Raw genomic sequence first — 114,171 nt, forward strand, 5'->3', positions numbered from 1 at the left:
TTGACAGTAGTACGGAAGTTAAGTGGAGTAGCAGAAGCGATCGCCCTTTCTTCTGATGGTCACACCTTAGTGGGTGGCGGTAGCAAAAGCTTTAGCGTCTGGCATCTGCCAAGTCAGCAGCCGCAATTAACCCTCAAAGGAGACGCGAATGATATTTATGACCTTGCGCTTTCTGCTGATGGTCAGACTTTGGTGAGCGGGAGTTTAGGCAAGACCATTAAGGTCTGGAATTTAGCGACGGGAAAACTCAAATTTACGCTCAAAGGGCATTCTGAAGTTGTAAATGCACTGGTGATCACACCCAATCAGCAAACAATTGTGAGTGCGAGTTCCGACAATACTATTAAGATATGGAATTTGGCGACTGGACAATTAACAAGCACATTGGCACAAACACCGGATGCTGTAATAACTTTGGCGCTGACTCCAGATGGCAAGACTTTGGTTAGTGGCGATTCGAGCAATCACATCACTGTATGGGATCTGGGAACTGGACGAAAGCGCACCACTTTGACTGGACATTATGGTGCAGTATCTGCTTTAGCCATTAGTCGTGACGGTCAGTTGCTCGCTAGTGGTAGTGCCAAGCAGGTAAAAGTGTGGAACCTGACAACAGAAAAATTGTTGCAGGATTTTGGGGGCTTCTATTTTCCGCAGATCACCATCGCCTTTAGTCCTGATGGGCAATCTTTAATTACTGGTGGAGGATATAAACCATATCGGGTTTGGAATCTGGTAACAGGAAATATAGAAGCAACTCTGCCCGATGTAAGCAACTGGTCGGGAGCAATGGTATTTAGTAGGGATGGCAAGACTTTGTTTAGTGCAACAGAGGACGGAATTACAGAGTGGAAAATTCCTGCACCAAACCACCCGTAAAAGAATGTTTGGAAAGTTATGAGAGTCTTGCGCTTGAGCTATTCGTCTGGTTTTAAAACTTCCAACTTTGGGCAAGTGAGAGTACTGTATCTGCCAAACTAAAATCTCGTTTGTGTTCGCATACGAATTGATATAATCGTGGATTTTTTCCTTGAAAATCCATCAGTGAATTGGAGATTTTATCTACTTCAATCCTCCGATTATCATTATTAAATGCTAGCCCAATTCTGCTGATATTTTTGAGGAATTCTAGTGGCAAGTTATTTGGGTTTCTGCAATTTTATAGTTCCCGAACCACAAGTAAGAATACCATTTTGATAAATCGGATCGCTTAAGTGGATAGTGCCTGGTAATTTGTTTTGACATATAATTGCGAAAGTTGTTAGTTCATTTTTAGAATTTTTAGTACTAGGTACAATAAAAACACCACTAACATAACCTATTACTGGTATTTTTACGAACCATCCCTTTTTTACATACTCTCGTCGGGGATTTGCATAATTGAATGCAGAGATTGGGGTTATTTTTATAGAATAGTTATAATTTTTTGACGAGTTTGACATTTGTTCTCTAAGAGCAATGTCTATTTCAGGAATCGACTTACTAAAAATGCCATTATGCTCTAAAAAGTATCTCTGCTGACCACGAGTCATCATGCCAATTGAAGCCAGTCCTACTGATGATGTAGCCCAACTTTCATTACTAAAATTTAAAGGGAATAAATTATATAAAAATGGTGGCAATATAATCCAGACAAAAGGAATAAATAATAGCAAAAATAGAGCCTTGAATTGTGTATTTTTATCAAGTTTTAAGAAAAGATTCATGACTATTTTCTGTCTGAAATAATTTGTTTTGTTGACGAATACTCTGAAGTCTTTAACACAACTTCTTAGTTCAAGTTTTCCCATAGTACAGGCTTTTCTAACAACTTACTGACCGCAGAGAAGGTGGGGACTCCCGCAATATGTTGAAAAAATAAGCCACCCTCTAAGAGTGGCTCAAAGTTTTATCCAAGAATTTCAATCACCGCAGCCAGAATTTTCTTGTTGTGTCAACGCCGGAAAATACTTTTTAAGTAATAAGCTGTACCTGTTCCTTCCAGGTGTGTCGAAATCTTTTCTTGAATTGGCGCATGAACCCAGGTAATAACGAACGCTTCTACCGTGCAATATAAAACTGCCCTAGACGAAAGCTAGAGCAGTTTTTGATAGAAGCAAATTATATAGGAGACTTTTAGTGTTGTCCCCGGTTTATCCATAGTAAATACCGTTATATAATACTATTCACCTCAAATTCCATGTTTTACGCAAAAAACGAATCATCTTGAAGTTGGCATTACAAAGGTTAGAAATCAGCATGAGCCAACGTATTACAGACGACATACTCGGCTTTGAGTTTGATTTCTTGGGGAAAAAGACAAGTCTAGCGCATTACCTTTTATCAACTGACATTCAAACTAAAGCAACTAAGGAAGATTCGCTGTTAAAATACCACCAGTCGGCTAAATTAAACGAGACATACAGCTTATGATTACTCAAATGATGGTTCAACCCTCATTCTGGGTAGATTCTGGAATCAAACTCAGTAAAGTTAGGGACATACATTTGTTTAAATTTACTGAAGAATTGCAGTCTCGACTGGAAGAATTGTCTGAGAAAAAGAAAGCCGGATTGCTAACAAGAGAGGAAGATGCTGAATTGGCAGGCATATTGGAACTGGATAGAATTTTTACCTTGCTCAACGCCAAAATCATTTCTGAGTCATGACGGTCAATGATCCGACCAAAAAATTAGTCAGACAAAGAGCGAAATTTCTTTGTGAATACTGTCATTCTTCAGAAGAAGCAAGTGCTGCTCTATTTTCTATTGACCATATTATCCCACAGTCTCTTAAAGGTTCGGATGACCCTGATAACCTGGCGTTAGCTTGTCAGCGTTGTAACGGATATCGCTATAATTTCACCACTGGAATTGATCCAGATACAGGACAGATGCTACCTCTGTTTAATCCACGCCAGCAAAAGTGGTCTGACCACTTTATTTGGTCAGCAGATGGTCTAAAAATTATTGGCATTAGTTCTGTAGGAAGAGCTACAAGTAATCGTTTAGACCTCAATGATGAACGTCATAATGAAGGCTCTATTGTCAAAGCTCGTCGTCTTTGGATTAAAGGTGGTTGGCATCCACCGGATGAAGACCCACGACAAGTAAAAGAGTTTTGATTTGCAATTTCTTTAACTATAGAAGTGCATCGCTCAAGCAGGGCGTAGTCCATCACCTAAGAGCAATCGATTCTCATGAGTGATTGCCAAAAGCCCTGCTGTTGACAGTACAGGTAGTGGGCTTGAGTAATCTCCAAGTAAGAGATGGAGTTTTTCAAGTAAAAAATATATGAGTAATACTGAATTTCATCCTTGCCCAATCTGTTCGACCCCAACTCGATATTTTTCAAGATATCCACGTGCAGTTTGCAATGATTGCTATAGCAAACCAAGTGATGCTCAGGGACGAAAATTGAGTTTTTTTAATAGCTCAATGAGTGGAGGATTTGAGGGAATTATAACTGAAACTAAAGAGAAGTACGAAAGCCATATTTGCTATATTGATGGGGTAAAATGCTGCGCTGGTGAAGCTCGATTTGGCGGGATTGTGATTGAAACGATGATAAATGATAATTTTTCTAATCACTAGGAAACCATATTTAGATTATTAATTAATACCCAGTATTTGACTGTGGTCTATCAGATTAGGTGCGATTGCGCCCCATCAAATGGGAACCATGTTATGTAATTGCGTTCCTCGGCACCATGAAATTATTGCATTTTCTCAAATCCAGACCAGTCATTACAGCAGTTCCGGCTGTTATGAGGTACAGTAGCAGCAATTAGCAAACCAGTTTCTTAAATGTTGAGGATTTATTAAGTCGAGTGCAACTGATATTAGTTTATCAACCATTTCTGTTGTAGTTGGAGCAAAACTGCGTAAAAAAGATTTAAGTTGTGACCACCATAATTCAATTGGATTAAAATCGGGAGAATATGGGGATAAACAAATAACTGAAGCGCCGACAGCTTCAATCATTGGCACAATTGAATCGATTTTATGTGCGGATAAATTATCCATAACTACCACTGCTCCTGACCATAACTCTGGCACTAGAAACTTCTCAATAAATAATTCAAAAGCTTCGCCATCCATTGAATTATTCATTGTCATTAATGCAACTACTTTTTTAATACTAATTGCTCCAATTACTGTAACTTTTGATCCCCGATAGAAGGGGTTAAGAGAGTAAGCTCTTGTTCCCATTTGTGAACGGGCATGAGTCCTTGTTAAACCAAGTAAAACGCCAGTTTCGTCCAAAAATACTAAATTTTCTGGCTCTATATGTTTGACCTTTTCCCAAAAATCTAATCTTAAATTCAGGACTTTCTCCGTGCCTGCTTGGGTACTCCGCTTTGTTTTTTTTTCCGATTTAATCCTAATTTCTGTAACGCCCGACACATTGCACTACGACCTACCCAATTACCAGTCTTATCTGCGAATAATTCACACAACTCTATCAATGTTGCATCAGGATGTGATTCAACTAATTCTCTCAACTCTATGTCAGCATTTGTTAGATGACTAAATTGTGGCTTTCCTCGTGGCTTGCATTGTAAATTTCCTTCAACTTTTTGTTGTTTTACAAGCTTTTGGACTAAACTCTTTGAGACGGAAAATATATTAGCTACTTTTCTGATTGAGATGTTTTTCTGAAGATGTGCCGCAACTATTTTTTCTCGAAAATCGACAGAGTATGACTTCATTTAAAAATATTTATATTTTAATCTAGTGTACCTTATAACAGACGGAAGTGCTGTATAGTTTTAGCGATTGCAGTAAATATCACTGTCATTGATGTACATTCTTCTAGTTCAAATTTTCCCATAGACAAGAGTACAATTACTCAGTTACAACCACAGATTAAACTTGTTCACACACTGACTGGGCATAAAAAAGTGACTTTTGGTGTTCGAGCAGTTGCGATTAGCTCTTCGGGGCAAACCCTGATTAGTGCAGGTAGAGATGATACAATTAAATTCTGGAATTTACGTACTGGGAAATTACTGCATAGTTTAGACGCTCACTCAGATGGTATTACTTCAATAGCTATTAGTCCAGATGGCAAGCAGATTGTAACTGGTGGGATAACCACCCCAACAATGAAGGTTTGGGATTTACGCACTTTCCTTATGCTAAAGGGCGAAAGTGGGCATACCCAACCAGTAGAAACTGTTGCGATTAGTTCAGATGGTAGATTGATTGCTAGTGGCAGTGACGATGGCACAATCAAGCTTTGGGATTTACACACGCTTAAGTTGCTTGATACCATTACTGGACACTCAGGATTTGTGAGTAAAGTTGCATTTAGCCCTGATATGCAAACCCTTGTAAGTGCTGGAGGTGGCGATGATAATACAATTAGGCTGATTGATTTACAAACCAAAAAAACCCGCCATATTCTCAAAGGACACAAAACTGGAGTTGATGCTATTGCCATTACTCCAGATAGTAAAAAGCTTGTTAGTGGTAGTTTTGGTCAGCTAGTTTCTCGAAATCGTGCGATTAGTACCCTGAAGTTATGGAATCTTCAAACTGGAAAACTGCTGCATGAGTTTACTGATAATTTTAGTTCAGTTGAATCGCTTGCCATCAGTCCCGATGGAAAAATTCTCATCTGCGGCAATTATGATGGCAGTATTAAACTGTGGAGCTTAGAGACTTTAAAACTATTGCATACCTTTCAAGATGGTTCCAGTTCTGTTTTAGGGCTTGCTTTGAGTTTGGATGGTAAAACCCTCGTTAGTAGCAATGAGGATAGCATTATACATATTTGGCAAATTAAATAACTGCATTTGCGCTATTTTGGGTGAATGGGAACTCCTAAAAGGAGAAGCTGGTTAGGGATACAGAACTTAACTTTAACTATCGATATTCTCGTTTAAAAAGTAAGTACGACTAATTTCAAAGTAAAATTTTCACTAGTTTTTGGAGTTGCTAGGGAAGCCCAGAATAAAGGTAGTATCTGAAGATGATGGAATCCCCAAGAAGTTATTACGATGCTGAGTTTGGACAGATTATATTGGAAGATAACTATTGGACTTTAGCACAATGTGCTGTTTTGGGCGATCGCCGTGTACGGATTTGTGTGGATTTTGAACAGGGGCAGATTGGAGAACTTTCATCACTTCAGCGTGAAGCTATTCGGCAAGCCCTAGCCTTGCCACCCGATGTGTTACGCATTACTGCTCCTCTGGTGCTGCAAAATTATGATGTATATCGTGACATGATTGGAGATGAGTCAATGCCTGTGTTGGCTAATCCGATTCAGGTCTGGGAGCAGGTCACTTTCTCATATATCTATGTGGAGTATGACCTAGATATTGCTACTTTTAAGTTGATAGCTGAGTGTGACTGGGAGCCAGAACACGGCTTAGAAGTGCGCTTTCGCAATGGAGTAGCAGACGATGTAGATCAGATAGGTGAAACAGGACGGTAAAGACTATATAGCTTGGCAAAAAGCCGTGGTGAATTGAAGCATCGCGCTTATATACTGCGATCGCTGCCAGAGGAACAAAATATCGATTGCCTATTGAACGTTTCCTAGCTGTTTTGTAGTACCTATGGATAGATATCCTATCTCTTTTGACTGAATATGAAAGTGGATTTACCTAACCAAAAGTGCAACAGTTACAACAGTCAAACATTTAGGGAAACGAAATGGTAATTATCTAGTGTGCCAAATCGACACACTAGTAGTCGTGCATTGTTAATTTTCGTATGTTGCTAGAAATTATTCCTTTTCCTCTTTCCCAATCAGAGATAGTAATGCTAGATTTCCTTTATTTGCAAGGTGATTTATGAACAAAGGTGAATTAGTAGATACTGTAGCAGCAAAGACCAACATCACAAAAAAGCAAGCCGATGAAGTCATTAGTGCTTTTTTGTCAGTCGTTACTGAGGCTGTAGCCAATGGGGACAAGGTAACGCTCATAGGGTTTGGGTCATTCGAGAGACGCGATCGCTCAGAGCGCGAGGGGCGTAATCCTAAAACCAATGAGCCAATGACAATTCCAGCGACCAAAGTGCCTGCGTTTTCTGCTGGAAAACAGTTTAAAGAAAAAGTAGCGCCATAGATGATATTGCTTTACCACTAGCAATCCAATCGCTGCAAAACCGTAGCCTTCGCTGTTCTCAAGACAGCATAGGGCAACGAAAAGTTATTCAAGAGGTTAGTTATGACAAAAGAATACATGGAGTCTTTAGAGACAATTGTTGATCAATTAACATTAGCCGCAGTTCTAGAAATGTTAGAACGAATCAGTCATAAAAAAGCAGAAAATCTCAGAAATCATTGGAAAGATGAGGCTTCTGCAAAGCTTTGGGATAAAGCTGCCAGACAGATAGAACAGATGAATATTGATGTTTAATTAAAAATTTGGTTGTATTGCAAAGCTGTAACGTTGCCTTACAGCCTTTCTCAAGACGGCGCTGTTCGCATTAGGGTATCCTGCGGCAGACGGTGGCGCAGCTATCCCTGTATTAAATAGAAGTTTTCCTGCACTAATCTATACTTTGATTAACGTGTAATTCGAATCCTTATGAGCTGCTTTGACTTTTTGCCCAAAACCAGTATCATCTGAAATTTTATGCGAAGAATTATTATTGGAGTTATGGGGAGAGGAGAAAATGCGACAGCAAATGATTTACAAGATGCTTATATATTAGGTCAAGAAATTGCTAAACAAGGATGGGTTTTACTCACTGGTGGTAGAAATGTAGGGGTAATGGATACAGTAAATAAAGGTGCAAAATCTGCTGATGGTTTAACTATTGGTATTCTTCCAGGTGAAAATCAGGATGGTATGTCCTCTTGGGTGGATATTGCTATTTTCACAGACATGGGTAATTCTAGAAACAATATTAACGTTCTTACCAGTGATGTGGTAATTGCTTGCGGAATGGGTGCAGGAACCGCTTCAGAAATTGCTCTAGCTTTGAAGGCAAATAAGCAAGTAATTTTGTTGAATAATGATCAAGAAAGTAAACTTTTCTTTAAAAAACTGTCGCCAGAAAATGTTTATATTGTGGAGAGTGTGGAGCAGGCAATCGCTACTGCCAAAATAATTTTATCTTAGTTACGAATTAGTGAATCAGTAAAGTCTTCTCAAATTGGGAGGCTCTCGAATTGATTGGGTTTAAATCCCCATCTGTTGCGTTAGCTTCCCGATATTTAAATTATATTCCGGATCAGACTGCTCCAAGGGAGTGTATGTATAAAAAAGAAAACAACATTCCCAAATGATTAACCAAATTACCGCTTTAGAATCTTGTTGGCATATTTCTCCTGAGTGGGGTCAGACCATGCCTCCAGTAGCAGTAAGAATGTTAGAAAAAGTTTTGTTGCCAATCTCAGACTTGTCAGGCTACTGCTGTGGTGTTCAGTGGGAAAGAGAGCAATGGATTTATGCAATTGTTTGCCAGGGTGAAACTCTCTACTTAGCTGAACAAGAGTTTCATAGAACAAATTTACTAGAAAAGTCCACTGTTTCCACTCCAGCTTTTGAATTGGGGGACATAGTTGAGGTTGATTTCGGTGAACAGCCGACACGCCGTATTATTCAAGGAATTTTTAGCCTCAAAGATAATTGGCTTTATGGGGTAGAGTGGCGCTCTCCAATTTTAGAAGAAGTGTCTGCCCAAAGCAGAACAATATGGCTTGCTGATGTTGATTTAGTCAATGTTAGTGTATGACGATTATCAGTTGCGACAAAAGAGCAGTACCAAGTTAACTACCAATTTGGGTTATTAATTTAACGTTACTGATTTTATTAGCTACTTTTAATTAGTTCTCTGGGCATCATAAGTATTATATAGTGATTATTACTACAGATGTTCCAGAAAATTCCCTTTGTTGTAATTAGCATTCTATTTCTAGCTCAAACGGCGTTACCTGTTTTTGCCAACAATCTTACCGCTACAGTTGTAAGCGTCGGTGACGGTGACACCATACGGGTGAGAACGGGTAACAAAACTGTGACTGTTCGCCTCGCTTGCATTGATGCACCAGAGATGAAGCAAAATCCTTGGGGACAACAATCATCAGCAAGACTCAAACAATTGCTCCCAGTAGGACAAGCAATCACCATACGCGCTGTAGAAACTGACAAATACAAGCGCTTAGTTGCAGAGGTGTTTGTTGGTAATCGCAGTGTCAACGTGAGTATGGTGCAAGAAGGACAGGCTGTAGTGTATCGTCAGTATCTCAAAGGTTGTGCAGAGTCTAAAGATAGCTTGTTGCAAGGTGAAAACACCGCTAAACAACAGCGTTTAGCTTTTTGGAGTCAGGCTAATCCTATGATGCCTTGGGACTTCCGCCACAGAGCTACCCAAAAGACAACTTCACAACCCATCCAACCGCAGCAAAAGAATAACTGCGATCCCTCTTACCCAGATTTTTGCATTCCAAAGAATTCACCCGATTTGGATTGCCGAGATATCACGCAAAGAAGGTTTAGAGTCTTGTCGCCTGACCCTCATGGTTTTGACAGAGATGGAGATGGAATTGGGTGCGAAAAATAAAAAACTTTGAGTAGTGCAAGTCTAAAACTTGATAAAGAATTAGGGTTTTCTACAAATGTTCACTTTATCTCAAGTTAATTTCGGAGTTAGACCAACTGGATTGATTGAAATCAAATTAATTGGAACTCTTTATCTAGTTTTAGGAGTTATCTATGTAACTTTAATGCTCGGCTGGTTAAGTCAAAGGAAAAATACATTAACAATTCCTATTTTAACAATTTACATTATCCAAGGAGTATTAGCACCAATTTGTCTATTTTTGTGTGGAATCATATTAATTATGCAAGGTTGGCGATTAGATCCGCTTATTCAATTTGAACAGTTTCTTCTATTATTATTAATTATTTATTTGAGTTTTAAAGATATAATAATTAACTTTATTTCGAGAAATTGGTAAGGTAAGAGTCCAATTGCGCTTTTGTATAGTTACCTAGCAATTATACGCCTCTACTTTGTGCCCTCCTTCCCTGCTGGCTCGTGGAAAGCCGCTAGTTTTTACAGTAATGCTCCTGTTTACTGCCAACTCTAACAGTGCGTCTGTAAGGTTTAATCGCGGCAATAATTTCTATACTTTCCGTAAGAGCGATTATCTATTCTCTACTGCGGCGATCGTTTTTATCTTGGCGACCTCATAATCATCTTACAGCTACCGTCCTCATAACGATTCAAGTTAAATCGTAATAATTAACGCCGGGTATACCCCGGTTTTTTACTATTAACTTATCCGCGCATCTCCATCAAGTTACCTGAAGCATAACGCCGTAATCCGTAATAAAACACACCTGTACCTATTAATAATACTGGGATTCCACCAGCAATAGCTAGTAAAGTATGTATTAAAGATAACTGTCGTAACGCTTCGATAGGTAAATAAGTAACGAACCCAGCCGGAATTGCCATGTACAATAGCAACTTCACCCAACCCTCAAACAAAGTTGCTGGATAAGTACTGAAGGTAAGCAGAGCGTTGCGCCATTGCTGCGTTAGTCCTTCAGAATTACCAAGGTAAAATTAATCGTTCCAGAATCAAGACGCTCAAATAAAGGTATTGCCCCTCAAGCAATCGTGTACAAGCAAGCGTATGCGATTGCTCTGGCATTGCTCAAGAGTACTGAAGGCAAAGCTTGAGCTACCGGAGCAACTACGCAGAAAATAGATTACTGCTGGTGAGAGCCATTCTTAAACCTTACCCGGATTTTCAAAGCTAGTTAAGTAGTTTCAGATTTCGGTTTCTTATTTCTACGGCAATGAATTCTTTGTGAGTTTTACTTGGCCTTGAGAAACTTAACCGTAAGAGTCTTTGAACAGGTGTTGTGTTTCTTCAGTTGACGCAGGCTGAAAGCGATCGCTTTCACCTTTGCTTGGTGTAGCCTTATGGTTGACACCAGTATATTAGTAGTATTATCATGTCAACTGGCGAGCGCAGTGAAAATAAAATTAAAGTAAAAATGAATATCACAGTAGATGTAACACCCATCGCTGCGTTTAGGTGGAATGAAGAAAATGCCCAAAAACTTAGGGAGCTAAGAGACAAAGCTGGATATAGTAGACAAAAGCTATCTGATGCTGTGGGAGTTTCTGTGGCTTATATTCAGCAGCTAGAGACTCCTCATGTCTTTATTAACAAACCAAAAAAACCAACTCAGATGACTGTTAGTACAGAAATTCTAGAGAAACTTTGTGCTGCTTTAGATGGGGATATCACTTCACTTATTTGGAACATAGATTACAACGGTTAAGAGAATATCTACTACGCGTACCAGTAAAAGGTGATTGACAACCACTGGTGAGCGTAGTAATATAGTAATCATAAGAGAGGAGACGAGCGCGATGCCTCTTTTGAAAAACAAAGAAGCGCTCAACCCCAAACCCAGATTTGATCAACACAAAACATAGATTTGAGAAACAAGAACCTCCCGTCGTATAGCACAAGGTACGCCAGGTAAAGTCGGCTGGGGGAGATACTCAAGATCACTCAATAAATCCACTCATACTGCAATCAGGGCAGCCGCTCAATACCTTCTCTAGAGCCTTGTGCTGTGAATTCTTGCTAGAAAATAACTGAAATTCAGAAATATGAGGCTACGCCGAATCTTTTTGAGAGCGTTGCGGTAAACCACAACGTTGTTCACACAAAACAAAAGGCGATCGCTCACCGTGGAAAGTCTGCGATCGTCTTTTTACCCATTTAAGAGGTATTTCTAATGATGACACAAAGTTTAGCCCCTGCGCCAACAAAAGATCCACTAACCACACAGGATCGCCAAATCATTGCAACCATCATCAATCAGTCGGACTACTCAAAAGAGTGCAAGCCCGAAGATGTAGTGACTATCTGGATCAACAGTGATTATATCGTGTGGGTGAAAATGATCCACGGCTATGCTCGTTACCATAAAAAATCTTTCAAACGCGCTGTTGCAGAGGTAAAAGCGAGTCTTTCTGCTCCAGTAGAGCGCAATCATAAGGAAGATGAGGAATTGAAACAAGCTTCTGAGAAAATAGGCTTGTTAGGTGATTGTGATTGGCTATCGTTAAGCGTCCAGTACTATCCTGACAAGGTAATTGGTCACGCTGGTTGCTACACTTCGCAGAAGCCTCAACTATTAACCCCGCTTGCTGAATGGGATTTCACCCTGCCAAAGTGGAATATGCCTGCTGCTATCTGCCCAGACTGCGAAGGACATGGGTGCGGAAACTGCTCCTATCGCGGGACTCGTGCAGAAGACTTGTGCGAACCAGTGGACAACTATCGTTTGATGTATGTGGGTAAGACTAACATCGAGACTGCTCACAACGTATATCTAGATGGTGAATTCTTGGGAATTATCTTCAAGGTCAGAAATGCTGATGAGTTATGGGAAAACGACCCTAAAACTTATTATTGGCGGTGTGGCGATGGAGTGCAGCATTGGAGCGTCAAGGAGGCTGTTGAATCTTTTTCCATAGCTCCGGCGACTAATAAAGTACCACAGGTTAGCTTAGAGTTGGCGGTAGCGTAAAATTAAAGAAATCTGAATAGTGGACAGGACAAATTAGAAAAACTGTCCACTTACTGATTTGAAAACGAGATCCTTTATTTAAATATAAAGATAGAAGCAAATCTGAAATTTTTGCGCGTTCAAACATTCCGTTGGCATCAGTTCAAACTTGAAGAGATAATACGATGTTTCAAGCTTTACCAGAACCAGTTACTTTTGAAGAATTTCTAGAGTGGAAACCAGAAAATGGCAGATATGAACTATACAAAGGAGTAATAGTAGAAATGCAACCAACAGGAGAACATGAGCTAGTTAGAGCATTTTTGATTAGAGAACTCAATTTTGAGATTCGCAGGTTTAATCTAGCTTATACTATTCCTGGTCAAGTATTAGTCAAATCAGTTGATAGGAAATCTGGTTATATTCCAGATGTATTAGTATTGAATCTTCCTAACTTGGTCAATGAACCCCTCTGGAAAAAAGCATCAACAGTTACTCAAGCAGAATCAATTCCATTAGCCGTGGAAGTTGTAAGTACAAATTGGCGTGATGATTATTTCCTTAAATTTGGTGAGTACGAGGAAATTGGGATTCCAGAATATTGGATTGTTGACTATGCTGCTCTTGGTGGAAAGCGGTTTATTGGGAATCCTAAACAACCGACAATATCAGTTTATGCTTTAGTCGAAGGTGAATATCAAGTTACTCAATTTCGAGGAAATGACCGGATTCAATCACCTACTTTAAGAGAGCTAAATTTAACTGCTGAACAAGTTTTTCAAGCTGCTTTAGGACAGTATTGATTTCTGCAAGCCGCACACTCGTGACTTCCAGTCATGAGTTAGGCGATCCATATTTCTATATTTAGATGCTTGTGTATTATGGTAAAATCATTGTAGCGAAATATTAAAAGACAAATGCAGAGAGCGTTTAAAGTTACACTTATCCCTAACCACAACCAACAAGTCTTAATTAACAAGACAATTGGTTGTGCAAGATATGTGTATAACCGCTTTTGGCACTAAGACAAGAGTTATATGCCACGGAGCAGAAGACTTTAAACTACAATGCTTGTAGCCAGCAGCTAACTCTACTCAAAAAGGAGATTGAGTGGTTAAATGTTGTAGATAAATTTGCTCTGCAAAACTCACTCAAGAATTTAGAGACGGCATACAAAAAGTTTTTTACTGACTTGAAGAAGTCTAAAAATAAAAAAGGTGTCGGTTTCCCCAAGTTCAAAAAGAAGCATGGTTGCAAGCAGTCTTACAAAACGAATCTTACTAACGGTAACATCCAGGTAATAGAGAATCGTTTAAAGCTTCCGAAGTTAGGATGGATAAAGTTTCACAAATCACAAGATATTAGCGGGAAGCTTACAAACGTTACGATAACCCGGACTTCTGAGGGTATTTATATTGCTAGTATTTTGTGTGAAACTGAGATAGAGAAATACCCTCAAGTCACGCAAAATATTGGATTAGATTTAGGTATCAAATCTTATCTGGTTACTAGCGATGGTGAAGTTGTAGAAAATCCTAAATATTATAGAACCCAGAAGAGGAAGTTACGCGCATCTCATAAAAAACTATCTCGCAGTCAGAAAAGTAGTAGCAATCGAGTCAAAGCGAAAAACAAGCTGGCTCGTACATACCAACGCATTACCAATCTCAGAGATGACTTTTTGCACAAGTTGTCAACTCGATTAATTAAAGAAAACAGCATTATCTGTATAGAAGATTTACGAGTTGCCAATATGGTGAAAAACCATAAATTAGCCCTGAGTATTTCAGACGCTAGCTGGTCAAAGTTTGTCGCCATGCTTGAATACAAAGCTCTGTGGCATGACAGAATCGTACAGAAAGTTGGCACCTTTTATCCCTCATCTCAGACTTGTAATGACTGTGGTTTTATCAACCCATTGGTTAAGGATTTAAAGTTGCGCGAATGGTCTTGTCCTAATTGCACTAATTACAACTTGAGGGACAAAAATGCAGCGTTAAATATTTTGAGTGAAGGGTTGAGAATTCTAACAGCGAAAAGCGGGGGTGTTAATACTGCTGGGGTTTCCCCAGCAACCCCCCGACTTTTCAAGACAGCAGCCGTCGGTGCGCCGGATGCTATATACGCCTGTGGAGAACTTGTTAGTCCTGAATTTCTTCAGGCAAAGATCGTTGAAGCAGGAATCACGCGACTTTAAGTCGTGTGAGGTTCAATAAGACTAATACTTTCCAAGTCAACGAAAGCGATTTTGGTATTGGTATAAACTATCCTTTGCAATTTGTCCTTTGAATGACCCAAAAATTTTATAGTCTGTTTGTTGAGCATTATCTTGAAGGCTTGCTTTCACCATTAGGTAGCGTAGAAATTAGTGGCGTAATAACCGGTTCAGAAAGGCGGGGAATTGTTCTGTTTTTTCCGAAAGGGACAATCCAAACCGAAAGACACTCACTTGGATTACTTGCTAAAGTTGCTCAAAGTGATTGTTCAATAGAAGTTTATTATGAGCAAATTGGTGAAACAGAAGTCCGAAGCTGCCTACATAAACTTTTAAATGTCTTTTCAACTTTGAACTGTCGGGCATCGGCAGAAGGAAAAACTTTAGATGATGATGATGATGATTTACCTCGTTTGTGGATTTTAGTACCATCAGCTTCGCCAGATTTACTCAAAGGTTTTGGCGCACAATTAGAGCTAGAAAACTGGTCTACTGGAATATACTTTCTGCCTAATGTTTTTAGAATTGCAATAGTAGCTATTAACCAACTACCAGTTACTTCAGAGACGCTATGGTTGAGGCTTTTGGGACGGGGAAAAGTACAAATTCAAGCAGTAAGTGAACTGGTTGCCCTTCCACCAGAGAATCTTATCCGCCGTAATATTCTTGAAATGGTTTACAGATGGCGTATCAGTGTGATGACGCAAACAGATTTAACCGAAGATGACCAGGAGTTAATTATGAATTTAACAGAAGCTTATCAAGAAGCAAGAGCGCAAGCGGTACAAGAAGGAATAGAGCAAGGAGTACAACTTGAACGCCGTCAGGTTGTAGAAAACTTGTTGAGATTTCGGTTTGGTTCTGTGGATGAAGAACTCTCAAGAGTGGTCGATAATTTGTTGCAGTTAGCACCAGATGACTTTGCAAGATTTTTACTGGAATTGTCTAGTTTATCTCGTGAAGAGTTGTTAGCAAGATTTAATTCACACGAATAACCTGTAACTACAAATAATTAGTAATAAAAAGCGCTTTTGTGAAATCAAGAGCGCTGTTTTATTGGCTCTACGCTTCACATATCACAATTAAACGGCTGCGCCAATGCAAAAGTGAAAATGCTTTTAGTACAAACAAATGAACCCTCAAGAAACATCGGATTTACTTGCTGCTTTGATGCGCCAAGAGGAACTACTTAAACACTTGGTTGCTTCGATTCACGCTCTCCTCGTCAGTCATTCTCGCTGAAGACCGCAACGACAAAACAACCCCAACTAAAGCTTTACCCTACCAATTAATTACTCACCTGAAGTAGTAAAAGCTGTAAATAACCCAACTCTCAAAGAAACAGAGAAAAAGAATGCCATTTGGCTAATTCTCAAGAAACATTTGCAAGAATAAAGTTGTAAAGGGATATGTTACACATCGGATTCAATAAAGAAGATAACTGTTTTCATGGAAACACAGATGAGGAGCTTGAATCTATCTGGCGTTCGAGATATGATCCTAAACTTATTAAAAAGCGCGAATCTATGGGTGGCGGAGAAATTCAGAAACTTAAGCAGCAACGATTAGCGATTGTTGCTGAATTAATTACTAGAGATATGAGAAAAAATGGCGAGATTGAGTAGGCGATAAAATGTGAGTCAAATATGACACCTGGAATTCCTTGTCCAGATGGTTTGAAGCAGAACTACTCAAGCAAATTAACGGGCAAGAAAGGCAATAAAAACTAATTATTAACCTATGATTAAGGCGCTTTTGTTTTCACAGAAGCGCTGTTTTATTGCTCTACACTCCACATATTAGAACTTAACGGCTGCGCCAATGCGAAAGTGAAATGTATTGGTATTGAACAATGAACCCTCAAGAAAATTCTGAATTACTTGCTGCTTTGATGCGCCAAGAGGAACTACTCAAGCAGTTAGTCGCAGCAATCAATAAACCAAAACTGGGATTGCACTCTGAAGCTGGCAATTGCAAAATCTACTGCAATCGTCAGCACGGAGGATTGTGGTACACACTCAATGGTGAACCGAGTGATGTCCCTCAAACTGCCTTAACTGGATATCTTAAAGAACTACGTTTTGAGAATACAGAACGCCGCAAAAAAGAAACCTGCAAGTTACTAATAACTATGCAAGCAGACCGGACATATATCTTAGAATCAGGCTACGATACCCATTTTTCAAAGTGCATACTTGCAGCGATCGCAACTTTGACCCCACAACAATTATATTCTCCCATCACACTACAGCCGCACCCTGGGACGACAGATGAAAACGTGTTGTTCTGTCGGATATGGGTAGAGTCGGAATTAGTGATGGCATCTTACAACGAGCAAACAGAGTGGCGAGAGGTCAGTAAACAGGCTTTGGCTGTAACAAAAGCTGCGAATGAGATAGCGTTTTAACGAAGTCGGAAATAGAGTTTGGGCAATTGTAATTAGAAGTTGCTCAAACTTTGTCTACAGCTAACAGTGCTGTTTAATCAATCACAAATAATTAGCGATGACTACAACAATCGTTCACCCTAGTATCGAAAACTTACAGCAGTTTTCTGACTTATTCGACATTGAGAAATTATTGCAATCTGAAGGAATTCTGCCGTGGCTTCTAGCAAATGGCTGGAACTACGACGATGAATCCTGTTTGATTGCCAATATTATCGATGAGTCAACAAGTCTTGATGAAGTTTTGAACTCTGAAGAGTTTGATTTTAATGCTCTGTCAGATGAATCAAAGGAAAAATTAAATCAGATTATCCGTGAAAAACTCTCCAGTCAAACTGATTAAATCTGACTGGAGAGAAAAATCGATTCCACAAAAGATTATCACACACTCTAGTTTAATACTAATCAGATGGAATTAAATTTGATTAAAGTCTACGACTCAACGCTTTTAAGCTCCTCAAAAGTTTACCAAATTAACGGTACGCTTTCACGATACTTGGGTGATGAAGGTACTATCCAACATCCACAGTATCTATTTTTGCCTTTGCCAAATCAAAGGAAAAAAGCCAGCTTTCGACTAAATCGAAACAAACTCATGACTCGCTGTTATGAGGTCGAAGGCATGGTCTATGAGAAGCCTGCGGTACAGGATAATTCACAGCAACTTCAGCTATTTTAAGCCATGTCCATACATAAACCACCAGTCATTAAAAGACATGTTCGCCTGCAAAAAAGCTCTACAAAAGTAATCTATAGAGCTACTACAGACATTCACAAGTTGAGAAATCACCACAAAGAAAGCTTCGCTTAATCGAAAGTGAAAAATAATGATTGAGGTCAATAATCATGGTACAAGCAATTGACAACCCTATCGCTGCAAATTTTCTGACTGATGCAGTAGTCGAGCGCCACAATTTCTCACAGTTAAATAAAACCCGTATTCGCTTCCGCATTCAGCTAAAGAAAAGTACAAAGTCTGCTGCTCCTAAATGGGCAGATGTCTTAAAAGCTGAAGTTTCTGAAATTGAATCAGACCTCGTTAAAGTTACAAATTCCGAAGTTGGGTTACGCGGAATCAAGGTTTTCAAAAAGCTTGATGAAGCTGCTGCACAACTGAGGCAAGAGATTGCTTCAGTTCAAGAATGGATGTCTGCTGATACTGGTGATTGGATTTGTCCTATTGATTTGGCTCCACTCGTTTGGAATCAGTTAATCAATATCAGAGATAATATCGCCCCTGGTTTACGCAATCAATTAAAAGCTGATTACGAAGCGGGACTTATTGATTACCAAGAGCGAATTGATCAGTTCCTCTCACTTAATACTTGGGAATTAGCACAGGATAAGCAAGAGTCAGTCAAAGCAAACTTGTTAAGAGCATTCCCAACTCTCACTGACCTCGAAGACTATTTGCAGGTCGTCATTGGTCGCCCAGTGATTATCCCGGCATTGTCCGAACAACTGAACCAACAGCAAGCCGAATGCCTTGACCAAATTACGCGATTCATCCAACAGTATGACCAAAATCTGGAGCAAAGGCTGCGGGAATCTGCGATCGCTGGCGGTGAACAACTCGCCGCGCAGCTTCTCTCTGAACTAGCCGATTGGGAGCCAGGACGGAAGCCCGTACAGTTTAAAAAGAAGATGCAACGCCATCTGATGAAGGTTCAGGTACTACTAGCGAATGCTGACCCGGAGGCTGGCAGCAGCTTGGAGGCGATGATGGCGCACTTGGACTCTATCGTTAACGATCCGGCAATTGAGTCGAAGAATCTGGGTTCAGATACGCGCAGTCTTTTGCAGCAAAAAATGCAAGAGATCCGTATCAAGTTGTTAGATGAACAACGCAATCTACAATCACTTGCGGCTGACGATGTGGGTTTGTCGAAAGCTACCGTGATGTCGTTTAAGTTCCGGTAAAAAACAGTCTTGGGCGAGTGTGCATTCGCTCAAGACTAGCACTTTAAACGAAAAATCCATATACATATACACCTCAAAAAGAATCCCGCACTTTTACTATAGGGACAAAATTCTCATGTCACACTTTTCTAAAATAGCAGTCAAGTTTAAAGACCAATCCTGTTTAGTTGAAGCCCTTCAACGCTTGGGTTTTTATCCTCAAGTTCACGAGCAGCCAGTTAATTTGTACGGCTGGCGAGGAGATAAAAGAGAAGAAGTAGCCCACATAGTCGTACCCCGCAATCAAATTAGTCGTGTCAGCAATGATTTAGGATTTTGGTTCAACGGTACAGATTATGAATGTTTAATTTCCGACTACGACCGACACAATGGACAAGCGCTTTCAGGTTTTGGCTTAGGCACACAGTTTATCTTAAAACTGCAATTACATTACATCAATTTATACCTACCAAAGATTGCTTCGCAAATTGGTGGTGAAGTAGTAGAAAGCACAACAATCGGTTCATTAACTACTGTTCGTGTGTCGCTGCCAACTCAAACTATACGAAGATAAATTATGTCTCATTTTTCAACAATCAAAACTCGACTAAGCAATCGTCAGTGTTTAGTTCAAGCCCTAGAAGATTTGAATCTTTCACCCCAAGCTTACGAAATGCCACAGCCATTGCGAGGTTATTACGGCGATTCGCAAGGTCAAACTGCTGAAATTATAGTTCAAGGTCGCACAATAAAAGCCCGTGCAGACATCGGATTCAAGTGGAATCAGTCAAACGGCGTGTACGAGGTAATCCACGACAGTTACGAAACAGTTCCGAAGCTGGGCAAAGACTTTTTCAGCAATAAACTAATGCTGGCTTATGGTAAGCATTTGGTTCGTGTCAAAGCTGCCGAGTTACAAGAAAAATTTGGTGAATGTGCGATCGCCGAAGAAACTAGCGGCACTGTGCAAACTCTACGGCTGACTTTTGCCGGACATCAAGAAGTTAAACAATTTGCACGGAGATAAATTATGGAACGCTCAATATTGATTCATTTTGACAGCGCTACAGGTGAAGTTCGTGTGGAGGCTGAGGGCTTTGAGGGCTTGAGTTGTTTGTCAGCAACCCAACCGTTTGAAGAAGCACTTGGTGTTGTGGAGGGCGATCGCACTTTCAAAGAAGAGTCAGCCCCACAAATCCGTAATACTAGTACCCATCAACAGTACCAGCGTCAATAATAGAAGGAGTATTAAGAGATTCAGATATGAAAAAATACGAGATACATACAGGGCAGACAAACTGGCCATGTTTAGTTGCAATTGCATTATCTGAAGCTGGCGCACAACCAACAGGCAACGGATTTTCATCTGACTTAGAACCCTTACAAGCAACTGACTTGCAACAGGCTTTGTCAATAGTTTGCCCACAAGCGCAGGTGAAACTTAAGAATTAGCAATTAGTTCTGTTATTGTTTCAGACTCCCAATGCATAAGCTTTTGGGGGTCTTTTTTGAACTCACTTGCTGTTTCTTCCCCAGGCATAAAAGGCTACGCCAGTTCATAAGTGAAATATCTGGATAATTGACATGAAACTCTCAAATCTGCTCTCTACACTCGATTCACAAATACCCATTGCTGCTGTTGATGTGCTATCTCCTGATGAAGCGACGATTATTCAGTGGCTGACTACTGAAGCTAACAATAAGCTTTCATGTCCGGTGTTCTTCTGGAATCTGGGAGTATCAACATTGGAGCAATGTTTAATCGCAGCAGATGGGGGATTGGTGTTTAAGCCAGTGCCAGAGTATAAGAAACCACAACATGCTGATCCATTGTTATATGTGTTTGATTACATTGCGAATTTTAGCGCTGATGGAATCTTTATCTTAGGTGACATTCACTCGTTTATTGGTAAAAATTCGCCTTCATTATCTTGGGAGATTGTTAGTAAGATAAAAAATCTCTACCATCGTCTCAAACCGACTGATAAACGCATTGTGCTGCTGGGTCAAAACATTCAATTACACGAGTCACTTGTACGCTTAATCCCTTACTGCGAAATTCCTCTGCCAGGAGTTGAGCAAATACTACTTCATATCAATTCTTATTTGCATGACCTACAACAGTCTGCTATTGAACAGGAATTGACTTTTACAATTTCCCTCAACAAGAGTGAAATTGAATCTCTCTCTCGTGCTGCCTTGGGATTAACTCTGGAGGAAATTAGCGACTTCCTGCGGTTAACTGTCAAACATAATCTAACATCAGATGGGATTTTAATTGATAGTAATTTCATACCCCAAGCAGGGCAAACGCATCTAAATATTGACGAGCCTGAATCAGGGCGAAATACACCAAGACTCAAACTACATAAGGCTTTGAGGAAATTAAATCTCACTCGTTATAAAAATGATAATCATTACGAGGGGGGAGTTAGAGGCAGCCGACGGCTGCCTGAGCTTTCACGGTCAGTTCTCCACTCTTCTAGCGTAGGTTTTCTCACAGTCTGATTCTCAATAGTTTTAGATTAATGACTAGGAATTATGAGAAGATCAGCACAAAGAAAAGCTCAATTTATGCGATCGCCGCCGGGAAGGACGGTTACACCATCGCCCTTCCGATCAAAGTGACTTTTACAGATGCTGTGAAAGTGAGGACGGCTGGCCTTCATTGAACGTGGTATTCTCACATTTATCAGAAAGAAGAATTACGTTCTTATTCTCCTCTCTATGAAGCTGAAACCCAAAATTACGATTGCTGACCATTTTGCGGTGATACAAGATCCACGAGTAGATCGCACCAAACGACATAAATTAATCGATATCATGACCATTGCCGTATGTGCTGTGATTTGTGGTGCGGATGGTTGGGTAGCCGTAGAGACTTATGGTTGTGCAAAGTATGAATGGTTAAAAACATTTTTAGAATTACCAAATGGGATTCCGTCCCACGATACATTTGCAAGAGTATTTGCACAAATAAATCCTCAACAGTTCCAGGAATGTTTTCTGAGCTGGATGAAATCAATACAGAAGATAACTGATGGTGAAGTTGTCGCGCTTGATGGGAAAACTTTACGTGGTTCTTATGATACAAGTAGTGACCAAAGCGCAATTATAATGGTAAGTGCCTGGGCAACTACAAATAAATTAGTGCTGGGACAAGTAAAAGTAGATCAAAAATCAAATGAAATTACAGCAATTCCAGAATTATTAAAGGTATTAGAACTGTCAGGATGTATTGTGACCATTGATGCAATTGGCTGCCAGAAGGAGATTGTGAAGCTAATCACACAGCAAAATGCAGATTATGTAATTGGGTTAAAGAAGAATCAAGGAAATCTTTATGATGAAGTAGAAAAACTATTCTCTTCAGGCATAGCTACAGGATTTGAGGGGATTGCACATAGCACGTATAAAACAGAAGAAACAGGGCATGGTCGTCATGAAATCCGCAATTACGTAATGTTCTCTCAAATTGAATCTCGGCTTAACCCAGATTCAATTTGGTCAAATTTTAATAGTGTTGGCATGGTAGAATCTGTCCGTTCATTCAATGGTGAAACAACGGTTGAAACTCGGTATTTTATCAGTAGCCTTGAGTCAGATGCTAAACAGTTTGGTAATTCTATTCGCAGTCATTGGGGAATTGAAAATTCATTGCATTGGCTATTGGATGTTGCCTTAAGAGAAGATGACTGTCGAATTAGAAAAGATAATGCCCCACATAATTTTGCAATTCTCAGACATCTTGCAGTCAATCTTTTAAGTCAAGAGAAGCGTGTCAAACGTGGAATCAAAAATAAACAGTTTCTCGCGGCGATGGATAACAAATACTTACTAAGTATTTTAGCGTTAGCTTAAAATAGTACATCAAAACTTGAGTTGAATGTTTTACATAAAAGTTTTATTTATTCTCTAAGTAAATATATTCTTATGTAGCTCATAATTGAATTATTTTAGTATTGACGATTAGTCATTCAGTTGAAGATAAGCTAATTCAAATTTTGAAAAATATTTGATTTATTTTATTTATCATTTCACCGATTTTTGCAATTATCTATGTCATTTTGGAATCTCCCTTAGTTTTTATTAGTAAATAAGATGCGTTTGCCCTGATACCCCAAGCAGTCGAGTATAAAACTCGGCTGTTGTCTCAAATGGGTATTGAATTGGGTAAGCCTGCTAGCATCTCCTTTGGAGGATTGGATTTGTTGCGCGAGTGGCTCAATCGACGGCGGCGGCTATTCACACAAGAAGCGCGTGAGCTTTCCTTGCCTCAACCAAAAGGTGTGTTGCTGGCTGGCCCACCCGGTACTGGAAAAACATTACTTGCTAAGAACATCGCTCATATCCTGAATCTACCGCTACTCCAGCTAGATATTGCGTCTCTTCTTGGTTCTTTAGTTGGTGAATCAGAGGGCAATGTTAGACGTGCCTTGAAAACTGCCGAAGCAATTGCTCCATGTATTTTATTTATGGACGAAGTGGAAAAAGCTCTTTCTGGCAGTGGTGACACCAGTGGAGTCAGCCAAAGAATTCTAGGGAATATCCTCACTTTCATGTCCGAGTCACAGTGCGGGGTGTTCGTTGTTGCTACCTGCAATGACCCTTCAGCACTACCAACGGAGTTAAAGAGAAAGGGAAGATTTGATGAGAATTTTTTCGTCGATCTGCCTACAGAGCCAGAACGGGTACAGATTCTAGGGATTCACCTAGAGCGATTCGGTATTCAAGTACAGCTTGAATATCTCGAAGCGATCGCAGCCTCGACCGCGAAATTCTCCGGTGCTGAACTGGAAACCCTTGCTTCGGAAGCTGCTCTGCTGGCATTCGATGAGGATAGACCGCAGCAGGTAACGCTTGCTGACCTCGAAGCCTGTCGTCAAACCATTACCCCGCTTGCGATTCAGGATGCTGCGGCAGTCGAACGAATGCAGGCATGGGCATCCACTGCACGACGGGCTAGCAGTCCTGTGGTTGCAGCGAAAACTCAGTCTCTCAGGACTGCCAAATACAGAAACATGAACTGATATTAATTGCGGTTGCTCCCTAATTTTATGGGGGCAATCACACTTTTTTTTAGTAATTGACAGCAGTTTCCTAACAATTATATAGACCGAAGTGTTTGAAAATCAAACACCAATTCACTAATCAAATTAATTAGACCTGAGAAGAAAATGAGTACATTTCCAAGTTTCGAGGACTTCAAAAACTCTTTATTTAACAAAGATGTTCCACCACCTGCTAAACCCAAACAAGAAAGCTTTGAAACCTTTAAGAACAGGATTTTAGGTATATCTAATCCACAACCAACAGAGAAATAATTAACATGGAAATCTATTTAGTGTATGTTGATGCTATCCAGAACAGCAATAAATTCTGGGCGGCCATTGTCGAAGATGGTAATTTAACAGTGCAGTGGGGCAGAGTCGGTTATCAAGCACAGACTAAAATCCACACATTAGGTAATTATCAAAGAGCCGTTAGCAAATTCAACAATCTAGTAGCCGAAAAGATGATGAAAGGCTACAGAAGAAGTCAGTCACAAATCGACAGTAATTGTGAAGTTTCTGAAATCAAAAGAGCGATTGAATTACTAGAGATTATCCGTCCTTATGTAGAGCAGAGAAATTTTTCAGTTGCTTATATCAATGCCCTAAATCAATATCTGAAGATTGTCCCAACACCTTTAGGTATGCAAATCGAACCATACAGGGTATATCGCTCAGTAGAAGATGTTGATTATCAAATGGGATTACTCAATTTTCTGTTAGCGATACCTGCACCAATTGCTGCTGCGGTGGCTGTTGGTCATGCCCCTGAAGCAACAGTAGAAACTAAGGTAGTCAGTCTTAAGACTATCAATAAGAACTTCTGGCGGCATTTGTAAATTAGCTTGTCAGAAAGTATTGCAGCCGATTTACTACAGCAATGCGGATTGATTAAGTGTATCCCCCAGCCTATACCGCACTGGGGGATATTTCTAACTGACTTTCAGCTTAATTGCTTGTTTGTCCTCTGGGTTTTTTCGTATGACATCGCTTAACCATTAGAATATCTTTTCTGAATGTGGAAATTTTATGTAAATTTAACCACCTTGGACTGACGAAAGTTTACAATATAATTACTGAAACTAATCTAGCTACAACCAACAGGCTTTGGTTTGACCTATGACTGATAATAAACAAGTTGTCTGCCAACTCACTCAACAAAAACCAAGACGTGTTTTGGTTGTAGCTCCAAGTGAACTAGCTATCCATCATCGTCACAGACAATCCTTTCAGACACTGCCTACTTTAAGCAATTACATTTTCAAAGTCATCGCTAAATTGTCCATCGTCAGCGCTATGTTGTTTGGCATCAGTGCGTTAGGCTACTGGGGATTAGAAATTGTTGAAGCTAACACAATCCCGATAATAGAAGAGAGATACGATTGGCAAACTCAAAAACATATTTGTTTCGGTTGGATGTTAGTTGCTTTTTCTAGCTTTCTTGGGAGTGCTTCTTTTGGTAACGAGTCCCACTAATCAGTTCCAAGAGAGTTAAGCAGCCTTAAAAATTAATGCGACGATAGATTTCAGTCAGGGGAATTTCCACGTTGTTTAAACTGTGCAGAACAATCGTCCGCTCAAGCTGGGAGTGAACTTGCCATAGCCAGCGATCATTACTATTACGATCCAAGTTATGATACTGTTCAATGTAGGGTTCAGTTTGGCTCACAAGCAGATATTCACAAAAGCTGGCAATCGAGCGATATTTTCTGAACTTATCCCCTCGATCATAAGCTTCAGTCGAGGGTGATAAAACTTCGACAATAAGCATTGGATTCAGAATTTCATCATTACGATTGCCATTGAACTCTGGTTCACCATTAACAACCATCAAATCGGTATAAGTACCACACTGATATTCAGGAATCCAAACTCGCAAGTCGCTATTATACAAACGAAAATCAGTGTCTCTCAGTAAAAATCCTAAGTAAATTAAGAAGTTGCTGGCGATCGCACTATGAGATTCCGACCCTCCCGACATAGTAATAATCTCTCCGTTGCGGTATTCATGGCGTTCGGGGTTTGTTTCTTCCATAGCCCGATACTCGTCTAACGTCAGGCGAGTTGTTATTACATTTGGGGGACTGGTTTGAGCAAATACCACAATCAACCTCTTAGATAATTACCTCTAAAACTATTATCTGCAAACTCAAGAAGAATTGCTATTGAACTGTGATGTAATACAGATTTTATCGTCCTGTGCAAATACCTTGGGATTTGCAAGCAGAAGTACATTTACCGAGCATCGCTGGCTTGAGAAACTCATAAGTTTCCTCAATACTTACGGGAAATGCCTCAAAAAGCACAAACTTCAAAGACGGCTAAAAAAATGGTGTTGCTAGATTCGGATGATAGATGATGATACCATCCTAGAAGGAGCGGTGGAAGCCGCAGTCTTTCTTCAAGAGAGCAGCTAAATTTCTTTGCCTAACTTAAAGCGATTGTCCAAGGTTTTTCAGATCATGGAAAACCATAAGGAGAAATCCAAATGAACTACGACATCAAAGACAAAACCATTTTGGTTACGGGCGCAAATCGCGGCATCGGCAAGGCGATAGTTGAGTCGTTTATTGAACACGGAGCCACCAAAGTCTATGCGGCTGTTCGTCAGATCAACAGTGTCTCCTCATTGGTTGAGCAATACGGCTTACAGGTAGTACCAATTCAGGTTGATTTAGGTGATCCCCAATCTATTGTTGCTGCTGCTCAAAATGCCCCAGATGTGCAAATAGTTGTCAATAATGCAGGAGTTTTTCAAGCTGGAACTCCCCTAGCTGAGGATGCGATCGCCGCTCTCGAATTTCAGATGAAGATCAATGTATATGGATTGATCTACATGGCTCAGGCATTTGCCCCGGTACTCAAAGCCAATGGAGGTGGTGTCTTTGCCCAAATCAATTCTGTTGCTTCGCTCAAGGGTTTCCCCGACTCTGCTACTTACTGTGCCTCAAAAGCTGCGGCCTATTCAATCACCCAGGCATTACGAGAACTATTGAGTGAGCAGGACACGCTTGTGCTAAGTGTTCACCCTGGCCCGATTGCCACGGATATGGGCGATGCGGCAGGAATGAGTGAGGTTGCACAGCCACCAACACTTGTGGCAGACGGGATAATAAAAGCTCTCAAAGCTGGGGATTTTCATGTCTTTCCTGACTCGATAGCTAAACAAATGGGCGATGCTTATAAAAGCTTTGCCCAAAATGTCATTGAGGTGTCATCAAGTTAACTACATTGCAGGGTAATGCTCTAGACAAGGGCATCTGGGTATTAAACAGCAAGCCCAAACTCTTCTCGATTGTACAGATTCACTACTCCTCCTAATTCAGCAGCACCCCATCCACACAAGCAATCCCCCACTGCGGAAACTTAACCAGCAATTTCTTGATTATTATCATCAGCGCCGGATTGTCATTCCAGCACGAGAGCAAGAAGTCAAACCCCGGATTCTGAAGAGAATTCGCCGCAACTTTAAGCGTAAAACCTCCGAATTATATTATTCGGTAGATATAAGCGAATAAGCCAAATTTATTTGGCATTATTTATGCTAGACCTGATATTGTTATTCCTGGATTCGATTCGGCACAGATGCTAAACTTGAGCGCACTGGTAGGACTTGTAGGATTATTCGTCATCACTATTCACGCTTGGTCAACATTACCGGATACTATACCTGTCCACTTTGGATTTGATGGACAAGCTAATGGTTGGGGGAGCAAAAAAGTTCTGTGGTTGTTACCAATTGTCGGTTTAGCAATTTATGGACTTTTAACATTTATTAGTCGTTATCCCAATACATTTAATTATCCAGTTGTAATTACTGAAGAAAACGCTTTAAGGCAGTATCAAATTGCTTGTTCAATGTTGGATTGGTTAAAAAGTGAGATGGTTTGGATATTTGTTTACATTGAATGGCAAATATTCCATCTAGCGACTACAGAAAATCCCAATTTAGGGGTATGGTTTATACCTGTAACATCAATAATTATATTTGCGACAATTGGATATTGGTTGAGTCAATCTTTTCTGGCACGTTAACGCCATACAAAATAGTCCCGAATGCCATTTTGATTCGAGCCTTACAAGAACAGTGGAATCCTATTGCATGACGTGATGAGTACATTGAACTACCCTGAGTTAGAGTCACCCAGGCAAAGGTGATGGAATGGCGCAGCTTCCCAGTGGGGGTATGATGTACGTAATCGTCTAATCGTCTCGTTGCTGAGTTTCCAAGTCCATTGCTTTCAGTTCCAATCCAATGGCATTTGAAGGACAATTATGAGTAACCCTCTTTCCCAACCCGAAGATCCAGACTTCCATTCATCTATTCAGGAGAATCTAAAACAGCTTTCTGCTCAGTTAGGATCTCCTTTGTCCGAATTATCAGTCATGGAAATATACCAGAATGCGTGCGATCTACTGAGCCACGTTTCTCCATCACCTCTTACTCTTACCCGTGTTGCAGGAACATTACTGGTCTACCGAGTCACGGACACAGAACCGGAAGAATTTGAGTGGTTCACCACCCAAGTGAAACAATGTCTGGACGAAGAAGAAGTTGAGAAGTTGATTGAATCCATACATCGCACGGATGCTTTGTAATCGCTGAAAAAGGTGGAGTCTCGCGTACATCGGATACCGTCGCATTCTCTCAAGACCGCTTTACTGTACGCTGAATCTTTGCATTTAGCCAAAACTTCAAGAAGATATTTCCCTTGATTGCTGCAATAAGCTAATCGGCATTTAAGTTGCATAAAATCAGGGCTGAAGCCCTAACTACGAGTGAATCATTCTGGAAAAACGAATGATGATTATTACCTCTTGAACTTCTTGATGACTTGGCTGATTTCTCAACAAACTCAGCAGCTAAATAGAGAATTCTGATCTGCCATTATTTTTAACTCTATTGGGAATATACTTTACTTATTGACATGATGCGGCCGCACTAGGGTGATCGCTACAACTATCATATTTTTGAAGGGAAAAACTATTGTTAAATTCATTGTTACCATCTCAAGCTGTCGCTGTTGGGCAGAATACTGAAGTGCTTCATGTTGAAATACAAACAGTTAGTTTGAAATCTATCAGTAAGAATTTCTGGCGGAATATTTGATTAAAAATACTATCAAACCTTAAACTGGTTTAGTAGTATTTTTTTCTCTCTAAGGTTTAAGCGTCCTTTCAATCCGGCGATCAGGGATAAGCCACATAATCGCGACTAAAACATACAATGTACAGCCAAACCACGGTTTTACAAAAGCAAGGGGAATTGCCGCCGCATAAATCAACACTGATATTTTGCCCTTAAAATCTCGACCAACAGCCTTGGCCAGCATTGAATCTCTACCGTGATGAGAAATTAAGGTACGACTCAGAATAAAGTATGCGATCGCCGCCATCAACAGAACCACACCATAAAAAGCAACAGGCAAAGCCGTAAAGTGGTTTTCGCCCATCCAAGCAGTAGCAAAGGGAATGAGGGATAACCAAAACAACAAATGCAAATTCGCCCAGAGAGTTCGCCCGTTCACTTGCTTGGCTACCTGTAGCAGGTGATGGTGGTTGTTCCAGTAGATTCCAACGTTGACGAAACTTAAGATATAGCTCAAGAATATTGGCAATAATGGACGGAGTGCGCCTATATCGCCCCCATGAGGCACTTTCAATTCCAGCACCATGATGGTGATGATGATAGCGATTACACCATCGCTAAAGGCTTCTAATCTCCCCTTGAACATTGGTTTATACAGGTTCTCTGTTTCTGTAAATTATCGCGTTGGTAAAGATATAGCACGCATTTGGCTAGTAGTTCACCAACCCAATGAGAGCGGTATAGGTCGAGCAGGGGGAGAAAATTTCTCCCTCTCCAACCTGCCACCACGCAAAGTTGGGTTGCCAGACCACTACTTTACGGGGGCAACCTTTAGTTCGGTTCCACTCTTAGATAAAACTGTGTAGCGACAAACTGAGTATCTCTCTTGGTTGGATCTACGTTTTCAACTACCTTTGTTGTACCTACAGCAATCAAACCTTGACCAAAAATTTCACTTGCTGCTGCGTCAAGTTGTTTTTGTGTTGCACCCGTTTGGCTCAAATCGATTGACGAAACTTGAGAAATATAAGGCTTGTTTAGAACCAGATTATCTGTGGAGAAGCAAGGAGTTGTGATGCAACGAATGCCATTGTCTTTTAGTGCCACAAAAGTGCCTTTTGCTGGGGTATTTGTCGCCGCATAGAAGGCTTCTTTTACTCTTAAATTCCCAAACTCACCGAATCCAGAAAATGTTACTGGAATGATGTTACCTCTGAGAATCACACGGCTACCATCATCATTTTGAATTTTTATTAGTTCGGAAGGCGAGACTTTCAGGGAATTCCAATCAATTGCAGACACATAGCATTCGGAGCGAAAAACACCATCTAAGCAAGGAGTAGCTTTCAAGTTGACTTGCTTTATAAAATATCCCCCACATATAGGAGAAGCACATTTGCGAAAATCTCTTCGCACCATGTAATATCCCCACTGTGGAAACTCTTGATTTTTGACACTGACTGCAACAGAATCAGTAGTCTCTGGAGCAGAAATATTTTGCGCCGATACTTTAGATAAAAATCCGTTGGTGACTATTATTGCACCTAATAGAGGAATAATTGGGTATTTGTAGTTAAACGATTGTTTGTTCATGGTAACTTTAGATTTTATTTGAGGGTTCAATACCTTTGTTAAAAGCAGAGTTGACAGAATTTCTCGTAAAAACTGTCAAAATTACTTATACACAAGCTCGGAGTTGACAAGGTAAGTTGGAATACTATAACTCTTACACTACTGACAAGAGGTTAAAAAACCTTACAGGAAACCTTAAAGGAATTTTAAGGACTCATTGTTTTTGCCAACTTTGTCCCAGAAACGCCCGACTTTAAACCCAATCTCTGCATTTAGCCAACTTGCACTTGCACAAGAACAACAAAAGCCGACTCAAGCAGATCGTTGAGTTTTATTCCAAATGAACTGAGATGTTATCCTTCCCAATTGACTAACACCCCATCCACAACCGCAACCCCCCACTGCGGATACTTCACCAGCAGTTTCTTGATCACGATCTGCAAAGCAGGGTCATCATTCCAGCACGAGAACAAGAACTCAAACCCCGGATTCTCGCCCGAATTTGCCGCTCGATTCAGTTTCTCCCTTCTTACAGGTCGCATATTTGACCTCGCTATAATCGCCTCATGCGACCACTTTTCAGCACTGGGGGCAGGCGCGGCGGAACAAGCGCCTTCATGAACGGCTCTGACTTCTACACCTGAAACTGAATTTTCAACTAACAACGGAGTGGGATTACCTTGTTCTACCTGCCCCTGGCTCTGAGTTTGATTAGCGATCGCAGAATTTAAAAATTTTTCATTTTGTGCAACAGGCGCGGCGGAACAAATACCTTCATGACAGTCTCTCGGCTCAACACCACAGTCCTGCTTTTCAGCCAACAACAAAGCAGACTGACTCGATGCAGTATCCACAAGCGCTAGCGTCGTGCAGTCTTTTGCCACAGGCAATTCTTCAAGTTCTGACGCGCTTTCGATACGTTGAGGCGACGCGCCCCTCAAGGGCGCATGAGCCGTCTCCTCAACACCCAGATTTTTGCTTGGCGCGTCAGAACCAACTACCATACCAACAACCTTAGTTGGTTGTTGGTAGGTAGTTAACGGGTTGTTAGAAACGTTGTTAGGTTTTTGAAACTCCTGCTGTGTAGGCTTTTTAGCCTCTGAAAATGTCAAATTTTGACGCTCAGATATCATTTGATGATTTTGGGGCATCACCTGTTGATTTTCTGGGATGACGGCTTGACTCTCGACTGTCACGGATTGATTGTTAAAATTCTCCCAGTAGTGTCTGTTAAAGTAACCATGCAAGTTTTTAACACGGTAACTGGTAACACCGGATCTACCAGATTGAGTTTTGCTCCTAACTTCCTCAAACTCAAACAGTCCAGCACCATTTATAACAGCGCTGGCTTTGAGAAACGAGTTGCGGCTGAGGTTGGTGTCTAATTTATGCGCTGCCCCGCCGAACTGTTCCGCCGCGACGCAATCAAGCCACAACTGTTGCACACATGGAGCTTGTTGTCTTATCCAGTTGACATCATCTATTGAAACTTTGCAATGTGGTCGAGTAGTGGCTTTCTCAGATGAGCGCCTGTCACGTTTGTTGCCACCATCAATTATTTGTAGTGCTGTAGTCATATTCTCCTCCGATTTTTCTCATTACAAATTGGGCGGCTTTTTAATTCATGCCGCGTCTAAGTTTTTTAGCTATTCTCAAAGCGAGTCTTTATTTACTGGTTCTCACCTTGCCAGAATCGCAACTCATCTCGAAAGTACCTCTCAGTCTTCCTTGAGCGCTCTTTCCAGCAATGCCAAGCCACTACCAACTCTTCTCCCAAGTCCTCTACAACTTCTCCTCTCTCGACATATAAAGTGCGATATGGGTCAGCATGGGCAACAATAGAGCCAACGCCAATTGTGTCCGGTTGAGTAGATGCGTTCTGGAGCTTGGTAATTAAATCAGTCTCTTGGGTGGTCAATTCTCCTAGATAATCCTGTTTAATCACTTCATACTCTTGGGCAACATTCCAAAATTCCTCCCAACTACACCCAGGCTGTGCAAGCACCCCCCGAATATCACTAACCGCCTGGGGCAGTATTTCCAGTTGTTCGGCTCGATATGCGATCGCAGTTGGTGTAGGTTCACTCCCCAAAATTATCGCCGCAGCTTCTAACGCTTGGGTGTTATTCATAGCGTTGGCGAGATTCTTCAAAGCCATGCCCATGAGCCGCAGACATTCTTGGGCATTCTCCTTGGGGGGTTCTTGTGCCAGCGATCGCAGGTCAATAGTTTTCTCCAGTGCTTGCTTCACTTGCTTGTTCAACGCTTTGGTCGCTTGCTGGGTCATGGTATTCCCCCACTGTTGGGAAGGGCGCTGTTCTACAGCATTTTCCAAATCCTGAATACGTTGCTGGAGTTGTTGATTCTCAATCTCCAGTTTCCGTAATCCTTCCATCTCCAAGAGGCGCTGCTGCAACCGGATATTTTCTTCTTTCTGTTGCTTGAATAGTTGTTGTAGAGATTGGATTTGCTCTTGTACCTGGGCTTCGGCTCTGCCAATAGCTTCTGCTTGTAGCCCAATCCTCAATTCCTGGGAAAGTTGCTCTAACTCCTGTTTATGACGTTCTTCAATAGCAGCGATCGCTTCGGTATATTCTGGTGAATATTTACGCTCTCTGGTAAAGGGAACGCTGGGGGCATCTAAATCAGCATTGTTGACCAAAAGCCTCTCGCCATCAGCAAAAGTGACAATCTGTTGCCAGCGATTTGGTGCGTCTGCCTCAATAGTTCCCTCTTCTCCATATCTTGGATGGGACTGTTGTGAAACTGTGACTTTAGCTTTTTGGGGAACCACTGGTTCTTGAATTTTGGGAACCATTGGTTCCTGAATAGATTGCTTTTTGCGTGGAAGTTGAGGAACCACAATATTTGCAGCAGCAGCAAAGTCTGATTCACCAGGAGAGGGGTTATCTTTCAGAGCGATCGCTACAGCTTGTTTTAGTTTCTCTGGTTCCTTGACTAACCGTAGTAGTGGACGGGCTTGACGCTCATTTTTGATGTGTCCGCCCAATTCACCAACTGCGTCTATGACCTTTTTGGCTCCTAGCAGTTGGTTGATTCGTCGGTATCCACCCCAGACGTATAACTCACGCTGGCAGTATTCTTCAAAGTTTTTATATCCAGCTTGCAGGTAAAGCTGCTGTTCCCGCATCTGGAGGATTTCATCTACCGCTTGCCACTCGAATCTGTCGATGGCGGTGAAGGTTTCGTGGATGCTGGTGTTGAGGTTGCTGTAATCGAGTGCTGAGGTTTTTTCTTTTTCTAGTGTCAGCATATCTCTTGCCCACTATGGTAAATACTTGAAAATTGGGGTGTTGCAGTTTAACCAAAGTGAACCGGGTAGCTGTCAGATGGATTTTCCAAAAATATGGCAGCATTATAGTTAGCTCACTTTGTGGTAAACGGATTGAGCAGGCGATCGCATTGCTGTGACGGGCGGCGATCGCTTTTGCTATGCAGCCGTTAAACAGGCTTGATTTTCAGCATCAATTGCTGAAGACTTTCGGCCTTGACTTAGTGCGCTACTCCTACTGCTGTTAGGGTTTTCAGAAGAGGCAGAAGTATCTGAATCTTGGGTGTAATCAATTAAATCGAACGGAGTAATCTGCCTATCTAAATCGTGCGCTAGACGATTTAGTGCGTTACAGAGATTATTTAGGGAATGACCATCCAAGCGTGGCATTGTTTTGGCTTTCCGTAAATTTGATACTGAATTAGCACTGAGATTTAACTCATTGGCAAGATCACCCGCCTTGATGTCATATCTTGCCATTACCTCTTTTAGTTTCCACTTAATCAAAGTCTGATTCACAAAAATCAACACCTTAAATGTACTCCGCTACCTAACACTAGTACAAATGTTAGCACTCAGACTTTGAAATATACAAAAATGATCAATATATTTACAAATTAAACTTATAAAAATACAAGTTTACCTCTTGACATCAGGCTGTATTCCAAGTTAGACTTGTAATTAACAAGGAGGAAAAAGTGTTATGCCTCTTAAATAAATAAAGAAGCACTAAAAACTACAGAACTTTGACAGCACAATCCAAAGTCACCGCTTGATGAGTAACCGAGGCACTGGCGCAACCAGAGAAGGCGATGGGTACACAGATGGGAAATGGATTTGCACTAAATAACAAATTACCAGCAGGACGGCAGTTGAAGCTTTTTAAGCCGTACACGTCGCCTGATACGCTGTATCTCCTGTTTTGGTATCACTCAAATGCCACTGGCTTTGAGTCACAAATATATGGCTACGCCAAATCTAATTGAGAGCGTTGTGCTGAACCACAACGTTGTTTGCACACATAACAAAGGCAATCGCCCACCCTGAGAAAGTTTGCGATCGCCTTTTACCCTTTTATCAAGGAACTCTATTATGCCTTATACAACACATACACAGCAAGCTTCTGTTAATGAGCAAGCCCTAGCCCAAGCAGAACTATACACCCACCTCGAAACTCAAGCCGAAGCTGTAGCTCCAACCCAAGATCCTCTCACCAGCAGAGATCGCCGCATCATCGGTGAGATTATCGAAGTTGAACCCGAATCAGTTCGCACTATCTGGATCGAAGGCGGGATTACAGTCTGGGTGCAGTTTGTGGAAGGCGGACGACTACCATTTGACCGCAACTGGTTCGCTACAAGAGTTGCAGAGGTCAAAGCGACTCTGCCAGAAACACCACTAGAACGAAACGAACGCCTGAGCGATGAATTGGAAAAAGCTTGCACTGTTTTTGGTCTGTACCACGGCGAAGTTGACTGGTTAAGTTTCAGCACCAAACTCTACCAAGATGGGCGTTTTGTCGGCTTCGTCGGGTGCAATCAAGAAGTTTGGTACGCAAGACCAAGACAGTACGGACTCAATCGCGTGGCTGCGAGTGCAGAACAGGTGATTGCGTCGTTAGGAGTCCGAGCGACGGTAGCGGCGTAAGTTGCTGCAAGTGAGAAAGGCGATTGCACACCAAGCAACTGCAATCGCCTCCAAAATTCAATCGCTACTTTAGAAATACCAATCATGACATAAAGTGCAGCAAGTAACCTTTTGCTTCAAGTAGGTGACTATCAAGAGAAAATTCTCCTACCTCCGACAGATGCGAATGCAGAGGTCATGGAAATCCCTAGTACTGGAAGTGAGAAAAAGCGATTGCTCCCCCTAGAGTTATGCAATCGCCTCTACAACGAAATTTAAACAATCCAAATCATCATGCCACATCAAATATGATTAGCCCATTTTCTCTTCAACAAGCCGATTGGGATGAATCCCCAGAGAAAATTTTTCTCCCGCCAACAGACCCGAATGCAGAGATTATCGAAATCCCTGGTTACATACTAGTTTACGTCAATGGAGCTTGCCCCAAAACTTATCGAGTCTACACAGATGATTCCATGATTGGGGTGATATTTCAGCACATCACCCACTGGTCAAATGCGGTAGATAAGATTCGATACGCCGAGCCGGTTGATGCAGCAGTCGGGTTGGATGAATTTATGAAGGTGACAAGGATATCAAAAGCGACTACAGAACAACCACTCACGGAAGAAGAGTTGCTTGATAAGGAATTTGATTCGCTGACCGATGAAGAATGGGAACGGCTAAGGAAGTACGTTCCACAAGCGAAACATTTGGTTGCAGCATAAGAAAACGGGTGGGCAGGACAGACCCACCTGTGTGGCAAGGAGCAAACTTAAATTTTATCCAAATAGGAACACCACAATTCATTGAATAAGCCAATGGAACCGATAGAAATACTGAACCAATTCAACTCGTGCTACCTGAATATTCAGACAATTGCACAAGATGAAACTTGGCTTTTGTTAATTGCTGATAAAAAGATTGACCCAGAGGCAGCAACTCACTTGGGCGATACATTGCATTATTTGACCGAGGCAATGGGTTGTGTAGAAAAAATTGTTGAGGTCAAGTTTAATCAGGAATCAAAATCATGAAACTCTATGCAACCAGTATTCCTCAAACTTTGCCAACTTGGGCAACTGTTATATCGAATGATGCAGGTTTGATTGAAGTGGAAATCAATGATGAAGACCCTGATTTTCACTCAATTATAGAAGAATTATGTACTGAAATCCAACCAGGAGTTATTGGTGTAAAAGCTAGCGATTTATGTCTCGTCCTCAGCATTGAGATGATTGATACTAACGAAAAAAATCGATAACCAAAATGAAATTTACAACTGTATCTGTTAGTTACTCCAGAAAATTTAATCTAGGCGACTATGAATCTCTGGAACTGGGTTGTTCTCTATGGGCGCAAGTCGAGGATGGGGAAGACGCAGATGGAATAACGCAATTCCTCTATCAACAAGCTAAAACTTCAGTAAAACAAGCAGCAATGCCTGTGCTAAAAGCCTCAGAGTTTCAGATAAATAAAGCTAAGTCTAGCAAAAAAGTGTCTGGTGATATCAACGAAAATGATTGGTAGAGTGAGAGGAGCCGGACAATGCAAGAACTAATCAAAGCTTTAATCAAGGCAAAGGCAGAGTTTAATCCGATTCAAAAGGACGGTACTAATCCTCACTACAAACGCAAATATGCAACCCTAGACGCTGTGTTAGATGCTGTCACTCCTGCGCTTGGTAAATATGGATTAGTAATAATTCAAACCACCGAAATTTTTGAAGGTAAAACCGTACTGCGGACTCATATTTTCCATGAGTCTGGAGAGAGTATCACCAGCACTTATCCTCTACCCGAAATCAGTGATTCTCAGAAATTTGGTGCAGCATTAACTTATGCACGACGATATGCGGTTTGTGCCATTTTATCGGTGACTGCTGATGAAGACAATGATGCTGAAGGTGCAACTACTCCTCAAAAGACTGAACAACCACAGAATAATATTAGACCCCGCAAAGACAATCAACAGCCAAGAGTTCAGCCAACCAAACAAACTATAACTCCACCATCAATCAACCCAAAGGATTTGCGAGTCAAAGAAGTTCGCACGCTTTTAAATTACCCGTTGGATTTAGTTAAAGAGTGGCTGCATTCTCGAAATGTTACAAGTCCGAGTGAACTTGATTCTGTTCAGATTGATGAACTAGTGAAAACTATGTGTTTGGCTTGGGCTGGTAATAAGTTTGGACATCCTGATCATGCTGTTAATTCTTATCAGAGACACGTTGTTGACGCTGTATTGCGAGGTGTTTCTGAGATGGAAGCAATTCAAGCATGGATGGAAGGTGCGCTTGCACAATTGCCAGAACTTAATTGAATTAATCATATCTTCCCATAACACCAATAAAGAAAATATAATGCCAAGAAAATCCACTTACCCCACCCCTACTGACCAGTCCTCACTATGCCTACAATATCTGCGTCGTTGTGGGGGGAGCGCACGATTGTGTAGTATCAAATTTAGTCTTAGTGTGATTCAAATATTGGTCAATCAAAGAAAAGTAAAGATTGCGAATACAGGTGCAGGTTTCTATGTCCAATTGGAGGATTCTAAATGAAAACACAGAAAGCGACTTATCAATCATCTTTGCCTTCAAACACTCGTAATAAATTAGTTCTTCGTCGGACTCGAAAAAGATTCAACCCCAGAATTCTTCTCGACCGCACCATAGAAACAACTGCAATTGTATCTTTACTTTTTACCGGATTTGCAGGAGTTGGAGCAATGGCTTGTTGGGGACTGGAGATTATTGAAACGAATGCTGACTCCAACATCATCATCTCTGGTTGGGAGCAACAGAAAAACATCTGCCTGGGTGCAATGTTGGTCAGTTTTTCCGTATTCTTAGGCAGTTCTTTAGTCGGAGCAAGCCTCAGTATTCAACGGGATAAATTTTAGGGGAAGAAACAACGATGGAAATCAAGTTAACCAAATCAAAACTCAATGCAACAGTAACGATTTACGACTTTGGGGCTTTATTACGAAGCATGAACCGCCGAAATGCCGATGATTTTCATATAAAGAAGCAAGTCAAATCGTTCAGTTGTACAGAATTTTATTTTGTTCGACAATAGAGAGAAAAACCAATGTCAAAGCTTAAATATTTAAATGTTTTTGTTGCAGCATCAGGAGCAACAGCAATGGCGATCGGCATCATTATCGGTGTTAAAGGAACAATTGCGGGAGAGGGTGCAAAAAGTTGGATTTCTGGCTTGTCTCTGATGCTAGGGGGAGTTGGATTGCAAACAATAGCTCTAGATCGTCTGTTGAAAACTCAAATTGAAGAACAAATCGACAGAACTTTAGAGGAAAGACTCAAAGCGAAACCAAAAGCTTGCAAAGGATGCCGGAATTTTCATGGTATTGAATATGGGAGAGTTAGGCTAGTTTGCGCGATTCATCCGCATGGGGTAGAAGGAGATACTTGCTCGGATCACGAGAAGTTTCCCAGCGCCAAGAAACCAACTGAGTCAAATTAAGCATTCAGTGATTCTGGTTCAGTACCAGATATTTCCAAAACCCGACGTAATCAATATGAACACAAAACAATTGATTCTTAAATCTGCCATTGGAGTTTTCGCATTTTCCACTATTTTGACTGGCTCTCTGGTGGTTTTCGGGCAAAAGAAACCGAACTATTTCAACATCACAATACCTGCAAGTGCAGCGAAGTTGGCTTTGTGTTTCAGCACGATGGAAACTGGATTGACCATGTTTATAGGTAGTCAGATTGAGGCAGCGCAATTTGAAGAATCATTAAAACCCAGACCTGTGCCTCTATCGTGTCGAGGTTGCAGGTACTTTCATGGCGTTGTCTACAACGGTGTGCTTCTCAATTGCGCTGTTCATCCCAAAGGCTGCTTCGGTGATAAATGCCCCGATTGGCAAACATTTAAAAAATCTTTAGAGGAGCAAGAAAATGAGATTAACTTTAAATAATCGCTCTCAAAACAAAGAATCGTCTTTAACTCAAGCATTACGGCAGATACAACAGTTAAACTCCAAGATTGCTGTGTTGGAGCAGCAGCATCAAGATTACGTGCAGAAGCAACAGAATTTAATTCCAGCGATCGCTGAGATTTGTATTTCTCCGATACAGGAAGTGCAGGCGCTGCGGATTCTGATTTATAGGGGAGAAGCAGCTTGTCGGCAGTACTTGCGTTCGCTGTTGGTTAAACAACGTCAGACTTCAAAGAGTTCAAGCACTTATTGATTCCGGTTCTGTACGTGATATTTCCAAAACTCGCTGTAACCAATATGAAATTTGAGCAGATGCAGATTGCTTTTGTTCAGCATCAGTCCAAATATTGTCCCAATGGAATAGCCAACGAGTCAGAAGACGAACTAAATCAACTAATTCACAGGCTCGGTCAATATCATCTGCCTTTACCATATCTGGTACAGTCCACTCAATAAAGTATCGGCTTTCATCAACCAAAGCCAGTATTAAATCCTCTGATGAGCCTTGAGTCCACAAAGATTGAATTTGTGACAAGTGTGTAGCTAGACGACGTAAACGTGTAGTCACATCATCTTGCATAAAAATTTGTTGCTTTGGTGTCACTTCGATCATAAATTTCCTAGGAACTCGTTAATCAGTTGAGCTACCCTTTCTCTAATTTTAGGGTCTAAAAGTTCCATTGATCTATTTTGCCGGGGACGAAGATTAACCATCGACTCATAAATGATTTTTCTACTTATCGGCATAAAACTGGCAGCCCAAATATCTTGTTGTCTACTGCCGTCATCTAGCAATTTTTCTTCACAATCAGCGTGTAGACCACCACCACCAACCAACACCCGACGCTCGATATCAACTGCGGTTCTGATGTAGAACTTGTGCTGTTGCAGCATTTGTTCAAGTTGCTCCGGGGTGGCGCGTTCGCGTAACAGCAAAATCATACAACTTAAAACCTCTATCAAGCAAAGGAATTTTAATTATGAAACAGAATCAAGCACAAGTAATTGTTGTAAGTCTGACTAGCACATTAGCGACCATATCTATCGGGTATTTAGGAGTGCAATTTTTTGGCAAGAATGCAATGTACATGATTGCGACAGGAATGTTGGGGCTGGGTACTGGGGGATCTATTGGTCAGGTTTTGGTAGAGAAAAGGCAGCAGCCAGTAGTACAAACACAATTAAGACAATAATAGGAGCAATCGCATGGAAACTTTAAAAGTTGTCACTATTCCCAATGACTGGACATCACCAAAATACTCGTTCGGGCGAAGAACCAAGCAGGGGATAATTGTTGGGATTCAGTATTATCCACCCAATAGTCTACTGACTGGCTTATGTAACGAATCTTGGCGTTATGCTCTGTTAGATAAAAACGATTTTTCTGAAGTGTCACATCTTGAAGAGGAGAAAATTCATCTAGTTACACCAAGCGAATTACGTGCTGAACTTCAAGCTGAGATTGAAGCGCATCAAATCGAAATTGTAATTCTCAAGCAACAGTTGGAGACAATATCTAATGCTTAAGTAGATGCCCACATACTGAGAAGTGTCTCTAATAATAGATGACTTGAGCAGTGTAGAGCCAACTTTTCACCAGAAATGGAAAAGTCCGAGTTAGAAGAATAATGCTCAACTTTTTACAAAAGATGGCGATTTATCCCATACATTGAAGGAATGGGATAAATCGCCATTTACCGTAAGAATTAATAGTCAATAGTATCGAGTGTACGAAAATCGTAAGAAATTTGCGTAATGACTAATAACTTATGCCACTGCTTCAAGTCATGGTATAAGTTACCAAGCTACTGGTTCCCCAAGATGGAAAAAACCACCACTGGGGCCATCATTTGGCAATATCGCTAATTCAACACCAGTTTTCGCACCGGATACGATGTCCATCATTGCACCTTCACCACCTAATTCCGTTTTTACCCAACCCGGATGAGCGCTATTAATCTTCACCGGAGTATTGCGTAACTCATGAGCTAAATGAATCGTGAATGAGTTCACTGCTGCCTTAGAAGCATTGTAAGCAAATGGTTTGGAATCATAGATGAATGAATTGGGGTCAGCATGAAGTGTTAAAGAGCCTTCAATACTCGACATATTTACAATTCGACCGCTAGGACTATTCAATATTAACGGTAATGCTCGTTGAGTTAATTCCACTAAACCAAAAAAGTTTGTGTTAAATGTCTGTCGAATAATGTTTACAGAAATAGAACTAGCATTACTGGTTAACCAATCACCATCTAAAAACACACCTGCGTTATTGATCAAGACATCAAGTTTCCCAAAAGAGTTACTAATTTGTTGAATAGCAGATTCAATTTGAGTACTATCAGTGACATCCAAGGCAATTGGGTGAGCTATTATTCCTTCGTTCTCTAAGTTACTCACTGCTGTTTTAGCTGCATCTAAACTACGAGTTGCTATCAGAATTGTCAATCCATGTTGTCCGAGTTGGCGACTCATTTCTAGCCCCAGACCTTTATTTGCACCAGTAATCAAAGCTACTTTGTTCTTTAGTTCGTCCTGCACCATGATTAAGCACTCCTGTGTAGTGATGAATTTAGATCACATTTCAGTACAAGATGTTTAAGCTGAGTTTAAATACTGGGTTAATCGTCCCACAAAGTTTAAATATTGGAAACCTAGAAGAAAGGCTAGGTAAAACAGCACACACTTGTTGGCAAAACAAAAAAGTAATTCAAATAGGATTATTGCGATGAGCTTGACTATACGGAAATTTTCTCACTAGCCGCTTAATGTATAATTTCTTTCCTTAACGAATCTGCGGTTCACAGATTAACCATGCCACCGGCTTTCCTCTGTTTCAATAACTTATACAAAAGATTACACTTTTTCATCTGGGCAATGGGATTATGAAAAAAAATGCCAAGGAAATATAATTTTTCGATTAGTTTATGCCCAAAGAAACATTCCCTTCATCATTTGAGTGTGATTGTGGCTATCAACTTCATTTTTTCGAGAACACAATTAAGGAAATAAAGTTGATGAGTAAACAGAAAAAAACTCTCCTTACTGATGGAGCAACTCCAGAACACACTATCGTATTTGAGCATGGGTTGATGGTCGATATCCAGTGCCCTAAACAAAAGAAGAAGAAAAACTTGCAAAATAAAAAATAGAAAGCTTGGGAAATAAAATCCAGCATCAGTCATGAAAAGCTTGTAAGGGATAGAGTATAGCGAATCCCACACTTAAAAGCAGGCGTTCCGTGAGCGTCAGGGGCTGTCGATCCCACTTCATAAAAAAGCCCTAAAAACGGGGCTTTTTTTCATCCCTATTTTTTTTCGTCAAGTGGGCCGCTTTTCGCGTGACACCCATTCTGTATGGCTTTGAGTACTGTCCCTGCACGCTTATGTCACAGTTCAACTGTGCCGCTTTTTGTGACATTAACGGAAACACAAGGGTTCTGGGCGTTGTTGACATCATGCCGCTTTTTGTGACATCTATACACAGCAGGGGTTTTGGATGTCACGGCACACCTGCCGGAATTCTGTACCGCTTTGCGACAGAGCAGTGCAAAAAAAAAGAGCGGCTAGAAATTAGAATTTAGGAGTCAGAAATCAGGAAACAAGAACCGGTATTCTGTCCAAAAAAGTCGTGCTTTTGTGACTTGAACCATTAAATGAGCTTTTAGCTCAAGATATGCTTCGCAAAGTAGGTTTTCATTTTATGGTTCACTATGTGATAACGAGTTTATTTTAATAATGATAATCATATAGGGGGGTAGGAGGTGTTGTGCGAGCTACGCTCGCACAACACCTCCTAATTTGATTATCATTTTTATTTAATGAACCCAGAGGATAGCGATCGCCCACCAGAATTATCATAGGTAGACTCAATTCCTATAAAAACGATGGTTCTGAATCATAAGTAGAGCCTTGTGAACCATATCTTGGAATAAAAGTTGATAATTATGCTGTTATTTGAGGGTTGCTTATTTGAAGTTTTGCTCACAAGGGTTTTTTAAACTTAGGCTCATATTATGGTGCAAAAAATCAACTCTAGCTCATTATTTAATGCAAAGTTTGATATCTGTTGTAGCTATAAAGCTTAATCTGGCGTTACTTATGGCTTATTTTATGGTTCACAAGTTGGCTCATTTAATGATTCAAGTCACAGCTTTCTAGAGTTTAGTAGAGAGCGTCCTAATTCTTGGTTCTGAATTCATCTTTAAGAAGCGGCATTTCCTAATTCCAGCCATCTAATTAGTTCTTGTGGGGGAATAATTCTCGATACAGAGAAGGGAATACTGTGTTTTTCAGCCCAACGATACACAGTTCGCAAGCTGATTTTACGCTTTGTTCTGTCGTAGATAAAATTCGGAAGTTCTCGCCCAGATAACGGAAAATCTGGTTCTTCTAAGTCGATACCAAATTGGGCAAAACGCTCTTGATCTTTTTTGAGTAACAATGAAACGTCTGACAAAGAATACCTTTTGAACAGATTTTGACTTTTGAGATATGCAAGCCCTAACAAATAGCAGCATTCTTTCAATCTCACCTGTCGGGCATACTGCTGTACACCACATATCCTTAACCATTTTCGCCAAGCTCTAATACTAATGCTTTTACCTAAGACGTGTTCACAAGCTGTTTTTACCCAAGCAAGATTATACATATCTTGATACATATTGCCTCCATTGAAGAAGAAGTCAGAAGTCAGAAGTCAGTAATCTTGACGTTGCGCTATCCGCCAGCGATGCACTGAGTTTCGGCTACGTGATAATCGAGCAAAGTCGAGATTCAACTACCGCTATTCGTTGTGTCGCACAAAATACCCTACTGAATTCTGGCTCCTGACTCCTGTTTTGATAATGTAATGCCCAGGTTTCCCTGGGCGCTCCGTCTTTGTTAGTCTTCTACAGCCTCAGCGTCGTTCACCGCCTTAGAACGAAGGCGTTTGTTAATCATTCTCTTGTTACTGCGCTCGACATAAATGCCAAAACCGTTTTCCCAAAATACACGATGTAGTTCTGATAATTTCCACCCCTCAAACTCGGCCAGTTCTTCTGCTTCTTCAAAGAGTGCTGTTGGCACGTAAAGTTCAATCCTGGTCATTCCCTGTGCTTTTGTTCTAGGCATTGTTGCATCCATATTTAATCACCCAGATTATCGAATGAGATTGGTTATGGGACAAGAACCCTACAAATAAATATCTTTAGGTTCTTATGTGATATGTAGCCAATATAGACTATATTAGTGGTGTAGTACCATATAAGAAACACAATAATATGAAAAAAATCAAACAAATACTTACTTTGCAAGGGATTGAGTTCGATGAGGGCGATATTTTGTCCGCCGCATCAGCTATTGGCATGGATGTTGATAATTTGAATGATGCCGAAGCCCAAGAAGTGGCAATTCAAGTTGCACAAGCCAAGAAATCAACTGCTCTGACCACTGCTAATGGCAAGTCCAAAAATGGCAACGGTAAGTTAGGTAAAAACTCACCCCGCCGTAAATCCACTCCTCCATTACAAGGAGCGATCGCTCATGCATCTCAGGTTTCAAATCAAGAAATTCAATCCTTGGAGGATGTCCTTAACGTCGGGATTGATGCTTACACAACTGATAAAGCCGACCAGTTGTTATCAACGATTCGCAATGCCCCCAAGGACGTGGTGAGTAAGTTTGTCTCTAAAGCGATGGAGGAGGAAGCTGACGTAGACTCCTTTCGTGCAATCGGTGACGAACTCGTTGCGGGTATTTTCGGTATTAGCCCAACAAATGCAGCCGAATAAATTAATTGGATTAGCAGCAGTACTGAATCTGCTGCTATTGACCCTCGTTTTGGGCGTGGCAATATATGGAGCAACAAGACCAAACCCATCGCAAAGCATTAAATATTCACCTGAAGAAGGACGGGGAATTGAATCTGTCAGGGCTGACACTAGAAAATCTGACAACAGAAGAATTCCTGGTAGTCCAGCAAATTATTGATGAGTCGAGAACGCGATCGCAGTCCAATAGACAGATTGAGGAATTGATGCAACGGGGAATGATGGCTCAAACTGCGATCGCAGCTTTTACTGTTTTGATGTTTTCGTTCATGGGGATATATGGCATAACCCGATATATCGGCTCACAAGTTCAACAAGTTCAGCAGACTTATACACAGGAGTCAGGAGTCAGGAGTCAGAATTCAGGAGAACTGAATAGGTAGATTTGAAAAGTGAAAATTCAATGTTTTATAGCCTGTTCGTTTAGTACTACAACTTTTTATTCTGACTCCTGGCTCCTGGCTTCTGACTCCTGAATTTTTTAATTAATAATCGGAGGAAATTATGTTAGGAAAATGGCTTCCTGGTTTGTTTGGCGGTAAAGGTGATGGAGTAGTATCAACGGATTTAAGAGTTGGGGATGCTACCCAAGTTGAGGGTAATTTACCTTCATCAATCCGTGATCGCTACACATTGCCAGCTTACACTACAGCAAAGCAGGTTCTTGATGAAGCAGAAGTGGCTGGCACTCTAAAAGCACAGAAGTGGTTGCACACTAAATTTTCCCGGCACAGGCTCAAGCAGTTGCAATCCTTGGCAGAGATGTATAAAAACCAATTGGCATATTCCCAAGAAGCCATGAAGGTTGAGGAAGATTTGCAGCGAACCAGGGGATTACATGGGGAGGCAGTGATCCGTCATGCCTTTGGTTCCCAGGAACAGCAGCGCCAGTTGGGGGGATATGAGAAAGCATTTGATGAAGTAGGTGACTCATTCAGGTTCTAGGTTATGCAAATCAAGCTCTCTCATATAGGATATGCAGTGTCTGGGGTTGGCTTTTCTATGTTTATGGGTTATTTATCCGTTGCCAGCCCCGTTAGTCGATACATTCTTTGGTTTATTGGCATAATCTCCATCTGCTGCATAGTTCTGGGGTTATTCAACTTTGGCGGTTTAGTCATTAAAGGTTTTGGCTTCAACCGTAAAACTTTCACCATTGGCTTGATGCCTGGGGTGATATTCCTGTTTGTCTTCTTGACTTTAGTTGCAGCTGGTGTTGCTTTAGGGGTGAGGTAAAAATGACATTTGAACTGGAACGACTAACTGCCAGTAGTGCCATTCATGCAGAACGGACTATTTTATGTTCTTTAGGAGCGAGTGCAGTGTTATGTCTGTCTGCTCCTTTTTTCTTAAACACTGATCGAATAACAACCGGAATCTTACTCGGCGCTGGGACGGTCAGTGCTGGGTTGTTTGGGGTATCCGCTCAAATCAGCGAAAGTAAGGAAAAAGTTTACCAGTCTTTGCTAGAAGCTGACTTAAAAGCACTCAAACAGCATTTACAGGGTCAGGCAGCATACAATTATGTCACCACTGCGATCGCTGCCAAACGCCGAGTTGCTGATTATGTGAATCGGCTACCAATGCAAGAGCGCCCCCGGTGGATAGCTGAATATCAGTTGCAAGGGTTGGTTACACTCCCAGAACCACCAGCACAACAATCACCCTCACCGACTGGTATTCCCAATCCCGATATTGCTGACATTGATGAAGAGTCGGTACAGTCGGTGATTAATCCGGGTGCGATGAAAGTTCTCCAAGCGATCGCAGCTAATTATCCTGAGTACATCAGAATTGATGGTGCTTGGATTGATGAACTGTGTGATGCTGCATCTAATCAAAATATGACCCTTCGCAGTAATCACCATTTCTACATTTCTGGTGGCACACAATCCGGCAAGTCAACTCTGGCTGGAGTGATTATTAATAAAATTGCTGCAAAATCTCAAACACCAGCAATTGTGATTGGCAGCGATCCAAAAGATGATGTCACCAGATGGCTGTGCAAGTTTAGCCGTAAGTTTGACGGCATGAAAGAACTAAAAAACTGGATTACCTTTGCCACAGACCAAATTGACAAGCAGAAAGCCAGAGTATCAATTGTTGGTGGTGAATGTCAGGGCGTTCCCGAATTATTTCTTGCTCAAGATGAGGTGGACTCTGTATTTGGTGGTGGCAAGGGACTTCCGGGAATGGTTGATGCTGATACTGCCAAAGACTTGCAAGGTTTTTGGAACTATATCATCAAATTCACTGCTGGGTTAAAAGGTCATGGTTTATTTATGGGCCAGTCCCCGCTCTCTGGGGAAACCGGATTTAGCCGCCCGTCCTTGAAAAATGTTTGCTTTATTGCGATGGGGCAGACATCGAGTTATATCCTTGACCATCCCCAAGATTTTGTAAACGTTAAAAAGGAGATTTTGGAAGTCTTGCGACAGGCTTGCGAAATGTTAGATAAAGCCGGAGTTCGATATGCCCTAGTAATTCCAACTCGTGGTAATCCTTTTGTTGCTCTAATACCTGAATTTGATATCAAGGGTCTGGAACAAAAACAGGATTCCAAACCGAATAGTGACACTGTTGATAGTTCTAAAAATAATCAACAATCTTCACAGCAGCAGGTTGACTGGTATGAAGAAATTAGAAAGTGGGCAACAGAATTAGGGAGAAGACCACATTTTCAGGAAATTAAACAGAAGTGGCAGGAATTAACGGGGCAAGAGTTAAACGAAAAGGGGGTGACTCTATTACTAGAAAATCTCGGCTACCCAGACAATTAAACTGGAATGCTCGATATGGTAATCCCAAACAGTACAAGAAACAAGTAGCAATCGCTCACCGAAAAACTCACAATTATTGTGTAGTCTGTCTGACTAAGAAAAGTGAAGAGATCCATCACGCTTACTACGGCAATGATGTTATTGGAGTATCAACATTTCCTACGTGCTACCGTTGTCATAACGAGATTTGTCATAGTCCAATCAACTGGATAAAAAGCCGTAGTAATCCTGTTTGGGGTAATCGCAATACTGACGAATTTATTACGAGATTGAGGCTGGGATATCAGCTACTTTATGGAGGTGTTATTTGGTGATTAAGCTATTAATAAAGTATGCGCCTGACTCCGTTGTGGATGCTGTAAATGATATTTCTTTAGCAGAACTGGACAAGCGAGGTTTAATAGTCTGGACAGACGCACCGCCACTAGAGCCAGAAGCTGAAAACTCAGCATTTAATTTGGCTTCTCGTTTCACGGAAGTAACGCCTGATAATCTGCTAGAACTTTTCATGACTATTGCTCAAATATACACAAACTACGGCGATTGTTTAGCCTTGAGATACTTGATGGAATTATCGGCAGAATACTTTGGATTGATCGGAGTTGAATAAAATGTATAACGAATACGACAATTTGAGTTTTGAAGAACAATTACACCTGACTGAATCCCAAATCATACAACGACACAATCAGCAGATGTTCTTGCGCCGAAATGCCCAACTGTTGCAGCAGGAGTTAGAGCTTGAAGCCGAACTATTAGAAGAAAATCCAGAGTTAGCCCAGATGATTCATTCTCTTAATATGCAGGAGATTCAGAGTAATCAGCGAGGGCTAGAGAATGTTTTAGGCTTAGAAGAATCAGCGTCAAAGAAGCAAAGTGTTTGGAGTAAGTTTTTTCCGGGATTGGGTGGGGGATAAATCTAGTGGGAAGTTATAATATCTCTTTTTAGAAACTGCTCTTAAAAGAGATAAAATATTAATTAGAATAAATAGCTTTCATAGTAATTTAAATGACTCGATTTATTCATGATCAATTTGCTAAAGACTATTTGGAAGAGTTACTAAAACCTTATGGGGAAGTAAAAGCTTCTAGCCGTGTAGCTGGTGAGATTAGAGAAATTGATGTTTTATTTTCTCCTACCCAACAAGCTAATAGTTTAGAGATGCTAGGAATTCTGGGAAGATTTGCAGCTACACCTGCTATTTTTGAACCCTTACGGGTTCGCCAGTCGCTCATGGGGGAAACCCCCAAGACCGCGCTGGCTCACCATTTCGCAATCCTGCCTCTGAAGAGGAAATCTGTGATTGTTTGCTGAAATTATTGGAAGTAAGAGGTGCTTTACAACGCGAAGCTAATCGCAATAAAATCTCTATTAAAGAATTAGAAATTCCGAAATTGTGGATACTTTCTCCAACCGTATCTGTGAGAATAGTTTCAGGTTTTAGTGCAATTCAAGCATCTAATTGGGTGTCTGGAGTATACTTAATGGGGGAGTATTTGCGAACAGCTATCGTTGTAATTCATCAACTGCCACGTACTCAAGAAACTTTGTGGCTAAGAATCCTCGGTCGAGGGAAAGTACAAAAGCAGGCTATTGATGAATTAGAAGCGCTATCATCTAATCATCCGTTTCGGAAAGCCACACTAGAATTACTGTACAATTTACAGCAGAACTTGGTAATGTCTCAAATTGAAGAATCAGATGATAGGGAGTTGATTATGCGATTAGCACCACTTTATCAGCAAGATAGAGAACAAGCTGTACTGGAAGGAGAACAACGTTTAATTATACGTCAACTAAATCATCGCTTTGGTGAGATTGACTCTTCAGTAATTGAGCGAATTCGAGGTTTATCTACTGACCAATTGGAGACTTTAGGAGAAGCCTTTTTAGATTTTTCATCCCTCACTGATTTAGAAACTTGGTTGGATCAAAATCTCTAAATAAAAAGCTTGTGCTATTATCTCTTGCGTGGAAAGTAGATGCGCTCTTATCAAGGAGATTTGGGGCAAGGGAGAAAAGCTTCGCCGTGAGCGCAACTTCTCTTCTTAGGCTGCGCCCTAAGCGTAACTATGCCGCAGGCTTTACGACAAAGTTTACGGTGAATCAGTCGAACGATAAAAAGCTATTTAAGAACAGTAGTTGCACCATCATTTTTACCTTTTCCCCTCTTGTTTGTACCTTGTGTCACCTTCGATTCTGATTCTTGCTTACTGGAGTTAACCATTTTCACCAAGGAAGAATGTAGTTAGTGTATGCCCTGGCCCTACTTCTAGTAAGACTTGCTCTGGCGTTGCCAATAATTTCTCTACACCTTGGGCAAACAGTACTGTGGAACGCAGATGTTGAGCGTAGTAGTCAGGATTTGTGGCTTGGGTGACTGTAATCCAAGTACCAGTTAGGTTGGAAATATAAGGAATTTTTGGGGGATTTAAAGTAATTTTTTTTACTTGCTCTGTAAATACCTCTAAAATTGGTTCCATCATTTGCGAATGGAAAGCATGGGAAGTATGCAGTTGGCGAGATTCAATCCCTTGAGCAGCAAGCTGATTTTGTAGTACCTCTATTGCTGCTATGGAACCGGAAACTACACACTGCGATCGCTGATTAATCGCAGCAACAGAAAGTTCTGAACCTAACAGAGATTGTACCTTGTCTGCGGACAGAGGAACTGAAAGCATTGCTCCAGTGGGAAGTTGCTGCATCAACTGTCCGCGTGTTGCTACCAGAGATAAGGCATCTTCTAGAGAAAAAACTTCTGCAAGAGTTGCGGCTACATACTCGCCAATACTATGACCGATCGCAGCTTCGGTTACATTCTTTCTTACAATTATCCAATTGAAATCAACTGTATTCAGCTAGGCTTAATCTAAATGACGCGACAATTCTGGCAATACCACAACGTCTTACCAGCTTATGTCCCAGACAAAGCATTTTCTAAATCAGCTTGCAAGTCTAATACATTCTCAATACCCACAGAAAGACGGACTAAATTATCATTAATTCCCCGCTTATATCTTTCTGCATCTGGTAAAGAACCATGAGTCATTTTCGCAGGATAACAAAGTAATGACTCTACACCTCCTAAACTTTCTGCTAACAAAAACAGCTTGAGACGAGCAGCAAATTTTTCCACTTCTGCAAAACCGCCTTTTAATTCCAAACTAATCATTCCACCAAAACCAGACATTTGTGATTTTGCCAATTGGTGCTGTTCGTGGCTAGGTAAACCGGGATAATAAATACGCTCGACTTTGGGATGTTGTGCTAAAAATTTAGCTAATACTAAAGCATTTTTTTCGTGTTCTCGCATTCTCACAGCTAGAGTTTTAATTCCTCTCAGTACTAACCAGCTATCAAAAGGACTAGGAACTGCCCCAATTGCATTTTGATAAAATTTCAATTCGGTATATAGTTGCTGATTAGATGTCACAACTGCACCGCCAATAACATCGCTATGTCCTCCTAGATATTTGGTGGTGCTGTGGACTACAATATCTGCACCCAATTCCAGTGGTCTTTGAAAATAAGGACTGGCGAAGGTATTATCAACTACTAAAATGATATTGTGTTGACGAGCAATTTTTACTAACGCAGCAATATCAATTATTTTTAACAAGGGATTGGTTGGAGTTTCCACCCAAATCAATTTAGTCTGGGGTTGAATAGCAGCCTCAAAGTTAGAGATATCATCAATATCTACATAAGTGGTTATTACATCCCAATTTTTCACTACTTTTTCTAACAAACGATAAGTACCACCATATAAATCATCCCCAGCAACAATATGATCGCCACTTTTGAGTAAACTTAAAACTGTGGTAGTAGCAGCTAATCCAGAGGCAAATGCTAAACCAAATTTAGCGTTTTCAATAGCAGCTAAAGCTTCTTCTAAAGCATTTCGGGTAGGATTTCCCGTGCGAGAATATTCATATCCTTTGTGTTGACCTATTGCGGCTTGCTCGTATGTAGAAGTTAAATAAATCGGCACAATCACAGCACCTGTTTCTGGGTCTGATGGTTGTCCTTCATGAATTGCTTTTGTTTCAAATTCCATTTTTTTCTCGTCTTAGTTTTGACTAATCCAATATCTAATTAAATCTGCTCTGGTAATTAATCCAATAGGAGTATTATGCCGCGTAATAATAATTCCTGTAGTTCCAGATAAAAGCACTCGATAGGCTTCTGCTACATCCACATTTTCATCGAGAATTGGTAGCGGCTTACCCATCACAGCTAAAACTGTTTGGTTAGAAAAATTAATTCCGTCATGCAGAAATTTCATTAACGATGCCTCATTCAAGCTACCTACTACTTGATTGTGATCAATAACAGGTAACTGGGATATATTTAGCTTTTGCAGCAGATTTGTGGCATTAATTAAAGTATCATTGGAACTAATAGCTACTAAAGAAGGGAAATCAGTTTTTTGTTGTAAAACTTCTTCAACCTTGATAGTTTTTACAGTTTTACCTTCCCAAAAACTATTTTCCTGCATCCAGACATCAGAGTAGATTTTATTAATGTAGTTTCTGCCTGTATCGGGTAATAAAACTACAATATACTTTGGCTGTGATAGTCGATTTGCATACTTGAGAGCTGCGGTTACTACTGTACCACAAGAACCTCCCACTAGTAAGCCTTCTTCTCTGGCTAGACGACGCGCCATATTAAAAGATTCTTTATCAGTAACTCGAATCATTTCATCAACTAATTGACGATTAAAAGTTTTAGGAATAAAGTCTTCCCCAATTCCTTCAACTTTATAAGATTTAGGGCTATCTCCTGATAAAATAGACCCTTCTGGATCTGCACCAACAATTACAATATTGGGATTTTGCTCTTTGAGATATTTTGCCACTCCAGAAATTGTGCCGCCAGTTCCCATACCTGCAACAAAAACTTCAACTTTACCTTGACTATCTGACCAAATTTCTGGGCCAGTAGTTAAGTAATGAGCTAAAGGATTGTGGAGATTTTCAAATTGATTTGGTCTATAAGCGCCCGGTATTTCTTTAGCTAATCTTTCAGCGACACCGTTATAACTTTCTGGAGAATCAGGTGCTACAGATGTGGGTGTGACAACTACTTCTGCGCCATAAGCTTTGAGCAGATTAATTTTATCCTGACTCATCTTATCAGGCATGACAAAAATACATTGATATTTTTTCACTGCGGCGATTAATGCTAATCCTACACCAGTATTACCTGCGGTAGCTTCAATAATAGTTCCCCCTGGTTGTAGTTCACCTGTTTTTTCAGCTTGTTCAATCATTGCCAGAGCAATTCTATCTTTGGTACTACCACCAGGATTCAGATATTCTACTTTGGCATAAATAGGAGATTGGGTATTTTCAGTTACGTGATGCAGTCTGACTAAGGGAGTTTTACCAATTACTTGCAAGATATTTTCGTGAGTAGTCATATTTACCCTCTAGAGTTATGAATCTTTCTTTTTGTTGGATTGAGGGATGTTGAAATTCAGCACTAAGAAAGAAATTAATTTCAGAATGTAAGTTTGAGATTTGACTGTAGCTTTAGTAATTTTTTACTTGCTGTTTGTAATGTTTCTGATTTTTTACTAAAGCAAAAGCGAATAAATGAATTTCCGTTTTCTGGTTGGTTAAAAAAGCTAGAACCTGGAACTACAGCAACACCAATTTCTTTGATTAAATAGTTGGTAAATTCAATATCAGTTTTATAGCCAAATTTAGAAATATCCGCAAATATGTAATATGCACCTTGGGGGACAAAATAAGGAATTCCGACTTGATCTAAAATTTGGAGAATGCTATTTCTTTTATCATGATACAGTCTAGCTAGTTCTTGATAATAAGATGGCGGCAACTGCATGGCGGCTACTCCGGCTCGTTGTAATGGTGCAGGCGCACCCACAGTAAGAAAATCATGAACTTTTCTGATAGCTCCTGTTAATTCAGGTGTTGCTAAAATATAGCCGACTTGCCAACCAGTGACGCTGTAGGTTTTGGAAAGACCGTTAATGGTAATAGTACGATCTGCCATTCCTGGAAGGGTGCCTAGTGCAATATGTTGAGTACCATCATAGAGAATGTGTTCATAGATTTCATCTGTAAATGCGAGAACATCCCACTTTTGACATAGTTCGGCAATTAGGGTAAGTTCTTCACGGTTAAAAACTTTGCCTGTGGGATTGTGTGGGGTGTTGATAATAATAATAGCTTTTGTATTGTTGTTGAAAGCTTGACGCAACTCAGCTTCATCAAATGTCCAGTCAGAGGGATGTAGTGTGACGTATCGGGGTGTCGCACCAGCTAAAATTGCATCGGGGCCATAGTTTTCGTAATACGGCTCAAACACAATCACTTCATCCCCTGCATCAATGGTTGCTAACATCACAGCCGCCATTGCCTCGGTTGACCCACAAGTGACTGTGATTTGTGTTTCTGGATTAATATCTAAACCTAGATACCAACGGACTTTGTGCGCGATCGCTTCTCGAAATGTTTTGTCTCCCCAAGTAATGGCATATTGGTTAACATCTGCCTCAATTGCTTGATAAGCTGCTTGTTTTAACTCTGGCGGACTGCGATCGCAGTTAGCCTCTGTGGCGTTGGTTCATCCTGATAACGTCCCAGCTTACAATGCCATGATTGCCACCCAACTCATCCCTAGCGATCGCAAGATTACCTCAACCCAAGTAATGGAGGTTGCTGCACAATCACCAGTCGGTCGAGCAGTTTATTACGGCGGCATCAATGAATGGATACCAATGCCTCTGTTAAAGAATTTTTCTGGTTATGACCGGGATACCAAAAACTTTATTGACTCTGCACCAAGTAATAAGCAAACCTCTCAAGCTGAAACTAAGGAGTCTTGCACATCAACAACCCAAGCTCAACAGATGTTGGCGCTTTTGGAGAAGACGAAAGCCAATTCAATTGATGAGTTTATCCAAACCGAATTGAAATTAGACGGAGTTCCACCAGAACTAATCCGTTTGGGAATTGAAAAATTACTCCAAAATTCACCAATTAAATACAAATTCGACGGTTGCGATAGTAATCAAAATTAAAATTTGTTGAATAACTTATGCAAGACAAGAATCAAAGCAACTCCCCCTCAGCAGCCTCAAGCCCTTTAGAAAAGTTAACAACGAGTGCTGTTAACTTTATTAACAGTCTCTCTCAAAGCTTTAGACTATCAGAACGCGAATTACTAGTTCAAAAACAGTGGCTAGATAATATGCAAACTAGTAAGTTTCTCAAAGAACAACAGGATTTCATCAATGAAGCTAATCAACAGATGCCTATACTGTTGACTTCCAAATCAAGATTAATAATTCTTGAAGCAATACTTGTCACTCGTGCCAGAAATGGACAACCTATAGATGATTTAGTGAAGGCAATTGAAGTAGTCAAGAAGAACGTTATTGAGATAGATATTCAGCCCAATCTCAATTTAGAAAAAGAGCAAAAAATTCAACCTCAAAAAACCAAAGATACCTTAATTACACATCGTCACTAATACGATTTACCTATTTTGAGCGAAGTTGGTGGTTTAATCACTGATGCCCGAAACCTTATCTTAATTGTGCCTTTAATTGCAGCTCTATCTGTTTTAATTTTGCCTCTTACTAGCCCAAGAATTTGCGATTCTTGGGAGAATACTAGTGGCACTTATGAAAACAATAGCTTGTATTGTCAACTTTTAAGTGATTTGAATCGTTTTTTTCAAGACTATCAGAAGCTCAAGTCAATAACCCACCACTGACCTGAGTAGAGGTGCAGTGGGGGCTTGAAAAACAGTCCTATTTGACCGATGGGATGGTGAGAATTGTCCAGAGTTTATCAATCCCTAGTAACTGGCCAAATCGGTCATTTATTTGTGCCAAAAGTCATGGTCGAATTCATGACTTTTTTCATTAGTTTTTTTGTCAAAGATTTATATAATAGTCGTATTCAAACCAAGTTATCTTGCGATATCAAACCCAAAATTAAGACAGCTTTGCCATTATATTTATATATATTTACCGGATATTTTAAAAATACTAAGTATTAGTTAATAGAGATAAAATAGAGCTATTAACTATGCCTTTTACACCCTATACTTTAGTCTGGACTTTTTTATTTGGCTTACTAAGTCTTAATTTCCAAATACAGATAAATAAATTATCACAGACCCTGTATCCTACTTATAAAACACAACAGTTATTTTCAGAGATTACCAAATCTAATACTCCCAGTACCCCTGCACCTTATAGAGGCGGTGGACGTAGATATTTAATTGAACCTTTCAAAAATATTGAGCCTCTTGTTTAATCTGACTTTTCACAGTATCTAAAAAAATCAGAGGGTGTAGGTGTAGTAAGACTTTCTGTCTTTCCCTACACCTAAACCTGTAACCCTATTTCAGCCTTTCTTTTTCGCTAATTAGCCCCGAAAATATCATCAATAAGTACTTCTTACGAAACTAAATACTGTTGAATTTCAGTTTTTTGACGACGTAGAACAGTCATTGCTTGCTGCTGAATTTGACGAACTCGTTCTCTACTGACATTCAATTTATCTCCAATCTGAGCTAAAGTTAGTTCTTGATCGTTCTCCAATCCAAAACGCAAAATTAATACTTCACGTTGCGTCGGTTTGAGTGATTCTAATAAACTATTTATGTCTTGGCGCAAAAGTTCTTTGGTGATATATTCGTCTGGAGATATGCCCTCATCTGGTAAAAGTTGACTAAGTTCTGTGTCTTGGTTATCTCCAATTTTTACATCTAGAGAAATTGGCTGCTTTGAACTGCTGAGAAAATCCCTAATCTGGCTTGGTTGTAAGTCTAAAGTTTCAGCAATTTCTACAACACTAGCTGGACGACCCAGTGTCTGAAATAATTCTCGCTGTACTTTCTTGATTTTATTCAGTTGTTCGGTGATATGAATTGGCAAGCGTACAGTACGGGATTTCTCTGCAATTGCCCGTGTCATTGACTGCGTAATCCACCAGTATACGTAGGTGGAAAGCTTATAGCCGCGATTGGGGTCAAATTTTTCCACACCCCGTTGTAAACCTATTGCCCCTTCTTGCAGCAAATCTAAAAATTCCAGATTGCGCTTAGTATATTTTTTGGCAATCGAAACCACCAGACGTAGGTTTGCTGTCACCATTTTTTGTTTGGCTCGTTGCCCAAGATTTTGTATTTGAGCTATTTCCAATTCACTTTTGTCAACATCAACAGCTAATTCGACCATTGTTGGCTCCCGATCTAGTTGTTGGGTGAGTTCATTTTTTCTTTGCTCAATTGCCATGATTTGCTGTACCTGCCTCCCATAAGCAATTTCTTGGTCTGCGCTTAACATTGGATAACGACCAATCTCTTGCAAATAGATACGAACCATGTCTGGACTCAGGCTGGACATACAATAAAACTTTTTTTGATATTTAGACGAATTTAAAAGTATAAATCAAATCGCTGAATTAATTTTCCTGATTTAACAGCTAAAAAATATTAACCTGAGATTGCGATAAATAAATTCAACCTAGAACACAATCATCTATAACGGTATCCAGTGAGCGCTTACTATACTTCCATTCCGAATGGCACGAAGATTTATGTGAAACCTCTTTGCTGACTATCTTGTTGGGGGTAGGGTTGCAGCTTCGTGTGTTCTAGATAATTAAATGCGAGTGCGTCAAGGAGTTCAACATCTTCTTAATTCCCCACACCCGAACTTAGCAACTCCACACCCTTTCATCCAGGAATACCAGGGATTTACGCTTTTCTTCGTGCCATTCCCCTATACCTCATGCCCTATTCGGTAAAAAACTATTTAGGAACAGTAGTCGCGTTGAGTTCATCCCTTTTCCCTTTTCCCCTCTTGCTACTACCTTGTGTCACTTTCGATTCCTCTTCTTTCTTGCTAGAGTTAACCATTTTCACCAAGTGCTGATTTAGATAACTCTGCGCTGAGATATACAAACTTTCCCAAATCTCTTGATTGCGACTTATTTTTGTGCCGACTGTATTTCCTGCTGTTTTCTCCGACACCAAGTATTTACGGAAATAGTTATTCCACAGATGTTGCAGGAAATCTTCGGCGAATTCGTTAAACGGCAGAATCCATTTATAGTCTTTGTCCAAAAATACCCGATAGGACGCAATTATCGGTAGTGCCAGGTCAGTTGGCGCACCAAACCCGAATGAATACTTGCTGTCCGGCAACAACGTAGTTTTACGTATATCAATTGATGCTAAATCGTTAGCACCCTTCCTTCTGGGGTTGCTGATATAGTCTTGGATTATTTCGTAGAGTCTTTGCTCTATCCACAGAGCATGAGTCAAGAGAGGCAGTAAAGCGGTTAATCTTTCCCTTTCTGCGTCTGTGATGTTACTTGGAAGACTCATCCCTGCCGGGTGTTTGGTTCGTTTATTGCCGTCGGGGTTGTATTTATTTCTGTCGAGGCAGTAAAGGAGCTTGAGCAAATGGGTAACATTACACTGGGCGTTTCTGGGAGCGCCGCTTTGATTCTGGTAATAGGCTATTCTAAATTTCCTATCTTCTTTCTGTTCTAACTGGGCTAAATACTGCTTGATGAATTTGTAATCACCCCTGGCGTTGACTTTGGAGCGAGAATCTACTGGCGTTGTAGTATTTGAAGCTAGGGCTATATCTTTAGCTGATTCTTCACTCAATCCGATGTGGATCGTAACTTTTACCCTAGCTTCGGTTAGGTCATATTTGTAATTTTTCGCTTGCTCAAAAGCTAAGACTGTATGCCCCCCGTTGATAATGCCGTCGCTGCCACCCTCGTTAGCTTCTAAGACTTCTAGCTCCAGTTCAGTTTTGTTCTTGACAGGTTTAGCAATATTAGCTGACAGAACGATTCCACTGTGACGAGAGAAGAATTTTTCGGGTTCGGTTGTCAGTGAATCGAACATTTGTCTGTAGGTCGCGCTTTTGCGGTTTGGTTCCCTGATGTTTGGTTCTAGCGGTAGGTCTATAGGGAACGAGTCTACATGAGCAGTGGCGATGATGCAGTTTGGGTTGGCTTGAAAATAGTTATCTATCTTAATGTTCCAAGTCTTGGGCATAGTTGATTTGCAATGTCAGGGGAATTTCTATGTTAACCAAAACTAGTAGTTCGCCAACCCAAAATTGCTGGGTGGAGATTGGCAGAGGAGCAGAGGAGAGATTTGTACAAGTTCTTTCCCCCCTGCCCCTCCGCACCTCTGCCCCTCTGCTTGCCACCACGCAAAATTCCCTTGGCAGACTACTAGTATCTGATATCGCGTTTTGAGGTAATGCGAAGTACCGTTGTATGCCAACCCAAAAATGTGCTGTCAAGTCGCAACTCTTGGAGACGCTGCGCGAAGGCTCCAATTCAAAATTAATACCCGAAGGGCACTAAAAAAAGATGAAATCTCGTCAGGGGTATCTTGTTGGGGGTAGGGTTGCAGGTTCGTGTTTAAGACAATTTAATTTGGATTGCGCCAAGGAGTTCAACATCTTCTTAATTCCCCACACCCCAATACCTGCAATCCTACATCCCACACCAAGAAGCCAACCATATCAAGGGTTTGCATTTAACTTAGTGGCATTCGTCCAATGAATCTCTTTGGAACGAAAAGCTCTATCCCAATCGTTAGCAATCACTTCCATCATATTGATCATGCCTTCATAGCCAAAATATGGCTTATCAACATAAGTTTCTCTGTTAGTGGGGCTAAATACATCAAAAGCAATTTTGATTCCTAGTTCCTCTGCCATGTATTTTTCCCATGCCGAGCCAATCACAGCATCAACATCAAACTCTTCTAAAGTCTGTTTTACCTGATAGCCGTCTGCCGAAAATATTACGCGGGAAGTAAGACCGAGGCTGTGCAGTTCTCGCTCCAGGATTGAACGAGAATCAGGCATCGCCGAGCGAAATAATAAGACTTCAGGAATCATCTCCAATTCTTCAAAGAGCATTCTAACCAGTCCAATGCCAAGCGTTCCATCCGCAGATACAGCAATTCTACAGTTACGATATCGGGGAATGATCATCAATGCTCGTTTGCGAAGTGTATCTACGACCATTTCTTCGCCAAGTTTAATTAGCGGTTCGACTTTTTCTTCGATCTTAAAATGTGCCGCTAATGCCTTCAACCATCGAGTAGTGTTGTTTACACCTACTGGTAAAGGTATATCATCAAGGATGAGGGGGATATTGTGGGTCTCTTGCATTTTCCGAGCAAACTTATACCCAACATCATGACTAAGAACAATATTGGCCGTTGCCTCACCAGCTAGCTCCAGTTCTTCAAATGAAGTATTATGAGAAAAAACAGTCTGTACTCTAATCCTCAAAGATTTTAAAATCTGCGTTATCCATTGCAAGTCAGCCCACCAAGTAGGATTAAGATTTGCCTGTGGCGCAATGATATTTACAATCCTCGGCTTTCTACCCCTTCTCTTAGTCTGCCTTTTTTTGATAAAAGGAAGTAAAGCCTCTAAACCCATCTCCAAGCCATCATAAGCATTGCCCCGAAATCCACCAGCCATTAAAGGAACGAGTTTGGCTTTGATATCTGGCTGAAGTTGATTGCACAATCCCGCAATATCTTCACCAATGATGTCTGCCGCGCAAGTCCCAACGACAAACATCACCTTAGAATCAAAAGATTGATCCGCCTCTTTAATCATCCCTTTGAGTTTATCAGACGCTCCCATCACAATGTCTGACTCAAAAAGACGAGTACAACCTACTTTCCGCTTGGTGAAATCAACCTCATGAGCATCATACCCAGCTGCGACAGTGGACGCACAACCCTGTGGAGACTGAATCACAATACTAACATCTTTAATACCAGCAACTGTAGTTGCAATACCTTCAAGGGCACAGCCAACTACTGGGTCTTTACTATGGTTACAATTGTCAAAAGTCGTTTCAGCAGACATTTTTCCTCCTGTTTCTCTAAGGCTTGACTATGGTAAAAATTTTACTCATTACACCAACCTGGAATAGTCTACGTAGGTTGGGGAGCCACTGCGTTGGGCGGCTCTGCCGACTTGTTCGCTCTTAGCTAGCGTTCCCGCAGGGTAGCATGTGGCGTTTGAGGAACAAAACCCAATTATTTCTGAGAGTTTGTTGGGTTTCACTACCCTGTGGTCAGCCGCCTCCGGCATCTACGTTCTACTTAACCTACAATTTTCTACGTGTTAGCGTACCCCTACGGGGAAGCAAGCTACGCGGAGCGTCTCCAAGAGTTGCGGGGCGTAGCCCGACAAATCCATACTTTGATTCAGCAAAGTCACATTTTATTTATTACTCGTTAAAACATTTTCCCCGCTTCTTTCCTGCTGCATATACGGTACAGTCAGGCATGTCTTGAGCTAATTTTCCGCTTAGTGATTGAGTAGATGCTAACCCGGAATTTTTAGGGAATACCATTTGCTTGGTTAAAGCACTCCGAGGTCTAAAGCCATATTGAAGTGCTGTTTTTATACACTTTGCGACCTTTAAGGCTCCGCGATAGCCAAATCTGGGACGATTTAAAATAGCATTTAAATCGACTACGGGAATATGGGGGAAACTCAAGGAAGAACCAAAATAAACTACCGATTCTGCATCAAGACCACCGATGAAATCCAGTAATTCATCTTCCGTTTGTTTCATGGACTCGTACTTGCCAAAGGCCAGTGTCCCTTTCGTAATCAGGATTTCCGGGTCTAACCCTGTTTCCAATAAATAATCTACACTGGTTTCTCGTGCTTCTGTACTCCAGGGATGGAAGTTATAGATTACTACACGCATCCCAAAATCACGATCCAACATGTGAGCAAGGGATAAGCACTTGATAGCATCATGTCCTTCGATAATCGCTAACTTCCCTTCTATATAACTCTTAGCTGCTTCAAATTCAGTCTTGATTGCGGCATATTCCTTTTCCATTAGGGCAGCCGCCTGTTCTTCCATCCCTAAATATTTTGCCGCCCCTTCGAGCCATTTTTCTGTAGCGCTGATTCCGTATGGAAGGATAGTAGAATTTAACGGCGTACCGAACTTGTCTGACATGGCTTTGCCGATGGTATAGCCAAGATCCAAACATAAAGTACAGTTGACTGCTGCACTCGGTGCTTGCTTGAGTTCTTCTAATGTACAATCACCTGCGATGACGCTGTGAACTCTTGCCCCCATTGCTTCTATCAATCGCACCAATTCTTTGACATCAGTTTCAACTTCCGTCCTTTCAGGGCCCATCTTCGCGCCCACAATATTGACAGCATCGGCTAGTTGTGCTTTCCGCTCTGGAGTTGGCGGCTCCATAAAGTCTACGATTTGCCGAAATACGATATCAAATCCACTGCGATACTCCCCGGCGAATCCTTCACAATGTATCGTCATGATCTCAGCATCGATTTCGCTGCGGGCTTTATTCACTACGTCATCAACACAATCGCCAATAATACCAGACGCACAACTAGTGGCAACAACGATCGCATCGGGATGGTATTTTTCATCTACTTCTCGAATCGCGCCTTTTAATTCTTTTTCCCCTCCAAAAATTACCGCCTTCTCACTCATGTTCGTAGTCACCACAGGTTCATAAGGAGAACCACTATTGCGGCTATTAGTCAGTTTGTATGCCCGCTTGACTCCATAAGCACAGCCACTCGGCCCGTGAGAAATGACGATCGCATTTTTAATCCCACTTAAAATCTTCGTTGCAGTCCAAAATTTACAGGGGCGGGTATGACTACCTTGTAAACTGGTCTTGATCTTACCCTCTTTTGCCAAGCGATACAGTTCGCTCAAGTTTCCGTAAAATACGACATTCTGATCTATCATCATAGTTCTCCAAATATTTCATCTTTTTTAAACGCAGAGGGGAGGCAGCGCGTTGCGGGGGTTCCCACGCCACTCCCCCCAACGGAGGGAACCTCCGCAAGGGGGTGGCTCCCCGTTGTAGCGACTGCCGTCGCGCTGAAGTTGGCGCAGAGGAACGCAAAGTTTTGAATAGAGGTTCCAGCACTCAAACTCTGCGCTCCTCTGCGTTTTACTCTGCGTTCCTTTGCGTTGAAAATTCAATCTACCAGACGTTTAAGATCCACTCGCGATCGTGCTTGTTCTCCATATCTGCAAACATGGCATTGGCGATATTATCTGCTAGCCATTCTGCTCCTTTGTAGCCAATCACAGGATATTTCCACAGACCTGCACGGTCAAAGCTAGGAAATCCTACCCGAACCATCGGAATTTTGTTGTCGATAGAAATATAGCGACCCTTTGAATGCCCTAAAATCAAGTCGATTTCGAGGGATTTATCTGTAATACGGCGCTCTAATTCCCAGAGGTCTGCATTCCAGATAACTTCGATATCACAAGCTGCTTGCTTCTCCAACTCGGCAATTCTTGGGTCTTTGGTGCAGGCTTTATTGTCGTCTCCCAACAACATCAGCACTGGCTCTAACTCAACTTCTAAGCAGAACTCTGCTAGACCAATTACTAGATCGGGATCTCCGTAAATAGCTACCTTCTTGTTGGCGAAGAACATGTGTGCGAGGTCTGCGATCGCATCAATAGCTTTACCACGTTCTCTGACTAAAGATTCTGGTATTGGTTTACCAGTCATTTTACTGATATTTTGGAGCCAGATGTCGGTATTCTTAATACCAATTGGTGTTGGGCCAAGAATTGCGGGAACTTTGAACTTCTCTTGTAAGAATTCGGCTGCACTACCGCCTTCATATTTACATAAAGCAATAGTTCCCAACGCATTGGCAGAATCAGCGATGTCTTCGATGGTTGTATTGCCAAAGGCAAAACTTGTCTTATCGGGCATGGTGGGCGCATCGAAGGTTTCTGTATCCAGTAAAATGTTTCCTGGAACGTCCATCTCTTTTAAGATGCGTTTAACTTCAGTGACATCTCCAGGGTTAAGCCACCCAGTAATGATGTTCAACTTGCCAGTTGGTTCGCCTTTTTTTGCTAGGCTAGAAATGATTGCATGTACGCCGACATTATAGCCAGTGACTTGAGAGCCTTTGTAACTGGGGGTATGTACAGGAACAAGAATAACCTTGCGATCGGGATAAGCCTCCTTTAAAAAGCCGTTGAGCTTGTTAATGGTTCCTTCGATATCGTCCCCAATTGTCTCAGTTGAACAAGTCGTAATAATTGGGATAATCCGTAAATCGGGATATCGTGCTACTAAGGTCTTTACGCCTTCCTCAATGCGTGGCTGTCCTCCAAGAACAGCACTATTTTCATGGAGTGAAGAAGAAGCAATGTCGAAATTTTCCTTCAAATGCTGGGCAAACAGGAGACGAACGAACATACTACACCCTTGTCCTCCATGCACCAGAGGAATACAATCTTTGATTCCGATGGAAGCGTATTCAGCCCCAGCAGGCTGACAGGTAAATATAGGATTGATGATTCCCTTGCGTTCTTTCTGTTTTACGACTAAAGACATTCTCTTGACTCCTATGTGGTAAAAAATTGCGTGATTTTGTTTGGCGTTGCTGAACGAAGATATGAGTTGTCTTTTTGAGCTTAAGAAAGTGGAGCGATGTCTGTGGCGAGCTAAAGCTGCATCCAACCAAGAAGCAAGCTACTCATAGCATCGATTACAGAAGAAAAGTAGAATTGAATTTCGTGAAAATCTTGAAAGCTAGATGAGATGCTTCTGTAGTCAGACACTATGCGGACACTACGTTTCTTAGCAATGCTTTTGGTGTAGCCCGTCGCAGCGTTAGCGTTAGCTTGCCGTAGGCATCGCTCTCTACTCTGCAAGTCTCTACTCTGTAAGAAAATTTCTGCACAAACACTAACAGGATGACTTGACTCTAATTCATGCTCCAATTCAACAACGCCGTTTGTTTGTAGAACTTACGCAAAAACTCTCTCAAACTCTCTTCCCCCGTGGCCTCTACATCCTCTGTGGTTTGTTTTCCTTACCTTTGCGTAAGTCCTAGTTTGGTTGAATTACCGATCCAATTGCTTTAATAAAGCGAATAATGTAATTCACCATTCTTCGACTTGGTTATTACAATATCGACCAGCATTGCCTTAACAGCTTCCAGTACTGCCTTCTTTTGCGAGTTCTCCATGCTATTTAACCATGAAAACCTAATTTCCAGGTCAGCCGAAAGGATCTTCGCATCTGCATAAAAACCCCTGTCAATCAAGGTTTCCAGAACTACCTTTTCTCCAGTCAAGATTTGGGCGGTCATATTGAGAACACCATTGATGTTTTCTTCCCGATCCCATGCACGAGAGTGAAACTGCCACAAACACCGTTCTTGAATTAATTTTGTGACTTCCGCAGCTCGCTCTTGAATGTATGATGCGATTTCCTTAGCTTGCACTTGAACTTGTGGTGCAACTTCCTTAGCTTGTGGTTGAACCTGTGAAGTGGCTTCCTTAACTTGTTGTTGAACCTGTGGCGCAGTTGCCTTAGCTTGTGGTTGAACCTGTGGCGTAACTTCTTTAGCTTGCGGTTGAACCTGTGGTGCAGTTGCCTTAGCTTGTGGTTGAACCTGTGGCGCAACTTCCTTAGCTTGTGGTTGAACCTGTGAAGTGGCTTCCTTAACTTGCTGTTGAACTAAAGAAACGACTTGCTCAGATAACTCTTTGGTTGCTTTACCGTTGCCATTACCATTGGTACTTGGCAGATTTTGCCCTGCACGGATGTCATTCTTAGCCAACTTCATCAAAGGGGAGTAAATGGCATTGTACATATCCCTTGCCATATTCACCGCACCTTCAAAACCCATATAAGGGCCATTGTGGTAGCCATGACCATTCACATAAGGCAAATGCAACTTCTTCACCAAAGCACCCACCCTCGGGCCAGTCAACACCAAATCAGGCTTGACCATCTCCAGCACTTCAAAGAACTCAAGTTCATTGCCATCATCAATATAGATAGTCCCTTCTTCACCTCTGGCAATTACCTTTTCAAAATCCTCTTGGTGTCCAAACTTGGACGACATCGCCACCACTTTCATTCCCAAATCGTCTTCCAGCGCTTTCGTCCAGTGCCACAAACGCGGGCCTCCAGTCCAAATACAGACCTTTTTCCCAGTTAAGCGCTCCTTATACCAAGCTAACTTCGATTCATATTTAGCGACTTCTTCAGCAATCACAGCTTCGGCTCTATCCTCAATCCCAAAGAAAGCACCGATTTTGCGTAACCCTTCCTTAGCATAGTCAAAGCCCCAAGTATCGACATCGATACGGGGAATGCCGTATTTTTTCTTCAACTCATTGGCAATATATCCAGCAGAACGGGCACAGTTAGTTACATTCAACTGCGCTCTGTGCATTCCACGTAATGAGTCATAAGTACCATTCCCGGTAAAATGGGCAATAATTTGCACACCCATTTTTTCCATATACTTTTCAAGGACAAAGGTATCCCCTTGAATGTTGTAGTCACCAATCACATTAATCGTGTATGGGCTGGTAATTTCTGGCTCATAAGTTCCTACCTTGTCCGTCATCCACCCCATGTTGAACACGTGGTGTCCTTTGGATTGACTCACCCCAGCAAAACCCGGACACTCCACAGTGAAGATATCGACATCACCGAGTTCTTTTTCTACTTCTTTGACTACAGGCTTGATATCATCACCAATCAAAGCAGTAGAGCAGGTGGTGTACACCATCATCCGCTTGATGTCAGGAAATTCGGCAAAGGCTTCCAACATCGCTTTTTTCAGCAGCTTTTCACCACCGAAGACAACGTGCTGTTCCTTCATGTCCGATGACCAGACATATTTGAGTTGGAAGTTGCCATTGTCGCTGGGATAGCGTTTGGTGTGCCATGTATCATAAGCACAGCCCACAGGCCCATGTATCAACTGGATAGTGTCTTTGAGAACACCACCAATTACTAGCTTTGCACCACAATAGCTGCATCCGCGCTCAGATAATGAGCCGGGAATGGTTTCGACGTGGGCGCTAGGGAGAAACTGGGTTGTATCTTCTCCTTTCTCTTTAATATATATGTGCTTCTCCCGTTCGGGGATAGTTTCGTCGCACTTAAACAACTTCATTGGCATGGTTGATTGCTCCAGTTGCAATTGAGAAGAAGAATCCTTCTTCTATATCTTTATTTTTGTCAGAAACTTGTTCGAGTTCCTTGATTTCAAAATCTTATCAACCTGGGGAAATAATAATAGTAAAACTGATAACAATTAGCTGAATTAATATTGCAAAATAGCCAGGATTCCAGTTTAGAATAGACAGTTCTGTATAGATTTCAATTAATCCGAATCATTCTATATAGAAGACTTTTAGTTAAGAGAGTAGACAGACTATTCTAACTGGAAGTGAAGAGATAAATGATTTAATTTCTGTTCTGACTATAGATATGTCACCAAAGATAAATCGACGATATTTTCTCAACTTTCAACAACAGAATAACGCAATTATCGGCTTTGAGGCTCTCGATATGATGACTAATTGTAACCACGAATACTCTTTGTAAATTAATTCCTCAGCGCAAGTAAATTGGCCAGATGTATGATATTCTTTATTTATAGGGAATCTAAACCACTTCACGCACAAAGGATCTCCAAGCACTTGCGCTGTAGTGATGAAGCCAAATCCCATAAGTTAACCAATTGTTTGATGAACTGATGGTCTTGCTCCACAAGTTTCTGGAGGATTGTGGAAGTACTTGATCGGTAGCAGTTCTGAAGTTCGGGGGGACTTTGGTCTGCTTGCAGTTCATCAATCACTTTTGGGATAAACCTTTTATTATTTACAGATGGTTTTTTCTTAAATCCTCAGAAATAATCGAAGCTTTGGCGAATGAAAAAATAGAATAAGCAATCGATAAATAATATTATTTGCTATTTAACCAATTGGGTAAAACAAACTTAATTGAACTTCCAGATTAATTAAATAACCTGGTGTTTAAAATGACTAAACCGAAAACAACCCGTAAATCTGTTCGCGATCGCATCCTAAGTACAGCATCAGGCTTGTTTTATCGAGAGGGAATTCGCAATGTCGGTATTGACAGAATTGTTGCGGAATCTGGCGTTGCTAAAATGTCACTCTACAATCATTTCAAGTCAAAGGATGCATTAATTGAAGCATGGCTGCGACAACAGGATGAACAATGGTGTGAATGGCTCAAAACCACGATTGAGCAACGAGCTTCTAACCCATCCCAACAACTATTGGCAATATTCGATGCCCTACGGGAATGGTTTGAGGGCCCAGATTTTCGAGGTTGTGCATTCATTAACGCTTCAGTGGAACTAGCCAATGCTGACCACCCTGGACATAGAGTGGCATTAGAGCATCAACAATCTATCTACCACTACATCAAGAGCCTAGCTCAAGCCGCAGAAGTTTCATCACCCGAACAGTTAGCCAGGCAACTGCTTCTCCTCGTGCAAGGTGCGATCGTGGTTGCGATGATGGAAGGAAGTTGGTCAACCGCTTCACAGGCGAAAAAAGTCGCGGCAACACTAATCCAGACTGCATCAAAATCCGGTGTTACCGAAACAGCTTTGACTGCCCAGTTAGAGTGCTGAGTATATTCATAAACCCGAAGAAATGCTTGCACCGGATGATGGTTTTAATAAGATAAATACTGCGGCGTGTAAAATTTTAGAGTATTTTGCTAATTGGACTGACTAAATTCTTATTTATCCCGCTATTTCTAGTATAAAACCGTCTATTATTCTAAACAAAATGTGCATCTTTAGGATTGAATGCCAGCTTAATCATTTCATGGGCATATACATTGCCAAATATATGATTCCGAGGCACCCTGGCGATTAAAGTTTGTTCTCTCACTTTAACCCAAATACTACAAATTCCAATACCATTTAAAACCCGTTCTACTAGTCCTTCAATAATTACCGAACACAGTTTGTGTCGCATTGAAGAACTTGCATCGTAAAGATTGAAAGTATCGCCAGATAAACAACATGTAGTAATTGGTTTTGTGATTTCCCCAGGATATAAAAACTCTATCCCGTTTGCAAGTTTGATAAAATTTCCACGGCTACTCCGTTCTACATGGCACGGAATAATATTATCTATCCCTACCAGTCTGGCAAGCTGCTCGTTAGCTGGTCGGCGGATGATAGTTTCCAAGTTATCATCCTGGATAATACAGCCGTCAAATAAAGCGATCGCGCGATCAGCAAAATGCAGTATATCTGTAAAATTATGACTGACTAATATGACTGCCGATCCCCTCGCTTGCGCCCATTGTCTAATTTTGTCGATCATCTGGGGACGTATTCCCACATCTAAAGAGGCAGAAGGCTCATCCAAAAGCAGCAATTCGGAATCAGCAACTAAACCGCAGGCAATACAAACCCGCTTTGCTTCACCACCGGACAGAGAACGAGCTGACTGATTTGCCAGGTGTTCACAGCCAAAAGTTGCAAGTGCTGTATGTACCGTTTGCTTAATCTTGTGTGTTGGTGTTCCGCGAAACTTTAATACCTTGGCAACATTATTAAAAACAGTGTCATCCAGTAGTAAGGTTTCTTGAAATACCAAAGCCGAACGACGACGCAACAATGTTTTATTGGTATTGCGGACATCCTGGCCAAATAATTGCATCTCACCACGGTAAGGTTGCAAGAGATTGATTGTTCTTAACAAAGTGCTTTTACCAGCGCCATTGGGGCCAAGCACAGCGACCAATTCTCCTGGACGGACTGTAAAATTTTCAATTGACAGGATATTTTTACGTGTTTTGCTATCGACGCTAACCTGCCGCATATTCAGGACATATTCGTTAGTACTCATAGGATTTTCTTGTCATGCTGTAAGATAGTCAGCAACACGATAACGGTGTATGTGATGATCAGGAGAATGTATGCGATCGCCATCGCCACATCGTAATTTCCTTTCCCTACTTCCAAGACGATCGCTGTAGTCAAGACTCTAGTCTGCCCCTTGATATTGCCGCCCACCATCATGGATGCACCAACTTCCGAGATGACGCGACCAAAACCAGCCATGATTGCAGCCATTAACCCTAACCGTGCTTCCTTGATTAGCAACCAGTTGACTTGCCACTGTGTCGCCCCCATTGATAACAGTCGCCAGCGTAGTTTCGGATTAATACTGATAATTGCCGCAAAACTGAAGCCAGCGACAATTGGAAAAGCAATGATGGCTTCGGCTACGATCATCGCTGTGGGCGTGTACATCAAATCAAAATTTCCTAACGGCCCAGATCGCCACAAAAACAGACTGACGAATAAACCGACTACGACAGGTGGCAATCCCATACCGAAGTTAATTAAACTAGTCAGAGTCTGCTTGCCGACGAAATCTACTAATGCTAGCCACAGTCCTAATGGTAGTCCCAGTAAAACGCTAATGGCTGTAGCTGTTCCAGATACGAACAATGTCATCGTCATGACTTGGAAAACGTCACTATCGCCACTGCTTAATAGCTCAAAAGCTTTGAAAGCTCCTTCGATGATTGTATTCACAAATACAAATCTCTTAAAAATTGGAAAATAATACTCAAATATGCAGTAAAGCAACCCTTAACGATCTGATGCTCAAGTTTCTTTAAAAGCCGTAATCTTTCTCCGTTTTACCGGCATCAACATAAAATAGCGGTTGTCCGAACTCTTTTTTCCCGTGGGCTGCAATCAGTGTTTGTCCTTCAGGAGATAAGACAAAATTAATAAACGCTTTAGCTCCTGCACTATTCACTCTGGGGAATTTCTGAGAATTTCCTTCCATGACATGGTAGAGATTTAACAGTTTCTTGTCTCCCTGCACCAGTACAGGTAAAGACAGGTTTTTCTTCTGAAATATGTATGTCGCTCGATCTGCTAAGGTATATCCTAGTTTTTGGTTAGCGACTTGCAAAGTTTGCGCCATTCCTGAACCTGTTTGCTGATACCAAGTGCCAGATGGTGTGATATTTGCCTGTTGCCATAAATCTTTTTCTAGTTTGTTAGTACCTGAGTCATCACCCCGCGATACAAATAATGCTTGATTTTTGGCAATCAGGGAGAATGCCTCTACAGCATTCTTTTTACCTCGGATCTTTGCCTTGTCAGTATCTGGGCCGACAATCACAAAGTCATTGTGCATTACCAAGTGGCGATTAATTACCGCACCATCTGACAAAACTTTGCGTTCGGCTTTAGGTGAATTGACGAATAGCGCGTCAACCTCACCTTTTTCAGCCATAGCCAAAGCTTGTCCCGTGCCGACTGCAACTTTTTTGAGTTTATATCCTGTTTTCTTTTCAATCGCCGGAACTAAATCATCTAGCAGCCCGCTATCCTCAATACTCGTTGTCATCGCCACGATCACATCTTTCTTTGCTGGGGACTGTCCAAGAGTTGACTCTTGCTTGACTAGATTACTACCAAAGCCGATGCAAAGAATCGCCAGGAAACCTACCAAACACCCATCGCGCACAGCCCGATGATTGATCATTGCACTCTCCTACCAATCTGTGTGCCAATATTCTTTACTATGGCAAGTAAAGCTTACATTGGGAAGTATAAGCAAGATTGAGTAGGAAATCAACCATTTATGTTGTTTTCCAGACAATTGGCATGATGAGAAGGATTCTTGACAATATACTGACATCTGAGTTTTGTACCCAGTGTGGCGTTACTTGAGAGGAACTTTTTATATATTTATGACAAATTGGGTGAACCAGAGGAGAAGTTCCGTAGTATTTTTGATACTGTAAAAAACTTGAAAGTTAAGTTTCCTCATGGTTATTTAAAAGAGAGCAGACATGGCAACCTGGATCGATAAGCTTGGTGATGAAGTCAAATCTGACTGGAACAAAGCAAAAGGAGGAGTGCAGAAAGTAAAAGAATACTTTGTTGATAAAGTTACTAGTCTTAAACCCAAGCTGGGCGTTAGTGTAGGTGTAGACATAGATGCAGCTATTCAAATTATTCTTGATGACTCTTTCTTGAAAGTTATTGACAGAATAAGTTTTGCGCTTGACAACGCAATTGACAAAGTAAGTGCTGAATTTCAGCAAGTTGTGAAACAAGTATTTACTGAACTATCCAAACTGGCAGATAGGATAGATCAAACGATTGATAAAGTTTTTAGGAACATCTCAACTGCTTTAGCTGATATCAAGAAAAATCTTGTTGATCCTATTGTTACTGCAATATCAGATTTAGAGACGAAGCTGATCAACGACATTAATCAAATACTCGACAAGGTTTTTGATTTTTTTCAGGGAACTGTACAGGATTTCAAAGATGAGATAGGTAAACGTATTGACCTAGCTATTCCTAATCCCTTTGATCCCTGTCGTCAGCAGGTTGGAGTGCCTTGGACTCCAGGTCCACGCCTCACTCACACAGATGTTTTCAACCTTTTTGAATGTAACCAATTGAAACGGTTAGAAGATCCTTCTACAACCGTTAAGGAGATAACTGAGGTTTATGCTGGACTTCAATTGCAATCGTTTAGAGTAACGTGCTTGGGTAGAGGTTCACCAGCTTTTCAAGAGATTTTTACCAAGAAGTGGATTAAGTACGGTCAACTTTATGATTTATGGAAGGAGTTTAACGAGACAATGACAGCACAACAGGCATTTGATGAAGCTATTAGAAGACTTGATCAAGCGAGGAATGAATACCAAAGTAAAGCTGCCCAGATCGACAGTCTAATCGCACAGATCGAATCTCTCCAATCTGGTATTCAGGACGGTTCAATCATTGCTGCAAAAGCAGTGATGCTGAGAGCTAGAGATGATAATCATTGGATGAGACATAAAGGTCTTGATGCCGAGAACCAGGATTGTTATGGTCTCTGGCGACAAGGAGATGATAAATGGTTCAATCTTATTCAAGTTGCTGCCACAGGTAATCTTCCTTAATTTTTGGTCTTTAGTAAGTTGCTTCAAGGAAAACCAGGCTAACAATTCGCTAATGGCTCTTATTTTACCATTTGATGCTGGAGCGATCGCACTCTTTGATAAACTGCGATCGCAACGGGTTCGTGTGTCCACGATGGATTTAAGAATAGCAGCGATCGCTATATCTCGTAATTTAGTATTGTTGACCCGAAACTTTAGTGACTTCAACAAGGTTCCAGGTTTAGTAATGGAGGATTGGACGCTGTAAAATAGGCGGGCTAACTCAGCCGTTATACAGTCCTAATAGCTATTTTCCACACAAAAGCTTAGACCACAGAGTGTCATTGCCAGACATAAATCAGGACAAACAAAACAATCCAGATGACATCAACAAAGTGCCAGAAAATAGAAGTGGCACTTACACCAAAATGACCTGTGTCGTAGTTACCAGGAATGAAAGAGCGACCAAAAACAAGTATCTGCAACAAAATGCCAGTGAGAACGTGCAAACCGTGGAAACCTGTTAGTAAGTAGAACATCCCACCAAAAACACCTGTGGTAAAGCCAAAAGAAAGATGGCTCCATTCGATCGCTTGTCCGACTAAAAAGTAACTTCCCATTGCGATCGAAAGCATTAGAAACTGACGAAATGTTATCAAGTCGTGGCGTGCAAGGGCGCGTTCTGCTAAGTAGATGACAAAGCTACTAGAAACAAGAATTACCGTATTAATTGCCGGATCTCTGACTTCCAGTCCAGAAACGCCAGCTGGTAGCCAGTCAGGATTTGCTGTTTTATAGACAATATATGCTGTAAAAAAACCGAGGAAAATGAAAGTCTCTGACAGCAGGAAGACAATGAAGCCGAACATCTTGCTGCCTTCTTCATCATGGGTATGCTCGTGTGAGAGATGATCTGATTCTTCTGAAATAATGGAACTGTCCATTGCTTGAAACTCCTATATATTTATCTCACGCAAATGTACAGAGCAAGAAAAGAGAGTAAAGTAGTAGTTTGCGATCGCGTAATACCTCACCTCAAAACCTCTGCGTCTCTACGTGAGGTTAATTCTTTCATTCAGCTAATGCTCGGCTACCAATGGTTCAGATTTCCCATAGCCGTAGGGTTCACTTATAACAACTGGAATTTCCTCAAAGTTCTCGACAGGAGGTGGTGAAGAAACTAACCACTCCAGTCCAATTGCTCGCCAAGGATTCTTCGGTGCTTGTTCGCCATGTATCCAAGAACCAATCATATTCAGAATGAAGGGTAAGGTAGACACACCTAGCAAAAATCCGCCGATACTGGCGATAATATTCCAAAATTCATACTCTGGCGCATAAGAAGAAACTCGACGCAACATTCCCTGTAATCCTAGTGGGTGCATTGGGAAGAAGTTGAGGTTAGTGCCAATGAACGCCAGCCAGAAGTGCAACTTGCCCAAGCCTTCGTAATACATACGTCCAGTCATCTTGGGGAACCAGAAGTAAATAGCAGCAAACATCCCCATTGTTACCGTGCCATATAGAACATAGTGGAAGTGACCCACCACATAGTAAGTGTTGTTGACATGGACATCAATGGGAACAGAGGAAAGGGTAATGCCAGTAATACCTGCAAATACAAATAATATTAATGCACCAAACGCAAACAGCATTGGTGTATCAAATCGTAGCTTGCCACCCCAAATCGTTGCAGTCCAGGCAAACACTTTAATGCCAGTGGGGACAGAAACGAACATGGTTGTGAGCATGAAAAACAGCCGCATCCAGCCTGGAGTACCACTGACGTACAGATGGTGTACCCAGACTATACCGCTAACTCCAGCAATCAGGAGTGATGAAATAGCGACAATCTTATAGCCAAACAGAGGTTTACGAGCAAAAACAGGGAATATCTCTGAAAAGACTCCAAAGACTGGCAGAATGATTACGTAAACAGCAGGGTGAGAGTAGAACCAGAAAAAGTGCTGAAATAGAACTGGGTCGCCTCCCTTGGCGGGGTCAAAAAAGCTAGTTCCAACTGTTAAGTCGAGTAAAAGCATGACTGCACCTGCTGTTAATACAGGTAGTCCAAACAGTTGGATAATCTGGGCGCTAAATACGTTCCAAACAAAGATGGGCATACGGAAGAATGTCATCCCAGGTGCGCGCATCTTCACAACCGTGGTGACAAAGTTAATCGCCCCCATAATTGAGGAAACACCTGATATTGCCACTGCTAGAAGCCAGATTACTTGACCATTGATTAAGTTTCCTGTAGGGTTTTGCAAGCTGACGGGAGGGTATGACCACCAACCTGCTTGCGCTGGCCCACCGGGTACAAAGAAACTGGCCATCAGTAGGATAGCAGCGATCGGTATCATCCAGAAGGCAACAGCATTGAGTCTGGGAAACGCCATATCTCGCGCCCCAATCATCAGAGGTACAAGATAATTAGCAAAACCTGTAAGTATGGGGAATGTCCATCCAAATAGCATCACAGTACCGTGCATGGTGAACATTGCATTATAAACACTACGGTCAACTAGGTCTGATTCTGGGGTAATCAATTCCCCACGAATGATCATTGCAAATATGCCACCAACTAAAAAGAGAATGAAAGCGGTAAAAATATACTGAATACCGATAACTTTGTGGTCTGTGCTAAAGCTAAAGTATTGCTTCCAGTCTGCTCTCGGTTCCTGTTGAGGTGCGTCACCAATGTCTTCAACGGAAATATTTGTCATTGTCTTTTATGCTTTGTTTTTTGTCATTTGTCACTTGTCCAAAACAGACGCGATTAATCGCGTCTCTACGACTAATTGCTGTAATTAACTACAGGGGCTTGTGCGGGTGCTACCGTAACCCAGCCTTTGATTAATTCTTTTGATTCTTGGGCATATTCGGAAGCTGCTTGATTATTTGCAGTACATGGTTTACGATTTGCTGCTTGGTGCAGCCACTTCTTGTAATCTTCAGGGGACTCGACAACAACATTTGCCCGCATGGTTGCAAAGTAAGTACCACTAAATTCGGAATCGGTCAATTCATATTTACCAATGCGGATAGGGGTGAATTCAAAGTCAATGTTGCGGTTGGGAATAATGTCTTGCTTGACTCGGAAAGCAGGAATATAAAAGCCGTGGAGAACATCCTCTGATTGCATAGCTAGACGGATGCGATGATTAACGGGTAAATGTAGTTCGGTGCTGGTGATTCCTGTTTTTGGATAGCGGAAAACCCAAGCCCACTGTTTGGCATTAACTTCAATGTCTTCAAATGGGATTACATTTGATGTAGCATCAGTTGATACAGTTGAGGAAGTCGGTGAGGCGGAAACTATCCCTGCATCTCCGTTAATTGGTGCAGCAGATGCCGATTGCATTCCTATTGGAATATGCAGATGCATAGCTTCCATTGGGCCTTGAATCCCCATTTGTTCGTAGATTTGGTAGCTGTAAGTGGCAATCCAAAACACTAGCAATACAGGAATTGCAGTCCAGACAATTTCTAGTGTGATATTTCCTTCAATTGGAGGGCCATCGCTGGTATCATACTTCTCTGCTCGATGGAAAATTGCTGAGTAGATGAGTGTTCCCGTGACTCCAAGGAAGATAAATGCTCCCAGCGTGATTAAGAAACTAAACAACTTATCGACAAGCTGCGATTCTGCTGCGGCTTGAGGAGGCATCCAGGAATACGTCCACTCCCCTATCAAAAGACTAACAGCAGTTAAAGCGATCGCGATCGCACTCAAGATCAAAATATTTCGGATTTTCATAGCCATAAAAGTCATTGGTCATTGGTTATTTACAAGGGACAAATGACATAGACGCCTTAGCGGCTTCCCGCAGGGTAGGACAAGTAACTAACATCGATTACTTCAGCAGTAAGTTGGGGTCTTTGCCCAACCGCAACAATATATCAGCAGTATTGTGAACTCCAAACTCAGCAGCTAAATGCGCCCCTAGCGTACCGTGGATAAACATGATAAACATGATGAACAGTCCAGAAACTAAATAAGTCCACTGCACTTGTTGACTGTCATCTTGACGCCAAATATAACGCTGAAATCCTCTCCAAATAGCCATCCCAAGAATCAGCGCTAGTAGAAAAACACCACCCACTCCATGCCAAAGCATTGTTTCCATCGCTTTCAATCCCCAGGCACTCTTTACCCCAGTGAGTGGTTCTGCCAACATGATTTCGTAAAAACCTGCTGCTACCGTAAAAATTGTGATGAGTGCTGAACCTAGCATATTGTACCAGCCAGCATCAAAGAAGCTAGAACGAGTGGCAGGAACTGCTAAAAACTTGAAGATTGGTTGTTGTAGAGGGAAGAATACACCAATCAAATCAAAGATAATGCCAAGGATGAACAAACCTATAGTGAGATGAACTAAATTTGGGTGAATGGGTATAGTGTAGGGCAACCCATTTGCTCCCATCTGAGTCTTTAATTGCTCAATAACTTCAGGGTTCATTGTAGTAAGCCCTCCTTTATAGCTTCAACAACTGGTACAGTGTGCAACCCATATACCCAAACCAATTCATCTCCGAAATACACTTGTACGCCTACCAAAACAGTCAAAAGTAGACTTGCTGCTAGGTAATAAACTGATATCTTTTCTGGAGTCCGGCAATGAATCACGTAACGCCAAGCTGTAATAGCTGCCAGAATTCCTGCAAGTGACCAGCCAAGGAGCGTATGTAAATTAAGTACTGGTTGAACTGCGTTATAAGGTTGTGCTAAACCTGCTTCAAATTGACCAAAAATAACGGCGATGAAGATGGAGATTGTAGCGAAAAACATATTCCACCAACTCACCTCAAAAAGACGGTAGTTGCTAGTAAAGTATCCAATCACATCACACACGAAGGCAAACAACACCATTGCAATCACAAAATGGACAATGATGGGATGTATCGTATCAGGATACGGTAAATTATGGTTATTCAGAAGATTCTCAAGCATGGTATTCTACTGATATGTTAGTTAGTGTTTAGTGCTTAATAATCAATACTTCACACTTTTTTGATTTCTACAACAACTTAGATTGCACTTAAAATCCTTCTAAATAACAACAGCAATTCTGATGAGGAGAATTCTTTCACAGAGTAGCTTGATTCTGATAGGCAAAAGCTCACTGGAATGAATATAGAATAGCAAGTTATCGAAAAAGGTTTAACTCGTTGGTAAATGCTGACGAACGAGTTACTACTTTCCATCTGTGAAGTCAAACAATGATGGAGAAATTGCGAGCGGCATTACCCTTACGTATTTTGGAATCATCCTTGGCTGATTGTCTTTGACCGCAATCACGTAATTATTTCCACAGTCTATGGATTAACTGGCAAGTTTTTTTGGCAGTGCAAAGAATCAAAGCTAAATACAGCATTTTTTAGCTCCAAAGCCGCAATTAAATTTTGCACTACTACGATTTCCCTCTCTTCCTTGTTTTGGATCTCTTCCATATTGACTACTAGTCCTCTTTTACTCGCAAACACTGTTACGATACTGACAAAATTCTGACATGATTTTTCGTAGTCTTGGACTGTTTCCTTAATGCTTTTACCGTCGATACGACACCACTCAGATTCTTCTATTTCAACGTAGTTTTGCGCCCAGTGATTAAATTTTGTCACCAGTTTATCAAAATCGACTCCCATCGCTATGCGCCTGATAGTTGAGTATGAGGGAACACCGTGTTTTTGTATTTCAAACGTTTTGATTAACGCTCGACGATGCCGTTTGACAAAATCTCCCCATGCACGATACCCAACATATCCACTCATAGTGCCCATTATTACAAACAGCAACACCAACCACAGTGGATGTCTTCGACCATCACTTGTTCTGAAGTCTTCTACTTGCCGCAGATGTTCAATCAGACAAGCACCCATGATTCTTATCCCCTCAACACTTGCAATTTTACCTGTTTTAGGGAATGAAACAGCCCTGCCTGCTCCCTGTTCCTTGTCCTCTTCAATGACTAAATAGGCTTTGGACATTATTATGCCCTAAGCTCATAAAGAGAATTGCTAGTTTTGGAGTGTACTTTATTTTTTTGAAGAATTTTGTACTTTTTATTCTCCATATATAAAGAATATCATACATTTGTTAAAATTACTTGCGATCACTAACTATTTTTTAAACAGTATTTGTGGTTACAATTAATCAGAAGCTAGAGAGTTTTTAGCCAATAATTGCGCTTTTTCTACTGTTTCTGGGTTAGCAATTTTGACCTGTTCAAGAAAACGAGATATCCAAGGTAAAGCCACCATAATTACTGTTAAAACCATCAGAAATAGAGCTATTCCAAAAATTTGATCGCGGGGGATTTCGAGGACCCCACGTAAAATCACCTCTCTTAAAGCAGAAACAATAGTAATTTCTACTGCTGCGGTAACAGATGTTCGCTGTTGTTGTAGATGGTCAATTAACAGACGGAACAACTCTACTAAAATCAAAATGAACAGGATATCAGATGTTACTTGTCGTAAATCTAATGGACTCAAAAAGGAGAAAAACATATCTCCCAGTCGGATGAGCATTACACAGAACAAACCAAGGCAGAGAGAAATGATAATAAAGTCTTGAAAAAATTCCAGGTTACGTACAATTGTATTTCTTTTTAACCAGTTATTGAAACTTGAAGTTATCCCCTTTAGCATGGTATTTCCTAATAGACTAGATTAATTTATCTCCATAACTGAAATAGTGCTGAGTATCTAGCATCGATTACTCAGCACTTGGAACTGTATTCAATCCCCATTTAGCTATGGGGTTTAACTCAGCCCTATTAAACTATTTGGAACCGTTGAGTTTATGGGCGGTTTCGGCAGTTTTCATCTTTGATGCTGCGGTTGTTAAGTTATTCGCAGCTTTGACAATCTCTTCTAAGGTTTCGTTAACCAGATTTTCATCAAGAGAGGTTTCTGATAAGTAAGTTTCGATGAAAATCTCCACTCGACTAGCAATTATTTTGCTTTGAGAGCGTAGTCTGTTGAGGTCTTTAGTAGATAGATTATTCATTGTTTGAAGTTCCTTTGGTTTCGCGGGTTAGTTCTACATTTTTGGTCAGCAATTCTCAGGGAAAGAGCGATTCTTACAGGTCAGCCCTTTTTTGAAAGATAAAACTTGCTGGAATACCAATTAAATTGTTCGCCTGTTGACTGCTTAAATGCCTTCAGATTCCCCAAATTCTTACAAAGGTTTCAAGCAGGAGAATTGCTATATCTGACAAGTTAGCGAGTCTATTTTAGGACTTACGCACTGAAAACTAAGGTTTGAGATTGCAACTCTTGGAGACGCTCCGCGAATGCGATGGCGTAACCGCCCACCGGAGGTGATCGCAGTACTCGCAATGAGATAATTTTGTCATGGTGCCTAAGTTGTTATCTATTGCTTAGACTTACGCACCGAAATCATCTTTTGAGACTGAAGTGTAGGGTTTTGAGTCTTGAAGTGTCAAAAGCTTTGGTGCAGATATCAGAAGTTCTCTTCTGGTCGCCGCAGCGTATAGTTTACTTGAGACGAGTAGTCTGTCAAATTCATTTTGATGGTTAAAGAGACACGATAAATCGCCGTCTCTACTCTTAATTTATCCATCAATTATTTATTGACAGACTACTAGAGGTACGCTGAATGCTTAGAGTTCTCTGCGTCTTCTGGCTGTTGACTCCTTTTATAACAACTTGAAGCCGAAGTTATTCAGAGTCTCACGCAAATCCTTACACCCTTTTAAATAGTCTAAAGTGGCTATTCGCTCAGCTGAATGTTGCGACCAATCACCAGCGACATTCATCTTTTGTTCAGTGTAGAACTCTTTCATGATATCATTATAGTGAGCGATCGCCTCATCTTGCTCTGCCAATTTATAGGTTTCTCGGTGGAATACAGCTGGCTGGGGTAGACGCGGCTTAACAACAGGTTGTGCTTCAGGATTGGGATAACCCACACACAACCCAAACACAGGGAAGACAAAAGGTGGCAAATTCAATAATGTTGCTACCTCTTGAGTACTTTTGCGGATTGCGCCGATATACACCGTTCCTAAACCAACAGATTCAGCAGCTACGATCGCATTTTGCGCTGCGACTGAAGCATCGACTATTGCTTTAACCAACAGTTCTACGTAATCCAGAGCTACGGGAGCTAGTCCGCGACTGTCAGCAACATGAGCCAGACGACCTAAATCTGCTAACCAAACGAAGAATACGGGAGCTTGGTTAATCCATACTTGGTTATTAGCCAGCCTGCATAATTCTGCTTTGCGTTCTTGATCTTCAACTGCTACTACACTCCAGGTTTGCATATTAGCTGAACTAGGAGCAGATTGAGCAGCAGCAACTAGCCATTCTAGGGTTCCTGGTGGTAAAGGATCGGATAGATAAGACCGGACTGAACGGTGGGCTATTAGCGTTTCTAGAGAATCGTTCCAGTCAATTTCGTGATTGAAGGGAACTTCACCGTAGCGCGATCGCAGTAGTTCTGTAGGATTAGTCATAGTCAGCTTTTGAACCTGAACACTTTTTTACGATTAAGGAAGAAGCAGAAAATCAGGAGGCTGATTAACTGACAAAAATAGAGAGAAAAGACTTGATTACTACGCAGCTAGCTGGGTTTCTCCGAAATCTGAAATTAGATCGTTCCGAAAAAAAGCAACTCGTAAGGCTAGCCGATACTCAGATGCAGGACAAGTAAGCGGAGTTACCGTATGCCAAGAATTGTCAGAACGTGCGATCGCAACTGAGGAATCACTAAGGGGTAGAATATCTTGGAAGGCAGATTCCGGCTGGGAGTCTTTGAGAATTCGCAAACAGCCTCCCCAATCTACAGACCATTGCTGATTGAAAAATAGCAGATGAGTTAAAACTTTGTTCGGCTCGTCTGTATGAGGGTGATGCAACTGTCCTGAGCTATATCGGCGAAATCCAATATCCATTACACAGTCCTTTAGTTCCAACCCAGACATTTCAGCTATGGCTGCGCGGTAAGAATCTGTCCACAATCCTTCTATCAACTGTCGCCAAACTCTACTCAGGTGTCTCAAGTCACAAGTAAGTCTGCCTTGTGCCATCCGCTCTCGCCAGCGATTATCGCTAGATTTGAGCATCAAGGAAATATCCTCGCTAGTAGCAAGCATCTTTCCCCAAGAGTATCCATATCCCTCTCCCTCCGACAGGCGAAACTCTTCGTGGGGAAAACTCGCAGTTAGTTCTAAACTTGCTTCTGGTGAAAGCAGGTTTTTGATCAAAGCCCAATTGTATGGGACTTTTTGCATTGCTGTGGTACGAATGGAATCAAAATTAAGCATGGTAGAAAAAACGCTTTAGTATAATTAACCAATCATGATTACCCTGGACATCAAGTGGTATTGAACTAGGGGCTGGGGACTAGGGACTGGGGACTGGGAAGATTTAGATGGGGATTCAGACCCGAATGGCACTAAGTTAAGCGCAAATCTATTATTTACAAGGGTTTCATCACTTTGGAAAAAGTAGGCTAATGAAGCAGCGATCGCAAACTGAGAGTTGCAGATTATTCTGATTCCCGACCTTAAAACTATTAGTTTCCTAAACCCCTTACCAGGCAAGTATTTCAGCTTTTCTTAGTTCCATTCGATTCAGACCCTAATAGAACTTACTCATATTTTCTTGCCCAGTACCCAGTACCCAGATCCCGATCGCAATAATTTTGTAGGATTTGTCATAGCCAACTTTTGAACTTGAACGCTTTTTTACGATTTCAGAGGGATTACCAACCTCATTGCAAATTTGTTTAAGTGCAAGACAACTCGCTTTACCGATCGCGGTTCTTCACCACTGCTCAAAATAAGTCCAGATCAACCTCTCCAGGATCAAACTGCTTTCCCTGCTGTTTGAGTGATTGTCCTTGGAGACTACGCAACAGGGAGCGCAAAACATCAGTCTTAGTGCGTTGGAACCGCTTGCAGTACTGCTCTAAAAGTTGCCGTTCTTCTGGAGACAATTGAAAAGTGATCCATCCTTGCTCTTTTCTCGGCATAGCTTTTACCAACATAATTGGTAGTATTCTAGCAGTTGGTACAATAACTGCAATCGCTAACCAGAGACGGAATTGTGATGCTTTCTTAACCCTCCCGACTCCTCATTGAGTTCACCTTTGGGGAACAAAACTCAGGAGTTCTTCAACAGTGAGACTGCGCTTAACTTTTACTGACTCATGCTTTACAGCATCCAGCACTGATTGAATTTCTGGCTGACTGAGTATGATTCCATGTTCTTGCAGCACACTGATGATCAGATGCCGACCGGAATGTTTGCCTACAACAAGGCGACGTTCCCAACCAACATCTTCCGGCGCAAAAGGTTCGTAAGTACCAGGATTTTGCAACACACCGTGAGCATGAATCCCTGACTCGTGTGCAAAAGTATTTTCACCCACGATCGCTTTCCAGGGAGGAACCGGCCAATTAGCAGCTTTAGCAACTAACCGCGATAGTTCCAGCAACCGTTTTGTATTAATACCTGTTGGGATGTTGTAAAGGTGTTTCAGTGCCATCACCATTTCTTCCAACGCCGCATTACCTGCGCGTTCACCAATCCCATTTACTGTAGTGTTAACCGATCGCGCTCCTGCTTCAATACCAGCTAGCGAGTTCGCCATTGCCAGTCCAAAATCATTATGCGTGTGCATTTCTATGGGAATGAATAGATGATGCACAAGGGAGCGAACTTTGCTGTAAGTGTTCAGAGGGTCGAGAATTCCTACAGTGTCACAAAAGCGAAACCGGAAAGCTCCCAACTCTTGAGCATAATACGCCACATCCAATAGAAAAGATGGATCGGCTCTGGAAGAATCTTCTCCGCCAACAGATACCGCTAAACCGCGATCGCAAGCGAAATTAATCGCATCCCGCAAAAGATCCAGCATTACCTGCTGCTTACCTCCAAACTTGGCGGCAATCTGAATTTCTGAGACAGGAACGGAAATATGCACCCGTTCCAAACCACAATCTATAGATGCCTGGATATCGGACAATTTAGCACGGTTCCAGCCAAGTAATTGGGCATTTAATCCCAGATTAGCGATCGCTCGGATCGATTCTGCTTCTTCCTGTCCCATTGCCGGCACGCCAATTTCCAATTCTGGAACACCAATGGCATCCAGAAAAGTAGCGATCGCAATTTTTTCTTCAACATTAAAGGCTACACCTGCGGCTTGTTCGCCATCTCGCAAGGTTGTATCGTTAATCTGAACGGGATGTTTGTTCATAGTGAAGTGGTGATTCATAACCAGCTAACTTGTTGGGTGATTTTGATTTGCTTGAGTAATTCATAATTGAAATACACAGCAGCTAACTTGAGTTGTGGAAACTAAAAGACATATTTCTTAGCCATAGGATAATAATTACGAATTACTGTCTTCTCTACGAGACGCTCCGCGAACGTAGCGGTAGCGAGTCTGCGTACTCTGTAAGAGTTGCAAGCTATGCTTTTAGCGTCTGTCTGCGACACGCTGCGCGTAGCTTGCTTCCCCGGAGGGGTACGTAGAGAGCATCATTACGAATTACTAAATATTTGCTACAACTTCCCCAATCTTGCTAGTGTCATAGCCGCCGAGAATCTCTAATTGCGATCGCACTAGCTGATGTCCCAAGATACTGAGGAACTGTTTTACTGGTTCTTCTTCCAAGTATTCTTTAATAATCACCAAGTCGTATCGCGCACTATGAAGGGGGATAAATCCCAACCCAAAAGCAGCAGCTATAGATGCCGTACTGATCCCTGCATCAGCAATTCCTGAGACTACAGATAAGGCAACATCTTGATGGCTGTGAACGATATGGGTAAATCCTTTCACAGTCTGGGATGCCACTCCTTCTTCTTGGAGTTTCCGTTCTAAAAGCATCTGACCGCCAGAACCCGCTTCATGGGTGACAATAGTTGCTCCAAATTCTACTAAGTCGGAAACTGTTTTAATTCCCCTTGGGTTTCCTGATGGGACTAACAAACCTTCTTCCCAAACTCCAAGAGTAATCAAAACGGCACTCTTGCCTGTTAAGGCTTCCCGCGCAAAGGGAATGTTATGTTCCCCAGTTTTGGGATCGTATAAGTGCATTCCTGCAATATGAACTTCACCTTTGCACAGACTACGTAATGCAGCCTTGCTGTGGGCGAAACGATAATGAATTCGCAGTTGCGGATGCCAACGTTCAGTTGCTCTTGCCAAGAGGGAAAGCACAGGTGTACAACCAGCAATCACAACTGTATTGTGTAGTTTGTCTATATCATCCAGAATCCGAACCAGGACTTTATTTGTAACGTTTTGGTTTTGTGCTTCACCCTCCGATTGACGCTCATTACTAGCTACTTCTGACGCTAATGGCAATTTGCTGATGCTGGGTAACTGTTCCACCCTTACGGATTCCTTAGCATCAGGGTAGATCGCTGCAAGCGTCTCACCATCAGCTGGAATCATTTCGATCCGAAAAGCATCATTCCCAACGAGGGGATAAGCTATCCATTGATCCCCAACCCGCGCTAGACTAACTCGCGATTGCCGTTGCTTAGGGACTGATCCCGCAAGAATTGCCTCAACTTCTGGTAAATCTTCTTCAAACCAGAATAAGTCCTCGACTTGGCAGCCAAGAGCCTTGGCTAAACGCAGTGACATAGCAACAGAAGGAGCATATTGCCCTAGTTCCACACCACCAATACTCTGACGAGTTACGCCAGCTATATTAGCTAATTCTTGCTGACTCATACCCAAGCGAGTTCTAATTGACTTCAGGTTATTGCAAAGATTCACATCCAGTTTCATGAGGCTGTATATCTCCGTTAGAAAAAGCCACAGCAGACAAACTTAAATCTGTTGGGTCAATCGCAAGGTTTTCTCGTATTTGCCGCTTTTGTTGTCAGACATATTGATGTTTTGACAATTTTGCTTATTTGCTGCAAGCATAGCATACATATCGCTAGAATACTTGCATTTTTGGATACTATTTTAGTGATTTAGCGTAGCTTGCTGCCGTAGGCATCGCCAACGGTAGCAAGCTACGTCACCAAAAAAAACTTAGTCCGAGTGCGGGAAATCCTGATCTAGATGCCAATTGCCTTTTTTAGTTGGTACTGCCACCCACTGGAGTTCCAACCATAAGATCGGGTTCTTTTCCTTCAACCTTGAGGCGGGATCGCGAATAATGCGTGTGGCATTTATGCAAACAGCCTGACATATCCCCAAATCTTGAGCAACGCCTCTGAAAACATCTTTGTTGTCATTAATTGAGGCAAACAGCATATTAGGATAATAAACAACAAAATGTTGTATAAGTTTTGGAGGGCAGCCCCAGTAAGAGTTTACGAGTTCGACGTGGCAGTACTGGAGCAACTCACCTACTTTGGCACAGCGTTCCTTGACTATGGTGATAAATTTTTCGACTAAAACCTCTTCGGTCAACATAATGAGTTCTCCTCCTTCAATGAGGTAGACGAATTTTGGCGTGGTTCAGAACGCCGATTTCTCAAATGGTGGTAAGAAGTTTACGCAGTTTTTTCTGCTTTTTCGAGTCAGAGATCGCCAATTGCTCCAGACACTTTGTATGAGGGATAACCCCTACTGCATCGTCCTATTCAAGAGGTATCTCCGAAAATGAATCTGCAACCTTTGTGGAGTTTGGGCTAATACCTAATGTTTGGAGGTGTCTAAACAACCCAAACTGTACCAGCAGTTCCTCTAGCTGATCGTTAGACATAGATTTCGGAGTGACAAAATCTGTATTCTGGTCAATTGCCATTGCTAGGTTGCGATAGTGCTGCGCCTGTTCAGACTCAGGAGCATACTCAATCACCGTCTTGCGGTGGAACTCTGCTTGCTGCACCATATTGTCTCTGGGTATGGAGTAGATCATTTGAGTCCCCAGTTTCTCTGCCAGAGCCTCGATCAAATCATCTTCCTCATCGACTTTGCGAGAGTTGCAAATCAATCCTCCCAGACGTATACCGCCTATGGGTGCATACTTTTGAATACTTCGGCAGATGTTGTTGACGGTATACATTGCCATAATTTCCCCAGAAGTGATAATGTAAACTTCTTGAGCTTTGCGTTCACGAATGGGCATGACAAATCCACCGCATACCACGTCACCTAGACCGTCATAAAATGTATAATCAAGTCTAACTGCATCATCATAAGCACCAAGTTGTTCCAGCAACCCAATTGATGTCAGAATGCCTCTACCTGCACATCCTACACCAGGTTCCGGCCCACCCGATTCCACACACAGCGTCTTCCCCCATCCCACCTGGCGGAAGTCTTCTAGATTCAAATCATCATCTTCTTCTTTACGCAATGTGTCGAGTACAATCTTCTGGTGGAATCCTCCCAAGAGAAGCCGGGTGGAGTCTGCTTTTGAGTCACACCCTACAACCATCACCTTACGATCCAGATCAGTGAGTCCAGCCACTACATTTTGAGTTGTTGTGGACTTGCCAACTCCCCCTCTTCCATAAATAGCGATTTTCCGCATAAAAACCTCAATAATGGCGCAGACTTATTAATTCGGCTCCCAGATTATGGTGTAATCAAGCAGAGTATTGAATCAAATTGGAGTTGTAAATCTTGAAAGTATTTACTACCCAGTTTGTGACTTAATTGATGCTGTTAGATAGTGGGCATCAACCGTCTATCCAGCACTATAAATATTGCAGTTATTTGCTAGAAGTTCAACAGCTTCTTACAGATATGGCAGTAAATATTAGCGGGATGCGAGATACAACAAGGGTGCTAAAAATTAGTTCCAATTCTGTTACCAAAAATCCAAAAAACTTCCACAGATACGGCAGGTGAATGAGAAATTTCTGTTTACTCACAGCAAGACAAGTATTATTTTTGCTGCAAAGAAGATACATAGAAAAATCAGTCCAGCCTACGCTATGGCAACAGCTTCGCCAAACGAAAAACCGATTTTTAGGCGGTTTTGCTCCACTTCGATTAACGTTATGCCATCACCAATAACTGATGAGGCTGGTCTGATACTCACTTCAAAGGAATCTAAGGAGTTTTTATTCTGGTTTTAGATTCCCTATAAATAAAGAATATCATACATCTGGCCAATTTACTTGCGCTGAGGAATTAATTTACAAAGAGTATTCGTGGTTACAATTAGTCATCATCTAGAGAGCTTCAAAGCCGATAATTGCGTTATTCTGTTGTTGAAACTTGAGAGAATATCGTCGATTTCTCTTTAGTGAAATATCTATATTGAGGACATAAATTAAATCATTTACCTCTTCATTTCCAGTTAGAATAGTCTGTCTACTCTCTTGACTCAAAGTCTTTTATATAGAATGATTGGGATTAATTTAAATCTATACAGAACTGTCTATTCTAAACGGGCTTTATTCTCATTTTGCAATATTAATTCGCGTTATTGTTATCAGCTTTACTATTATTAATTAGAAAGGTTGATAGGATTTTGAAATCAAGGAACTTAAAGAAGTTTCTGACAAAACTTACATATTAGAAGAGTCTGTCTTCTTCTTAATTGCAACTGGAGCAATCAGCCATGCCAATGAAGTTGTTTAAGTGCGACAAAACTATTCCCGAACGGGAGAAGCACATATATATTAAAGAGAAAGGAGAAGATACAACCCAGTTTCTCCCTAGCGCCCACGTCGAAACCATTCCTGGCTCATTATCTGAGCGCGGATGCAGTTATTGTGGTGCAAAGCTAGTAATTGGTGGTGTTCTCAAAGACACTATCCAGTTGATACATGGGCCTGTGGGCTGTGCTTATGATACATGGCACACTAAACGCTATCCCAGCGACAATGGCAACTTCCAACTCAAATATGTCTGGTCATCGGACATGAAGGAACAGCACGTTGTCTTCGGTGGTGAAAAGCTGCTGAAAAAAGCGATGTTGGAAGCCTTTGCAGAATTTCCTGACATCAAGCGGATGATGGTGTACACCACTTGCTCTACTGCTTTGATTGGTGATGATATCAAGCCTGTAGTCAAAGAAGTAGAAAAAGAACTGGGTGATGTCGATATCTTCACTGTTGAGTGTCCAGGTTTTGCTGGGGTGAGTCAATCCAAAGGACACCATGTATTCAACATGGGGTGGATGACGGACAAGGTAGGAACTTATGAGCCAGAAATTACCAGCCCATACACGATTAATGTGATTGGTGACTACAACATTCAAGGGGATACCTTTGTCCTTGAAAAGTATATGGAAAAAATGGGTGTGCAAATTATTGCCCATTTTACCGGGAATGGTACTTATGACTCATTACGTGGAATGCACAGAGCGCAGTTGAATGTAACTAACTGTGCCCGTTCTGCTGGATATATTGCCAATGAGTTGAAGAAAAAATACGGCATTCCCCGTATCGATGTCGATACTTGGGGCTTTGACTATGCTAAGGAAGGGTTACGCAAAATCGGTGCTTTCTTTGGGATTGAGGATAGAGCCGAAGCTGTGATTGCTGAAGAAGTCGCTAAATATGAATCGAAGTTAGCTTGGTATAAGGAGCGCTTAACTGGGAAAAAGGTCTGTATTTGGACTGGAGGCCCGCGTTTGTGGCACTGGACGAAAGCGCTGGAAGACGATTTGGGAATGAAAGTGGTGGCGATGTCGTCCAAGTTTGGACACCAAGAGGATTTTGAAAAGGTAATTGCCAGAGGTGAAGAAGGGACTATCTATATTGATGATGGCAATGAACTTGAGTTCTTTGAAGTGCTGGAGATGGTCAAGCCTGATTTGGTGTTGACTGGCCCGAGGGTGGGTGCTTTGGTGAAGAAGTTGCATTTGCCTTATGTGAATGGTCATGGCTACCACAATGGCCCTTATATGGGTTTTGAAGGTGCGGTGAATATGGCAAGGGATATGTACAATGCCATTTATTCTCCTTTGATGAAGTTGGCTAAGGATGATATCCGTGGTGAGCAAAAGAAAACTATTATCGCTGAAGAAAATAGTAAACTTGGGGAGAGTGAAGTAGAACAATCCAAATCTTTTGATATTACATCAACCGAACCGATGCCTACGGCGGTAAACTACGCAGTACTTGAAAGTTCAAAATTTGATACTCAACCATTGGTAATACCTGATAATCAACCATTACCTCAACGCCAGCATATTGGAGGTAAATTCTCTACCTTTTTGGAGCAATTGCCTAAATACTTAGGTAGTTTTTCCACTGAATACCAGATGCCAATTATTTGTTTTTCTACAATTATTACAGCGACTATTACAGTTAAGATAATTATAGCTGTCCTAGATGTAATCAATGAAATTCCCCAGTTAAATCTCGTTTTTGAATTGACTGGAATTGGTTACTTAATCTGGTTTGTTTTTCGATATCTATTTAAAGCTTCTACTCGGCAAGAATTAGCTGCACAAATTAGTTTTATCCAAAAAGAAATTGTCGAGGGACAAGATTCATAAGCTATTATGCCTCCACATTTGCTTTCTTTCACGATGAAAGAAAGCACAAGGCAAACAAACACATTCCCCGCACTATGCAAGAACTTGCTTGGATTTTGAGAGCAAATGGCTATGTTGCGTAGGTGTAGCCCGTCGTAGAGATTGCGATCGCTTCTCTACGAACGCGAATAGCGTGTCGGAGACAGAGGCTGCACCCTAAGCATAACTATGCCACAAGGTTTACGGCTTCTGCATAGCTGGCTTTTGAGCAGGGGTACGCTCGCCGTGGGCATCGTAAAAGCACCACAGTCGTAGTTACTAATAAAGTCTTGTCATCCGTGTAAGTCGTGCGAAATAAAAAAACTTTTTACTTAAAGTTTTGATAAAGTCAGCGTTTAATTACGTAGTTGAATTGATTTTTTCCAACCAAGTTGGTATGATAGCTTCAATCAAAAACACAAATTCGTATAAAAAAATATGCGATAAACACTGTTGAATAATTCATAAAGTTTAAATGCTCATATCAATGACTATTTAAGCATTAATAGTGAGGAAGTCGAGACATTTGCCAGCAATCCTATCTATGCGATCGCCATCTGTCGAGTGTCACTCACAATCGAGAATCTGCTTGATAAGTTTCTCGCCCTCAACATTTTTGAAACAAGCTATTAGTAAATCCAAGGAGATAATTTATGTTAAAAACAAAGTTTTTTCAAAAACCATTAATGGTTATTTTGGGGTTAGCATTAGCTACTATTTCTACCGCTCAACCCTCCAAAGCTGCTACCTTTACTTATGAGGGAGATACAACAAATGAACCAATTTGGCGGCGTGTAGCACCAGGGAATCCTCCCACTCTTATCAGTGGTGAAAAAGATGGGAATTTGGGAATGAGTGTACCTTACAGTGTATTTGATTTTACGGTCGATCAATCAGGTTTATATAATATAAGTGGTGAATCTGAACCTACGCCACCTGCAAATAGAAAATGGGATATTTTCTTAGCTTTATATCAGGACAGTTTCAATCCTACTGAACAATTAACCAATGTTCTTATAGCAAATACCACTACTAATGGTAGTACTGTTACTTTCAACCAAGAACTCCTTACAGGACAGAAATATTTTTTAGTTACTACCGGTCGTCGAGTGAATGATTTTGGACAATTTAGCAACACAATAAGTGGTTCGGGTCAAATTACACCGATTCCTGAATCAGATTCAATACCTGCCATGTTAGTCACGGGTGGTATAACTTTACTACTGTATAAGCGAAAAGTAGGTTTAAAAATACAGCATTTCTAAATCACTTGTAAGCATATCTCCAACTTTTTCAGAAGTTGGGGATATGCTTACAAAGTAGGTATGACTGCTATAGTTGCACTCATATAAACAGAATAATCTGTATTCTGCTAACTGCCTTTTGTATTGTTAGTTAACTACTTGTTTCCAGATAATAGAGGAGATCGCCATTCTTTTGCAGGATATCTGAAGCAGTTTTGCTACTTCTGTTCTAAACTGTTCTAAGTCTGAAGGCTTTTGGATATAACTTTGAAATCCAGATGCAAGAGCCTTTTTATCCACCTTATCTTCAGAACTACCAGTAAAAGCGATCGCTGGGATTTCTCTTGTTAGTGGAGATGTAAGTGAACGGACTTGCTGTATTAGCGAGTATCCGTTCTCTAATGGCATGGCGATGTCGATAATTAAAAGATCCACTTGATATTGTTTAATAATCTCAAATGCTGCCGAAGCATTGGATGCCGTTATTACCTGGATTCCATAACTTTCAAAAATATAGGTAATTAAAAAAAGGATATCTGTGCTATCGTCTACCACAAGAATCGTCAATCCTTGAAAAATATCTAAGTCTCTTGTATCTTTTCCAGAACGCGTGTCCTCAAAATTATCTGGCACGATATAATTGCCTCCCTAGTTATCTAATGAATTACAGAGGAAGTCTTACAGGTGACTACTCATGAACTAGCTGCCTAGCGGGCACTATATCAAAAAAATTTTTACTTTTGCAAGCAAATTGGCAAGATGTATTATTTTCTTGCTACGAGATGAGTGCCCTGCCATAGCAGCCTTTTATTTTTTTTAGTCCATAAACATCTGTGATACTTTTTTTGATGAAAGTTCTTGCTCTATACGTTCCCGTAGCGAACCATAAGGGCTAGACACTTGTGTAACGGAAATGTCATATTTGGCAGTAAAGTTCTTAGAGATTTCATCAAAGGCAGTCTTCAAACTGCCAGAATTATACAAAGAAACAGCCCAAACCTGACTAGGCATTGTGACACCTAATATACGAGTAATCAGTGGTATGGCAAATAAATACTTCAAATAAATACTTTTTCATGACTTTTTGTACTAGAGTCGATACTACTGCGAGGTTACAAATATCACATTATTAAGCCTGCGAATTGTAGCGATAGCTACTGTTTTCCCAACTATTTTGGTAAAAATTGTAGAGGACTCTAAAAAATAATCTTGAATACCCATAATGAGTGTTTTCTTCTCAGATGAGGCGATCGCTAGGTTAATTCGGGAAGATGTTCCCTACCTAGATTTGACAACCTACGGACTTGGCATTGGCAAGCAACCTGGTAAAATCGAGTTTTCTACCCGTCATTCGATGACTATTTGCGCTACTGAAGAAGCAGCCAGAGTATTAAAATATTGTGGTGCCGAAGTTCATTATCAAGTCGAAAGTGGTACAGTCTGCCAAGAGAAGCAATTAATTCTTCAAGCTAGTGGCACTGCTCAAGCTTTGCACAGTGGCTGGAGAGTTGCTTTAAATTTGATGGAATACGCCTCCGGCATTGCTTCGCGTACAAGAGTATTAGTAGATACTGCTTCATCAGTAAATCAGTCTGTTTCTATTGTGACTACTCGTAAATGTTTTCCAGGTACTAGAGCGCTTTCCATCAAAGCAGTTCTAGCTGGCGGGGGATTTTTTCATCGCTTAGGATTATCTGAAACAGTTCTGATCTTTAACCAACACCTGATATTCCTGGGAGGTATAGGTGGGTTAATTGAGCGCATGAATGAACTGCGACGACAGTTTCCAGAACAACATATTTGCGTTGAAGTAGATACACCAAAAGATGCTTGGATGGCTGCTCAAGCAGGTGTAGATTTAATTCAGTTTGATAAAATTCCCCTACCAGACCTTGAGCCTCTAGTTTTGAAATTGAAGCAGCAGTATCCAAACTTAAAACTAGCAGCAGCTGGTGGTATTACCTCTGAAAATATAAAGGATTATGCTAGCACTGGTGTAGACATTTTAGTGACAAGTTCACCGTACTTTGGTAAACCATGCGATATTGCAGTCAAAATGACGATGGCGCAGTAGGCATTTTTAATTTAGTTTGATACTTAAAATTGCAGTTGTTAAAACGCAGGAGTTGAGCCAGAAAGAACAGCGCTTAGGCAAGACTTAGAACGGAAGTAAATGGGCGTTTTGCGAAGCTCTTAAGCAGTTGATGAAATAGAGCGATATAGCCATCTATCGCTCTATTCACTGCATCAGGAATTGTAGCATTTATTTGGTCTATTGGTTGTATACACGGAGTAGTCTAGCCGCTCTATGGTTTTGCTTCAACTATAGTGTCGGGATAACTACAACCCTTCCTCATAACTCGGACAGTTTTCCAATTTACAGGTGAGTCTCACTTATAAAGAGTTTATTAACTTGATAGTTACCTATTTATAAGGCAAATAACGACAGCTTAGTTTCTATATAATATTAAGCCGAACTATTTTAAAAAGAAATAAAAATTAATTTTATTTATGTTCTATTACTATATTAGTTGGTATTTTACTCAATAAGTTGGTATTATCTTCATTAGATTACACAGCTTATCCATTTGGAAAAACGCAAATCTAATAAGAGGTTTGCGACTAACTTTGGCGTAAGGATTCATTAGTTTTTAATATGAGTTATTAAAAACTAGCTATTTAGTAGCGTCTGGTAAGGAGTTGAAAGTTTAACGATAGAACCATTTTTATTTTCGTCTAACAGAATCTATTGTCAAATTGCTCAATTTTGGCGGTAACGATACTAATTTTGGTTGAGCAAAACTATCTAACTTTTTCAATATTCAATAGTAAATGGAGAAATGTTTTATGCGTTTTACCCGCACGATCCCCATTGCGTCTTTAATACTATCGATACTGGTTTTATGGCAGCCTACTTTAGCTGACTCAAGAAGTGGTTTTCCCTCGGAAAAAGAAGAAAGAATACCATCTGTCTGGGATAAAAATAAGTGTCTTGGAGGTTTTTCGCCAAGTTTTCGCTTGGGTGGAGAACTCAATAATCCAACCACCTACAACTTGCAAAACCTGAAGAATTTGCGAGATGCTTTAAAAAAACAAAATCCAGCATTAGTTACTGAAATTACTGTCAGCTTTCAAACCGGCTCAGGGCCACGAACAGAAACATACTATGGAGTTCCTCTATGGGAATTGATTAATAATCCGAAAGCCGGAGGTGGTCTAAAACCTGGGAATTCTGGGGTGAATTCTAAAAACTCTTTTCTGAGGCAATATGTTCTAGTTGATGCCACAGATTGCTATGGTGCAGTCGTAGCTATTGGTGAAATTCAACCTAACTTTGAAGGGAAGACAGTGCTAGTTGCATTTGCAAAAAAAGGTACTGATGGTAACGTCGTGCCTTTAACAGATGAAGGATTTGCTCGTTTAGTAGTTCCAGGTGACAAAGCTGGAGGTCGTTACGTTAGTAATGTGAGAAATATCGTCATATTATCTGCTCCTGCTTCTCCTTTGAAACCAAAATATTTCTGAAAACCCGTCTGATTAAAGATGCCTACAACGGAGAGTTCATCTTCTAATACCAGTCTGATATTTAACTTCTTCTGTAAGGCTGAAGATATCTCAGTGAACTACCCAACACCCATCTGAGTACAGATTGGGTGTGGGCTTCCGGTTTCATTGACAAATGCCTTTTCCCCTTGCGGTTTCTTGGTCTTACTTCGCCTCGACTCGGCAAGAACGGGGTTCCCTCCGTCCATAGATAATATCCGAATGCCTTCTGTTCTGATGTTCTGGCTGGCATTGCCGTCCCTATCGTGATGAGATTTACACTTCGGACAATCCCACTCTCTGATATCTAACGGCAACTCATCAACAACATGACCACAGCATGAACAAGTTTTTGAACTGGGGAAAAATCTATGTATTTCAACAAGCTGACCCAATGAGTCCTTTAACTTGTAATCAACGAAATTAACAAACATCCCCCAGCCTACGTCGGATATACTTTTAGATAGCTTCCGGTTCCGTACCATTCCCTTGATGTGAAGGTTTTCCACAACAATAATTTGACTTTCATTAACCAACTTTCTGCTGAGTTTATGCAAAAAATCTTGGCGGGAATTTGATACTCGTTCGTGAACCTTTGCCACTAGTTTTTTGTGTTTGTGTCTTGATTTACTTCCTTTAACTTTTCGAGCAAATTTTTTCTGCTTCCGGGCTAGATTTTTCTCGTGACGTTTCAAGTGTTTAGGGTTGGAATACTTGGTAACTTCCTCTCCATCGTGGACAATCGCAAAGTCCTTTAACCCAAGATCAATACCAAGTATTTTATCTCCACCCAATTTATTATCACTGCATTCACCCTCAACGAAGATTGAGGCAAAGTACTTGTCAGTAGCAGTTTTACTGATGGTGACAGTTTTAATTATTCCCAAAACTTGTCTGTGAAATACTGCCTTCACTTCACCAATCTTAGGAATTTTTAAATTATCACCTACAACGGTAACGCTTTGCGGATACTGAATAGACTGCTTATCAGATTTTGATTTAAACTTGGGAAACTTAGCCCGTCCTTCAAAAAAGTTTTTGTAAGCTTTGTCTAGATTAATAGCTACGCACTGCAAAACTGACGAATAGCAATCTTGCTTTAACCAAGGGTACTCCACTTTCAATTGAGGCAGTAAACCCTTGTATTCACTCATTTTTAATGACTTTCCAGTTTGTTCATAGTGTTGAATGCAAGCATTGAGCGCATAGTTCCAATACCACCTTACACAACCAAACGATCTGGCTAGTCTTTCTTGTTGCTCGGTTGTTGGGTATAGCCTGACCTTAACTGCTTTCAACACTTTTAATCACCTCCTTGTCATCTGATAATATCATAAATGTAGGTAATATGTGGGTACAAAATGAAAACAGAATGGTTCAAAATGCGAATGAGTGAACGCAGATTAAATAAGTTGCGACTATATGCAGCAATGAAGGATACGACGATGACTCACGTTGTTGAAGACCTTATTGACTCATTAAAAATCCCGGAGATAGGCAATTCCTCATCGACCAACATGCAAAAGTGAACTGCTTTCACTATCTTTCGTTGGGCAATTCCTCATTGCCCAGAATTCATCCTACGCTCCTCTGAGTACAGAGTGAGACGTGGGGCTTCTTCTGCTTTGAGCTAAATGAGGATAATCCAACAATCTGATTGTTGTTAGTATTACCCAGTTCAGAATGATCTTATAGCTAGGGAGGATCAAAATATGGAAGTTAGCGCTCGTAATTCCTTAAAAGGAACTATTAAGGAAATTCATCCAGGAGCAGTCAACTCTGAGGTCACATTAGAAATTGTGCCTGGGGTGGAAGTAACTGCAATTATTACCAAGGAGTCGGTAGAGCATCTCCAACTTCAAGAGGGAAAACAAGCGATCGCTGTGATTAAAGCGTCAGATGTCATAATTGCTACAGAATAGCTCGAAATGAGTAGATAAGTTGTGGCGATCCGCTTATAGAGCGATCGCTACGATTATCCAACTATTTACGAATTTTCCGAGCAAGAACTGCTACCACACACCAGACAAGAAGGATCGCGATAAGAATGTCGTTTGGCAAATTCCACTCGCATTAAGTCGATTGTCAGCAGTTGTGATAGTAGGGGTTGACTAAACTTAGTAATCAGCTTTATTACCTCTAATGCACTAAGACAAGCTAGTGTCCCAGAAACAGCACCGAGAACCGCGAACCCACGCTGATCCCAATCCGGCTTTTCTGGAAACAAGCATGATAGACAAGGAGTGACACCAGGAATAATGGTTGTCAGGTAAGCTTCCATTCCGTCCATTGCAGCTTCCACCATTGGTTTTTGCCAGCGCACGCAAGCCTCATTGAGCAAGTTCCGCTCTGTGAAATTGTGGGCGCAATCAACAGCTATATCAGCAGATTGCACTAAAGAGTCTACATTCTCTCTTGTAACGTAATCATGAACTGCTTCCACCTGAATATCAGGATTAATAGCTTGCAGAGTTTCTCTGGCTTTGAATACTCTAGGCTTACCTACCCAATCATTTGTCATCAGAACCTGACGATTCATATCATCTAGCCGTAAGTCACCACCCCGAACTAGAATTAGCCGCCCAACACCCGCTACTGCCAAATAAAGTGCTGATGTACCGCCTAATCCCCCTACACCTGTAACCAAAACCGTTGCAGACTTCAAGCGCTTTTGTCCTGCTTCTCCAAAATTGGGAAGCATCATTTGGCGGTGATAGCGTTCTAACTCACTGGGTGTTAAGTTCATCGCTTTTTAATTCTTTATCAGTCGTAAAATTTACCACCTAGTTGGTAGCAAGTATTGTACTTGTCTATACATTTTTCTAACTTACTACCTGTAAAGTTGGTATTTATTCCAGGCACTATTAAAAGAGCTATGTGCAAATATAGCGATGTCTACGACGGGCTATGACGCTCGCCGACTCGCTATCGGTGTCGCAAATGTGGTGCTGCTACCTCTGCTCCCGATGTCGTGATAGTCTTTTATTCGATCATCCCTGCTCTTTGACCAGCACCGATGTATTACTGCCAGTTTGCTCTTTGTCTTGGGTTGAATGCCCAATGAAATAAACCCCGCAGCAAGGCTGTGGGGTCTTTTAGGTATTATTGTTTTCTAGTGGGATATACAGTCAGGGCTGATGCAAGAATCAGTACGGCATCTATAACTGCTGCCTTTGGGTTGAGATTTATCCCCTTTCATAGTGCGCGATATGACTTGGTAAAATTCTCAAAGAATACTTGGAACAATTACTAGTACAGCAGTTTATCACTATCTTGCGACATCAGAAGCCTGCGATCGCAATCCTATGCAGACATTTGCTGATGTGGCTAATAGACTAAATATCTTTGGTTTAGCTTATCTACATATTATTGACAGGAAAGTTGTAGTAACGAGTTACCTACCCGTAGGCGTAGCCCGCACTTCTCTACGAGACGCTCCGCGTAGCTTGCTTCCCCGGAGGGGTACGACAAGCTCAGTGACCATCGTAGACATCGCTTTACAGGGGGCAATCAAACTGCCCCCCTTAATAGAATCTCAACAATTACTTAGCCTACGGCAATCATTACGTCTGATGATTTAATTATGGCGTGGACTTCTTTACCTTCAGTAAGTTTGAGATTTTCTGCTGATGATTTGGTAATAATTGCAGTCACCTCTACCCCTGGTGCTACTTCTATCGTTACTTCAGTATTTACAGAGCCAACGACGATGTTTTTTACAGTTCCTTTGAGAGCATTACGAGCGCTAACTTGCATTTGATGACCCCTACTGGTTTTTTTCTTTACACATAGATAATAACAAACAATTAAATTAATCTGTATAGTTACAGATAGAAAATATATGAATTTTTACTATCCATTAATATAGAAAATATACGCGAATAATTTGATAACTACACCTTTTTTAACCAACTTATTTGGTAATAAAAATAATATGAAGTAGTTAGTTCAATCAACCATTTATCAGACTGTTATTTGAAGAGTGTAAGATAAGTTTTCGGTGCTAGTTCATATTTTTTGAGGTCTTCGCACTCCAATTCGAGCATTCGATCGGGTATCCTTCTCCTGTCGGAGACGCTATGCGTAGCTTGCTTCCACATATCGCTAAAGCGAAAGCTCCACTAACGCATAGCGTCCTGTAGGGAAGCGGTACGGGATCTTGCTACATTTCAGAACAATATTTGGGTAAAAATTCGTATTTCCTTCTACAACGGCAGTCTCCACAATTCGGAAAAGCGTTCTATTAACAAGTCGGCAAAGCCACCTAGCAGACTATTTCCCTGTTATAACGACTGCCGTCTTTTTAATGCAAAATTATCTAGAATCGAAATGTAGTACGAACAACTCCTGTATAGATAGTGTCATTATTGCTGTTCTGTTCTGGGTTAAATATCACAATCAAGCCTGGTGTAATTGATATATTGTTATTCACTTGGTAGCGATATAGTCCTTCTAAATGGAAAGATGTATCGCTATCTTCACGAAGATTACTAGTAGCAGTAAGAACAGCAGGGCCAAAGTCATTACTCGTCACCTTGGGTGGTTGACCAAAGATTAAACCTCCCAAGTTACCCTTTTTGCCTAAATCAGGGAGAGCTAAAGTGACCGCCCAGTTCCAGATGTCTGCCTTATCACCTCTATTAACATTTGCACCAGAAGTAACCTCTGCGATCGCTTGACTATACCCAACCCAACCAGAAAGTACTAATTGGGGGTTGAAACGATAGCTGGTTTCTATCCCATAATGATTGGCTGAAGTGGCAACACCAGCACCAAATGGGGTATTAGCGAAAGCGCTACCATAAGCCCCTGAAACGGAAACATCATTATTACTACCAGTAAAGTAAGAGTGTGCATAGCTCAAAGCAAAAGTTAAGTTTTGGTTGGGCTGGAATGCTAATTGAGCTAAAGCACCATAACTACCGTCAAATAGCCCCGCACCAGCACTAGGATCGTTAGCTCTTCTAGCAAGATAACCCCCAGATAAAGTAATCGCGTCGCTCAATTTAAAGATGGCGCTGACCCCTGAACCTGTATTACTAGCAGAACCCGTATTACTGGCGCGGTAAATAGGGGAGAATCGACCAAACCGCGAAAGAGATCCAATCGGGGTTGAGGACAGCAAAGGGTTTACAGTATTGAAGTTGTCGTAGAATTCCCCACCAATAGCATCAACAATGACATTGATTTTGTCACCTACCGGGAAGCGATAATATAATTTGCCCAGTACAATGGTGTTGTCATTGTTCCCGTCCCACGATACACGGGTCATGTTTGTACCTGTGACTGCCCCACTAAAGGCTGTGGTGTTGTTCGCTTCTAAACGGGTAAACAACTGGTCTTTACCAGTGAAACTACTAATTAGATTCAAGCGGATGCGATCGCTGAAAATCGCATTGTCCTGAAGCCTTCGTCCACCCGATGCTGTATACTCGTTAGCTCTTGCAGCCTCTCTAGCTGCACCCACAGGAGCTGCTTCAATTCTTCTCCAGCGATCGGAATCTAGCGCTCTATCCCCACCAAACACACTCCCAACAGAGAAAATTATTTCTGCATTTAACTTGGTAGTAGTTGAAAATTGTTGATTTTCCAGGTTTGCATTACGAGCTTCCAACCCATCTATCCGTCCCCGTATTTCAACTAGCCCGTCAGCGAATTCTTCTTGCAATTTTCGCAAGGTTTCTAAGTCTTCTTTTGTGACTAAATCTGCTGTGCTAGTAGCAATCAATTCATTAACCCGATTCAGACAAGCGTTAAGACCTGCGGCAAACTCATAACGAGTCATTGCCCGATTTCCTTGGAAGCTGCCATTAGGATATCCAGCTATACAACCGTAGCGCTCAACTAAAGATTGCAAAGCCTGGAATGCCCAATCTGTAGGTTGCACATCAGATAGTTGAGAGACTGAAGTAACCTGACTCATGACTGAGTTAGGATTTTTATTGCTGTCATCATTGAACTGCTGGCTCTGGTCAGATGAAGTAACGCCGATAGGTGCAGTCAAAACAGCTTGATTATCTGTTTGAGCAACCACTCCTCCTTTTGCCTGAAACTGAGTAGTCTGCATATCTGCTGGAATAGCTGATGCACCTTGAGCATTGATCAGACTAACTGCTAATAAGATTGGAGCAATCAACAATGAATTATGTAAAAAACCAGACATTAACCTCACACCTCAAATACTATTAGACCAACTTAATTACTAAATTTGTTGGTACTAAAAAACACCCGATGCACTATTATTACCAGGTTTTCGGATTTTTACCAACTTATATGGTAAAAATCTGACTAATTTTTGTCAAGTTGTTGGTAACAGTCAGTTCTAAGTGGTAATCTGTAATTTTTTACCAATTTTTTTGGCTTCTAGCTTACTACGTTGGTAAATTATGAATTAATTAAGAAAAAACGCTTGAGAGACTGCAAATGATTAATAAACGCATCTTGACTTTTGTGAGTTGGGTATTTATCTCGTTTTTACTAATCGTCGGCTGTAGTCAAACGACTACACCTAACTCATCCTCAACTGCTAGCCCAGCAGCCCAAACAGCAAATTTGACGATATCAGCAGCTGCTAGCCTCAGAGATGCAATGGACGAAATCAAACCTCTCTACAGTAAGGAAAAACCAAATGTTACTCTGAGCTACAACTTTGGTTCATCGGGCGCTTTGCAACAACAGATTGAACAGGGTGCAGGAGTTGACGTTTTTATCTCAGCTGCAACTAAACAGATAGATGCTTTACAGAAAAAAGGTTTGTTAGTTGATGGGACTCGCAAAGACTTACTGAAAAATCAATTGGTGTTGATAGTACCGCAAAATTCCACAACTGTGGCTGATTTCAAAGACTTAACTTCACCACGCATTAAGAAAATTGCTCTAGGCGAACCTAAAAGTGTCCCCGCTGGACAATATTCTCAACAAGTCTTAACTTCATTAAAAATTCTTGACCAAATTAAAAGCAAAGCCGTCTATGCCAAAGACGTTCGTCAAGCTCTCAATTACGTAGAATCAGGCAATGCTGACGCTGGGATCGTCTACCTCTCAGATGCCAAAAGTACGCCAAAAGTCAAAATTGTAGCAACTGCATCTGAAAAAACCCATTCTCCCATCGTTTATCCGATCGCAGTTCTCAAAAGCAGTAAAAATGTCGATGCCGCTAAGGATTTTGTGCAATTTTTATCGGGCAATCAAGCCAAAGCTGTGTTTGAAAAACAGGGATTTACGGTAGCTGGTAGTTAACACCAGAGAAATTTTGACAAGGCTGGTTGAGGATTCAACGCACTACTCAAACCAGCCCTAATAAGCACCGTTCTTATCCACAAAACTATGCCACTGGATTTATCGCCCCTCTGGATATCACTTAAAACTTCATTACTTGCAACATTCATTACCTTCTTCCTTGGCATTTGGGCTGCCTACTGGATGTTGGGATATCGCGGCAAAGGTAAATCCTTGATTGAGGGTATCTTTGTTGCTCCTCTGATTTTACCCCCCACAGTTGTCGGCTTTTTACTGCTGCTATTTTTTGGTAAAAATGGCCCCGTAGGTAAACTCATGGAGCCTTTAGACTTCAGCATCGTTTTTACCTGGTATGGTGCAGCGATCGCAGCTACAATTGTTTCCTTCCCATTAATGTATAAAACTGCATTGGGAGCGTTTGAACAGATTGACACTAATCTCTTGCGGGTAGCCAGAACTCTTGGTGCAACGGAAGTGGCAATCTTCTGGCGCATCAGTTTACCTTTAGCATTGCCCGGAATTGTAGCAGCTACAACTCTCGCCTTTGCCCGTGCTTTGGGTGAATTCGGTGCCACGTTGATGCTGGCGGGCAATATCCCAGGACAAACGCAAACGATTCCAATGGCAATATATTTTGCTGTGGAAGCAGGAGCAATGGACGAAGCCTGGTTTTGGGCGATCGCCATTATGGTAATTTCTCTATCTGGAATTATTGCAGTCAGCTACTGGCAGGAAGTTAGAGAGAAGAGGAGACAGGGGGGACAAGGCGGACGAGGGGGACAAGGCGGACACGGGAGAGAATCGTTTTCATTGTCTGTACCTGACTCCGCAGTAGGACTATTTGTGGATATTGAAAAACGACTGCCGAGTTTTCATCTCAAAGTGTCCTTTAACACCAATGAGCAACCCTTGGGATTGTTGGGGGGTTCTGGAGCAGGTAAGAGCATGATTTTGCGCTGCATAGCCGGCATAGAAACGCCCACAATTGGGCGTATAGTCTTAAATGGCAGAGTCCTGTTTGACTCAGAACAACGAATAAATCTGCCAAGCCGCGATCGCCGTATCGGTTTCTTAGTGCAGAACTATGCTCTCTTCCCACACATGAGTGTGGCGCAAAATATTGCTTTCGGCTTACCCAAAGGATTATCTGCTCTTAATATCAAGGCGCTCTTAGAAGAACAGCTAATAGCCATGCAGTTAGAGGGATTAGGCTCACGCTATCCGCACCAATTATCTGGAGGTCAACAACAAAGGGTAGCTTTAGCCAGAGCATTGGCAAGTCAGCCAGAAGCGTTGCTACTGGATGAGCCGTTTTCCGCACTCGATACCCACTTGCGTAGTCAACTAGAACAGCAAATGACAGAAACTCTAGCTGATTACCAAGGCGTAACTCTATTTGTTACTCATAATATGGAAGAAGCTTACCAGATTTGCCCTAGTTTATTGGCATTGGAACATGGTTTAGCAGTGCATTATGGCTCCAAATATGATATTTTTGAGCATCCCACCACTGTGGGTGTCGCCCAATTAACTGGGTGCAAGAACTTCTCTCGTGTTGTTTTTGAATCATCAAATCAGGTGCAAGCACTTGATTGGGCTTGTAGCCTCCAAGTAATTGAACCCATCAACAGCGAATTATCTCACATTGGCATTCGCGCTCATCAGCTCATCTTTACCAACGACTCATCACAGGTGAATACCTTTCCCTGTTGGCTAGCACAGACAGTTGAAACACCTCACCGAATGACGTTATTTTTAAAACTACATTCTGCTAGTAATAGTCATCAGGATTACCATCTGCAAGCAGAAGTCTTCAAGGAAAAATGGGCAACCATAAAAGACGAACCTTTTCCTTGGTATGTGCGTTTAGATCCTCTGCGCTTAATTTTGATGGAATAGTGAACTAAACCATATCTAGGAGAGCATATCTAAAATTTTTATAAGAAGAATTCAGAAATCAGGAGTCAGAATTCATGCTGAATTCTGTACGAGTGGTTGATGAATATTGGTTAAACCCTCGCCCCTAGTGGGCGAAAAAAAATTAAAATATTCTGACTAATTAAAACTCTATCCCTTTATGGGTAGAGTATTCTGAATTCTGAATTCTGTCTTCTGACTCCTTTTTATAATTTTTGTGGGATGGGTCGAAAAGCCCACCCTAATTATGCAATTTAAATGTGGAACAACTGATAAGAGGTAAGCACTAAAAAAAGTGAAATACTACTGCCTTGGTTAATACCAAATTTTCGCCTATTCACCTGTTTGACTAGGCTTCATCATCTGATGTTTCTTCAATGTCGATTTCCCAAGGTTCTCCTTTATAATCTGGTGAAAAAAGGTGAATTTTGCCCTTGTTGGAAAACTGCTTCAACTTTGTGATGAACTGGGGAATAGCATCGACTATATGCAGATAACTTTCTATGTCATAACAGATAATGAGTAACATCAGAGGACTAGTATTTATCTTGAAATACCAGTGACAATTTGATAGTAAAACTCGCATAATTGGGCCGCAAGCTTGATAAAATCGCCTGCAAGTAGCTTCTTCTAATTGCCTGTAGAATAACTCGTTAAGTATAGGTGCTCCAGTTGGAGGCAAATCATCTGCGGGAAGGGGGGATTTATTCATAGTAAATAACTAGGGATTGGGAATTATTAGTCAAAAAAAAATACAATGCTCCTGCGTGTTTTAATCACGCCATCTATTCAAAGATGGCGCAACAAGCACTTTTGTAGTTGCACCCAAAGTCGGGAAATCATAGTAAATGTTCTTGTTTTTGTGTTGCAAGCCATTGCAGTTCTAACCACAAACGTGGATCTGTCTGCTTTACCTTCGACATAGGATCTCGCAGCAGATGTGTAGCATTTAGGCAGACAACTTCAACTAATCCTGCATATTCTGCTACTTCTCTGAGTATAGATATTTTGGCTTTGACATCAGCAATCAGATTGTCAGGGCAATAAATAGTAAAGTATGGCAGAAAGTGAACACGAGGTCTTCCCCAATAAGACTCGATGAGTTTAACATGACAGTGTTTTAGCAATTCCTCAACTTGTGGGAAAGAATGAGCAATAACCGTTTTGAATTCTTTGACTAGCTCTTGTTCATACCAACTTGTGTTCATAGTTATAACTTTCATCCTGAAAGTAGCAATTGGGAATTTTGAATTGTGAGTTAGTTTTTCTACTAATCACTGATAACTAAGCATTTACTAGCCTTGGTGCAAAGATTTTTTGGGGTACTGTGTAGTACAAAAAGGTCGGCGAAGCAATTTTTTACTAATGCTGCTTCCGTTCTCCTCAAACACTATCAAGTGCAATACTTGCTCTAGAAAACGCCGTTTGTCAAAAATGCCTTGAATCAGCACTTCTAGTTCAGTTGCGCCCTTGGCAGGAAAATCTTCTCCATCAATGGTGCGCCAGGGTAAAAACTCCTGCCAGTCTGAGGTTAATGTACCGATTCGTGCCCGATTTCCATAAGTAACAACTAGGAATGTATTGTAGTCAAACAGCTTTGGTATTTGTTGACAGTAGGTCTGAATTCGCTGATAACCTTCTTTGAAAGTCGCCTGTTCATCACTTAGCTGAATCGAGGCAATAACTGCCAAGGGTAAACCATTGATAAAGACAACTACATCAGGACAGTGAGTATAACTCCCCTCAACTACAGTCAAGGGGTGAATAGCTAGCCAATCATTGTTCAATAGATTAGACGTATCAATGAGCCACACAAAGTCATGAACTATTTCTTCGTTATACAGGTATTCAACTTTCACTCCATTGGTCAAGAATTTGTGAAAGCGACGGTTATTTTCCAGTAAGTCGAAACTCTCTGTACAAGTAACCTGATGGATAGCTGCGGCGATCGCCTCATCCGGTTTTGTCGGGTTAATTTTCTGCAAAGCGTTATGCAGGCGCTGATACAAAACCATATCACTATAACTATTCCGCCCGATCTGATGCTTCCCTAAAGCAATATCTGGCTCTAATAAAACTGTGTAGCCAATAACCTCAAACCAAGTGAGCAAAGATGGTGCAATGGCAACTCTTCGAGAGGCTCCGCCAACGCGTAGCTTACTTTTGAGTAGGGGTATGCCCAACCCAGGCATCGCAGATTGTGTGAAATCAAAACGTCGGCGAAGCTTTCTTGTAATACGACTCGCTTTGGCAGTTGTTTTTTTTAGCTGTGCTGGATTCATGAACAGTAAAAGACTTAATTTTTAGTCAATGCAGGAGCTAGACACGAGCTGATCGGCATTGGTTGGTATATTTTTGATGGAATATACGACTTGATAGTAACTATCAAAGCTGAAGTCGATCGGCAAGATTGTATCTTGTGCTACATTTACCAATAATATTGGTAATATTGTTATGAACAGTTAGAGTTAGGACTGGTCTAATGCTTACCCCTTGTTTCCTGCTCTAAAAACAGGTTGCCAATATCAAATAAAAGTTGCATAGTACCTCGATAGCCAACCTTGGTAAACTGACCATGATCTAAGCGGTCAAAAATGGGAATTCCTTGACGGTAGAGAGGAATTTTTAAACGTTGAGCGATCGCTACTCCATGAGAGTTGGTAATTAGCAAATCAGATCCAACCGCCAATTGTTCAAAGTCTTCCAAATCGCCGATAGTAACGCTCTTGATCGGAAGTTTTTCTAGTAGAGGAAAGCGTGTTGTTGTCACCGCTGAGTGAATCTCAACTCCTAGCGATCGCAAAAAAGCAACTGTTGACCAAAGTAAATCTGGTTCCAGCGCCAAAGAAACTCGCTTGCACCCAAAGTAAAAGTGATTCTCCAACATCACATGTTGTAACTGACGGCGATATTTCTCCGGTACGCTGACACCACTGATATCCGCCAATGCTTGCAGAAATTTATCTACTGCTGCTAGTCCCGTTAATTGGCCAAATACCTCATAAGGTATATTGAATCTTTGCTCCAAAATTTGTGCTGCACCCCGCATACTATCACCCAGCGCCAAAGTGAATACAGAATTGCCAAGCGATCGCAACTGTGCCAATGTAGTGCCATTAGCTGTAATGGCACTAGAAGAATCTTCTATATGACCATCTAATGAGCCAGAAAGGTCAGGTACAACAATAGGTACAAGTCCAAAAGAGGTAACAATCTCTTTGATTTCCTGTACATCCCCTGGTGTGAAGGCAGAACTCGCCAAAATAGTAATTTGTGTGGGGCAAGCGTCTTGCTTAGAGTTTTTTTGAGGGATTTCTCTGACTATACTCTCAACTGCGCCAGCAAAGCCATCCTGTAATGTACCTTTGAAATCTGGTGTCGAGACAAGTACAATTGGTAAATAATCCAGTTCTGGGTGACGGTGGCGAATCTCCTTAACAAAGCGCCCCATATCATCCCCTCTGGTTTCCACCAGTCCAGTGCTACAAAGACCGATAATTTCTGGTTTGGATCTCTGCACCAAAGTCAAGATTGCTTGTTCAACTCTTTCCTCGCCACCCAAAATGGTTGCAACTTCGGTCATCGCCGTACTGGAAAGGGGAATCGTTTGACGGAAATGTTGTACTAATACCGCCTTAGTTAAAGCAGTACAACCTTGAGAACCGTGTAATAAAGGCATGATTCCCTTCAACCCCAAAAAGGCTAAAACTGCACCCACAGTTTGGCTTTGCTTCAGGGGATTAACTGCAACAGATGTACTCGTAACGCTGATAATCGCCATCAAATTTCCTCCTGTTGAGAATTTCCTGCTGACTCTACTCCTACTTCCCACGGCGCTGGCTGGTATACTTGTTCCCACATAGGATTGTAAAAAGCAGCATATAATTCTCGTGCTACCTCTAAGATTCCTATATAGCCTGCATAGGCATGATTGCGTTCTTGATTAATATCTAGAAATGGAATCCTAGCAGTGAGAGAGGTATCTTGATGGCGTTTATCAGCAATTAACATATCAACTTGATTTTCGTTAATTATCTGTAAAATTTCTTCAGGACTATTTTGCTCTAGAATTATGCCATGTTGACCCAGCAAACTTTTGACTCTAATTCTATCCTCCTCAATATTATTCTTAGTCAGAATAGCAATAACTTCCATGCCCAATTTCTTAGCAGCAAAGATAATCAACCAACTCTTGAAACTTCCAGTAGAAAGGATAACGCGCTTACCTTGCAATCGGGTAATATACAGAGCGAGTTTTTCATCTATTGCAGCAGTTTCTTCTACAATTAACTTTTCTGTACGTTCCTGCAAATCAGAATTACCTAACTTGGCAGCAATATTCCTTAAACATTGATTGATTGACTCTACACCATAAATAGACTCTTCAATATAGGGAATGCCATATTTTTTTTCCATCCCTTTTACCACGTTGATTAGTGCTTTGGAGGAGAGTATGACGTTAAGCTTGGCACGATGGGCATAGCAAACTTCTTTGTAGATAGCATCGCCTGTAATTTTAGCCAAAACTCTGATACCTAATTTCTCCAATAACGGTAGAACATTCCATATTGCACCTGCGATATTATGTTCACCAATTAAGTTGATGTCATAAGGTGTACTAGTGTCTGGCTCGGCTGTTCCAATAACGTGTTCTAGCAACGCTTCACCAGCGACACGGTTGCCCAAATTTTGGTTCCCAATAAAGCCAGGGCAATGTACAGGTATAGTGGGTATTCCTGTTTTCTCGGTGGCATTTTTGCAAACTCCCTCGATATCATCTCCAATCAGGGCGGTGATGCAAGTGGAGTAAACAAATACCGCCGCCGGTTTGTAGCGTCTTGCTAATTCTAAAATGCCTTTGTACAGCTTTTTGGCTCCACCGAAGATGATATCGTTCTCATCGATGTCGCTGGTAAAGCGTATTTTGTACAGCATCGAACCAGAAGAAAGACTGCTGTAACTTCCCCAAATACTGGCAGCACAGCCACTTGGCCCGTGAACTACATGAGCAGCATCGGTGATTGGTACTAAGGTAATCATTGCACTATCAAAAGCACAACTCCCTTGAGTAGTTCCAGGTTGGGGTAATTGCGTGGAGGACTTTTTTTTATGCAGTTTCTGCTGCTGACGAGCATCTTCGGAATTTGACTCGCTGAATGAATCGTTGATTTTTCCTGAAGTGGGATTCATTTGTTTGGTGACAATAGGTAGAAGTTATTAGGTATTAACTGAATTACCAAAACATGAAGATGATTTTAATTTATTAACTGTGTATCTAAAGTATGGAAGAAAAAGAAAGGGAATGAGAAAGATAGTTTTTCATCCCCTAAAACATAAACATCTACTAGGTTAGAGAAGGAGAAAACAAAAACACGAACTAGACTATTAAAGTATTAATTTTGCTGTGTACACCTCGGTAGATTGGTGTTAACACGGTGAAGATCAAACACACAGAGTTAAGATCAGCTATTCGATTACCTCCATTTTCAAGGATTGGTCAGAGGGTGGGCCAAAATAGCCCACCTGATATTTACTCTGTATTTAGCACCGGAGTCTGAACAAGAAACTTACTTCTTCTAGCTACCAGAAACTATTTCTACGTTTCCTTTTTTAACTGCTTCTAGCGCTTCGCCTTGAACGTCTTCTAGCTTCTTAGCAGCATCTGCTTGGCTAATCATTTTTGCAGCATTTTCTTCACTTTCAAGGATGCCGAACTCAATCAACAAATCTTCTAGCTCATCCATCTCGATGGGTGTGGGAACTGTAAGATTTGTATTGTTGATAATCTTGTCCGCTAATGTGCGGTATTCATTAGCTTGTTTACTGTTAGGCGCATACTCGTTCACTGTCATCCGGCGCAATTCGGCGTGTTGCACGATATTGTCACGGGGGACGAAGTGAATCATGTGGGTATTCAATCTGGCTGCCAGGGTGCTAATCAGTTCGTCTTCCCGGTCAGTTTGACGGCTGTTACAAATCAGCCCACCCAAACGTACACCACCAGTATGAGCATATTTGAGAACGCCACGAGCAATGTTGTTGGCAGCAAACATCGCCATCATTTCACCAGAGGTAACGATGTAGATTTCTTGGGCTTTACCTTCACGAATTGGCATAGCAAAACCACCACACACAACGTCGCCTAATACGTCGTAGGATACGAAATCTACGTCTGAATAAGCGCCGTTTTCTTCGAGGAAGTTGATGGCAGTGATGATACCCCGACCGGCGCAACCTACACCAGGTTCTGGCCCACCAGATTCTACGCATCTGATATCCCGGAAGCCAGTGATTACCACTTCTTCGAGTTCGATATCTTCTACAGCACCCCGTTCAGCAGCCAAGTGCAGCACGGTGGTTTGGGCTTTACAGTGCAGAATCAATCGGGTAGAGTCAGCTTTGGGGTCACAACCCACAATCAAGATGCGTTGACCCTTTTCTGCCATAGAAGCGAGGGTATTTTGGGAGGTAGTAGATTTACCGATACCGCCTTTACCGTAGAAAGCAATTTGTCTAATTTTGCCGTCGGACATGATGATTAATCCTGTAATTGTTTGTTTGCTGGGTCTGTCGGTTTATCAAGCATTGGTACTGTGTGCCTACCGAAGGCGTTGGCACTTTGTGCCTACCGGAGGTACTCGCGCTGTAAAATTACAGCAGTGACCTTATGTAGAACGTTGTTGGAGGTGCTCGTTCTACAGCAAAAAGAGTCCGAAGAAAGAACATATTCAAGTTGTGGTCAGTTTTCGTTGGTCATTAGTCATTGTTTTTTCTGACTAATGGCTAGAGCAATAAGACATCACTCAAGGAATATTGCAAGTATTACCATCCGCTCACTCAAATGATTTCTCTAGCGGTAGTAATACCAATTGGAAAAAAGAAAGCTACAGATTCAAAGCCGGAAACTCAAATTGAAATCCGAATTACGAATTGGGCATTATCAGCATTATCAGTTGTTGTAATCACAAAGAAGGTTGCTCATACCTAAAAAGTGGTTGCAGCAGGATTTAAATTTACGCCAAGTTTCCCTAAATCACACAACCAACCATTGCAATCCACTCTAAACAGTCGCTACAACTTCCCCAATTTTGCTGATATCGTAACCGCCAAGAATTTCAAATTGGGAGTGAACCATCCGATGTCCCAAAGTACTGAGCAACTGCTGTACAGGTGCTTCTTCTAAATATTCCTTGAGAATCACCAAATCATATCGTGACTGATGTAAAGGGATAAATCCCAGCCCAAAGGCGGTAGCGACAGATGCCGTACTTATACCTGCATCGGCAACTCCTCTGACTACGGCTTGGGCAACATCTTGGTGAGTTTTGAGTATATTGTCAAAGCCCTGAACAGCATCGAACGGTATCTGCTCTTTTTGGAGTGTTTGTTCCAAAAGCATCCGACTACCAGAACCGATTTCGCGGTTAACAATAGTCGCTCCCCCAGCAACTAAGTCACTAACTGTTCTAATTCCCATTGGATTGCCAGACTTCAACAAAAGTCCCTCCTCCCACACACCAAGGGTAATCAGAACTGCTTCCCTCCCAGCCAGAACATCTCGAACAAAGGGAGTATTATACTCACCAGTTTCAGGATCGTACAGATGCATCCCAGCGATGTGCGCCTCACCTCTGCATAAACTGTGCAATGCAGCCATGCTATTGGCGAAGTTATATTGGACTCGCAGTTGAGGATGCCAGCGTTCGGTGGCTCTTGCCCATAGTGAAATTACAGGGGCACAACCAGCAATCACAACAGTGTTGTGAAGTGTGTCGAGGTTATCGTCCAAAAGACGGACTCGAACTTTATTTGTACCTGTTTGACTAGTGCCTTCACCATCAGCTGGAATCATATCTTGGCGAAAAGCATCCTTACCAATCAAGGGATAAGCTATCCATTGTCCTCCGACACGAGCCACACTAACTCGTAGTTGCTGACCGTTAGGAACGGGTTTGGCAAGAACTGCTTCAATTTCAGGTAAATCCCGCTCTAACCAGAATAGATCCTCAACTTGACAGCCAAGCGCTTTGGCCAAGCGAAGTGTTATGGCAACTGAGGGAGCATATAGTCCCGACTCTACACCACTAATAGTCTGACGAGTTACACTAGCGATGTTAGCCAAATCTTGTTGGCTCATGCCTAAGCGAGTTCTAATCGACTTCAAGTTATTACGGAGGTCACTATCCTGCTTCATTGGCTTTGTCTCTTGGTTTCAAAAAGCCGTAGCGGATTTAAATATTGCATCTGCCAAGGCGAAAGTGAGGTCTAGGAGTTTATATCATTTCTCTTTGACGAGTTTTTGTGCTTTCGCTGTCTTGATTCCCCATATAAAAAGACTATCACAGAAATTGCCAGTTTGCTTGCCAAGCGCAAATTATTTTTGCGGATGGTTACTTTTTAGGCACTTACTAGTAATAAAATGCCCTGCCATCGCTTTCCCCCCTATCTCGTAAGCGCCAAAGACATAACCTAGCGTGGCAAAACTTACTAGAGAAGACGACTCTCTAAATTAGCCAAGTAACCCTTGGGGTCTCTGCGAAATCGATATTGTTCAATTCTGGCTTTGTGGTGTTTTTGCAATTGAGAGCGTAATTCGAGCCAAGTAACGATATCAACTTGTGCTAAATCAGATGCGGTAAAAGAATGAAGTTTAGTAGCGATGGCACAGGCAAGTTTGACAGAACCACGAATAACGAGGGATGAGGGGGCAACCTTACGACCAGTACAACGACGTTGATGATGACGTAGCATACCAAAAGCATGTTCTAAGTCATTATTAGTTCTGGGAAAATCTTCAATTTCATAACAATGAAAAAGTCAAGACCAGTAGTTATGAGTGGTTTTTATAAAGTTATCGATTGCGGTACTAAGTGTACCAGCTTTCTGCAATTGAGAGGACATTTCTGTTAAAAGTTGCTGATAACTTTGTTTGACTCCAGCAGCATCAAGACCTATTTTATTATTGAGAATATTACTAGCTTTATTAACCCACTGATATGCAACTATAACAGGTGAAAATAAAGATGCAGTCGCAGATAACCCCTTAGCTATCAGGTGTTTCAGGTTGACTAAAGGTGGTGGTAAAGCACTTTTTTTTCCATCCGCTCTAAGCTTTGCTCTATCAACGTCAAATTTTCTTGTAACTTTAATCCAGATGCCTCTAATGGTGGATGACCATCATTGGTTATAGAACTACGCACTGCCGAGCAATAATCTTCAATAATACTTGCCAAATCCTCATCTTCATTGCTAACACTACGTTCAATGTCTCGTAATCCTCTAACCTTTTTTTTTAATTCCTTTTTTGCATGTCGATCCGCCTCATATATGGGTTTAATTGCCTCTTTCAGGTAATGATAATGACATAAACCATGAGCAATACTAGGTAATGCTACCCTAACAGCTTTGCGAATTGATTGTTGTCCATCACTAACAACGCCATCAATTGGTACATTTAGGGTATTAGTTACTTCTAATAATAACGCTACTAAATCTTCATTTCTTGATGATAATAAGGTTTTAGCTAGTATTATTTCTCCTGATAAGCAATCTCGAATTACCCATAATACCTCATGTCCAATTTCTGGCTGCATTCCATCGATCGCTAATATCACCCGTCCTTGATTAGCCACTATTGCTTTTAACCTTTTATGATCTTTTAGCCATAAAGAAAGTAATTCGTCATATCTGTCAATTAGGTGCGTGACCGTTCTTTGACTTATACATATACCCTTTAATTCAAGGTGA

At 41.3% G+C, this 114,171-nt stretch carries 125 protein-coding genes and 10 pseudogenes (1 of these 135 only partly in view); 74 read left to right on the forward strand and 61 right to left on the reverse strand.

Going from position 1 to position 114,171, the window contains the following annotated elements; genetic code table 11:
• Positions 1-879, forward strand: an 879-nt coding sequence (locus FD724_RS36110; RefSeq protein ID WP_179076477.1) for a WD40 repeat domain-containing protein, incomplete at its 5' end; no start/stop codon positions are given.
• 260 nt (positions 880-1,139) lie between these two features.
• Here FD724_RS36110 and FD724_RS36115 read toward each other — a convergent pair.
• Positions 1,140-1,790 carry a type IV pilin-like G/H family protein gene (locus tag FD724_RS36115; RefSeq protein ID WP_179076478.1) on the reverse strand — a complete coding sequence of 217 codons (651 nt, stop codon included), beginning with the start codon at positions 1,788-1,790 and terminating at the stop codon, positions 1,140-1,142.
• A gap of 448 nt (positions 1,791-2,238) precedes the next feature.
• Here FD724_RS36115 and FD724_RS36120 point away from each other — a divergent pair, with 448 nt between their 5' ends.
• From FD724_RS36120 to FD724_RS36135, 4 genes are all read left to right on the forward strand, one after another.
• Positions 2,239-2,412 (forward strand): hypothetical protein, encoded by a 174-nt coding sequence (locus FD724_RS36120; RefSeq protein ID WP_179076479.1) that lies wholly within the window; start codon positions 2,239-2,241, stop codon positions 2,410-2,412.
• Positions 2,409-2,648 carry a hypothetical protein gene (locus FD724_RS36125; RefSeq protein WP_179076480.1) on the forward strand — a complete coding sequence of 80 codons (240 nt, stop codon included), beginning with the start codon at positions 2,409-2,411 and terminating at the stop codon, positions 2,646-2,648. Before FD724_RS36120 ends, FD724_RS36125 begins: the two co-directional genes overlap by 4 nt.
• Entirely contained in the window at positions 2,645-3,103 is a 459-nt protein-coding gene (locus FD724_RS36130; RefSeq protein ID WP_179076481.1) for an HNH endonuclease, read from the forward strand. The genes FD724_RS36125 and FD724_RS36130 overlap by 4 nt, the downstream gene beginning before the upstream one ends.
• 169 nt (positions 3,104-3,272) lie before the next feature.
• Positions 3,273-3,572, forward strand: coding sequence for a hypothetical protein (locus tag FD724_RS36135; protein ID WP_179076482.1), 300 nt, complete (start codon positions 3,273-3,275; stop codon positions 3,570-3,572).
• Positions 3,573-3,743: 171 nt separating this feature from the next.
• Here the strand turns inward: FD724_RS36135 and FD724_RS36140 are convergent, their stop codons facing one another.
• Both FD724_RS36140 and FD724_RS36145 read right to left on the reverse strand, forming a co-directional pair.
• Positions 3,744-4,385, reverse strand: coding sequence for an IS630 family transposase (locus FD724_RS36140; RefSeq protein WP_179072486.1), 642 nt, complete (start codon positions 4,383-4,385; stop codon positions 3,744-3,746).
• Positions 4,304-4,690: an IS630 transposase-related protein gene (locus tag FD724_RS36145; protein WP_179072485.1), complete on the reverse strand. Its 387-nt coding sequence runs from the start codon at positions 4,688-4,690 to the stop codon at positions 4,304-4,306. Before FD724_RS36145 ends, FD724_RS36140 begins: the two co-directional genes overlap by 82 nt.
• 156 nt (positions 4,691-4,846) lie before the next feature.
• Between FD724_RS36145 and FD724_RS40465 the strand changes: the two genes are divergently transcribed.
• From FD724_RS40465 to FD724_RS42235, 8 genes are all read left to right on the forward strand, one after another.
• Positions 4,847-5,773 carry a WD40 repeat domain-containing protein gene (locus FD724_RS40465; protein WP_256874765.1) on the forward strand — a complete coding sequence of 309 codons (927 nt, stop codon included), beginning with the start codon at positions 4,847-4,849 and terminating at the stop codon, positions 5,771-5,773.
• A gap of 182 nt (positions 5,774-5,955) precedes the next feature.
• Complete coding sequence (locus FD724_RS36155; RefSeq protein ID WP_179076483.1) at positions 5,956-6,423, forward strand: hypothetical protein; 468 nt, start codon at positions 5,956-5,958, stop codon at positions 6,421-6,423.
• A 361-nt stretch (positions 6,424-6,784) separates the two neighbouring features.
• On the forward strand, positions 6,785-7,060 hold the full coding sequence (locus FD724_RS36160; protein ID WP_179076484.1) for an HU family DNA-binding protein: 276 nt from the start codon (positions 6,785-6,787) through the stop codon (positions 7,058-7,060).
• Between the two features lie 102 nt (positions 7,061-7,162).
• Entirely contained in the window at positions 7,163-7,354 is a 192-nt protein-coding gene (locus FD724_RS36165) for a hypothetical protein (RefSeq protein WP_179075699.1), read from the forward strand.
• A 219-nt stretch (positions 7,355-7,573) separates the two neighbouring features.
• Positions 7,574-8,062: a TIGR00725 family protein gene (locus FD724_RS36170; RefSeq protein WP_179076485.1), complete on the forward strand. Its 489-nt coding sequence runs from the start codon at positions 7,574-7,576 to the stop codon at positions 8,060-8,062.
• A gap of 163 nt (positions 8,063-8,225) precedes the next feature.
• Positions 8,226-8,678: a DUF1392 family protein gene (locus tag FD724_RS36175; RefSeq protein WP_179076486.1), complete on the forward strand. Its 453-nt coding sequence runs from the start codon at positions 8,226-8,228 to the stop codon at positions 8,676-8,678.
• 138 nt (positions 8,679-8,816) lie between these two features.
• Entirely contained in the window at positions 8,817-9,506 is a 690-nt protein-coding gene (locus FD724_RS36180; protein ID WP_179076487.1) for a thermonuclease family protein, read from the forward strand.
• A 163-nt stretch (positions 9,507-9,669) separates the two neighbouring features.
• Positions 9,670-9,903, forward strand: coding sequence for a Ycf66 family protein (locus FD724_RS42235; protein WP_372726554.1), 234 nt, complete (start codon positions 9,670-9,672; stop codon positions 9,901-9,903).
• Between the two features lie 323 nt (positions 9,904-10,226).
• Here the strand turns inward: FD724_RS42235 and FD724_RS36190 are convergent.
• Positions 10,227-10,472, reverse strand: a pseudogene (locus tag FD724_RS36190) (ABC-2 family transporter protein); the annotation flags it as partial.
• 440 nt (positions 10,473-10,912) lie between these two features.
• On the opposite strand from FD724_RS36190, the gene FD724_RS36195 reads away from it, so the two are divergent.
• Positions 10,913-11,245, forward strand: a complete 333-nt coding sequence (locus FD724_RS36195) for a helix-turn-helix domain-containing protein (RefSeq protein ID WP_179076489.1) — start codon at positions 10,913-10,915, stop codon at positions 11,243-11,245.
• Between the two features lie 343 nt (positions 11,246-11,588).
• On the opposite strand, the gene FD724_RS41390 is transcribed toward FD724_RS36195, so the two are convergent.
• Positions 11,589-11,720, reverse strand: coding sequence for a hypothetical protein (locus FD724_RS41390; RefSeq protein ID WP_256874720.1), 132 nt, complete (start codon positions 11,718-11,720; stop codon positions 11,589-11,591).
• Between FD724_RS41390 and FD724_RS36200 the strand changes: the two genes are divergently transcribed.
• The 19 genes and pseudogenes from FD724_RS36200 to FD724_RS36290 all read left to right on the forward strand — a co-directional run bounded on the left by FD724_RS36200 (position 11,711) and on the right by FD724_RS36290 (position 25,574).
• Positions 11,711-12,508 carry a hypothetical protein gene (locus FD724_RS36200; RefSeq protein ID WP_179076490.1) on the forward strand — a complete coding sequence of 266 codons (798 nt, stop codon included), beginning with the start codon at positions 11,711-11,713 and terminating at the stop codon, positions 12,506-12,508. The genes FD724_RS41390 and FD724_RS36200 overlap by 10 nt on opposite strands.
• A gap of 164 nt (positions 12,509-12,672) precedes the next feature.
• Positions 12,673-13,290 (forward strand): Uma2 family endonuclease, encoded by a 618-nt coding sequence (locus tag FD724_RS36205; protein ID WP_179076333.1) that lies wholly within the window; start codon positions 12,673-12,675, stop codon positions 13,288-13,290.
• 114 nt (positions 13,291-13,404) lie between these two features.
• Positions 13,405-14,684: pseudogene (gene tnpB / locus FD724_RS36210) on the forward strand (IS200/IS605 family element RNA-guided endonuclease TnpB).
• A gap of 92 nt (positions 14,685-14,776) precedes the next feature.
• Complete coding sequence (locus FD724_RS36215; protein WP_179076491.1) at positions 14,777-15,697, forward strand: hypothetical protein; 921 nt, start codon at positions 14,777-14,779, stop codon at positions 15,695-15,697.
• Between the two features lie 414 nt (positions 15,698-16,111).
• Positions 16,112-16,327 (forward strand): hypothetical protein, encoded by a 216-nt coding sequence (locus FD724_RS36220; protein ID WP_104899660.1) that lies wholly within the window; start codon positions 16,112-16,114, stop codon positions 16,325-16,327.
• Positions 16,328-16,554: 227 nt separating this feature from the next.
• Positions 16,555-17,109: a hypothetical protein gene (locus FD724_RS36225; protein WP_179076492.1), complete on the forward strand. Its 555-nt coding sequence runs from the start codon at positions 16,555-16,557 to the stop codon at positions 17,107-17,109.
• A gap of 97 nt (positions 17,110-17,206) precedes the next feature.
• A complete protein-coding gene (locus FD724_RS36230; protein WP_179076493.1) occupies positions 17,207-17,491 on the forward strand; it encodes a hypothetical protein in 285 nt (94 codons plus the stop codon).
• A 78-nt stretch (positions 17,492-17,569) separates the two neighbouring features.
• Positions 17,570-17,827, forward strand: coding sequence for a hypothetical protein (locus tag FD724_RS36235; RefSeq protein WP_372726550.1), 258 nt, complete (start codon positions 17,570-17,572; stop codon positions 17,825-17,827).
• A gap of 167 nt (positions 17,828-17,994) precedes the next feature.
• Positions 17,995-19,068: a hypothetical protein gene (locus FD724_RS36240; protein WP_179076495.1), complete on the forward strand. Its 1,074-nt coding sequence runs from the start codon at positions 17,995-17,997 to the stop codon at positions 19,066-19,068.
• Between the two features lie 115 nt (positions 19,069-19,183).
• On the forward strand, positions 19,184-19,621 hold the full coding sequence (locus FD724_RS36245; RefSeq protein WP_179076496.1) for a DUF1257 domain-containing protein: 438 nt from the start codon (positions 19,184-19,186) through the stop codon (positions 19,619-19,621).
• 3 nt (positions 19,622-19,624) lie between these two features.
• Positions 19,625-20,074, forward strand: a complete 450-nt coding sequence (locus FD724_RS36250) for a DUF1257 domain-containing protein (protein ID WP_179076497.1) — start codon at positions 19,625-19,627, stop codon at positions 20,072-20,074.
• A 3-nt stretch (positions 20,075-20,077) separates the two neighbouring features.
• The gene (locus FD724_RS36255) at positions 20,078-20,284 is read left to right on the forward strand and encodes a DUF2997 domain-containing protein (RefSeq protein ID WP_179076498.1); all 207 of its coding nucleotides are present in this window, start codon (positions 20,078-20,080) and stop codon (positions 20,282-20,284) included.
• A gap of 26 nt (positions 20,285-20,310) precedes the next feature.
• Positions 20,311-20,499: a hypothetical protein gene (locus FD724_RS36260; RefSeq protein ID WP_179076499.1), complete on the forward strand. Its 189-nt coding sequence runs from the start codon at positions 20,311-20,313 to the stop codon at positions 20,497-20,499.
• 132 nt (positions 20,500-20,631) lie between these two features.
• Positions 20,632-21,342 (forward strand): annotated as a pseudogene (locus FD724_RS36265) (ATPase); the annotation flags it as partial.
• Positions 21,343-21,774: 432 nt separating this feature from the next.
• On the forward strand, positions 21,775-22,908 hold the full coding sequence (locus FD724_RS36270) for an ISAs1 family transposase (protein ID WP_179072797.1): 1,134 nt from the start codon (positions 21,775-21,777) through the stop codon (positions 22,906-22,908).
• Positions 22,909-23,159: 251 nt separating this feature from the next.
• Positions 23,160-24,077: pseudogene (locus tag FD724_RS36275) on the forward strand (AAA family ATPase); the annotation flags it as partial.
• A gap of 147 nt (positions 24,078-24,224) precedes the next feature.
• The gene (locus FD724_RS36280) at positions 24,225-24,371 is read left to right on the forward strand and encodes a hypothetical protein (protein WP_179076500.1); all 147 of its coding nucleotides are present in this window, start codon (positions 24,225-24,227) and stop codon (positions 24,369-24,371) included.
• A gap of 5 nt (positions 24,372-24,376) precedes the next feature.
• Entirely contained in the window at positions 24,377-24,937 is a 561-nt protein-coding gene (locus FD724_RS36285; RefSeq protein ID WP_179076501.1) for a WGR domain-containing protein, read from the forward strand.
• A 280-nt stretch (positions 24,938-25,217) separates the two neighbouring features.
• Complete coding sequence (locus tag FD724_RS36290) at positions 25,218-25,574, forward strand: hypothetical protein (RefSeq protein WP_179076502.1); 357 nt, start codon at positions 25,218-25,220, stop codon at positions 25,572-25,574.
• A gap of 25 nt (positions 25,575-25,599) precedes the next feature.
• Here the strand turns inward: FD724_RS36290 and FD724_RS36295 are convergent, their stop codons facing one another.
• Complete coding sequence (locus tag FD724_RS36295; RefSeq protein WP_179076503.1) at positions 25,600-26,202, reverse strand: Uma2 family endonuclease; 603 nt, start codon at positions 26,200-26,202, stop codon at positions 25,600-25,602.
• A 384-nt stretch (positions 26,203-26,586) separates the two neighbouring features.
• Between FD724_RS36295 and FD724_RS36300 the strand changes: the two genes are divergently transcribed.
• From FD724_RS36300 to FD724_RS36310, 3 genes are all read left to right on the forward strand, one after another.
• Positions 26,587-27,324 carry an SDR family oxidoreductase gene (locus FD724_RS36300; protein WP_179076504.1) on the forward strand — a complete coding sequence of 246 codons (738 nt, stop codon included), beginning with the start codon at positions 26,587-26,589 and terminating at the stop codon, positions 27,322-27,324.
• A 359-nt stretch (positions 27,325-27,683) separates the two neighbouring features.
• Entirely contained in the window at positions 27,684-28,133 is a 450-nt protein-coding gene (locus FD724_RS36305; protein WP_179076505.1) for a DUF1648 domain-containing protein, read from the forward strand.
• A gap of 240 nt (positions 28,134-28,373) precedes the next feature.
• Positions 28,374-28,697, forward strand: coding sequence for a hypothetical protein (locus tag FD724_RS36310; RefSeq protein WP_179076506.1), 324 nt, complete (start codon positions 28,374-28,376; stop codon positions 28,695-28,697).
• A 560-nt stretch (positions 28,698-29,257) separates the two neighbouring features.
• Here FD724_RS36310 and FD724_RS36315 read toward each other — a convergent pair.
• From FD724_RS36315 to FD724_RS36335, 5 genes are all read right to left on the reverse strand, one after another.
• Entirely contained in the window at positions 29,258-29,833 is a 576-nt protein-coding gene (locus FD724_RS36315; protein ID WP_179076507.1) for a TMEM175 family protein, read from the reverse strand.
• Positions 29,834-30,018: 185 nt separating this feature from the next.
• On the reverse strand, positions 30,019-30,780 hold the full coding sequence (locus FD724_RS36320; protein WP_179076508.1) for a DUF6748 domain-containing protein: 762 nt from the start codon (positions 30,778-30,780) through the stop codon (positions 30,019-30,021).
• A gap of 332 nt (positions 30,781-31,112) precedes the next feature.
• Positions 31,113-32,336: a hypothetical protein gene (locus FD724_RS41395; protein WP_256874722.1), complete on the reverse strand. Its 1,224-nt coding sequence runs from the start codon at positions 32,334-32,336 to the stop codon at positions 31,113-31,115.
• A 92-nt stretch (positions 32,337-32,428) separates the two neighbouring features.
• Entirely contained in the window at positions 32,429-34,033 is a 1,605-nt protein-coding gene (locus FD724_RS36330) for a hypothetical protein (protein WP_179076509.1), read from the reverse strand.
• A gap of 177 nt (positions 34,034-34,210) precedes the next feature.
• The gene (locus tag FD724_RS36335; RefSeq protein ID WP_256874723.1) at positions 34,211-34,570 is read right to left on the reverse strand and encodes a helix-turn-helix transcriptional regulator; all 360 of its coding nucleotides are present in this window, start codon (positions 34,568-34,570) and stop codon (positions 34,211-34,213) included.
• 293 nt (positions 34,571-34,863) lie between these two features.
• Between FD724_RS36335 and FD724_RS36340 the strand changes: the two genes are divergently transcribed.
• The 11 genes from FD724_RS36340 to FD724_RS36390 all read left to right on the forward strand — a co-directional run bounded on the left by FD724_RS36340 (position 34,864) and on the right by FD724_RS36390 (position 39,896).
• On the forward strand, positions 34,864-35,037 hold the full coding sequence (locus FD724_RS36340) for a hypothetical protein (RefSeq protein ID WP_179076510.1): 174 nt from the start codon (positions 34,864-34,866) through the stop codon (positions 35,035-35,037).
• 106 nt (positions 35,038-35,143) lie between these two features.
• The gene (locus FD724_RS36345) at positions 35,144-35,698 is read left to right on the forward strand and encodes a hypothetical protein (protein ID WP_179076511.1); all 555 of its coding nucleotides are present in this window, start codon (positions 35,144-35,146) and stop codon (positions 35,696-35,698) included.
• Positions 35,699-35,928: 230 nt separating this feature from the next.
• Complete coding sequence (locus FD724_RS36350) at positions 35,929-36,405, forward strand: hypothetical protein (RefSeq protein WP_179076512.1); 477 nt, start codon at positions 35,929-35,931, stop codon at positions 36,403-36,405.
• Positions 36,406-36,498: 93 nt separating this feature from the next.
• Complete coding sequence (locus FD724_RS36355; RefSeq protein ID WP_179076513.1) at positions 36,499-36,714, forward strand: hypothetical protein; 216 nt, start codon at positions 36,499-36,501, stop codon at positions 36,712-36,714.
• On the forward strand, positions 36,711-36,941 hold the full coding sequence (locus FD724_RS36360) for a hypothetical protein (RefSeq protein WP_179076514.1): 231 nt from the start codon (positions 36,711-36,713) through the stop codon (positions 36,939-36,941). Before FD724_RS36355 ends, FD724_RS36360 begins: the two co-directional genes overlap by 4 nt.
• Positions 36,942-36,946: 5 nt before the next feature.
• Positions 36,947-37,207 (forward strand): hypothetical protein, encoded by a 261-nt coding sequence (locus tag FD724_RS36365; RefSeq protein ID WP_179076515.1) that lies wholly within the window; start codon positions 36,947-36,949, stop codon positions 37,205-37,207.
• An 18-nt stretch (positions 37,208-37,225) separates the two neighbouring features.
• Entirely contained in the window at positions 37,226-37,999 is a 774-nt protein-coding gene (locus FD724_RS36370; protein WP_179076516.1) for an ERF family protein, read from the forward strand.
• Between the two features lie 237 nt (positions 38,000-38,236).
• Positions 38,237-38,581: a hypothetical protein gene (locus tag FD724_RS36375; protein WP_179076517.1), complete on the forward strand. Its 345-nt coding sequence runs from the start codon at positions 38,237-38,239 to the stop codon at positions 38,579-38,581.
• Positions 38,582-38,769: 188 nt separating this feature from the next.
• Positions 38,770-39,162 carry a hypothetical protein gene (locus FD724_RS36380; RefSeq protein ID WP_179076518.1) on the forward strand — a complete coding sequence of 131 codons (393 nt, stop codon included), beginning with the start codon at positions 38,770-38,772 and terminating at the stop codon, positions 39,160-39,162.
• Between the two features lie 55 nt (positions 39,163-39,217).
• Positions 39,218-39,622 carry a hypothetical protein gene (locus tag FD724_RS36385; RefSeq protein ID WP_179076519.1) on the forward strand — a complete coding sequence of 135 codons (405 nt, stop codon included), beginning with the start codon at positions 39,218-39,220 and terminating at the stop codon, positions 39,620-39,622.
• Positions 39,603-39,896: a hypothetical protein gene (locus tag FD724_RS36390; RefSeq protein ID WP_179076520.1), complete on the forward strand. Its 294-nt coding sequence runs from the start codon at positions 39,603-39,605 to the stop codon at positions 39,894-39,896. Before FD724_RS36385 ends, FD724_RS36390 begins: the two co-directional genes overlap by 20 nt.
• Here FD724_RS36390 and FD724_RS36395 read toward each other — a convergent pair.
• Entirely contained in the window at positions 39,882-40,256 is a 375-nt protein-coding gene (locus FD724_RS36395; protein ID WP_179076521.1) for a hypothetical protein, read from the reverse strand. The two genes, FD724_RS36390 and FD724_RS36395, sit on opposite strands and share 15 nt — an antisense overlap.
• Entirely contained in the window at positions 40,253-40,585 is a 333-nt protein-coding gene (locus tag FD724_RS36400; protein WP_179076522.1) for a DUF5674 family protein, read from the reverse strand. Before FD724_RS36400 ends, FD724_RS36395 begins: the two co-directional genes overlap by 4 nt.
• 38 nt (positions 40,586-40,623) lie before the next feature.
• Here FD724_RS36400 and FD724_RS36405 point away from each other — a divergent pair, with 38 nt between their 5' ends.
• Positions 40,624-40,836 carry a hypothetical protein gene (locus FD724_RS36405; protein WP_179076523.1) on the forward strand — a complete coding sequence of 71 codons (213 nt, stop codon included), beginning with the start codon at positions 40,624-40,626 and terminating at the stop codon, positions 40,834-40,836.
• Between the two features lie 13 nt (positions 40,837-40,849).
• Positions 40,850-41,170 carry a hypothetical protein gene (locus tag FD724_RS36410; protein WP_179076524.1) on the forward strand — a complete coding sequence of 107 codons (321 nt, stop codon included), beginning with the start codon at positions 40,850-40,852 and terminating at the stop codon, positions 41,168-41,170.
• A 270-nt stretch (positions 41,171-41,440) separates the two neighbouring features.
• Here FD724_RS36410 and FD724_RS36415 read toward each other — a convergent pair whose 3' ends face one another.
• Positions 41,441-42,190 (reverse strand): SDR family oxidoreductase, encoded by a 750-nt coding sequence (locus tag FD724_RS36415; RefSeq protein ID WP_179076525.1) that lies wholly within the window; start codon positions 42,188-42,190, stop codon positions 41,441-41,443.
• Between the two features lie 383 nt (positions 42,191-42,573).
• On the opposite strand from FD724_RS36415, the gene FD724_RS36420 reads away from it, so the two are divergent.
• Complete coding sequence (locus tag FD724_RS36420; protein ID WP_179075750.1) at positions 42,574-42,798, forward strand: hypothetical protein; 225 nt, start codon at positions 42,574-42,576, stop codon at positions 42,796-42,798.
• 1,051 nt (positions 42,799-43,849) lie between these two features.
• Here the strand turns inward: FD724_RS36420 and FD724_RS36425 are convergent.
• Together FD724_RS36425 and FD724_RS36430 are read right to left on the reverse strand one after the other, a co-directional pair.
• A complete protein-coding gene (locus FD724_RS36425; RefSeq protein WP_114080764.1) occupies positions 43,850-44,308 on the reverse strand; it encodes a DNA-binding protein in 459 nt (152 codons plus the stop codon).
• Positions 44,309-44,529: 221 nt separating this feature from the next.
• Positions 44,530-44,760, reverse strand: coding sequence for a hypothetical protein (locus FD724_RS36430; RefSeq protein WP_256874644.1), 231 nt, complete (start codon positions 44,758-44,760; stop codon positions 44,530-44,532).
• A gap of 149 nt (positions 44,761-44,909) precedes the next feature.
• Between FD724_RS36430 and FD724_RS36435 the strand changes: the two genes are divergently transcribed.
• The 8 genes and pseudogenes from FD724_RS36435 (at position 44,910) to FD724_RS36470 (ending at position 50,182) form a co-directional block, all read left to right on the forward strand.
• Positions 44,910-45,419, forward strand: coding sequence for a hypothetical protein (locus FD724_RS36435; protein WP_179076526.1), 510 nt, complete (start codon positions 44,910-44,912; stop codon positions 45,417-45,419).
• Between the two features lie 65 nt (positions 45,420-45,484).
• A complete protein-coding gene (locus tag FD724_RS36440; RefSeq protein ID WP_179076527.1) occupies positions 45,485-45,841 on the forward strand; it encodes a hypothetical protein in 357 nt (118 codons plus the stop codon).
• Between the two features lie 121 nt (positions 45,842-45,962).
• Positions 45,963-46,403 carry a hypothetical protein gene (locus FD724_RS36445; protein WP_179076528.1) on the forward strand — a complete coding sequence of 147 codons (441 nt, stop codon included), beginning with the start codon at positions 45,963-45,965 and terminating at the stop codon, positions 46,401-46,403.
• A 3-nt stretch (positions 46,404-46,406) separates the two neighbouring features.
• A complete protein-coding gene (locus FD724_RS36450) occupies positions 46,407-46,694 on the forward strand; it encodes a hypothetical protein (protein ID WP_104902032.1) in 288 nt (95 codons plus the stop codon).
• A 2-nt stretch (positions 46,695-46,696) separates the two neighbouring features.
• Positions 46,697-48,238, forward strand: coding sequence for a hypothetical protein (locus FD724_RS36455; RefSeq protein ID WP_179076529.1), 1,542 nt, complete (start codon positions 46,697-46,699; stop codon positions 48,236-48,238).
• Between the two features lie 310 nt (positions 48,239-48,548).
• The gene (locus FD724_RS36460; RefSeq protein WP_179076530.1) at positions 48,549-48,848 is read left to right on the forward strand and encodes a hypothetical protein; all 300 of its coding nucleotides are present in this window, start codon (positions 48,549-48,551) and stop codon (positions 48,846-48,848) included.
• A 1-nt stretch (position 48,849) separates the two neighbouring features.
• Complete coding sequence (locus tag FD724_RS36465) at positions 48,850-49,155, forward strand: hypothetical protein (protein ID WP_179076531.1); 306 nt, start codon at positions 48,850-48,852, stop codon at positions 49,153-49,155.
• Between the two features lie 92 nt (positions 49,156-49,247).
• A pseudogene (locus FD724_RS36470) lies at positions 49,248-50,182 on the forward strand (DUF4351 domain-containing protein).
• A 300-nt stretch (positions 50,183-50,482) separates the two neighbouring features.
• On the opposite strand, the pseudogene FD724_RS36475 reads toward FD724_RS36470, so the two are convergent.
• The 4 genes and pseudogenes from FD724_RS36475 to FD724_RS36490 form a co-directional block, all read right to left on the reverse strand.
• Positions 50,483-51,049: pseudogene (locus tag FD724_RS36475) on the reverse strand (acyltransferase domain-containing protein); the annotation flags it as partial.
• 104 nt (positions 51,050-51,153) lie between these two features.
• Positions 51,154-52,296 (reverse strand): cystathionine gamma-synthase, encoded by a 1,143-nt coding sequence (locus tag FD724_RS36480; RefSeq protein WP_179076532.1) that lies wholly within the window; start codon positions 52,294-52,296, stop codon positions 51,154-51,156.
• A gap of 12 nt (positions 52,297-52,308) precedes the next feature.
• A complete protein-coding gene (locus FD724_RS36485) occupies positions 52,309-53,664 on the reverse strand; it encodes a cystathionine beta-synthase (protein ID WP_179076533.1) in 1,356 nt (451 codons plus the stop codon).
• An 80-nt stretch (positions 53,665-53,744) separates the two neighbouring features.
• On the reverse strand, positions 53,745-54,770 hold the full coding sequence (locus tag FD724_RS36490; RefSeq protein ID WP_179076715.1) for a pyridoxal phosphate-dependent aminotransferase: 1,026 nt from the start codon (positions 54,768-54,770) through the stop codon (positions 53,745-53,747).
• A 55-nt stretch (positions 54,771-54,825) separates the two neighbouring features.
• Between FD724_RS36490 and FD724_RS36495 the strand changes: the two genes are divergently transcribed.
• The 3 genes from FD724_RS36495 (at position 54,826) to patX (ending at position 56,539) form a co-directional block, all read left to right on the forward strand.
• On the forward strand, positions 54,826-55,293 hold the full coding sequence (locus FD724_RS36495; RefSeq protein ID WP_256874724.1) for a hypothetical protein: 468 nt from the start codon (positions 54,826-54,828) through the stop codon (positions 55,291-55,293).
• Positions 55,294-55,310: 17 nt separating this feature from the next.
• Positions 55,311-55,745: a hypothetical protein gene (locus FD724_RS36500; protein ID WP_179076534.1), complete on the forward strand. Its 435-nt coding sequence runs from the start codon at positions 55,311-55,313 to the stop codon at positions 55,743-55,745.
• A 563-nt stretch (positions 55,746-56,308) separates the two neighbouring features.
• Positions 56,309-56,539: a heterocyst-inhibiting protein PatX gene (gene patX / locus FD724_RS42240; protein WP_372726551.1), complete on the forward strand. Its 231-nt coding sequence runs from the start codon at positions 56,309-56,311 to the stop codon at positions 56,537-56,539.
• Between the two features lie 143 nt (positions 56,540-56,682).
• Here the strand turns inward: patX and FD724_RS36505 are convergent, their stop codons facing one another.
• The 9 genes and pseudogenes from FD724_RS36505 to vnfD (FD724_RS36540) form a co-directional block, all read right to left on the reverse strand.
• Positions 56,683-57,633, reverse strand: coding sequence for an RpoD/SigA family RNA polymerase sigma factor (locus tag FD724_RS36505; RefSeq protein ID WP_179076535.1), 951 nt, complete (start codon positions 57,631-57,633; stop codon positions 56,683-56,685).
• 407 nt (positions 57,634-58,040) lie between these two features.
• The gene (locus tag FD724_RS36510; RefSeq protein ID WP_179076536.1) at positions 58,041-59,306 is read right to left on the reverse strand and encodes an AIPR family protein; all 1,266 of its coding nucleotides are present in this window, start codon (positions 59,304-59,306) and stop codon (positions 58,041-58,043) included.
• Complete coding sequence (locus tag FD724_RS36515; RefSeq protein ID WP_218651559.1) at positions 59,284-59,463, reverse strand: hypothetical protein; 180 nt, start codon at positions 59,461-59,463, stop codon at positions 59,284-59,286. Before FD724_RS36515 ends, FD724_RS36510 begins: the two co-directional genes overlap by 23 nt.
• A 321-nt stretch (positions 59,464-59,784) precedes the next feature.
• Complete coding sequence (locus FD724_RS36520) at positions 59,785-61,155, reverse strand: nitrogenase component 1 (protein ID WP_179076538.1); 1,371 nt, start codon at positions 61,153-61,155, stop codon at positions 59,785-59,787.
• A gap of 367 nt (positions 61,156-61,522) precedes the next feature.
• Entirely contained in the window at positions 61,523-63,049 is a 1,527-nt protein-coding gene (locus tag FD724_RS36525) for a nitrogenase component 1 (protein ID WP_179076539.1), read from the reverse strand.
• 238 nt (positions 63,050-63,287) lie between these two features.
• Positions 63,288-64,673, reverse strand: coding sequence for a V-containing nitrogenase subunit beta (gene vnfK / locus FD724_RS36530; RefSeq protein WP_179076540.1), 1,386 nt, complete (start codon positions 64,671-64,673; stop codon positions 63,288-63,290).
• A 110-nt stretch (positions 64,674-64,783) separates the two neighbouring features.
• Positions 64,784-65,062 (reverse strand): hypothetical protein, encoded by a 279-nt coding sequence (locus tag FD724_RS36535; RefSeq protein ID WP_179076541.1) that lies wholly within the window; start codon positions 65,060-65,062, stop codon positions 64,784-64,786.
• Between the two features lie 140 nt (positions 65,063-65,202).
• Positions 65,203-65,913 carry a V-containing nitrogenase subunit delta gene (gene vnfG / locus FD724_RS42245; RefSeq protein ID WP_256874766.1) on the reverse strand — a complete coding sequence of 237 codons (711 nt, stop codon included), beginning with the start codon at positions 65,911-65,913 and terminating at the stop codon, positions 65,203-65,205.
• Positions 65,887-67,266: pseudogene (gene vnfD / locus FD724_RS36540) on the reverse strand (nitrogenase vanadium-iron protein, alpha chain); the annotation flags it as partial. The pseudogene vnfD (FD724_RS36540) and the gene vnfG, both read right to left, overlap by 27 nt.
• A gap of 864 nt (positions 67,267-68,130) precedes the next feature.
• On the opposite strand from vnfD (FD724_RS36540), the gene FD724_RS36545 reads away from it, so the two are divergent.
• Positions 68,131-68,754: a TetR/AcrR family transcriptional regulator gene (locus tag FD724_RS36545; protein ID WP_179076543.1), complete on the forward strand. Its 624-nt coding sequence runs from the start codon at positions 68,131-68,133 to the stop codon at positions 68,752-68,754.
• Between the two features lie 151 nt (positions 68,755-68,905).
• Here the strand turns inward: FD724_RS36545 and FD724_RS36550 are convergent, their stop codons facing one another.
• The 3 genes from FD724_RS36550 to FD724_RS36560 form a co-directional block, all read right to left on the reverse strand.
• Positions 68,906-69,988 carry an energy-coupling factor ABC transporter ATP-binding protein gene (locus FD724_RS36550; protein ID WP_179076544.1) on the reverse strand — a complete coding sequence of 361 codons (1,083 nt, stop codon included), beginning with the start codon at positions 69,986-69,988 and terminating at the stop codon, positions 68,906-68,908.
• A complete protein-coding gene (locus tag FD724_RS36555; RefSeq protein WP_179076545.1) occupies positions 69,985-70,683 on the reverse strand; it encodes an ABC transporter permease in 699 nt (232 codons plus the stop codon). Before FD724_RS36555 ends, FD724_RS36550 begins: the two co-directional genes overlap by 4 nt.
• Positions 70,684-70,765: 82 nt before the next feature.
• The gene (locus FD724_RS36560; RefSeq protein ID WP_179076546.1) at positions 70,766-71,650 is read right to left on the reverse strand and encodes a substrate-binding domain-containing protein; all 885 of its coding nucleotides are present in this window, start codon (positions 71,648-71,650) and stop codon (positions 70,766-70,768) included.
• A 310-nt stretch (positions 71,651-71,960) separates the two neighbouring features.
• On the opposite strand from FD724_RS36560, the gene FD724_RS36565 reads away from it, so the two are divergent.
• Both FD724_RS36565 and FD724_RS36570 read left to right on the forward strand, forming a co-directional pair.
• Positions 71,961-73,067: a hypothetical protein gene (locus FD724_RS36565; RefSeq protein WP_179076547.1), complete on the forward strand. Its 1,107-nt coding sequence runs from the start codon at positions 71,961-71,963 to the stop codon at positions 73,065-73,067.
• Between the two features lie 55 nt (positions 73,068-73,122).
• A pseudogene (locus FD724_RS36570) lies at positions 73,123-73,314 on the forward strand (type II toxin-antitoxin system VapC family toxin); the annotation flags it as partial.
• Between the two features lie 73 nt (positions 73,315-73,387).
• On the opposite strand, the gene FD724_RS36575 reads toward FD724_RS36570, so the two are convergent.
• The 15 genes from FD724_RS36575 to nifH (FD724_RS36645) form a co-directional block, all read right to left on the reverse strand.
• Positions 73,388-73,990 carry a heme-copper oxidase subunit III gene (locus FD724_RS36575; RefSeq protein ID WP_179076548.1) on the reverse strand — a complete coding sequence of 201 codons (603 nt, stop codon included), beginning with the start codon at positions 73,988-73,990 and terminating at the stop codon, positions 73,388-73,390.
• 135 nt (positions 73,991-74,125) lie between these two features.
• Positions 74,126-75,772, reverse strand: coding sequence for a cytochrome c oxidase subunit I (ctaD, locus tag FD724_RS36580; protein WP_179076549.1), 1,647 nt, complete (start codon positions 75,770-75,772; stop codon positions 74,126-74,128).
• A gap of 71 nt (positions 75,773-75,843) precedes the next feature.
• A complete protein-coding gene (locus FD724_RS36585; protein WP_179076716.1) occupies positions 75,844-76,806 on the reverse strand; it encodes a cytochrome c oxidase subunit II in 963 nt (320 codons plus the stop codon).
• Between the two features lie 97 nt (positions 76,807-76,903).
• On the reverse strand, positions 76,904-77,509 hold the full coding sequence (locus tag FD724_RS36590) for a DUF2231 domain-containing protein (protein ID WP_179076550.1): 606 nt from the start codon (positions 77,507-77,509) through the stop codon (positions 76,904-76,906).
• Positions 77,506-78,000 (reverse strand): DUF2231 domain-containing protein, encoded by a 495-nt coding sequence (locus tag FD724_RS36595; RefSeq protein ID WP_179076551.1) that lies wholly within the window; start codon positions 77,998-78,000, stop codon positions 77,506-77,508. Before FD724_RS36595 ends, FD724_RS36590 begins: the two co-directional genes overlap by 4 nt.
• A gap of 365 nt (positions 78,001-78,365) precedes the next feature.
• The gene (locus FD724_RS36600; protein WP_094352059.1) at positions 78,366-79,037 is read right to left on the reverse strand and encodes an ISAs1 family transposase; all 672 of its coding nucleotides are present in this window, start codon (positions 79,035-79,037) and stop codon (positions 78,366-78,368) included.
• A 162-nt stretch (positions 79,038-79,199) separates the two neighbouring features.
• Positions 79,200-79,700 carry a phosphate-starvation-inducible PsiE family protein gene (locus FD724_RS36605; RefSeq protein ID WP_179076552.1) on the reverse strand — a complete coding sequence of 167 codons (501 nt, stop codon included), beginning with the start codon at positions 79,698-79,700 and terminating at the stop codon, positions 79,200-79,202.
• A gap of 133 nt (positions 79,701-79,833) precedes the next feature.
• A complete protein-coding gene (locus FD724_RS36610) occupies positions 79,834-80,061 on the reverse strand; it encodes a hypothetical protein (protein ID WP_179076553.1) in 228 nt (75 codons plus the stop codon).
• A gap of 652 nt (positions 80,062-80,713) precedes the next feature.
• The gene (locus FD724_RS36615) at positions 80,714-81,535 is read right to left on the reverse strand and encodes an NADPH-dependent oxidoreductase (protein ID WP_179076554.1); all 822 of its coding nucleotides are present in this window, start codon (positions 81,533-81,535) and stop codon (positions 80,714-80,716) included.
• Positions 81,536-81,634: 99 nt separating this feature from the next.
• Positions 81,635-82,345 (reverse strand): 2OG-Fe(II) oxygenase, encoded by a 711-nt coding sequence (locus FD724_RS36620; RefSeq protein ID WP_179076555.1) that lies wholly within the window; start codon positions 82,343-82,345, stop codon positions 81,635-81,637.
• Between the two features lie 512 nt (positions 82,346-82,857).
• A complete protein-coding gene (locus tag FD724_RS36625; RefSeq protein ID WP_143854184.1) occupies positions 82,858-83,055 on the reverse strand; it encodes a hypothetical protein in 198 nt (65 codons plus the stop codon).
• A gap of 111 nt (positions 83,056-83,166) precedes the next feature.
• Positions 83,167-84,285: a homocitrate synthase gene (nifV, locus tag FD724_RS36630; RefSeq protein WP_179076556.1), complete on the reverse strand. Its 1,119-nt coding sequence runs from the start codon at positions 84,283-84,285 to the stop codon at positions 83,167-83,169.
• A gap of 297 nt (positions 84,286-84,582) precedes the next feature.
• Entirely contained in the window at positions 84,583-85,833 is a 1,251-nt protein-coding gene (locus tag FD724_RS36635; protein ID WP_179076557.1) for a substrate-binding domain-containing protein, read from the reverse strand.
• A gap of 252 nt (positions 85,834-86,085) precedes the next feature.
• Complete coding sequence (locus FD724_RS36640; RefSeq protein ID WP_179076558.1) at positions 86,086-86,472, reverse strand: hypothetical protein; 387 nt, start codon at positions 86,470-86,472, stop codon at positions 86,086-86,088.
• Between the two features lie 166 nt (positions 86,473-86,638).
• Positions 86,639-87,538: a nitrogenase iron protein gene (gene nifH / locus FD724_RS36645; protein WP_179076559.1), complete on the reverse strand. Its 900-nt coding sequence runs from the start codon at positions 87,536-87,538 to the stop codon at positions 86,639-86,641.
• Between the two features lie 128 nt (positions 87,539-87,666).
• On the opposite strand from nifH (FD724_RS36645), the gene FD724_RS42250 reads away from it, so the two are divergent.
• The 4 genes and pseudogenes from FD724_RS42250 (at position 87,667) to FD724_RS36660 (ending at position 91,746) form a co-directional block, all read left to right on the forward strand.
• On the forward strand, positions 87,667-87,858 hold the full coding sequence (locus FD724_RS42250) for an IS1-like element transposase (protein ID WP_179076560.1): 192 nt from the start codon (positions 87,667-87,669) through the stop codon (positions 87,856-87,858).
• A gap of 718 nt (positions 87,859-88,576) precedes the next feature.
• Positions 88,577-89,962, forward strand: a pseudogene (gene vnfD, locus FD724_RS36655) (nitrogenase vanadium-iron protein, alpha chain); the annotation flags it as partial.
• A gap of 93 nt (positions 89,963-90,055) precedes the next feature.
• Positions 90,056-90,463, forward strand: coding sequence for a CAAD domain-containing protein (locus tag FD724_RS41790; protein ID WP_306297121.1), 408 nt, complete (start codon positions 90,056-90,058; stop codon positions 90,461-90,463).
• A 671-nt stretch (positions 90,464-91,134) separates the two neighbouring features.
• Positions 91,135-91,746 carry a PEP-CTERM sorting domain-containing protein gene (locus FD724_RS36660; protein WP_179076562.1) on the forward strand — a complete coding sequence of 204 codons (612 nt, stop codon included), beginning with the start codon at positions 91,135-91,137 and terminating at the stop codon, positions 91,744-91,746.
• A 126-nt stretch (positions 91,747-91,872) separates the two neighbouring features.
• Here FD724_RS36660 and FD724_RS36665 read toward each other — a convergent pair whose 3' ends face one another.
• Both FD724_RS36665 and FD724_RS36670 read right to left on the reverse strand, forming a co-directional pair.
• A complete protein-coding gene (locus FD724_RS36665; protein ID WP_179076563.1) occupies positions 91,873-92,358 on the reverse strand; it encodes a response regulator in 486 nt (161 codons plus the stop codon).
• A 183-nt stretch (positions 92,359-92,541) separates the two neighbouring features.
• Positions 92,542-92,787, reverse strand: a complete 246-nt coding sequence (locus tag FD724_RS36670) for a hypothetical protein (protein ID WP_179076564.1) — start codon at positions 92,785-92,787, stop codon at positions 92,542-92,544.
• Between the two features lie 160 nt (positions 92,788-92,947).
• On the opposite strand from FD724_RS36670, the gene modD reads away from it, so the two are divergent.
• Positions 92,948-93,799: a ModD protein gene (gene modD / locus FD724_RS36675; RefSeq protein WP_179076565.1), complete on the forward strand. Its 852-nt coding sequence runs from the start codon at positions 92,948-92,950 to the stop codon at positions 93,797-93,799.
• 773 nt (positions 93,800-94,572) lie between these two features.
• Complete coding sequence (locus FD724_RS36680) at positions 94,573-95,250, forward strand: hypothetical protein (RefSeq protein ID WP_179076566.1); 678 nt, start codon at positions 94,573-94,575, stop codon at positions 95,248-95,250.
• A gap of 98 nt (positions 95,251-95,348) precedes the next feature.
• On the opposite strand, the gene FD724_RS36685 is transcribed toward FD724_RS36680, so the two are convergent.
• Positions 95,349-96,569: an RNA-guided endonuclease TnpB family protein gene (locus tag FD724_RS36685; RefSeq protein ID WP_306297120.1), complete on the reverse strand. Its 1,221-nt coding sequence runs from the start codon at positions 96,567-96,569 to the stop codon at positions 95,349-95,351.
• Positions 96,570-96,980: 411 nt separating this feature from the next.
• Here FD724_RS36685 and FD724_RS36690 point away from each other — a divergent pair, with 411 nt between their 5' ends.
• Positions 96,981-97,190 carry a molybdopterin-binding protein gene (locus FD724_RS36690; RefSeq protein WP_094352046.1) on the forward strand — a complete coding sequence of 70 codons (210 nt, stop codon included), beginning with the start codon at positions 96,981-96,983 and terminating at the stop codon, positions 97,188-97,190.
• A gap of 65 nt (positions 97,191-97,255) precedes the next feature.
• On the opposite strand, the gene FD724_RS36695 is transcribed toward FD724_RS36690, so the two are convergent.
• From FD724_RS36695 to FD724_RS36705, 3 genes are all read right to left on the reverse strand, one after another.
• Positions 97,256-98,014, reverse strand: coding sequence for a HesA/MoeB/ThiF family protein (locus tag FD724_RS36695; protein ID WP_179076567.1), 759 nt, complete (start codon positions 98,012-98,014; stop codon positions 97,256-97,258).
• Between the two features lie 800 nt (positions 98,015-98,814).
• Positions 98,815-99,024, reverse strand: coding sequence for a molybdopterin-binding protein (locus FD724_RS36700; protein ID WP_179076568.1), 210 nt, complete (start codon positions 99,022-99,024; stop codon positions 98,815-98,817).
• Positions 99,025-99,586: 562 nt separating this feature from the next.
• Positions 99,587-101,431 carry an iron uptake porin gene (locus FD724_RS36705; protein WP_256874725.1) on the reverse strand — a complete coding sequence of 615 codons (1,845 nt, stop codon included), beginning with the start codon at positions 101,429-101,431 and terminating at the stop codon, positions 99,587-99,589.
• 260 nt (positions 101,432-101,691) lie between these two features.
• Here FD724_RS36705 and modA point away from each other — a divergent pair, with 260 nt between their 5' ends.
• On the forward strand, positions 101,692-102,507 hold the full coding sequence (gene modA, locus FD724_RS36710) for a molybdate ABC transporter substrate-binding protein (RefSeq protein WP_094352042.1): 816 nt from the start codon (positions 101,692-101,694) through the stop codon (positions 102,505-102,507).
• A gap of 87 nt (positions 102,508-102,594) precedes the next feature.
• Entirely contained in the window at positions 102,595-104,406 is a 1,812-nt protein-coding gene (gene modB / locus FD724_RS36715; protein ID WP_179076569.1) for a molybdate ABC transporter permease subunit, read from the forward strand.
• A gap of 367 nt (positions 104,407-104,773) precedes the next feature.
• Here modB and FD724_RS36720 read toward each other — a convergent pair whose 3' ends face one another.
• The 6 genes from FD724_RS36720 to nifH (FD724_RS36745) all read right to left on the reverse strand — a co-directional run bounded on the left by FD724_RS36720 (position 104,774) and on the right by nifH (FD724_RS36745) (position 110,957).
• Positions 104,774-105,136, reverse strand: a complete 363-nt coding sequence (locus FD724_RS36720) for a hypothetical protein (RefSeq protein WP_179076570.1) — start codon at positions 105,134-105,136, stop codon at positions 104,774-104,776.
• 127 nt (positions 105,137-105,263) lie between these two features.
• Positions 105,264-105,632, reverse strand: a complete 369-nt coding sequence (locus FD724_RS36725; RefSeq protein WP_099100705.1) for a hypothetical protein — start codon at positions 105,630-105,632, stop codon at positions 105,264-105,266.
• A gap of 87 nt (positions 105,633-105,719) precedes the next feature.
• Positions 105,720-106,706 carry a type I restriction endonuclease gene (locus FD724_RS36730; protein WP_179076571.1) on the reverse strand — a complete coding sequence of 329 codons (987 nt, stop codon included), beginning with the start codon at positions 106,704-106,706 and terminating at the stop codon, positions 105,720-105,722.
• A 197-nt stretch (positions 106,707-106,903) separates the two neighbouring features.
• On the reverse strand, positions 106,904-108,205 hold the full coding sequence (gene nifN, locus FD724_RS36735) for a nitrogenase iron-molybdenum cofactor biosynthesis protein NifN (protein WP_179076572.1): 1,302 nt from the start codon (positions 108,203-108,205) through the stop codon (positions 106,904-106,906).
• The gene (nifE, locus tag FD724_RS36740; protein WP_179076573.1) at positions 108,205-109,614 is read right to left on the reverse strand and encodes a nitrogenase iron-molybdenum cofactor biosynthesis protein NifE; all 1,410 of its coding nucleotides are present in this window, start codon (positions 109,612-109,614) and stop codon (positions 108,205-108,207) included. Before nifE ends, nifN begins: the two co-directional genes overlap by 1 nt.
• A 386-nt stretch (positions 109,615-110,000) precedes the next feature.
• A complete protein-coding gene (gene nifH / locus FD724_RS36745) occupies positions 110,001-110,957 on the reverse strand; it encodes a nitrogenase iron protein (RefSeq protein ID WP_179076574.1) in 957 nt (318 codons plus the stop codon).
• Here nifH (FD724_RS36745) and FD724_RS41410 point away from each other — a divergent pair.
• Positions 110,956-111,087: a hypothetical protein gene (locus FD724_RS41410; RefSeq protein WP_256874726.1), complete on the forward strand. Its 132-nt coding sequence runs from the start codon at positions 110,956-110,958 to the stop codon at positions 111,085-111,087. The genes nifH (FD724_RS36745) and FD724_RS41410 overlap by 2 nt on opposite strands.
• Positions 111,088-111,484: 397 nt before the next feature.
• Here the strand turns inward: FD724_RS41410 and FD724_RS36750 are convergent, their stop codons facing one another.
• Positions 111,485-112,618 (reverse strand): substrate-binding domain-containing protein, encoded by a 1,134-nt coding sequence (locus FD724_RS36750; RefSeq protein WP_179076575.1) that lies wholly within the window; start codon positions 112,616-112,618, stop codon positions 111,485-111,487.
• Between the two features lie 293 nt (positions 112,619-112,911).
• Positions 112,912-114,171 (reverse strand): annotated as a pseudogene (locus FD724_RS36755) (ISNCY family transposase); it runs 233 nt beyond the window's last position.

This window comes from Nostoc sp. C057 (genome assembly GCF_013393925.1).
In the GTDB taxonomy this organism is placed as follows: Bacteria; Cyanobacteriota; Cyanobacteriia; order Cyanobacteriales; family Nostocaceae; genus Nostoc; species Nostoc muscorum_A.

Excerpts from the sequence above, each read along its gene's own strand:
- FD724_RS36730 (WP_179076571.1), bottom strand. The coding sequence starts at position 106,706 with ATGAATCCAGCACAGCTAAAAAAAACAACTGCCAAAGCGAGTCGTATT.
- FD724_RS36195 (WP_179076489.1), top strand. The coding sequence starts at position 10,913 with ATGTCAACTGGCGAGCGCAGTGAAAATAAAATTAAAGTAAAAATGAAT.
- FD724_RS36370 (WP_179076516.1), top strand. The coding sequence starts at position 37,226 with ATGCAAGAACTAATCAAAGCTTTAATCAAGGCAAAGGCAGAGTTTAAT.
- FD724_RS36240 (WP_179076495.1), top strand. The coding sequence starts at position 17,995 with ATGGTACAAGCAATTGACAACCCTATCGCTGCAAATTTTCTGACTGAT.
- FD724_RS36305 (WP_179076505.1), top strand. The coding sequence starts at position 27,684 with ATGCTAAACTTGAGCGCACTGGTAGGACTTGTAGGATTATTCGTCATC.
- FD724_RS36615 (WP_179076554.1), bottom strand. The coding sequence starts at position 81,535 with ATGACTAATCCTACAGAACTACTGCGATCGCGCTACGGTGAAGTTCCC.
- FD724_RS36145 (WP_179072485.1), bottom strand. The coding sequence starts at position 4,690 with ATGAAGTCATACTCTGTCGATTTTCGAGAAAAAATAGTTGCGGCACAT.
- FD724_RS36360 (WP_179076514.1), top strand. The coding sequence starts at position 36,711 with ATGAAACTCTATGCAACCAGTATTCCTCAAACTTTGCCAACTTGGGCA.
- FD724_RS36375 (WP_179076517.1), top strand. The coding sequence starts at position 38,237 with ATGAAAACACAGAAAGCGACTTATCAATCATCTTTGCCTTCAAACACT.
- nifE (WP_179076573.1), bottom strand. The coding sequence starts at position 109,614 with ATGAATCCCACTTCAGGAAAAATCAACGATTCATTCAGCGAGTCAAAT.
- FD724_RS36405 (WP_179076523.1), top strand. The coding sequence starts at position 40,624 with ATGAAACAGAATCAAGCACAAGTAATTGTTGTAAGTCTGACTAGCACA.
- FD724_RS36415 (WP_179076525.1), bottom strand. The coding sequence starts at position 42,190 with ATGGTGCAGGACGAACTAAAGAACAAAGTAGCTTTGATTACTGGTGCA.
- nifV (WP_179076556.1), bottom strand. The coding sequence starts at position 84,285 with ATGAACAAACATCCCGTTCAGATTAACGATACAACCTTGCGAGATGGC.
- FD724_RS36445 (WP_179076528.1), top strand. The coding sequence starts at position 45,963 with ATGTTAGGAAAATGGCTTCCTGGTTTGTTTGGCGGTAAAGGTGATGGA.
- FD724_RS36500 (WP_179076534.1), top strand. The coding sequence starts at position 55,311 with ATGCAAGACAAGAATCAAAGCAACTCCCCCTCAGCAGCCTCAAGCCCT.
- FD724_RS36280 (WP_179076500.1), top strand. The coding sequence starts at position 24,225 with ATGAGTACATTTCCAAGTTTCGAGGACTTCAAAAACTCTTTATTTAAC.
- FD724_RS36635 (WP_179076557.1), bottom strand. The coding sequence starts at position 85,833 with ATGAAACTGGATGTGAATCTTTGCAATAACCTGAAGTCAATTAGAACT.
- FD724_RS36165 (WP_179075699.1), top strand. The coding sequence starts at position 7,163 with ATGACAAAAGAATACATGGAGTCTTTAGAGACAATTGTTGATCAATTA.
- FD724_RS41790 (WP_306297121.1), top strand. The coding sequence starts at position 90,056 with ATGCCTACGGCGGTAAACTACGCAGTACTTGAAAGTTCAAAATTTGAT.
- FD724_RS36350 (WP_179076512.1), top strand. The coding sequence starts at position 35,929 with ATGCAATCGCCTCTACAACGAAATTTAAACAATCCAAATCATCATGCC.
- FD724_RS36270 (WP_179072797.1), top strand. The coding sequence starts at position 21,775 with ATGAAGCTGAAACCCAAAATTACGATTGCTGACCATTTTGCGGTGATA.
- FD724_RS36505 (WP_179076535.1), bottom strand. The coding sequence starts at position 57,633 with ATGTCCAGCCTGAGTCCAGACATGGTTCGTATCTATTTGCAAGAGATT.
- vnfG (WP_256874766.1), bottom strand. The coding sequence starts at position 65,913 with ATGAAGTTGGCTAAGAATGACATCCGTGCAGGGCAAAATCTGCCAAGT.
- FD724_RS41395 (WP_256874722.1), bottom strand. The coding sequence starts at position 32,336 with ATGACTACAGCACTACAAATAATTGATGGTGGCAACAAACGTGACAGG.
- FD724_RS36485 (WP_179076533.1), bottom strand. The coding sequence starts at position 53,664 with ATGACTACTCACGAAAATATCTTGCAAGTAATTGGTAAAACTCCCTTA.
- FD724_RS36625 (WP_143854184.1), bottom strand. The coding sequence starts at position 83,055 with ATGCCGAGAAAAGAGCAAGGATGGATCACTTTTCAATTGTCTCCAGAA.
- FD724_RS36420 (WP_179075750.1), top strand. The coding sequence starts at position 42,574 with ATGCCCAAAGAAACATTCCCTTCATCATTTGAGTGTGATTGTGGCTAT.
- ctaD (WP_179076549.1), bottom strand. The coding sequence starts at position 75,772 with ATGACAAATATTTCCGTTGAAGACATTGGTGACGCACCTCAACAGGAA.
- FD724_RS36605 (WP_179076552.1), bottom strand. The coding sequence starts at position 79,700 with ATGCTAAAGGGGATAACTTCAAGTTTCAATAACTGGTTAAAAAGAAAT.
- nifH (WP_179076574.1), bottom strand. The coding sequence starts at position 110,957 with ATGTCCGACGGCAAAATTAGACAAATTGCTTTCTACGGTAAAGGCGGT.
- FD724_RS36245 (WP_179076496.1), top strand. The coding sequence starts at position 19,184 with ATGTCACACTTTTCTAAAATAGCAGTCAAGTTTAAAGACCAATCCTGT.
- FD724_RS36135 (WP_179076482.1), top strand. The coding sequence starts at position 3,273 with ATGAGTAATACTGAATTTCATCCTTGCCCAATCTGTTCGACCCCAACT.
- FD724_RS36200 (WP_179076490.1), top strand. The coding sequence starts at position 11,711 with ATGATGACACAAAGTTTAGCCCCTGCGCCAACAAAAGATCCACTAACC.
- FD724_RS36220 (WP_104899660.1), top strand. The coding sequence starts at position 16,112 with ATGTTACACATCGGATTCAATAAAGAAGATAACTGTTTTCATGGAAAC.
- FD724_RS42235 (WP_372726554.1), top strand. The coding sequence starts at position 9,670 with ATGCTCGGCTGGTTAAGTCAAAGGAAAAATACATTAACAATTCCTATT.
- FD724_RS36395 (WP_179076521.1), bottom strand. The coding sequence starts at position 40,256 with ATGATCGAAGTGACACCAAAGCAACAAATTTTTATGCAAGATGATGTG.
- FD724_RS36545 (WP_179076543.1), top strand. The coding sequence starts at position 68,131 with ATGACTAAACCGAAAACAACCCGTAAATCTGTTCGCGATCGCATCCTA.
- FD724_RS36400 (WP_179076522.1), bottom strand. The coding sequence starts at position 40,585 with ATGATTTTGCTGTTACGCGAACGCGCCACCCCGGAGCAACTTGAACAA.
- FD724_RS36345 (WP_179076511.1), top strand. The coding sequence starts at position 35,144 with ATGCCTTATACAACACATACACAGCAAGCTTCTGTTAATGAGCAAGCC.
- FD724_RS36170 (WP_179076485.1), top strand. The coding sequence starts at position 7,574 with ATGCGAAGAATTATTATTGGAGTTATGGGGAGAGGAGAAAATGCGACA.
- FD724_RS36205 (WP_179076333.1), top strand. The coding sequence starts at position 12,673 with ATGTTTCAAGCTTTACCAGAACCAGTTACTTTTGAAGAATTTCTAGAG.
- FD724_RS36435 (WP_179076526.1), top strand. The coding sequence starts at position 44,910 with ATGAAAAAAATCAAACAAATACTTACTTTGCAAGGGATTGAGTTCGAT.
- FD724_RS36610 (WP_179076553.1), bottom strand. The coding sequence starts at position 80,061 with ATGAATAATCTATCTACTAAAGACCTCAACAGACTACGCTCTCAAAGC.
- FD724_RS36705 (WP_256874725.1), bottom strand. The coding sequence starts at position 101,431 with ATGTCTGGTTTTTTACATAATTCATTGTTGATTGCTCCAATCTTATTA.
- FD724_RS36385 (WP_179076519.1), top strand. The coding sequence starts at position 39,218 with ATGAACACAAAACAATTGATTCTTAAATCTGCCATTGGAGTTTTCGCA.
- modD (WP_179076565.1), top strand. The coding sequence starts at position 92,948 with ATGAGTGTTTTCTTCTCAGATGAGGCGATCGCTAGGTTAATTCGGGAA.
- FD724_RS36440 (WP_179076527.1), top strand. The coding sequence starts at position 45,485 with ATGGAGCAACAAGACCAAACCCATCGCAAAGCATTAAATATTCACCTG.
- FD724_RS36255 (WP_179076498.1), top strand. The coding sequence starts at position 20,078 with ATGGAACGCTCAATATTGATTCATTTTGACAGCGCTACAGGTGAAGTT.
- FD724_RS36390 (WP_179076520.1), top strand. The coding sequence starts at position 39,603 with ATGAGATTAACTTTAAATAATCGCTCTCAAAACAAAGAATCGTCTTTA.
- FD724_RS42250 (WP_179076560.1), top strand. The coding sequence starts at position 87,667 with ATGCTGTTAGATAGTGGGCATCAACCGTCTATCCAGCACTATAAATAT.
- FD724_RS36120 (WP_179076479.1), top strand. The coding sequence starts at position 2,239 with ATGAGCCAACGTATTACAGACGACATACTCGGCTTTGAGTTTGATTTC.
- FD724_RS36455 (WP_179076529.1), top strand. The coding sequence starts at position 46,697 with ATGACATTTGAACTGGAACGACTAACTGCCAGTAGTGCCATTCATGCA.
- FD724_RS36480 (WP_179076532.1), bottom strand. The coding sequence starts at position 52,296 with ATGGAATTTGAAACAAAAGCAATTCATGAAGGACAACCATCAGACCCA.
- FD724_RS36590 (WP_179076550.1), bottom strand. The coding sequence starts at position 77,509 with ATGAACCCTGAAGTTATTGAGCAATTAAAGACTCAGATGGGAGCAAAT.
- FD724_RS36690 (WP_094352046.1), top strand. The coding sequence starts at position 96,981 with ATGGAAGTTAGCGCTCGTAATTCCTTAAAAGGAACTATTAAGGAAATT.
- FD724_RS36575 (WP_179076548.1), bottom strand. The coding sequence starts at position 73,990 with ATGGACAGTTCCATTATTTCAGAAGAATCAGATCATCTCTCACACGAG.
- FD724_RS36330 (WP_179076509.1), bottom strand. The coding sequence starts at position 34,033 with ATGCTGACACTAGAAAAAGAAAAAACCTCAGCACTCGATTACAGCAAC.
- vnfK (WP_179076540.1), bottom strand. The coding sequence starts at position 64,673 with ATGTCTTTAGTCGTAAAACAGAAAGAACGCAAGGGAATCATCAATCCT.
- FD724_RS36425 (WP_114080764.1), bottom strand. The coding sequence starts at position 44,308 with ATGTATCAAGATATGTATAATCTTGCTTGGGTAAAAACAGCTTGTGAA.
- FD724_RS36720 (WP_179076570.1), bottom strand. The coding sequence starts at position 105,136 with ATGAATAAATCCCCCCTTCCCGCAGATGATTTGCCTCCAACTGGAGCA.
- FD724_RS36725 (WP_099100705.1), bottom strand. The coding sequence starts at position 105,632 with ATGAACACAAGTTGGTATGAACAAGAGCTAGTCAAAGAATTCAAAACG.
- FD724_RS36315 (WP_179076507.1), bottom strand. The coding sequence starts at position 29,833 with ATGTTCAAGGGGAGATTAGAAGCCTTTAGCGATGGTGTAATCGCTATC.
- FD724_RS36180 (WP_179076487.1), top strand. The coding sequence starts at position 8,817 with ATGTTCCAGAAAATTCCCTTTGTTGTAATTAGCATTCTATTTCTAGCT.
- FD724_RS36290 (WP_179076502.1), top strand. The coding sequence starts at position 25,218 with ATGACTGATAATAAACAAGTTGTCTGCCAACTCACTCAACAAAAACCA.
- FD724_RS36260 (WP_179076499.1), top strand. The coding sequence starts at position 20,311 with ATGAAAAAATACGAGATACATACAGGGCAGACAAACTGGCCATGTTTA.
- nifN (WP_179076572.1), bottom strand. The coding sequence starts at position 108,205 with ATGGCGATTATCAGCGTTACGAGTACATCTGTTGCAGTTAATCCCCTG.
- FD724_RS36160 (WP_179076484.1), top strand. The coding sequence starts at position 6,785 with ATGAACAAAGGTGAATTAGTAGATACTGTAGCAGCAAAGACCAACATC.
- FD724_RS36660 (WP_179076562.1), top strand. The coding sequence starts at position 91,135 with ATGTTAAAAACAAAGTTTTTTCAAAAACCATTAATGGTTATTTTGGGG.
- FD724_RS36225 (WP_179076492.1), top strand. The coding sequence starts at position 16,555 with ATGAACCCTCAAGAAAATTCTGAATTACTTGCTGCTTTGATGCGCCAA.
- FD724_RS36125 (WP_179076480.1), top strand. The coding sequence starts at position 2,409 with ATGATTACTCAAATGATGGTTCAACCCTCATTCTGGGTAGATTCTGGA.
- FD724_RS36355 (WP_179076513.1), top strand. The coding sequence starts at position 36,499 with ATGGAACCGATAGAAATACTGAACCAATTCAACTCGTGCTACCTGAAT.
- FD724_RS36620 (WP_179076555.1), bottom strand. The coding sequence starts at position 82,345 with ATGCTTAATTTTGATTCCATTCGTACCACAGCAATGCAAAAAGTCCCA.
- FD724_RS36680 (WP_179076566.1), top strand. The coding sequence starts at position 94,573 with ATGCGTTTTACCCGCACGATCCCCATTGCGTCTTTAATACTATCGATA.
- FD724_RS36700 (WP_179076568.1), bottom strand. The coding sequence starts at position 99,024 with ATGCAAGTTAGCGCTCGTAATGCTCTCAAAGGAACTGTAAAAAACATC.
- FD724_RS36320 (WP_179076508.1), bottom strand. The coding sequence starts at position 30,780 with ATGAACAAACAATCGTTTAACTACAAATACCCAATTATTCCTCTATTA.
- FD724_RS36215 (WP_179076491.1), top strand. The coding sequence starts at position 14,777 with ATGACCCAAAAATTTTATAGTCTGTTTGTTGAGCATTATCTTGAAGGC.
- FD724_RS36560 (WP_179076546.1), bottom strand. The coding sequence starts at position 71,650 with ATGATCAATCATCGGGCTGTGCGCGATGGGTGTTTGGTAGGTTTCCTG.
- modA (WP_094352042.1), top strand. The coding sequence starts at position 101,692 with ATGATTAATAAACGCATCTTGACTTTTGTGAGTTGGGTATTTATCTCG.
- patX (WP_372726551.1), top strand. The coding sequence starts at position 56,309 with ATGCCTTTTACACCCTATACTTTAGTCTGGACTTTTTTATTTGGCTTA.
- FD724_RS36365 (WP_179076515.1), top strand. The coding sequence starts at position 36,947 with ATGAAATTTACAACTGTATCTGTTAGTTACTCCAGAAAATTTAATCTA.
- FD724_RS36380 (WP_179076518.1), top strand. The coding sequence starts at position 38,770 with ATGTCAAAGCTTAAATATTTAAATGTTTTTGTTGCAGCATCAGGAGCA.
- FD724_RS36565 (WP_179076547.1), top strand. The coding sequence starts at position 71,961 with ATGGCAACCTGGATCGATAAGCTTGGTGATGAAGTCAAATCTGACTGG.
- FD724_RS36450 (WP_104902032.1), top strand. The coding sequence starts at position 46,407 with ATGCAAATCAAGCTCTCTCATATAGGATATGCAGTGTCTGGGGTTGGC.
- FD724_RS36130 (WP_179076481.1), top strand. The coding sequence starts at position 2,645 with ATGACGGTCAATGATCCGACCAAAAAATTAGTCAGACAAAGAGCGAAA.
- FD724_RS41410 (WP_256874726.1), top strand. The coding sequence starts at position 110,956 with ATGATGATTAATCCTGTAATTGTTTGTTTGCTGGGTCTGTCGGTTTAT.
- FD724_RS36430 (WP_256874644.1), bottom strand. The coding sequence starts at position 44,760 with ATGCCTAGAACAAAAGCACAGGGAATGACCAGGATTGAACTTTACGTG.
- FD724_RS36175 (WP_179076486.1), top strand. The coding sequence starts at position 8,226 with ATGATTAACCAAATTACCGCTTTAGAATCTTGTTGGCATATTTCTCCT.
- FD724_RS36155 (WP_179076483.1), top strand. The coding sequence starts at position 5,956 with ATGATGGAATCCCCAAGAAGTTATTACGATGCTGAGTTTGGACAGATT.
- FD724_RS36600 (WP_094352059.1), bottom strand. The coding sequence starts at position 79,037 with ATGTCCAAAGCCTATTTAGTCATTGAAGAGGACAAGGAACAGGGAGCA.
- FD724_RS36640 (WP_179076558.1), bottom strand. The coding sequence starts at position 86,472 with ATGTTGACCGAAGAGGTTTTAGTCGAAAAATTTATCACCATAGTCAAG.
- FD724_RS36750 (WP_179076575.1), bottom strand. The coding sequence starts at position 112,618 with ATGAAGCAGGATAGTGACCTCCGTAATAACTTGAAGTCGATTAGAACT.
- FD724_RS36300 (WP_179076504.1), top strand. The coding sequence starts at position 26,587 with ATGAACTACGACATCAAAGACAAAACCATTTTGGTTACGGGCGCAAAT.
- FD724_RS36520 (WP_179076538.1), bottom strand. The coding sequence starts at position 61,155 with ATGTCTGCTGAAACGACTTTTGACAATTGTAACCATAGTAAAGACCCA.
- FD724_RS36285 (WP_179076501.1), top strand. The coding sequence starts at position 24,377 with ATGGAAATCTATTTAGTGTATGTTGATGCTATCCAGAACAGCAATAAA.
- FD724_RS36510 (WP_179076536.1), bottom strand. The coding sequence starts at position 59,306 with ATGCCCAAGACTTGGAACATTAAGATAGATAACTATTTTCAAGCCAAC.
- FD724_RS36250 (WP_179076497.1), top strand. The coding sequence starts at position 19,625 with ATGTCTCATTTTTCAACAATCAAAACTCGACTAAGCAATCGTCAGTGT.
- FD724_RS36585 (WP_179076716.1), bottom strand. The coding sequence starts at position 76,806 with ATGAAAATCCGAAATATTTTGATCTTGAGTGCGATCGCGATCGCTTTA.
- FD724_RS36595 (WP_179076551.1), bottom strand. The coding sequence starts at position 78,000 with ATGCTTGAGAATCTTCTGAATAACCATAATTTACCGTATCCTGATACG.
- FD724_RS36465 (WP_179076531.1), top strand. The coding sequence starts at position 48,850 with ATGTATAACGAATACGACAATTTGAGTTTTGAAGAACAATTACACCTG.
- FD724_RS36115 (WP_179076478.1), bottom strand. The coding sequence starts at position 1,790 with ATGGGAAAACTTGAACTAAGAAGTTGTGTTAAAGACTTCAGAGTATTC.
- FD724_RS36310 (WP_179076506.1), top strand. The coding sequence starts at position 28,374 with ATGAGTAACCCTCTTTCCCAACCCGAAGATCCAGACTTCCATTCATCT.
- modB (WP_179076569.1), top strand. The coding sequence starts at position 102,595 with ATGCCACTGGATTTATCGCCCCTCTGGATATCACTTAAAACTTCATTA.
- FD724_RS36695 (WP_179076567.1), bottom strand. The coding sequence starts at position 98,014 with ATGAACTTAACACCCAGTGAGTTAGAACGCTATCACCGCCAAATGATG.
- FD724_RS36340 (WP_179076510.1), top strand. The coding sequence starts at position 34,864 with ATGGGTACACAGATGGGAAATGGATTTGCACTAAATAACAAATTACCA.
- FD724_RS36550 (WP_179076544.1), bottom strand. The coding sequence starts at position 69,988 with ATGAGTACTAACGAATATGTCCTGAATATGCGGCAGGTTAGCGTCGAT.
- nifH (WP_179076559.1), bottom strand. The coding sequence starts at position 87,538 with ATGCGGAAAATCGCTATTTATGGAAGAGGGGGAGTTGGCAAGTCCACA.
- FD724_RS36525 (WP_179076539.1), bottom strand. The coding sequence starts at position 63,049 with ATGATGATAGATCAGAATGTCGTATTTTACGGAAACTTGAGCGAACTG.
- FD724_RS36410 (WP_179076524.1), top strand. The coding sequence starts at position 40,850 with ATGGAAACTTTAAAAGTTGTCACTATTCCCAATGACTGGACATCACCA.
- FD724_RS36230 (WP_179076493.1), top strand. The coding sequence starts at position 17,207 with ATGACTACAACAATCGTTCACCCTAGTATCGAAAACTTACAGCAGTTT.